Origin of the sequence: Frigoribacterium sp. VKM Ac-1396, from assembly GCF_015350895.1 — a bacterium.
Lineage (GTDB): Bacteria > Actinomycetota > Actinomycetes > Actinomycetales > Microbacteriaceae > Frigoribacterium.
In genome coordinates this window covers 1-114,498 of sequence record NZ_JADKSD010000001.1, presented here as the reverse complement: position 1 = coordinate 114,498, position 114,498 = coordinate 1, and the positions used below count along the sequence as shown (strand labels likewise).

The following is a 114,498-nucleotide window of genomic DNA, read 5'->3' as shown; positions in this document are numbered from 1 at the left end:
GGTGCGCAGCACGGGTTCGCTGCGCGGCGAGTCCGCCGGGATCACCATCTTGAACGCCTGGATCGCCCCGCCCCCGCGCGAGAGGGGCACGACGGTCATGCCGTGCTGCTGCCGCGGCTTGAGGTGCACGCGCGGGTCACCGGTCTCGGGCGCGCCGACCAGGTCGTCCAGCGGCACCCCGTGCTCGCGGGCGAGCGGCAGCAGCTGCTCGAGCGTCGGTCGGCGCTGGCCCGACTCGAGCCGCGAGAGGGTGCTGACCGAGATGCCGGTGCGCTCCCCCAGCTCGGCCAGGGTCACGCCGCGGCGCGCCCGCAGGGCCCGGAGGCGCGGGCCGACCGCCGCCAGGACGTCGTCGGTGCTCGTGGTGTCGCCGCGGGGGGCGTCGGTCGGATCGGTCATGTCGGACATCTTGCCACTTCGGCAAACGAGCTTGCCAGTCTGACGCCTGGCGTCGCAGGATCGTCACAGGAGGTCACACCATGACGAACCAGAACACCCACCCGATCGACGGAGCTCACGACGTCGTCGTGATCGGCGGCGGAGCAGCCGGCCTGAGCGGCGCCCTCAGCCTCGTCCGAGCACGCCGCGACGTCCTCGTCGTCGACGACGACCGTCCGCGCAACGCGCCCGCCGACGGCGTCCACGCGTTCCTCACCCGCGACGGCGTCGCGCCGCGCGAGCTCACGCGGCTCGGCCGGGCCGAGGTCGAGGGCTACGGAGGCGCGGTCACCTCGGGCACCGTGACCGGCGTCCGCCGCGACGACGACCCCGAGCACCCCTTCGTGGTCACCGTCGCCACCCCGGGTGCCGACGACCGCGAGGTGCGCGCCCGGCGCCTCCTCGTGACCAGCGGCCTCGTCGACGAGCTGCCCGCCGTCGACGGGCTCGCCGAGCGCTGGGGCCGCGACGTCGTGCACTGCCCCTACTGCCACGGCTGGGAGGTGCAGGACCGCGTGATCGGCGTGCTCGCCACGAGCCCCTTCGCGATGCACCAGGCCCTGCTCTTCGGGCAGTGGAGCCGCGACATCGTGCTGTTCACGAACGACTCGTTCGCGCCCGACGACGAGCAGGCCGAGCAGCTGCGCGCCCGGGGCGTCACGGTGGTCGACGGACCGGTGGCCCGCCTGCGCGTCGAGGACGACACGCTGACCGGCGTGACGCTCGTCGACGGCAGGACCGTCGCCGTCGGCGCCCTGGCTGTGATGGCCCGGGTGCGCTCCCGTGCCGGCTTCGTGGCCGACCTCGGGCTCGAGGCGACCGAGCACCCGGCCGGCGTCGGCACCCACCTCGCCACGGTCGAGCCGTTCACCGGCCGGTCGGCCGTGCCCGGCGTCTGGCTCGCCGGCAACGTCACCGAGCCGATGGCGCAGGTCGTCGCGGCCGCCGCCGCAGGCACGATGGCGGGCGCGGCGATCAACATGGACCTGATCACGGCCGAGGTCGGGGCGGCCGTCGCCGCCCGGCGCACCGACGAGGGCACGGACGAACGCCCCGACGACGGCACGGACGAACGCACCGACGAGAGGATCGACGCATGAGCGAGCGGGACAAGCAGCATCGGCAGCACGAGCACGGCGGCGGCCACGACCACCCCGTCTTCGACCGCGCCTACTGGGAGGACCGCTACGGTGCGCCCGGCCGGGCCTGGAGCGGTCGCCCGAACGCCGCCCTCGTCGCGGAGGCCTCCGCGCTGACCCCGGGGCACGCCCTCGACGTGGGCAGCGGCGAGGGCGGCGACGCCCTCTGGCTCGCCTCGGAGGGCTGGCGGGTCACCGGCGTCGACATCTCGCAGAACGCCCTCGACAAGGCGGCCGCCTCGGCCCGCGAGCGGGAGGACGTCGACCCCGAGCAGCTCTCGTGGCAGCAGGCGGACCTCACGACGTGGAGCCCGACCCGCGCCGCCTTCGACCTCGTCACGGCGCACTTCATGCACCTGCCGCCGGCCGACCGTGAGCGGCTCTTCCCGGCGCTGGCCGAGGGCGTGGCACCGGGCGGCACGCTGCTGATCGTCGGGCACGACGCCGACGCCCTGCCGGGCGGGACCGGCCGACACGGCGACCCGGGCATGCTCTTCACCGTCGACGAGGTGGTCGGGCGACTGTCGCCCGACGCGTGGCAGGTCGAGGTGGCCGAGGTGCGACCGCGCGACATGACGGGGCCCGACGGCGACGTCTGGCACGTCGCCGACGTGGTCGTGCGTGCCACGCGCCGCGCCGACTGAGCCCGTCGCCGCCCCGGCAGCACGCTGACGCGGGTCGGAAGGTGCCGGCACGCAGGACGGGCGGGCCCGGCCGGACCAGGCGTCGTGTGACGCCCGTCCGACACGGACCCGCCCGTCCTCGGCGGCCGCAGCCTGCTACAGCGCGCTGATCTTCAGGCGCAGCTGGTGGGCGCCCGGCCGCAGTACGTGCCGCGACGCCACGTCCGGACCGCACGCCCGCGACCCCACGCCGTGCTGGGCGGCGTCGAGGTACAGGTGGGTGCGGTCGCTCGCGGGCAGCTCGTGCGGGTGCTCGGCGACGCCGATCTGCTGGGCCGTGTGGCGGCTCAGCGTGAAGCCGGGGCGTTCGCCCGTCGCGCTCGGCACCGCCTCGACGCGCAGCCACGGCCGATCGGCCTGTCCGAGGTCGAGCGTGCGCAGGTCGCTGCGGTGCCCGGTCTCTTGCGGGCGGGCGTAGCCGGCCGACAGCTCGTCGACGCCGGACTCGTAGCGCCCGACGAACGCCGAGTGGCGGCTGTCGGGGTACGACTCGCGCGGCCCCGTGCCGAACCACGACGCGTGGTCGACGTCGCCCGGCAGGTCGAAGCGCACGCCGACGCGAGGCCAGACCATGTCCCACCAGCCGGTCGGCACGATGTCGATCGACAACCAGAGGTCGTCGCCGACCAGCTGCCACTGCTCGTCGGTCGTCACGGCGTTGCGCGTGTCGGCCGCGGCGTAGCGGGTGCGGACGCGCACCGAGTCCGGCGCGACGCTCACCGACTCGACGCGGGCGGTCAACCGGTCGAGGCCGGCGAGCAGCCAGGTGTCCTGCGAGCTGGGCAGCACGCCGACCTCGTACAGGTCGACGCGGTGACGGTTGCGCATGACGTCGCGGTCGCGGTCCTTCGGCGTCAGCCATTCGCCGCGGTCGTTGTCGGTCGGCGCGCGCCACAGCTCGAGGCGGGCGCCGTCGACCGGGCGTCCGGCCAGCGAGACGAGTCGCCCGTCGTCGAAGACGGCCGGGCCCAGTTCGACCCGCCCCGAGGAGGCGCGGGTCGCGTGGCCGCGCCCGTCACCGGCGGTCGCGGGGCGGGGCGTCGCGACCTGCACCGGTGCCGGCGTGAGGTCGAGCTGCTGGGTCGAGATCACGTGACCCGCGTCCGCCCACACGGTGGCGTCGGCGAGTTCGGCGGTGACCGTCAGCCAGGTCTCGCCGGTGCCCGACAGGGGCACCTCGGGCAGCGAGACGAAGACCGTCTCGTGGGCGGCCAGCGCGCCGCCGTCGAAGCCGATGACGTCGAGGGTGCCCGAGCGCGCCTCCTCGCCGTCGTGCGTCGCGACCCAGCGGAACACGACGTCGGAGGCGTCGGCCGAGTGCCGCAGGTTCGCCACGACGAGCACCGGCGCGCCGTCGACCGTGGGGGTCTCGAAGCGCAGGCGGATGGGCGCCACGACCTGGGCCCACTCGAACAGGCCCGGCGACGGGGTGTCGTCGCTCAGCACCATGCCGTCCATGACGAAGTTGCCGTCGTGCACGACCTCGCCGAAGTCGCCGCCGTAGCCGAAGTACTCGACGCCGTCGGCGGTGTGCGTGCGGAGGCCGTGGTCGCGCCACTCCCAGACGAAGCCGCCGTGCAGGCGCGGGTAGGCGTCGACCAGGTCTTCGTAGTCGTCGATCGCCCCCGGGCCGTTGCCCATCGCGTGGACGTACTCGCAGAGGACGAACGGCTTCGAGCGCTGACGCGCGGCCTCGGCCGGGGTGCAGCCGAGCAGCGTGAACGACTCGTCGCCCGAGCCGATGGCCCGGGTCTCGTCGATCCACGAGTACATGCGCGAGTAGACGTCTGTGTACGCGCCCGTGTAGTCGCCCTCGTAGTGGACCGGGCGGCCGCCGTCGCGGGCGTGCGTCCAGGCCGCCATCGCGGCGAGGTTGTGGCCGGTGCCCGACTCGTTGCCGAGCGACCACATCACGATGCTCGGGTGGTTCTTGTCGCGCTCGACGGTGCGGACCATGCGGTCGACGTAGGCGTCGTGCCAGGCCGGGTCGTCGCTCGGGTTGCCGATCCACTCCTGGCGTTCGAAGGCGTGGGTCTCGAGGTCGCACTCGAGGACGACCCAGAAGCCCAGCTCGTCGGCGAGGTCGAGGAGGCGCGGGTGCGGCGGGTAGTGCGAGGTGCGGATCGCGTTCACGTTGAACCGCTTCATCTGGGCGAGGTCGCGGCGCGACCACTCCTCGTCGAAGACGCGGCCCCGGTCGGGGTGGGTCTCGTGGCGGTTGACGCCGTGGAAGACCACGCGGCGGCCGTTGACCTCGAACTGGTCGCCGACGATGCGGACGGAGCGGAAGCCGAGGCGCAGCGAGATCGTCTCGGCACCGCCCGTGCTCGAGACGGTGGCATCGTAGAGGCGGGGGGTCTCGGCGCTCCACGGCTCGACCTCGTCGAGCTCGACGGGGGCGACGTCGGCCGGGGTGGCCCAGGTGACGTCGACGCCGAGCTCGGGCACCGAGAGCGTGACCGGGTACGCGGAGTCGGCCGCGGTGATCTCGGGGACGATCGCCGCGCCTCCTCGGCCCTGACCGGCCGCGCCGTGGAACGGCGTCCGCAGCCAGACGTCGTCGAGGCCGCCGACCGGGCGGGCCTGCAGCGTGACGCTGCGGAAGATGCCGGGCAGCCACCACTGGTCTTGATCTTCGACGTAGCTCGACGCCGACCATTGGTGCACGCGCACCGCGACGACGTTCGTGCCCGGGCGCAGGGCGTCGGTGACGTCGAACTCCTGCGCGAGGCGGCTGCCGACGCCCATGCCGATCTCGACGCCGTTCAGCCACACGACGTAGCGCGACTCGACGCCGTCGAAGCGCAGCAGCACGCGCTCGGCACCGTCGAAGGACGACGGCAGCTCGAAGCTGCGGCGGTGGTCGCCGGTCGGGTTGGCGTCCGGCACGAACGGCGGCTCGGTCGGGAACGGGAACTGCACGTTCGTGTAGATCGGGGCGCCACGCGAACCGTCGCCACCCAGCACCCAGTGCGAGGGCACCTCGATCTCGCCCCACGACGAGTCGTCGAGGTCGATCGCGCCGACGCCGTCGACGGGCTCGCCCTCGGGCAGGACGCCGCGGCCGCCGAGGGTGCCGGGGGCACCGGGCAGCAGGCGGAACGACCAGGTGCCGTCGAGCGAGAGCGTCGGGGCGTCGGTGTGCAGCCAGGAGCGCGCGGGGGTGCGCGCGCCCTGACCCGGGCCGGTGTCGGTCAGGTAGTCGGCGGAGACGACGGAGGGGGTGGTGGGGGTGCCGGGGGTGGAGCCGGTGGTGGTGCTGATGGTCACTTGACGCTTCCTTCGGTGAGGCCGCCGCGCCAGAAGCGCTGGAGGACGACCATGGCGATGACCAGCGGGATGATCGACAGCAGCACGCCGCCGGTCGTCAGCTGGTAGAACTCGGGCAGTCGGTCGGTCTGGCTGAGCCAGTTGTTGAGGCCGAGCGTGACGGGGAACTTGTCGACGTCGCTCAGCATGACCAGGGGCAGGAAGTAGTTGTTCCAGATGCCCACGAGCTGGAACAGGAACACCGTGACGAGCGCCGGGGTGAGGATGCGCAGCCCCAGGGTGTGGAAGATGCGCAGCTCGCTGGCGCCGTCGAGGCGGGCGGCCTCCATCAGCGACGTGTCGACCGTGGCCTGCGCGTAGATGCGGCAGAGGAACAACCCGAACGGCGACACGAGCGACGGCAGCAGGACGCTCCAGTAGGTGTTGGCGATGCCCATCTGGCTGAACAGCAGGAAGAGCGGCAGGGCCGTCGCAGTGCCGGGCACCAGCACGCCGCCGAGGATCGTGCCGAAGACGACGTTGCGCCCCCGGAACTCGTACTTGGCGAGGGCGTAACCGCCGGCCGCGGCGAAGTACGTCGCGATGAGGGCGCCGACGCCGGCGTACAGCACCGAGTTGAGCACCCAGCGGACGAAGATGCCGTCGCCGTAGGTGAGCACCTGGCCGAGGTTGTCCCAGAGGGAGAAGGTCGGGGCGAACCAGAAGCCGAACGTGCCGAACAGGTCGGGGGTCGTCTTGGTCGCCGCGACGACGACCCAGTAGACCGGCACCAGGAAGTACAGCGCGACGACGACCAGGACGGCCGTGACGATGATGGTGGACGCCTTGGAGCGCCCGGCGGACCGGTCGGGGCCGGCGCTGCGGGCACGGCGGCTCGCGGGCTTCTCGGCCCCTCGCCCCCGCCCCTGCGCGGTCACGATGGACTCGGTCTCGGTGGCGTGCTCGGCACCCTTCGTCGAGATGCTCATTTCTGCTTCCTGTTCGTGATGCTGAGGAACGTGATCGACAGCGCGAACGCGACGAGGGCGATCAGGACCGACTGGGCGGCCGCGACGTTGTAGTCGTTGTAGGCGAAGGCCGTGGTGTACGCGCTGAGGTTCGGCGTGTACTGGCTGTCGATGGCCGGCGAGACGCGTTGCAGCACCTGGGCCTCGGCGAACAACTGCAGCGTGCCGATGATCGAGAAGACCGCGGTGAGCAGCAGGGCCGGGCGGATCAGCGGCAGCTGGATGCTGAACGCGACGCGCAGCGCCGAGGCGCCGTCGACCTTGGCGGCTTCGTACAGCTCGACCGGGATCGACTTGAGCTGGGCGATGATGATCAGCATGTTGTAGCCGGTGTAGCTCCAGGTCACGATGTTTGCGATCGACCAGAGCACGGTGTTCGCGCCGAGGAAGTCGGGGGTGACGCCGAAGACCTCGCCGATGTCGATGATCGGGCTGAGACCGGGCACGTAGAGGAACGACCAGAGGATCGTCGCGATGACGCCGGGCACGCCGTACGGCAGGAAGTACGCGGCACGGAACACCCCGGGCCACTTGGCCGACGCCGACTCGAGCAGCAGCGCGAGCACGGTGCAGAGGATCAGCATGACCGGCACCTGGACGATGCCGAACAGGAACATGCGGCCGATCGAGGCGACGAAGTTCGGGTCGCCGATCACCTGGGCGTAGTTGTCGAAGCCGGCGAAGCCGCTGGTGACGCCGCCCTCGCCGAACAGTCCGCTGCGGGTGACCTTGGTGAAGCTCGAGAAGACGGCGATGACGATCGGGATCACGAAGGTCAGCGCGAAGAGCGCCAGGAACGGCGCGAGCAGCACCCACGGCGCCCGCTTGACGGCGCCCTTCGAGCTGCTGCGGCGAGGCCCCGAGGAGGCGCGGGTCAAGTCGGTCGCGGCCTCGGGCCTGGTGTCGGTCGCGGCGCTCATGCGTTCGCCTTGCGGATGGTGAGGCCCTTGTTCTGGAAGACGGCCATGATGTCCTTCTCGGCCTGCGCGACGGCGTCGACGAGCGTGCCGCCCGACGCCTTGCCGCGGAACCCGTCGCTCAAGATGTTGAAGGACTGCTGCGTGATGGGCCACCAGCTCCAGTCCTGGTTCTGGGCGGACTCCTGCGTGGCGGGCACGAAGACCTCCTGGTTGTAGTTCTGGCCGCTGAAGAACGGGCTCGGCTGCTCGCGCAGCGTGCCGACGACGTCGCGGGCCGGCGACCAGCCGATGCCGCAGTACTCGATGAGGGCGTTGATGCCCTCGGGGGTCGTGGTCATCCAGACCGCGAAATCGAGGGCCTCTTGGGGGTGCTGGCTGTTGGCCAGGATCGCGGCGGTCGAGCCGCCGAGGAAGCTCGAGGCGTAGCCGGTCTGCCAGGTCGGCATCGGGGCGCACTTCCACTTGCCCTCGGCGCCGCTGACGCCCTCGATCAGGGCGTCGCCCCACGAGCCGGTGGTGACCGAGGCGATGGTGCCGGCACTGGCGGCCGAGAACCAGGCCGGGGTGTAGGCGCCGTACGCGGTCGTCACGATGCCGTCGTCGATCGCCTTGTCGAAGAAGCGCGCGACGGTGAGCGTCGCGTCGTCGGTCATGTCGATGACCCAGCCGTCGTCCTCCGCACGCAGCCACGAGGCTCCGGCCTGGGTGGCGTAGGCGGCGAACAGCGAGGCGTCGGCCAGCGGGAACGAGTCCATCAGCACGCCCGCACCCTTGAGCTCGGCGCCGACGGCGGCCCACTCGTCCCACGTGCCGGGGACGGCCGCGCCGACGGTGTCGAAGACCGCGGGCTGGTAGAACATGCCCATCGGGCCGCTGTCCTGCGGGATGGCGTAGATGCCGTCGGTGTAGCTGACCTGGTTCCAGAGGGTGGGGTCGTAGAGGTCGGCGTACTGCTCGGCGCCGTAGCGCTTGAGGTCGACGACGCCGTTCGCGAGCAGGAACTCGGGCAGCGAACGCAGCTCGACCTGGGCGATGTCGGGGCCCGCACCCGCGGCGAGCGCCGAGTAGAGCTTCTGGTACCCGCCGGCGTTGCCGCCGGGGATGAACACGGTCTCGACCTGCACCCGCGACTGGCTCTTGTTGTAGAGCGCCGTGACCTGGTCGAGGCCCTTGAGCCAGGCCCAGTACTGCAGCTTGACCGGGCCGTCGGCGGCCGGGATGGTGGGCAGGGAGTTCACCGAGGTCGTCCCGGGCGTGGCACAGCCGGCGAGCATCGCGGTGGCGCCGGCGGTCACCCCCAGGCCGAGCAACTGGCGTCGGGACATCGGGCTCATGTTCATCTCACTTCGTCGTGGGGCCGTGGCGAGAGCGACGCTAACACAAATTCGAGTGGTCGTTCGATTTTCACCTGCGGGGCGCCTGGGAGGTCGTAGAGTGTCCGATCATGACGACGACCGGCTCGACGACGAGCGACTCCGACGGTGGGCCGGCCGCCCCGACCGGCACCTCTCGTCCCGCGCGTCGCGGCCCGTACGCGAAGTCGGCCGAACGCCGGGTCGCGATCGTCGACGCCGCGTTCGAGGTCTTCTCGTCGAAGGGCTACGTCGGCGGGTCGCTCCGTGACGTGGCCGAGGTCGTCGGCATGAGCCAGACGAGCCTGCTGCACTACTTCCCGTCGAAGAGCGCCCTGCTGCTGGCGGTGCTCGAACGACGTGACGCGGTCTCGGACCGCTCCGCCGCGCCTCCCGACTGCGGCGGCCTGGTCGAGACCGTGCTCGGGCAGGCGCGGCACAACGAGAGCGTGCCCGGGCTGATCGCGCTCTACGCGGTGCTGGCCGGCGAGGCGGTGACGGCCGACAACCCCGGCAGCGGGTACGTCCGCGAGCGCTTCGAGCGCCTGCGGGTCGAGTACGGCGACGCCCTGCGAGCGCTGGAGGCGCGGGGCCGGTTGCGCCCCGGGGTCGACCCCGACCGTGCGGCGTCCGGGCTCGTGGCCCTGTGGGACGGCATCCAGGTGCAGTGGCTGCTCGACCCCGACCGCATCGACGTCGTACAGCAGCTGCAGGACTACCTCGAGCTGGTGATCGTGCCCGACGAGACGATCGGTCGGGCGTGAGTCGCCCCGTGCCCGTCCGGTGGTACGAGCCGTGGCCGGGGTCGGCCGTGGCGCCCGGACCGACCCTGCTGTGGCTGCACGGCGGCGGGTTCTTCCGTGGGGGGCTCGACCAGCCCGAGGCGCACGACGTCGCCCGGTCGCTCGCCGCACGCGGGGTGAGGGTGGCCACGGTGGACTACCGTCTCGCGCCTCCCCCGGGTCTCGGTGGCGCCGCGCCCCTGCTGATGCCGTCTCGCGGTCGGTACCCGCTGGCGCTCGACGACGTGCTCGCCGCCCACGGCGAGGTCGTCGACCGGTCACCGGAGGGCGTGATCGTGGGAGGCGCGAGCGCGGGGGCGTGCCTGGCCGCGGCGGCCACCCTCCACACGATCGACGAGGGACGCCCTCCGGTCGGCGCCGTGTTCGCCTACGGCTTCTTCCACGCCCGGCACCCCCGGGTCGCCGAGGCCGGTCATCGATCACGAGGCCATCGCGGCCTCAGCCACGCCCGGTGGGCCCTCGACGTGATGAACCGCAACTACGCCGGGTCGGCGGCGGCACGGGACGAGCGTCTGGCCTTCCCGGGCGGTCACACGCTGACGGGGTTTCCCCGCACCCTCGTCGTGACTGCCGAGCGCGAAAACATGCGTGCCTCGGGCGACCTCTTCGCCGCAGAGCTCGCCGAGGCAGGGGTCGACGTGCAGCACCACGTGCTGCCCGGCACCCGTCACGCCTTCTTGAACCGGCCCGGCCTGGCCGAGTTCGCCCACACCGTCCAGCTCGTCGCGGAGTGGACCCGTAGGGGTTAGCCTCGGGGCACGGAAGGGGGCCGATGTCGAGGACGACCGTGTCGAGTGCGGTGACCGTGGTGGCCGGGGGCTTCGTCGTCCTGTCGGGCGCGCTCGGGCTCTGGCAGCAGGCGGCGCCGTCCACGACGGTCGCGTTCGGGGTGCGGGTCACGCTGCTCGTCGGCGTCGCCGTGCTGGTGATCGGCTCGAGGTCGCGGCCCGGCCTCCACCGTTCCTCGCCGGTGGCCGCCGTGGCGCTGCTGCTCTGGCCGGTCGCCGATCTCGTCTCGGCGGTGTCGTTGGCGTTCGTCCGCGACCTCGAACAGCTCGCGGTGCTCGGGCCCGTGCTGTACGCCGTGCAGGTCGTCGGGCTCACCGGCGGACTGACCGGAGCGGTCCTCGTGACGCGGTGGCGCCTCCTCGACCCGTGGGCGGCGTGGGCGCTGGTCGCCGTCGTCGGACTGCGCGTGGTGTTCGCCCTCTCGAGCGTGGCACCCGTGCTGTACACGCCGCTCGCCCTCGTCATCGCGCGGGCCTACGTCGTCGTGCCGCTCGCGGTGGTGGCGTTCGGCGTCGGGCTGATCCTGCACGGCCGGGCCGCCCGGGTGAGGGCGCGGCTCGACCGGGCGGTCGACGCGTGGCGATCGAGCACGGACGTGACCTGACGGGACGCGTCCGATCGCCAGGCCGAGCCGAGCCTCCTGGGCACCGCGTCAGCGGAAGTCGCCGACCTGACGGTCGACGGGCACGGTGCGCTCGACGACGACGTCACCCGTGTGGGCCGTCGTCGTGGTCTCGATCAGGACGATCTCGACCTCGTCGTCGGCGACGGGGTTGTGCTGCACGCCCCGGGGCACGACGTGGAACTGGCCGGAGGTGAGCACCACCTCGACGTCGTCGGGCAGCTGGATGCGCAGGGTGCCTGAAACGACCAGGAACATCTCGTCCTCGGCGTCGTGCGCGTGCCAGACGAGTTCGCCGAGCAGCTTCGCGACCTTCACGTACTGGTCGTTCACCCGCCCGACGACCCGGGGCGTCCAGTGCTCGGTCACCTGGCGGAGTTCGGCCGCGACGTCGATTCCGTGGAGGGCAGTCATGCGGCCATTCTCGGGGCACGGCGGTCCGTCTCGCGACATCGCGCTCGTGTCTGGTTCGATGGCCCGATGACGAAGCAGCCGATGGCGCCGGTCCCGAAGGCACGAGCCGGCGACCGAGTCGCGGTCCTCTCCCCCGCCTTCGCGGCCCCGGCCGTGTCGGCGGAGCTGCACGAACAGGCCCTGCGGCGGCTCGCCGAGGTGACGGGGCTCGTGCCGGTCGAGTACCCCACGACACGACAGCTGGGGGCGACCGCCGAGGCCCGGGCGGCCGACGTCACCGCCGCGTTCGCCGACCCCACCATCCGAGCCGTGCTCGCGACCGTCGGCGGTGACGACCAGATCACGGTCGTCCCCCACGTCGACGCCGAGGTCCTGGCCGCGAACCCGAAGCCCTTCGTCGGGTACAGCGACAACACGAACCTGCACGCCCTGCTGTGGGGCCTCGGCGTGCCGAGCTACTACGGCGGGTCGACCATGGTGCACCTCGGCCCCGGGCCTCACGTGGACGACGTGCACGTGCTGTCGCTGCGAACCGCCCTGCTGGACGGCGGCGTCCTCGAGTTGACCGATCCCGGCGAGTCCGAGGACTTCGGCGTGCCGTGGGACGACCCCCGGGCGCTGACCGAGTTCGGTGACCGTGAGCCGACCGGACCCTGGGCCTGGGCGGGCCCCGACCGCGTCGTCGAGGGCACGACGTGGGGCGGTTGCCTCGAGGTGCTCGACCAGCTCGCGCTGGCCGACCGCCTGCCGCCGACCTCCGACCTCGAAGGCGCGATCCTGCTGCTCGAGACCAGCGAGGAGCTGCCGTCCGCGGACCAGGTCGGCCGGTGGGTGCGCGCCCTCGGCGAGCGGGGCGTCCTCGAGGTCGTGGCCGGTGTGCTCGTCGCCCGTCCGCCCGCGAGCGCCCTCGGCTCACCCGTGCCGACGGCGGCAGAGCAGGAGGTGCGGCGCACCGCCCAGCGCGACGTCGTCGTCGAGCTGGTCGCGCGGTACGCCCCCGAGGCCGTCGTCTGCGTCGGGGTGCCGTTCGGGCACACGCGACCGCAGTGGATCGTCCCGCACGGCGGCACCGTCCGCCTCGACGGTGTCGCGCGGAAGGTCGGCGCCGACTACTCGTAGGGGCCGGGCCGACGCCGTCAGAAGACGGCGACGGTCATTCCGGCGGTGACCGCCGGGCGGTCCATGGCCGTCAGGGCGTCGGGCAGGTCGTCGAACGCGATGGTGCGGCCGATGGACTCGAGGGGGCGCAGCCGGCCCGCGACGACGTCGTCGATCATGGCGGCGTACTCGCCCACCGAGATGCCGTGGCTGCCGAGCAGCTCGAGTTCGTCGGCGATCACGCGGCCCATGGGGATGACCGGGGCGGCCTCGTCGTCGAGCAACAGGCCCACCTGGACGTGCCGACCACGCGGGCGGAGCGAGGCCACGGACGCCGCCGAGGTGACCCGGCTGCCGAACGCGTCGAGCGCGACGTGGGCACCCCCTCCTGTCACGGCGCGCACCCGCTCGACGGCGTCGCCGTCCATCGGCACGACCGCGGCACCCAGCGCCGCGGCTCGTTCGAGGGCGGCGGACGAGATGTCCGAGGCCACGACGCGCGCGCCGGCGGCGACCGCCACCGCCACGGCCGAGAGCCCCACGCCGCCGCAGCCGAACACGGCGACCCACTCCCCCGCCTCGACGCGGGCCCGGGCGTGCAGCGCGTGGTACGCCGTGCCGAACCGGCAGCCGAGAGCGGCCGCCTCGACGAAGCCGACCGCGTCGGGCAGGGCGACGACGTTCACGTCGGCGTGCGGCACGACCACGGACTCGGCGTACGACCCGGGCAGGGTGAAGCCGGGCTGCTGCTGACGGGTGCACACCTGGGTGGCGCCCGCCCGGCACTGCTCGCACGTGCCGCACGCGAAGACGAAGGGGGCCGTCACGCGGGCCCCGACGGCGACGCGTGAGACCGCCGGGCCCACCGCCGTCACCACGCCCGCGAACTCGTGACCCGGTACGTGGGGCAGGCGGACCGAGTCGTCGTGGCCCTTCCAGGCGTGCCAGTCGCTGCGGCACACCCCCGTCGCCGCGACGCGGACCACCACGCCGTCGTCCGGCGGGGCCGGCGTCGGGAGGTCGACGAGGGACGGAACCGACCCGAACTGGTCGTACTGAACGGCGCGCATCCCCCGATCCTGACACGAGCCGGGCTCCGGCCGCCCGCCACCCCGGACGGAGGCGCGCGACAGCGGGTAGGAACGGTGCATGAGCCTCGCATCCACCCTCCTCCGCCTGACCGTCGGCGGCTTCTTCGTCGGCCACGGACTCCAGAAGCTGACCGGCGCCTTCGACGGGCCCGGCCTGGCCGGCACCGAGCAGATGATGGCCGGCACGGGCATGCACCCGGCCGCCCGCAACGCCCGCCTCGTCGCCGTCACCGAGACCGCCGGCGGCGCCGCCCTGGCCCTCGGCGCCGCGACCCCGCTCGCCGCCGCCGGCATCGTCGGCACGATGGTCACGGCCGTCCGCAAGGTGCACCTGGCCAAGGGTCCGTGGGTCACCGAGGGCGGCTACGAGTACAACGCCGTCCTGATCGCCGCAGCCGCAGCCCTGGCGTCGGGCCCCGGCGGGCCCTCGGTCGACCAGCTCTTCGGCAAGAAGTCGTGGGGTGCCGGCGGGACGGTGTTCGCCCTCGTCGCGGGCGTCGTCGCCTCGTTCGTCGCGGTCGAGCTGGGCAAGCGCGCGACCCCGCCGACCGAGCCGGACGCCGACCCCTCGACGGCCTGATCCCCCGGCGTCGTCTCGTCTCGTCCCCAGGGCGCGACCTCCCGGTGACGGGCGGTCGCGCCCTTCGTCCGCACACCGGGTGACGGTGGCCTCTGCGACCATGGGGCCATGACACCGACGAGCACCGCGACCGACATCGACGCCGAGGCACTCGACCTGCTGCGCGCGCTCACCGGGCGCGACGACGCCGTCTTCCACGACGGCCAGCTCGAGGCGATCCGGGCACTCGTCGCCGATCGACGCCGGGCCCTCGTCGTGCAGCGCACCGGGTGGGGCAAGTCCGCGGTGTACTTCATCGCGACGCTGCTGCTGCGCCGACGCGGCACGGGCCCGACCCTGCTCGTGTCGCCCCTCCTCGCGCTGATGCGCGACCAGGTCGCCGCGGCGGCCCGCGCCGGCGTGCGGGCGGTGGCCGTCAACTCGGCGAACGCCCACGAGTGGTCCGACGTGCAGCAGCGCCTCGTCGACGACGAGATCGACGTGCTGCTCGTCTCGCCCGAGCGCCTGAACAACCCGCGGTTCCGCGACGAGCAGCTGCCCGTCCTCATCGCCCGGTTGGGCATGCTCGTCGTCGACGAGGCGCACTGCATCTCGGACTGGGGCCACGACTTCCGCCCCGACTACCGCCGCCTCGCCGACCTCATCCGCACCCTGCCCTCCGGCGTCCCCGTGCTGGCGACGACCGCCACGGCCAACGCCCGCGTCGTGGCCGACGTCGCCGAGCAACTCGCCGTGGGGCCGGGCGACGAGGTGCTGACGATCCGCGGGTCGCTCGCGCGTGCCTCCCTGCGCCTCGGGGTGCTGCAGCTGCCGACGTCACGCGACCGTCTCGGCTGGTTGCTCAGCCACCTGGCCGACCTGCCGGGCAGCGGCATCATCTACACGCTCACCATCTCGGCGGCCGACGACACCGCTCGCCTCCTCCGCGAGGCAGGCCACGACGTCCGCTCGTACTCGGGTCGCACCGACCCCGAAGAACGCGAACAGCTCGAACAGCGACTGAAAGACAACGACCTCAAGGCACTGGTCGCGACGAGCGCCCTCGGCATGGGCTTCGACAAGCCCGACCTCGGCTTCGTGATCCACCTCGGCGCCCCGTCGTCGCCCGTGGCCTACTACCAGCAGATCGGCCGTGCCGGCCGGGCCACCGACAACGCCGACGTGCTGCTGTTGCCCGGCACTGAAGACGCCGAGATCTGGCAGTACTTCGCCACCGCGTCGATGCCGTCCGAGGCGCGGGCCTCGGCCGTGCTCGCCGAGCTGGGCGAGACGCCCCTGTCGACGCCGGCCCTCGAGGCTCGGGTCGACGTCAAGCGCACCCCGCTCGAGCTCATGCTCAAGGTGCTCGACGTCGACGGCGCCGTCCGCCGGGTGCAGGGCGGCTGGGTGAGCACGGGCCTGCCCTGGGTCTACGACGCCGAATGCTACGAGCGCATCGCCGCGGCCCGGGTGGCCGAACAAGAGTCGATGCTCACGTTCGAACGCGGGGCGACCTGTCGCATGCAGCTGCTGCAGCTCGACCTCGACGACCCCGCCGCCGAACCCTGCGGGCGGTGCGACGTCTGCGCCGGCGCCTGGTACCCGACCGACATCGCGGGCGAGGCGGCCACCTCGGCCGCCAGCACGCTCGACCGGGTCGGCATCGAGATCGACCCCCGAGCCCAGTGGCCCACGGGCGCCGACCGGGCCGGGGTCCCCGTCAAGGGCAAGATCCCCGAGGGCGAGAGGGTCGAACCGGGTCGCGCGCTGGCCCGGCTGACCGACCTCGGGTGGGGCAACACCCTGCGAGAGGTCTTCGCCACGACCGCCCCCGACGCTCCCCTGTCGAAGCACCTCCTCGACGGGGTCGTGCGCGTGCTCAAGGAGTGGCCGTGGGCCGAGCGCCCGGTGGGCGTCGTGGCCATGCCGTCGACGTCACGCCCCCAGCTCGTCGGGTCGCTCGCCGAGGCGATCAGCACCGTCGGGCGGCTGCCGCTGCTCGGCACGCTCGGCAGCGCCCGCCCGTCGGCCGGTCGTGGCCAGGGGGGCAACAGCGTCTACCGTCTGGCCGACGTCTGGCAGTCCTTCGAGGTCGGCCCCGAGCTCGCCGCGGCGCTCGCCGACGTGACCGGTCCGGTGCTGCTCGTCGACGACCTGGTCGACAGCCGCTGGACCCTCACCGTCGCCGGTCGCGACCTGCGCCGTGCCGGGGCTCCGGCCGTGCTGCCGTTCGCCCTCGCCGTGGTCGGCTGAGTCCGCCCTCGCAGCCGGCGGCGGACGTCAGCGCCCGAACCGCATGCCGTCGCGCGTCAGGGTGCTGAGGCGCATCAGCAGCACGTCCCGCGGGTAGTTCTGGTGCATCCGCCACGGCGAACGCGCCCCCTGCCTCGGCATCAGGTGCACGCCGCGCGAGACGTACCCGCTCGACAGGTCGATCAGTGGGCTCGTCGGCCCGGGCCTGGTCGGGGCGACCGGCACCGCCGACCGGTACCCGTGGCGGTCGAGGTGCCGCAGCACCCGCGAGACGTAGTGCACGACCAGGTCGATCTTGAGGGTCCAGGACGCGTTCGTGTAACCGATCGCGAAGGCGAGGTTCGGCACCCCCGACAGCATGAAGCCCTTGTAGGTCAACCGGGTCGCCGGGTCGACCGCGACACCGTCGACCGACAGCTGCATGCCGCCGAACAGCAGCAGGTTCAGCCCCGTCGCCGTGACGACCACGTCCGCGGGCAGCTCGCGCGCCTCCTGACCGTCACGGCCGGCGACCCGGACCCCGTCGGGGGTGAACCCCACGATGTCGTCGGTCACGATCTCGGCGTCACCCGATCGCAGCGACCGGAAGAGCGCGCCGTCGGGCGTGATGCAGAGGCGCTGGTCCCACGGGTCGTAGCTCGGCTGGAAGTGCCGGTCGACGTCGAAGTCGTCGGGCAGCCGCCGGGCCACCTGCGCCCGCAGGAAGGCCTTCATCTTCTCGGGCGACCGTCGGCTGGTCTGGAAGCTCAGCAGGGCCATCCCGATGCTGCGCCAGCGGATCAGGCGGTCGTCGACGACCTGTGGCAGCAGCCGCCGCCAGGCGCGGGGACGCTTCCGCTGCGACGGCAGCGACAGGACGTAGGTCGGCGACCGCTGCAGCATGGTCACGTGCTCGGCGGTCTCGGCGAGGGCGGGCACGAGAGTCACCGCCGTCGCGCCCGAGCCGATCACCACGACGCGCTTGCCGGTCGCGTCGAGGTCGGTGGGCCAGTGCTGGGGGTGCACGATGCGCCCGGCGAACGAGTCCTGCCCCGGGAACGCGGGCGACCAGCCCTCGTCGTAGCGGTAGTACCCCGAGCAGACGAACAAGAACGCGCACGAGATCGTGACGCGACGAGGGGCCGGGGCGGTGCCCGCGCCTCCTTCGCGCTCGGACAAGGCCGAGGGTCGCGCCGCCGAGCCGGCCGGGTCTGCCGGGCGGGCCGGGCCGGCCGGGTCTGCCGGGCGGGACGGGGCTGCCGGGTGGGCCGGGTCGGTGACGTCGAGCGTCACCGTCCAGCGGGCGTCGACCGACGACCAGTCGGCCGAGACGACCCGGTGTCCGAAGCGGATCAGCCCGGCGACGCCCGTCTCGTCCGCCGTGTCGCGCACGTAGTCGCGGATCGCCGCACCCGGCGCGATCGCCCGATGGTCGCGCCACGGCCGGAAGCCGTAGCCGAGGGTGAACATGTCGCTGTCGGACCGGACGCCCGGGTACCGGAAGAGGTCCCACGTGCCGCCGATCGCGTCGCGCGCCTCGACGACCGCGAGGCTGCGGCCGGGGAAGTCCCGACGCAGCTGAGCCGCTACGCCGACGCCCGACAGGCCCGCCCCGACCACGAGCAGGTCAACGTGCTCGACCCCGTCGTGACCGTCTCGGGTGGCGCCCCCACCCTGCGAGGCCGAGGCCGAGGAGGCGCGGGTGGCGTCGCTCACGGGACGAGCACGATCCGGATGGGGTCGCCCTCTTTGCGTTCGAGCATCTGCACGGCGCGTTCGGCCTCGGCGAGCGGCACGGTGGCGCTGACCGAGCGTGAGAAGTCGAGCCGCCCCCGGCCCGCCAGCGCGACGAGCGTGGTGACGTCGGAGGGTTCCGAGCCGTAGTGCCCGAGCACCTGCTGCTGCAGGAAGCTGAACTTCGTGCCGTCGGTGATCGTGATCGGCTTGTCCGAGAGGCCGACGAGCGTCAGGCGACCGCGGTACCCGAGGCAGGCGATCGCCTGCTCGCGGACGGCCGGCACGCCTGCGAAGTCGAAGGCCCGGGCGAGCCCGCGCCCGCCGGTGGCCCGACCGAGCGCCGTGGCGAAGTCCGGGTCGGCGGGGTCGAGGGCCAGGTCGGCGCCGAACTCGAGCGCCCGCTCGCGGGCCCGGGGCAGCGGGTCGACCGCGATGATCGGCGCGGCACCGAGCAGCGCGAGCAGCTGCACGGCGTGGGCGCCGAGACCGCCGACGCCCCAGACGCCGACCGCCGTGCCGGGGCGGACGTCCGCCGTGGTGGTCAGGGCGGCCCACGGCGTCGACACCGCGTCGGGGATGAAGCAGGCCTGCTCGAACGGCAGCGAGTCGGGGATCGGCACGACCGTGTCGGCGCGGGCCACGGCGAACTCGGCCCAGCCGCCGTCGTAGTCGACGCCCCGGGTGAAGACCTGGCCGTCGCGCTCCTCACCGGCCTGCAACAGGACGCGGTCGCCGACGGAGACGTGCGTGACACCCTCGCCCACCTGGTCGACCGTGCCCGCGACCTCGTGGCCGAGGGTGACGGTGTCACCCGGCAGCTTCAGCGGCGTGAGCGAACCCTGGATCAGGTGCACGTCGCTCAGGCAGACGCCCGCGGCGGCGACCGCGATGCGGACCTGCCCGGGGCCGGCGTCGGGGGTGGGCACCTCGGTGACCGAGAAGTGGCGGGTGCTGACGTCGAGGCGTCCGGCGAGCATGGTGACTCCGTCCTGCGGGGCCCGGTCGGTCGGCTCTGACCGCGGGCGTGACCGCACATCGGGTGCGACGCTACGCCGCCACGGCCGATGTTGCACGCTGCACCCGCCGCCGCCGCCGGTCGGCAGACGGACGGTCAGACCCCGGGAACGCGCCGAGACCCCCGCGCGCGCACGGGGGTCTCGGTGACTTTCCGGGGTCTCGGGCCGGGGGCCTACCGCAGGCGCGGCTCGTCGTCCGAGTGCGCGTCGCCCGCAGGGGCATCGGCGAGCTGCTCGTCGGCCCGGCGACCGTCGGTGCCGACCATCGCGTGCAGCGACCCGGTCGAGATGCGGTCGGGCGAGGTGCCCTCGAGCGAGCCGAGCCCACCCGTGCGACCGTCGAGCAGTCGGGCCCCGGTGGGTCGACCGGCGTCGTCGGTCGAGAGCGCGGCCTCGTCCTCGTGGGCGGTCGTGGCCAGAGGACCCGACGAGCCGGAGGCCGAGGAGGCGCCGTGCCCGTCGGCGTTCATGGTCGCCTCGTCGAAGGGCGCGCGACCCGACAGCACGGTCTCGACGCGGTCCTTGTCGATCTGCTTCGTCCAGGTGCCGACGAGGATCGTCGCGACGGCGTTGCCGGTGAAGTTCGTCAGGGCGCGGGCCTCCGACATGAAGCGGTCGATGCCGACGATGACGCCGACGCCGTCGACCAGGTCGGGGCGGTGGGCCTGCAGTCCGCCGGCCAGGGTGGCGATGCCGGCCCCGGTGACGCCGGCGGCACCCTTCGAGGCGATCATCATGAACAGCAGCAGCGACACCTGCTCGCCGACGCTGAGCGGCGTGCCCATGGCGTTGGCGATGAACAGCGACGCCATGGTCAGGTAGATGGCCGTGCCGTCGAGGTTGAACGAGTAGCCGGTGGGCACGGTGATGCCGACGACGGGCTTCGAGACCCCCAGGTGCTCCATCTTGGCGATGAGGCGGGGCAGGGCGACCTCGCTCGACGAGGTCGAGACGATCAGCAGGTACTCGCGGCCGAGGTACTTCATCACCCGGAAGATGTTGACGCCGGTGACGAGCTTGAGGATCGTGCCGAGCACGACGGCCACGAACAGGATGCACGTGATGTAGAAGGCGACCATCAGCGTGCCGAGCGCGACGATGGCCGCGACGCCGGTCTCGCCGACGACGGCGGCGATGGCGCCGAACGCACCGATGGGGGCGACCCACATGATCATCGCGAGGATGCGGAACACCAGAAGCTGCAGGTTGCGGACGCCCTCGAGGATGGTCTTGCCGCGGTCGCCCATGCGCTGCAGGGCGAAGCCGACGAGCAGCGCGACGAACAGCGTCTGCAGGATCGACCCGCTGGTCAGCGACGACACGAGCGTCTCGGGGATGATGCCGAGCAAGAAGGCCGCGGTGCCGCCGGCCTCTTCGGCGGCGGGCGCCTCGTAGCCGGTCGAGCCGACCATGAGGCCCTCGCCCGGGTGGATCAGGTTGCCGACGACCAGGCCGATCGCGAGCGCGAAGGTCGACATCGCGATGAAGTAGCCGAGCGCGAGCCCGCCCACCTTGCCGACGGTGGCGGCCTTCGCGATCGATCCGACGCCGAGCACGATCGTGCAGAAGATCACCGGCGCGATCATCATCGAGATGAGCGATACGAACGCCGTACCGATCGGCTTGAGCTGCACGGCCACCTCGGGGGCGGTCAGGCCGACGACGATGCCGGCCGCGACGGCGACGATCACCGCGATGTAGAGCCAGTGCGAGCGGTCGATGCGGCGACGGGCACGAACGCCGTTCGTCAGCGTCGTGCCGCCGGGGGTGGGGGTCTGCGGGCCCTTGTGCGTCTTTGCCATGGGGTCTTCCTCGAGCTCATGACCGGCGGCGTCGTCGTCGACGGTCGTGCGGGGGTGCGGTGTCGCGACTCTGGTCGTTCCTCCGGCGGCCGTCGACCTTCTGGTCATACTGGTCGCGCCGCGCGGTCCGGCCGCGCCGCGCGGTCCGGCCGCGCCGCGCGCTCCGGTCCCGCCGTGCGTCATGATGGACCCGGCCGCAGCGCAGCGAGGAGCCCGCCCGAGATGACCGTCGATCCCACCCGGTGGAGCATCGCCACCCGGCTCTTCGCGCTGCTCGTGGTCTTCGTGGTCGCCGTCGCCGTGCTCGCGACGGCCTGGACCCTCCGTTCGGCCCGCGAGGACGCCGACCGCTCGGCCGCACGGGCGTGCCTGGCCCTCGCCACCTCGATCGCCGACAACCCCTACGTCGTCAGCGCGCTGGCGACCGACGACCCGAGCGAACGCCTGCAGCCCTACGCCGTGGCCCTGATGAGCGACACCTCGACCGACTTCGTCACGATCATGCGCCCGGACCGCACCCGGTTGACGCACCCGGACCCCGCCGAGATCGGCCGCCCGTTCGTCGGCACCATCGCCCCCGCGCTGCGCGGCGAGTCGTTCACCGAGACCTACGCCGGCACCCTGGGCCCGTCGGTCAGGGCGGTCGTGCCGATCGAGAGCGACGGCGAGGTCGTCGCCCTGGTGTCGGCCGGCGTGACGGTCGACTCGATCACGCAGTCCGTCGGCGAGCGCCTGCCCCTGGTGTTCGCCGCCGCCGGGGCCACCGTGCTGCTCGGCGGCGTGGTGTCGTGGCTGCTCAGCCGCTACCTGCGTCGGGTCACCTGGGGTCGCGGCCCCGAAGAGCTCGCGCGAATGTTCGCCTACTACGAGGGCGTGCTGCACTCGGTGCGCGAGGGCCTCGTCCTGGTCGACGAGCGCGGGAGGCTGACGCTCTACAACGACCAGGCCGCCGAGCTGCTCGACCTGCCGCCCGGGGGCATCGCCGCGCCCGTGCCGCTCGACGAGTTGCAGGTGCCCGCCTCGTTGCGCGAGTTGCTGGCCTCGGGTCGCCGCGCCTCCGACGAGGTGCACGTGACCGACGACCGCGTCCTCGTCGTCAACCAGGAGGTCACCGAGCCCTCGGACGGCACGCCTCCCCCGCCCGGCCGGCGGGGCACGAGGTCCCTGCCCCACGCGGTGCCCGCTGGAGGCGCGGTGCCCGCAGGAGGCGCGGCGCCCGTGACCGGCGCGGCCCGCCTCCGCCCCCGGCGCACGCTCGGGACGGTGACCACCCTGCGCGACCACACCGAGCTCGCGCACCTCTCGGGCGAGGTGGAGACCATGCGCACGCTCTCGGACGCGCTGCGGTCGCAGACCCACGAGTTCTCGAACCGGCTGCACACGATCGTGTCGCTGATCGAGCTCGGCCGCGGTGACGAGGCGCTGCGCTTCGCCGCCGACGAGCTCGACCTCGGGCAGCGGCTCGCCGACCGGGTCGTCGCGTCGATCGACGAGCCGACCCTCGCCGCCCTGCTGCTGGGCAAGGCCGCGCAGGCCCGCGAGCGCTCGATCGACCTGCGCGTCGACGTCGAACCCGGGCTGGGGGCGATCGACGTCGAGCCCGGCGACCTCGTGACGATCGTCGGCAACCTGCTCGACAACGCCTTCGACGCCGTGGCCCCGACGCTCGACCCCTCCGCCGACCTCGACCCCGCGCCCGCCCCGGTCCGCCCGCCACGGGTCGAGGTGACCGTGGCCCGGGTCGAGGGCGGCGTGCAGCTCGACGTCGAGGACGACGGGCCGGGGCTCGGCGACGTCGAGCTGGCGTTCCGACGGGGCTTCAGCACCAAGCCGGCGGCGGTGGGCGGACGCGGCATCGGCCTCGCGCTCGTGCGTCAGGCCGTGGGTCGGGTCGGGGGTCGGCTCGACGTCGCCACGGGGCCCGACGGGACCACCTTCTCGGTGCTGCTGCCCGACCCACGGCCCGGGGACGCCGACGCCGACGTGCGGCACCGGGGCGGGGTGCGGTCGTGACCCGCGCCTCCTCGTCCGACGACCGGGTCCGGGTGCTCGTCGTCGAGGACGAGCCCCTGACCGCCGAGGCGCACGTCGCCTACCTCGAACGGCTCGAGGGCTTCGAAGTGGTCGGCCGGGCCCGCGACGGTCGCGAGACGCTCGACGCGGTGCGCGCGGCCGGTGCACCCGGGGGCACGGGGCTCGACCTCGTGCTGCTCGACATGAACCTGCCCGACACCCACGGCCTGCAGCTGTGCCGCGCCCTGAGGGCTGCGGGGTCGACCGTCGACGTGATCGCGATCACGGCCGTCCGCGACGCGTCCGTGGTGCGGACGGCCGTGTCGCTCGGCATCGTGCAGTACCTGATCAAGCCGTTCACCTTCGCGACCTTCGCCGAGCGCCTGGGGGCCTACCGGGCGTTCCGCGAGTCGCTCGCCGCCGGGCAGGGGCAGGTGACGCAGTCCGACGTCGACCTCGGTCTCGCCAGCCTGAGGCAGGCGCCGACCCCGGCGCTGGCGAAGGGACTCGCCCCGGCGACCCTCGACCAGGTCGTGGCCGTGCTGCGTCGGGGCGGGTCGCCGTCCGCCGGCGAGGTGGCCGACGCGGCCGGGGTGTCGCGCGTGACGGCCCGCCGCTACCTCGAACACCTCGCCGACACGGGGGCGGCGACCCGCGAACCCCGGTACGGCAGCCCGGGCCGCCCCGAGCACGGCTACCGCTGGAACTGACCCGACGTACCCCGGCTGCCGGCCTGCTGGGCGGACCGCCCGACGGGGCCGGTAGACCGGGACGATGCAGAAACCACTGGCCGTCCTGTTCGACATCGACGAGACCCTCGTGCACACCGGCGGGGCCGGCGGACGCAGCTGGACCTGGGCCTTCGACCACCTGCACGGCGTGGCAGCCGACATCGGCGACCACACGAGCGCGGGCGAGACCGACCCCGAGGTCGGCCGGCAGACCTTCGAGGGCGTGATGGGGCGCACCCCGACCGACGCCGAGATGGCGGCGCTCTACGCCGCCTACCTCTGGCACCTGGCGGACGACATCCGCACCTCCGAGGGGTACCGGATGCTCGACGGGGCCGAGGAGGCGCTGCGGGCGCTGAGCGACGCCGGCGTCGTCCTCGGCGTGATCTCGGGCGCGATGGAGGGCGCGGCCCGCACGAAGATGGAGCCGGCCGGGCTCGGCCGCTGGTTCGTCTTCGGCGGCTACGGATCGGACAGCCCCGACCGGACCGAGGCGACCCGGGCCGCGATCCGCAAGGCGTCGCTGCTCGTCGGCCACGACCTGTCGCCGACCGAGGTCTTCGTCGTCGGCGACACCCCGCACGACGTCACGAGCGCGCACGCGGCCGGGGCGACCGGCATCGGCGTCGCGAGCGGCAAGCACTCGGTCGACGAACTCCGCGAGGCCGGGGCCGACGCCGTGCTCACGTCGCTGACCGAGGCGTTCCCGGGTCTCTGACGCGATCGTCCGCGTCGGACCGCGACACCCGTCGCCGGCGTCGGACCGCGCTGCCGGCCGCTGGCGTCGGACCGCGGCACCGGCCACCGACGCCGGACCTCGGCGCCGGCCCTCAGCGCCGGACGAGCCGCGCGATCTCGGGCAGCGTCGCCAGGGTGCCGGACGCCCCGTGCTGGTCGGGGTCGAGCGCGAGCCGCTTCAGCCCGGCCCGCGTGTAGGTGCCGACGTCGGCCACGAAGTCGGCGGGTGCCCGCCAGACGATCCGGTCGGCGGCGGACGGGTCGAGCCCTCGCGCGAGCGCGGAGTCGCGGGCGCGCTCGGGTGACGTGAAGGCGAGCAGCGTCGGCGTGCCCTCGTCGACCACGGCGAAGGGCTTCGAGGCCCCCGCGGTGCCGCGGTCGACGAACCACCAGGCCTCGAGGCGGAACGCCGAGCGCCAGAGGGCGACGGGGTCGTCGGCGACGATCGCGGCGATCCGTTCCTGTGGTGCGCCCACCGGGCCGGGGATCGCGACGGGTGCCTCGACCGAGGAGGCGACCCCGGGAGGCGCGGCGAGGGTCGACCCCGTGGGCCCGGTCGGCGAGGCGGTCCGGTCGACGACCCGCTCGAGCCGCGCGCGCCTCCTCTGGGTCACCCCGATGCGCACGAGCACGACACCGCCCGCGACGAGCACGGCCACGACGACGAGCGCGACGACGACGTCGACCGACGACTGGCGCCCCGGCGCCACGAGGCCGACGAGCAGCACCGAGGCCCCGATCGGCGAGCCGACCACGGCGATCGCGAGCAGCACGACGCCCCAGGTCAGGGCGGCGGTGCCGCTCGGTCGGCGGCGGGTCGACGGGTCGGGGCTCGGCATCGACCCAGCGTAGGGCGACCCGGTGCGCGGCGACCGGACGGCGACCGGACGGGAGCCGGACACGGGGGCCGACCGGGCCGGGCGGACGTGGGCCGACCGGGCGGGTCCTGCCGGGCCGGCCCGTCCGGCTACTCCGCCGCGCGTGCCCAGCCGAGCCCGCGGGCCTCGACCATGCCACGGAGGGCCGTGGTCAGGGCCGCGAAGTCCTTCGGGCCGAGGGCGTCGGTCAGGACCACGTACGCGTGCGCGGCATCGGCCGGCAGCGAGGGCGTCGCCCGGGTCGGGTCGACGAGACGCGTCGTCCCCGCGCTGCCGGCGTGCCGACGCACCTCGTCGTGGTCCCGCAGGTGGAAGTTGACGAGCCGCTTGCCGTCACCGATCGCGAACAGGCGCGCCACGAACGAGACCCGGCGCATCGACCGACCGGTGCCGCCGGCCAGGGGGCCGGCCGGCCCGTCGACCCAACTCACGCGCGTGACCGAGCTCCAGGGCACGACGACGCTGCCGTCGATCACGATCGCCGACGCGTGGACCGCCAGCAGCCGGCCTCCGCGACGACGCGCCGCACCGACGTACTCGGAGAAGGTCGCGACGGGCAGCAGGGTCGGCAGCACCCACAGGGCCACGACGAACCACAGCCACCCCGTGCTCGTGATCGACCAGGTGACGAGGGCGGCCATCAGCGCGAGGGCGAGCAGGACGCCCAGCCCGGAACCGACCAGCTGACGACGCAGTCGACGCCCGTCGTGGGCGGCCACGAGCACCGGCGGATCGGTCGGGAGCGCGAAGCGGTCGGCGGGCTCGTCGTCGGACGCCGAGCGACCCGGCTGACGGTCGGCGGGCGCGTCGGCGGACGCGGGGCGACCCGATCGACGGTCGGCGGCCGCCTCGGCACCCTTCCGGCGTCGCGCCTGCCTGTCGAGGCCGAAGCGCCGCATGGCCTCGAGCGCGCCGAGCGGCGCGAAGGGCCCCCTGCCCTGCACGTCGACGAGGACGCCGAACACGCCGGTCCGCTCCAGGGCCGCGGCGTCGTCGACGAATCCGGCGGAGGGCAGGGCGAGCAGTCGGCCGGCCTCGTCGTCGGACAGTCCTCGTGCGAGGCCGTGCTGCCGTGCCCGCTCGGGCGACGTAAACGCCAGGACCATCGGACGCCCGTCGACCTCGGCCACCAGGGGCTGCACGTCGGGCAGTTCGCCGCGGGCGACGAACCACCAGCGGTCGAGCGCGAAGATGGCGTCCCAGAGATCGGCCTGGGCGTCGGTGTCGTCGATGCCGCGGAGTTCGGCGACCCGCGTCAGCTCGTCGATGCGCTCGCTGGCGACCCGCATCTCGTCGGCGGACGGCGGCGGCGGCAACGGCGTGCCGCTCGAAGCAGGCAGAGGGGTCGGTTCACTCATCCGGCCAGAGTACGGGTTCACCCGCGAGGACGAGTAATCCTCAGAGATGGCGGCCGCTGCCGCACGCACGACCCGACGGTCGGCGCTACGCTCCGACCATGGCCGACACGCGTGGACCCCAGATCGTCCGAGGCGACCCCGAGGTGACCCGGGCGACGCTCGACCTCAAGCTGCCGGTGGCGATGCTGCCCGGACTCGTGCGCCGGGCCCTGCAGGCGAGCCCGACGTTCTCGTTGAGCGACGCCGACGAATCGGGCGCCACCCTGCTGCGGCGGTCGGCGTCGGCGCACGTCGCCGACGCCGTGCGACTCGACTTCACGGCCTCCGACCGCGGTAGCCGCGTCTCTGCCGAGGTGCACTCCCCCGGGGGCACCGTGGGCACCTCGGTCAAGCGCCGCGACGACGACACCACCGCCCTCTTCGAGGCGATCGCCACGGCCGCCGGGCCCTTCTGACCCGAGCGGCGCGGGCCCTGCGTCAGCTCACGTCCCCGACGATCCAGGTGTCCTTCGCTCCCCCGCCCTGCGACGAGTTGACGATCATGCTGCCCTCGGGAGCGACCCGGGTGAGCCCCAGGTCGGCCAGCACGCTCTCGCCCGCACCGGTGCCCGTCAGGTAGACGAAGCAGCGCAGGTCGACGTGACGCGGCTGCAACCCGGTCGAGGTCAGGGTCGGGTGCGACGACAGCGTGACGACCTCCTGGGCGACCCAGCCGGCCGGATCCCGGGCGATCTCGGCCCGGCGCTCGGCAACGACCGCGGCGCTCGCCGACGGGCCGATCAGCACGCCCCGACCACCCTCGCCGTCGACCGGCTTGGTGACCAGCTCGCCCACGCGCTCGAGCACGGCCATCCGCTCGGCCGGGTCGCCCGTCCGGTAGGTCGGCACCGACTCGAGCAGCGGACGCTCGCCCAGGTAGTACCAGATCAGGTCGGGAACGGCGCAGTACATCGCCTTGTCGTCGGCCAGCCCGTTGCCGGGGGCGTTCGCGAGCACGACGTCGCCCGCGGCCGCCACGTCCATCAGGTGCTCGCCGAGCAGCGGATCGTGCGGCGCGTGCAGGTCGACCAACTCGCCGTCGAGACGCAGGTAGAGCGCGTCGACGACCGTGCCCGTCCGGCGGTCGACGACCCGCGCCTCCCGGACCTCGACGTCGTCGGCCTGCAGCAGCAGCAGGCCGGCCCCCTCGGCGAGGGTGCGGTGCTCGTACCAGGCCGAGCTCGTCGGCCCCTCGGACAGGATCGCCGCGACCGGCACGCGGGTCGCGCCGTCGACGGCGACGTCACCTTCGTCGCCGTCGTCACCCCGAGGAGGCGCGGCGTGCGCCAGCAGCGTCGCCCGCAGCACCGCGAACACGCTCGTCGGGTCGAGCAGCCCCGCCGGCCGCGGAGCGTCCGGCACCACCTCGTCGAGCAGCCGCCGCACGGCGATCGAGAACGCCGCCCCGCTGGGCGACCGCACGTTGTCCTCGAGCACCCGCCACCCGCCGAGCTCGTTCCGCACCAGGTCGAAGCCCTGCACCGGCGCGCGCACCGCATCCGCAGGGAGACGTGTGGCCTCGTCCCGCCAACCCGCCGCACCGAGGACCTGCTCGGCGGACAGCACGCCGTCGGCGACGACCCGGCGCTCGCCGTAGGCGTCGCGGAGGAAGGCCTCGATCGCCCGGGCCCGCTGGGTCAGGCCGGCCTCGAGCTGGCTCCACTCGTGACGCGTGACGATGCGCGGCACCAGGTCGCAGTGGAACGCCCGGTGGTCGCCGCCGACCCCGAAGCCGAGCCCTGCCTGCTCGCACCACGCGTCACGGGCGACGGCACGGGCGTGGGCCTCGGTCGGGCCGAGCTCCTGGAAGAACCCGGCCACGTCGCGGTAGGCCGGGCGCGGGTGCAGCCCCGGACCGATCGCCTCGTCGCCGGCGCGGAACCGGTACCCCACGAGGGTCGGCGCGGGGGCGTCGAGCCCCGCGGCCGGGCCGTGCGTCTCGCGGACGACGAGGTCGACCACGTCGTCGAGCCGCCCCCGCTCGGCGAACGCGGCACGCTGCCGGTCGGCCGAGTTGCCGCGGGCGAGCGTCGCCTCCGCCAGGTCGGTCACGGTCTGCCAGTCGCCGAACTCCTCGAGCTGCGGCCGCAGCCGCGTCACGAGCTGGCGGACCGCCTCGGCCGCGGGCAGCCGCGACGGGTGCTGCTCGAGGTCGAGCAGCTCGCCGCCGAGCCCGCTGCGCGCGGCCTGCCACATCGCGGCGCGGTGCAGGGGTGCTGCCCGGTGCTCGGCGGGTCGACCGGCCTCGACGTCCGTCTCGGCCCGACGGACGGCGGCGCGGTACAGCCCGGCGATCAGCACGGCGTCGTCGACCAACGGGCACGCGTCGCAGGTCCGCAGCTCGAGGGTCGGCGCGTGGCTCGACGGGCGCACGTCGAAGTAGGCCATCTTGCTGTCGGCGATCACGCCCGTGCCGATCAGGTCGGCCAACAGGCGGTCGTACTCGGCGGCGTCGGCCATCGGCCCGGTCGCCCCGGCGCTCGGCCAACGCTGCCAGATGATCGAGCGGATGCTCGCGTACCCGGTGTCCTGCCCGTTCCAGTAGGGCGAACTCGCGCTCAGGGCGAGCAGGGCCGGCAGCACGGGGGCGATGCGCCCGGCGATCTGCACGGCCAGGTCGCGGTCGGCGACGCCCACGTGGATCTGCAGGCCGCAGATCAGCTGCTCGTCGACCAGCAGCCGGTACTGCTCGTGCATGCGGCCGTAGCGACCGGTCGTGGTGAGCTCGAAGTCGGCGAACTCGCTGCGGGGCGCCGTGCCGACCGCCCCGATGGCCAGCCCCTCGGCGCTCGTCACCTCGACGAGGTCGCGCCGCAGCGTCAGGATCTCGCGGCGCAGGTCGTCGAGCGTGGTCACGACGGGCACGTTGGTCTCGACCGTCGTGCGCTGCAGCTCGGCCCCGTAGCGGTCGGCGGGCAGGCGGGCGAGCAGGTGCGGCGCCCGGGCCGACAACCGCCCCGTCTCGAGATCGATCAGGTGCAGCTCTTCTTCGGCCCCCAGCGTCAGCTCTGCGCTCATGCCTGCACAGTAAGGGCGGGCCCCCGCCGCGTCCCCGGTTTCATGAGGAGTTCACATGATCGGAACACGAGGAGGCGCGAGCCGGGTCACCGGCGGCATCACCTGCGGGTCGTCGGCCGGGTCGTCGGCCGGGTCAGACGTCGGCGGTCTGGCGCACCCCCGCGGCCGGCAGCAGCACGCCGTCGATGAGTCCGATCAAGAACTCGCGGTCGACGGGCTTGCGCAGCACCAGCACCCGGTACGACACCATCGACGGGGTCACGAGCGCGAGCGCCTCGATGTCGGCGTCGGCCGAGATCTCACCGCGCTCGAGGGCACGGCGCATGAGCAGTCGGTTGGCCTCGGCGCGGGGCTGGACGATCGCGGCGTCGACCGCCTCGGCCAGCTCGGGCGTGGTCGAGAGCATCGTGACGACGCCGGCCATGACCCGCATCTTCTTCTCGGCCTCGTCGATGCTCTGCGGTTTGATCATCGCGACGAGGTCGCCCCGCAACGTGCCCGTGTCGGGCAGGTCGTCGAGGTCGACGGCACCCCGCTTGAGGCAGGCCACGGCGTCGACGACGAGTTCGCCCTTCGACGCCCAGCGACGGTAGAGCGTGGCCTTGCCGGCCTTGGCCCGGGCGGCGACCATCTCGATCGTCATGCCCTCGAACCCGGTCTCGGCCAGCACGTCGATGGTGCACTGGAGGATCTCGGGGTCGCGGCTGTGGTCGCGCTTGCGTCCGGGTCGCCCGGGCGTCGTGGGCTCGGCCTCGGCGGGCGTCGTCGCCGCGCCTTCCCTGTCGGTCATGGGGGTGACTCTACATCGGATGTTTACGAAACTGGCTGTATCCGAAACTGTCGGGACTCGTATATGCTCGCGCTCATGTCTCAGGCCTCCACCTCCCGTGACGGCGCGAGCCGCGCCTCCTCGTCCTCGCCCACCCCGCCGTCGTCACGGCGCTGGTGGACCCTCACCACGGTCGCGCTCGCGCAGCTGATGGTCGTGCTCGACTCCACCGTCGTCAACATCGCCCTGCCCGCCGCCCAGACCGACCTCGGCTTCTCGGACGGTGACCGGCAGTGGATCATCACCGCCTACTCGCTCGCGTTCGGCAGCCTGCTGCTGGTCGGCGGACGCGTCAGCGACCTGATCGGTCGCAAGCGCACCTTCATCATCGGCCTGATCGGCTTCGCCCTCGCCTCGGCCCTCGGTGGCGCGGCCGGCACCTTCGGACTGCTCGTCTTCGCCCGTGCCCTGCAGGGTGCCTTCGGTGCGCTGCTCGCCCCGACCGCGCTGGCCGTGCTGACGACGACCTTCACGATCCCCAAGGAGCGCGCCCGGGCCTTCGGCGTCTTCGGCGCCATCGCCGGGGCCGGCGGCGCGATCGGCCTGCTGCTCGGCGGGTTCTTGACGCAGTACGCCTCGTGGCGCTGGAACCTCTACATCAACGTCGTCATCGCCGCCGTCGCCGTGGTCGGAGCCGCGATCTTCGTGTCGCACGTCACCCGCACCGGCCCGCGCCCCAAGCTCGACGTGCCCGGCACGCTGCTCGTCTCCGGCGCCCTGTTCTCGCTCGTCTACGGGTTCTCGAACGCCGAGACCCAGGGCTGGGACTCGCCGCTGACCTGGGGGTTCCTGGTCGCGGCCGTCGTGCTGCTCAGCTCGTTCGTGGCATGGCAGCGTCGGGCCGAGCACCCCCTGCTGCCGCTGTCGATCGTCCTCGACCGCAACCGCGGTGCCGCCTACGCCTCGGTCACCATCGCCGGCGCCGGCATGTTCGGCATCTTCCTGTTCGTGACCTACTACCTGCAGACCTCGCTCGGCTACACCCCGACGAAGACCGGGCTCGCCTTCTTGCCGATGATCGCCATGCTCGTGCTCGCGGCCCAACTGTCGACGAACATCTTCGTGCCGCGCTTCGGGCCGAAGGTCATGGTCCCCTTCGGCATGGCGCTCGGCGTGATCGGCATGCTGCTGCTCACCCGACTCGACCTCGAGAGCACCTACGCCGCGAACGTCCTGCCGGCCCTGATGGTGCTCGGCTTCGGCATGGGCTCGATCATGCCCGCGTCGATCCAGACCGCCACGCTCGGCGTCGACCGCGGGCACGCGGGCGTCGCCTCGGCCATGGTCAACACCAGCCAGCAGGTCGGCGGCTCGATCGGCACCGCACTGCTCAACACGCTGGCCGCGACCGCGGCCGCGAACTACGTCGCCGACCACCTGCCCGCGACCGGAGCCGTCGCCGCCGAGGCCGCGGTCACCGGCTACGCCACGGCGTACTGGTGGGGAGCCGGGTTCTTCGCGGTCGGCGCGGTGGTCGCGGCGCTGGTGTTCCGCCGACGCGTGCCGCAGTCGGACCAGGTCGACCCGTCGACCTCGCCCGCCGTCGACGCCCCGGTGCCGGTGCACTGACGCGAGCCGCACGCACGCAGGACCCGCGCCTCCTCAGCCCTCGGGCCGAGGAGGCGCGGGTCGTGTCGGTGACGGACGCCGCGCCGGTCACGACGCCGCGTCGGTCAGGACGCCGCGCCCTTCAGGACGCGTCGCCCGTCACGACGCCTCGCCCGTCAGGACGCGGCTTCGTCCTCGTCGTAGCGGTCGACGCTGATGGTCGGGATCGACGCGGTGATGACCGAGCCGTCGGCGCGCATGAGGCCTCGCAGGTCGCTCGTGGTGGGCACGCGCGTCGTGATGCGCGGGCCCTGGCCGTCGAGCGCCACGCGGACCGGCGCATCGGGCGACACGTGGACTTCTTCGCCTCGGACGGCCACGGTCACCGCGTCTCCCGTCTCGATCGTGAAGACGATCTCGTGCTGGGCGAGGTCGACCCGCAGGCGGCTGCCCTTGATCGAGACCCGGAACGACAGTTCGTCCCAGTCGGACGGCAAGCGGGGGTCGAACGTGAACGACCCGAGCCAATCGCGCATGCCGCCGTAGCCGTTGACGAGCGCACTCCAGATGCCGCCCGTCGAGGCGACGTGCACGCCGTCGGAGGTGTTCTTGTGCAGGTCGGCGAGGTCGACGTACAGCGACGACAGGAAGTACTGCTGCGAGAGCTGGTGGTGACCGACCTCGGCCGCGATGATCGACTGCACGACGCCCGACAGGGTCGAGTCGCCCGTCGTCAGCGCGTCGTAGTACTCGAAGTTGCGGAGCTTCTGCTCGGGCGTGAACTCGTCGCCCTGCAGGTACAGCGCCAGCACGACGTCGGCCTGCTTGAGCACCTGGAAGCGGTAGATGACCAGCGGGTGGTAGTGCAACAGCAGCGGACGCTTGTTGGCCGGGGTGGCCTCGAGGTCCCACAGCTCTTTGTCGAGGAACTGGGCGTCCTGCGGGTGGATGCCCCGGTGGTCGTCGTAGGGGATGTGCATGGCCTCGGCGGCCAGCTGCCAGCCGGTGATCTCGTGCTCTTCGAGACCGAGGCGGGCGACCATGCGGTCGAAGGCGACCGGCGCGTCGTCCTTCAGACGGGTGACCGCCCGGACGGCCGCACGCAGGTTGGCCCGCGCCATGACGTTCGTGTAGAGGTTGTCGTCGACCACGGTCGTGTACTCGTCGGGCCCGGTGACGCCGTCGATGTGGAACCGCTGGTCACCGTTCGAGCGCCAGAAGCCGAGGTCGGCCCAGAGCCGGGCGGTCTCGACCAAGATGTCGACCGCACCCCGCTGCAGGAAGTCCTCGTCGCCCGTGGCCTGGACGTACTGGCTGAGCGCGTGGCTGATGTCGGCGTCGATGTGGTACTGCGCCGTGCCGGCCGCGTAGTAGGCGCTCGACTCGAGCCCGTTGATCGTCCGCCACGGGAAGAGTGCCCCGCGCTGGTTGAGCTCGACCGCGCGGTCGCGTGCGGCGTCGAGCATGCCGAGGCGGAAGCGCAGGGCGTTACGGGCGACGTTCGGCGACGTGTAGGTCAAGAACGGCAGGACGTAGATCTCGGTGTCCCAGAAGTAGTGGCCGCCGTAGCCCGACCCCGTGACGCCCTTCGCGGCGACGCCCTGGCCGTCGGTGCGGGCCGTGGCCTGCGCCAGCTGGAAGAGGTTCCAGCGGACGGCCTGCTGGATCTCGGGCTGCCCGGCGACCTGCACGTCGCTGCGCTGCCAGAAGTCGTCGAGCCAGGCCCGCTGGTGCTCGAAGATCTCGGCGGTCGGCGTCTCGGACGCCCGGTCGAGGGTGCGGTCGCACCGGTCGGCCAGCTCGCGCGGGGGCACGCCGCGGCTGGTGTGGTAGCTGATCGTCTTGACCAGTCGGACCTTCTGGCCGGCCTGCGCCTTGACGCGGTAGACGTGCTTGGCGATGTCGTCGTCGATCTGCGACGACTGGTCCCACTCGGCGTCGGTCTCGATGCGGTGGTCGGCCCCGACCGCGATCGTCATGCCCGAGTTGGTCGTCCGGTAGCCGAGCACGGCTCGCGTGCCACCGTTGCGCTTGAGCACGGGCTGCAGGACGCGGTCGTCGAACGACTCGGCCTTGCGCGGGTCGAACGCCTCGGCGGCGGCCCGCATGCCGGCGTGGTACTGGTCGCCGAGGTCTTGACGGTTGAGGATCTGGCTCGAGATGAGCAACGAGGCCGACGAGTCGAGCATCGTCACCTCGTACTCGATCACGACGAGGTGGCGGTCCTCGAAGCTGACCAGGCGTCGGCTCGTGACCAGCACGCGCTTGCCCGAGGGCGTCCGCCAGTCGATCTCACGGATCAGCGCGCCGTCCCGGAAGTCGAGGCGCCGGGTGTGCCGCAGGATGTCGGCCTCGAAGAGCACGAACGGCTCGTCGTCGACGTAGAGGCGGATCACCTTGGCGTCGGGCACGTTGACGATGGTCTGGCCGACGCGGGCGAAGCCGAAGGCCTCCTCGGCGTGCCGGATCGGCCAGGTCTCGTGGAACCCGTTCACGAAGGTGCCGAACGAGTGGCCGCCGCGGCCCTCGTCGGGGTTGCCGCGGAGGCCCAGGTAGCCGTTGCCGACCGCGAAGACGGTCTCGGTCAGGCCCTCGTCACCCTGGATGTACTCGTCCTCGACGAGCGCCCACTCGTCGACGGGGAACCTCGAACGATCGAGCGGGTCGGACGTGATGTGGTTCACGACTGTGCCTCCGTGGTGCCGGTGCTGCTGCTGCTGTTCGAGGGCGTGCTCGGTGTCGCCTGGCCGGGGTTCGGAGCCGAGGAGGCGCGGGTTCGGTCGAGTGCCCCGACCAGCGTGCCGAGGTCGTCGACCACGAGGTCGGCACCGAAGTCGAGCAGGGTCTGGGCGCCGGTGCCGCGGTCGACCCCCAGGACGAGGCCGAAGGCCCCACGGCGGCCGGCCTCGACGCCGGACTGGGCGTCCTCGACGACGACGCAGTCGTCGGCGGTCAGGCCGAGGCGGCGGGCGCCCTCGAGGTAGGTGTCGGGGGCCGGCTTGCCGGCGATGCCCTCGGCGGCGGCGACGACGCCGTCGACGATGACGTCGAAGCGGTCGCGCAGGCCCGCGGCCTCGAGCACGGGGACGGCGTTGCGCGAACTCGAGACGACGGCGACCCGCACGCCTTCGGCGATGGCGCGGTCGAGGAACGCCACCGACCCCGGGTAGGGCGTGACGCCGTTCTCGTCGAGCTCGGCGGCGAAGGCGGCGTTCTTGCGGTTTCCGAGACCGCAGACCGACTCGACGTCGGGGCCGTCGTCGGGCGAGCCCTCGGGCAACACGACGTCGCGGGCGGCGAGCATGGCGCGGACGCCGTCGTAGCGGGGACGACCGTCGACGTGCTCGAAGTAGTCGCCCTCGGTGTACGGCGCGAGGCCGTGCGCGGCGAAGTACTCGCTGAAGAGCCGGGACCATGCGCGCATGTGGACCTCGGCGGTCGGCGTGAGGACGCCGTCCAGGTCGAAGAGGAGGGCGTCGAGGTGGGCGAGGCGCGAGGCGTCGCGGGGCGTGGCGGAAGACACGGGGGGGCCGGTCCCTTCGAGCGTGGGGGCAGGGTGATCGGCACCGGGGCGACGACGGCCCGGTGCCGGTGAGGCGGAACGATGCGGGGGCAGGACGAAGAAGGGTGGAGCAGGTCGGCTGCTGCACCGACCGGGGTGCGGCGTGAACCGCACGGGACAAGTGTGGCACCGCTCAGGCCCGACACCTAGCCACTCGTCCGGGGTGTGGACGACGGTGCCTCTGGGGACGGGACATGGCGACGCCTCCGGCCTGCCTGGGGGTGGCTCTCCGGGCTGTGGAGCGCGATCGAGCTGTCGGTGGCGGCTGACATCATGGGCGACATGGACCTGGGCGACGAGTTCGACGTGCACGGTGGCTTCCCGGCCGCCGGCGCCGGTGCCGCGCGCGACACCTCGGGCGGTGACCCCGACGACGCCGACGGGCCCGTCCACTCGACGACCGTGCCGCTCGTCGACGCCGTCGACGTCATCCGGCTCGTGGGGCCCCGGGCGTTCAACCGGGCCAAAGAGTACGTCCGCGACGGTGCCGTGCTCGAGACCACGTGGCACCCGGCCGACGAGCGGCTCGACGGCAGCGTCCGCGGCGCCGAGACGGCCCTCTACCGGGTCGCCGTCGACCTGCGGGCGACCCGGGGCGAGTACAGCCGTCCCGTCCGAAGCCGGTGCAGCTGTCCGATCGGCAGCGACTGCAAGCACGTCGCGGCGATCCTGCTGCAGAGCAACGCGCGCGCCGTGGCCGACCGCAGCGCACCGTCGCCCAGCGCCGACGACCTCACGACCGGGGGCGTGACCGCGCTGGGCGCCGCACGGCCCGGCACGGGCACGGGCGACTGGCGGTCGACGGTGGGGGCGGTCGGGCGGCCCACCCGCGCCTCCTCGGCTCGGACGACGCGCATGGGGTTGCTGTTCGAGCTCCGCGACCGGGCGCACTCGACCCGGGGGCGGGCGGTCGCCCCCTCGGCACGTCGTCAGGGCGGCCCGACGGTCCAGCGACTCGGCGTGCGACCCGTGACCCTCAGCGGCACGGGCAACTGGGTGCGAGGCAACCTGACGTGGTCGTCGCTGCCCTACCAGCTCAACCGGCTCGCCATCGAGCCCGAACAGCACGCCTGGTTCGGCCAGTTCGCGGCGCTGCACCGTTCGGCCGTCTCGACCTACACGCCCGGCGACGCCGACTGGCTGTTCGTCGACGACTTCGCGAGTCCGCTGCTCTGGCCCCTGCTCGCCGAGGCCGAACGGCTCGGCGTCTCGCTCGTGACGGGCAAACGGTCGACCGATGTCGTGGTCGGTGACGAGGCCCGCGTCACGGTCGACGCCGTGAGAGGCGACGACGGGTCGATGCTGCTGACCGCCGGCGTCACCGTCGACGGCGTGGCCCGTCGTGCCGAGTCGACCGGGGTGATCGCCGACCACGGCGTCTGGTGCGTCGCGCACGAACCCGTGCTGACCTTCACCCTCGCACCGACCACGTCCCCGCTCGACGACGAACAGCGACGCCTGCTGACCATCACGCCCGAGGTGGTCGTGCCGGCCGGTGACTCGGCCGAGTTCTTGCGCGACTACTACCCGACCCTGCGACGGAGCGTCGACGTCGTCAGCTCGGACGCCTCGGTCGAGTTCCCGACGATCGTGCCGCCGATGCTGACGCTGACCGTCGGGTTCGAGAAGGCCCAGACGATCCGCCTCGCCTGGGGGTGGACGATCGACGGCGGGCTGCGGCCGCTGACCGCCCATTCGCCCGTGCCCGACCTGGGCGAGCTCGACGTCGTCCCCCGTGACCAGGTGCTGACGGGTGTGACCGCGGCCGAGTTCGCCACCGGCACGCTGCCCGCCCTCGAGGCGCGACCCGACCTGCGGGTCGACCTCGTCGGCACGCGACCGGACTACCGCGAGCTGACCGACGCGCCGCGGCTGACGATCACGACGATGCCGACCGACAAGCGCGACTGGTTCGACCTCGGCGTGATGGTGACGGTCGAGGGCCGGACGGTCCCCTTCACGCCGCTCATCACCGCCCTCGCCAAGGGTCGCAAGAAGTTGCTGCTCGTCGACCACTCGTACCTCTCGCTCGACCACCCGGCCTTCGACGAGCTGAAACGGCTGATCGACGAGGCCTCGGCCCTCGACGAGTGGCAGGTCGCCCCGCGCATCAACCGCTACCAGGCGAGTCTCTGGTCCGAGCTCGACGACCTCGCCGACGAGACGATCCCGGCCGCCGAGTGGCAGCGGGCCGTCGGCGGGCTGCTGGCCCTCGCCGACTCCGGCGGCCTCGACGCCGCGACGGCCGTGCCGGTGCCGGCCTCGGTGGACGCGACCCTGCGCCCGTACCAGCACGAAGGGTTCGCCTGGCTGGCCTTCCTGCACGAGCACGGGCTCGGCGGCGTCCTCGCCGACGACATGGGGCTCGGCAAGACCCTGCAGACCCTGGCGTTGGTCGCACACGTCCGCGAGGCCGAACGTGCCCGAGGTGGGTCGTGGGCCCCCGCCGAGTCACCGACCCGAGGTGGGTCGCCGGCCTCCGCCGACTCACGCGTCCCAGCCGGGTCACCCGTCCCCGCTGGCGAAGGCGCCACGCCTGCACCCTTCCTGGTCGTCGCCCCCACGTCGGTCGTGTCGAACTGGGTGGCCGAGGCCGCCCGGTTCACCCCGGGCCTGACCATCCGCGCGGTCACCGCCACCCAGGCGAAGGGCGGGAGCGGCTCGGTGCACGACCTGGCCGAGGGCGCCGACGTGGTCGTCACGTCGTACGCGCTGTTCCGCCTCGACTTCGCGGCCTACCAGGCCGAGGGCTGGGCCGGGCTGATCCTCGACGAGGCCCAGTTCGTCAAGAACCGCTCCTCGCAGGCACACCGTTGTGCGGTCGACCTCGACGTGCCGTTCAAGCTCGCGATCACGGGCACGCCGCTCGAGAACAGCCTCACCGACCTGTGGTCGCTGCTGCACGTGGTGGCACCCGGCCTGCTCGGCAGCAGCGTCCGCTTCGCCGACGACTACGTGAAGCCGATCGCCACGGGCGAGGCGCCCGAGCTGCTGCAGCGGCTGCGCCGCCGCATCCGTCCGCTGATGATGCGACGCACGAAAGAACAGGTCGCCTCCGACCTGCCTGCCAAGCAAGAGCAGGTGCTGCGCGTCGACCTCGACCCCGCACATCGCGACCTCTACGACGCCTTCCTGCAGCGCGAGCGGCAGAAGCTGCTCGGCCTCATGGACGACCTCGACCGCAACCGGTTCATCGTGTTCCGGTCGTTGACCCTGCTGCGGCTGCTCTCGCTCGACGCCTCACTCGTCGACGAGGCCTACGCCGACATCCCGTCGGCCAAGCTCGACCAGCTGCTCGACGAACTCGACGACGTGGTCGCCGAGGGGCACCGCGCCCTGATCTTCAGCCAGTTCACGACGTTCTTGCACAAGGTGGCCGCCCGGCTCGAACGACGCGGCGTCGCCTACGAGTACCTCGACGGCTCGACCCGGAGGCGCGGTGAAGTGATCGACCGCTTCAAGACGGGTGACGCCCCGGCGTTCTTGATCAGCCTGAAGGCGGGCGGCTTCGGGCTCAACCTCACCGAGGCCGACTACGTGTTCATCCTCGACCCGTGGTGGAATCCCGCGACCGAGGCGCAGGCCGTCGACCGCACGCACCGCATCGGCCAGACCGACAACGTCATGGTCTACCGGATGATCGCCAACGACACCATCGAAGAGAAGGTGCTCGCCCTGCAGGCGCAGAAGTCCCAGCTCTTCGACGCCGTGATGGACGACGACGCCGTCTTCAGCGCAGCGCTCACGGCCGACGACATCCGCGGCCTTCTCGACGCCTGACGGCGGGGCGGGTCGGTCCGGGCCGGCCGGCGCCGGCGCCAGCGGCCCAAGCCTTCAGCCCAGCGGCACCGTCTCGGCGAACGACCGGGTGGTGGGCGGGGCGACGAGCACCTCGGGCAGGCGGTTGGCTCCCTCGGGCGTCGCGCGCCACGCCACGTAGGCGTCGTGGTCGGCCGAGGTGGCCCAGCTCTCGACGACGATCATGACCGACGGGTCGGCGTCGTCGATGAGCACCTCGAGCCCCTCGCAGCCGGGCCAGGCGCGCGTGGCGACGAGCGTCTCGCGGGCGATCTCGTGGGCGAGGTCGAGGCGGGCGGGGTCGACGTGCAGTTCGAGGTGGACGGTGGTGGGCATGGGGGTTCCTTCGATCGGGCGGCGGCCCCGGGGGCGGGCCGCGCGGCGGACGGGCCGCGACTTCCCACCCTGGCACCCGCGCCTCCCGACGTCCTCACGGCGTCACGGCCTCACGGCGTCGCGGCGGCGTCGCCGAGCGGCGCCGGCTACGGGTCAGGCGACGTCGACCGTCACCCGGTGCCAGCCCTCGGCGCCGTTCGGTGCCGGCTGGACGTACTCCTCGGCCTGCCAGGTGCCGTCGGCGCCCCGGGCCCGGACCTCGATCGTGTGCGACCCCGAGCCGGCGGCCGCGGCGTCCCACCGGTAGACCCACTGGCGCCACGTGTCGGCCGAGACCGAGTCGGCGAGCGTCGCGTCGAGCCACGACCCGCCGTCGATGCGCACCTGCACCGCCTCGACTCCGGTGTGCGGCTGCCAGGCCACACCGGCGATCGAGACCGTCGCCGCGTCGACCGAACCACCGTCGCGGGGCACGTCGATGCGCGACTCGAGCTTGACCGGCCCGAGGGCGTCCCAGCCGCGGGGCGTCCAGTACCCCTGGGCGTCGGCGAAGCGCGTGACCTCCATCTCGACGACCCACTTCGTCGCCGAGACGTAGCCGAACAGGCCCGGCACGACCATCCGCACCGGGAACCCGTGCTCGATCGGCAACGGCTGCCCGTTCATGCCGACGGCGAGCAGGGCGTCGGTGCCGTCGTCCTGCAGCACGTCGAGGGGCGTCCCCGCCGAGAAGCCGTCGATGCTGCGCGAGAGCACCATGTCGGCTCCGCCGTTCGGCCCCGCCCGCTCGAGCAGCGACCGGATCGGGTACCCGAGCCACAGCGCGTTGCCGATGAGGTCGCCGCCGACGTCGTTCGAGACGCAGCTGAGGGTCGCCATGTGCTCTTCGAGGGGCAGAGCGAGCAACTCGTCGAACGAGATCGTGACCTCGCGGTCGACCAGCCCGTGGATGCGCAGGCTCCAGTCGGCCGGGTCGATCGACGGCACCTGCAACGCGGTGTCGATGCGGTAGAAGTCGGCATTGGGCGTCACGTACGGGGTGATGCCCTCGACGTCGAGGGAGGCGCCGGCCGGCACCGCGGCCTCGGTCACGCTCGCGCTCGGCAACGTCAGGGCGCGCCGCAGTGCCGCCGCGTTGGCGCGGCCCGCGTTGACGACTCGGGCCCCCGTGCCCACGACGACCGCGGCGACGCCTGCGACCACCGTGTAGGTCAAGAACGACCGGCGCTCGAGGCCGGCCCCGCGCAACGGAGGCACCGGCTGCGTCTGCTCGGCCCAGCCCGGCGAGGTCGAGCGGACCCACCGACGGAGGCGCGAGGCCAGCTTGTCGACGAGCACGACGGCCGCGAAGGTGCCGACGAGGCTCGGGATGGCGTCCACCTGGCCGGCGTCGGCGCGGGTCAGGACCGCCACCACGGCGAGCGCCCCGCCCGCCACGAAGGCGACCTTGCCGATCGGCTGGCGGCGGTACTCGCCGTAGCCGGCCGCGCCGGTGATGACGACGAGCAGCACGCCCATCAGCACGAAGAGTGCGACCTTGTCGCCGGTGCCGAACAGCGACACCATCGTGTCTTTGACCCCGGCGGGGGCGAGGTCGATGACGGCCGAGCCCACGGCGAAGAGCGGGCTGCCGGTCGGGCCGGTGGCCAGGGCGACGACCTCGGCGGCGGCGAGGAACGCGGCCATCGAGACGATGCCGGCGAGGGCGGCCCAGAGGCCGGCGGCCCGCGGGGTCATCGGGTCGGTGGCACCGGGCGTCGGGGCGGGGCCGGGCGTCGACGACGGGGGTGGGGACAGGCGGACCGACATGGGCCCAGGGTACGTCGCGGTGTTCGTGAACAGCCTGCGTCCTCGGGGCGGGCCGGCGCCCGGTGTTTCCGGGCCGTGACGATGTGCTCCCGGCTCTTCCGCCCCGGCCGTGACGGGAGCAGGATGACCGGAACGCCCGAGACACACCGATGCGCCCCGGAGGTCAGCATGTCGACGACGAACCAGCAGCCCACGACCGACACGGGCGAGAGTCCGACCGAGCTGAAGAGGGCGATCGGGCCGAAGCTGCTGCTGCTGTTCATCGTCGGGGACATCCTCGGCACGGGCGTCTACGCCCTGACCGGGCAGGTCGCGGCCGAGGTCGGCGGCGCGGCGTGGCTGCCCTTCTTGATCGCGTTCGCCGTGGCCCTGGTGACGGCGTTCTCGTACCTCGAGCTCGTGACGAAGTACCCGCAGACCGCGGGTGCGGCCCTGTACGTGCACAAGGCGTTCGGCATCCACTTCGTGACGTTCATCGTCTGCTTCGTCGTGATGTGCTCGGGCATCACGAGCGCGTCGACGGCGTCGAGGGCGTTCGCGGCGAACCTGGCGGCCGGCATCGGGGTCGAGCTCTCGAACTCGGCCGTGATGCTGATCGCGATGGCGTTCATGCTGCTGGTGATGGCCGTGAACTTCCGAGGCGTGAGCGAGAGCGTCAAGGCGAACGTCGTGTTGACGCTGATCGAGTTGTCGGGCCTCGTCATGGTGATCCTGATCGGCTTCTGGTTCATCGCGGGCGGCAACGCCGACTGGGGTCAGGTGGTGCTGTTCGAGACGCCCGGCGACAAGTCGCTGCTGTTGAGCGTGAGCACGGCGACCTCGCTCGCGTTCTTCGCGATGGTGGGCTTCGAGGACTCGGTCAACATGGCCGAAGAGACGAAGGACCCGAGCCGGATCTTCCCCAAGGTCATGCTGACCGGGCTCGGCATCACCGCCGTGATCTACGTGCTCGTGTCGATCTGCGCCGTCGCCATCGTGCCGATCGGCGAGCTGGCCGACAACGAGACGCCGCTGGTGACCGTCGTGAACACGGCGGCCCCGGACTTCCCGATCGGTCAGCTGCTGCCGTTCATCTCGATGTTCGCCGTGGCCAACAGCGCCCTGATCAACATGATGATGGCCAGCCGCCTGCTCTACGGCATGAGCAAGCAGGGTGTGCTGCCGGGCTTCCTCGGCAAGGTGCACCCGAAGCGCCAGACACCGTGGGCGTCGATCGTCTTCACCACGGCGCTCAGCCTGCTGCTGATCGGCTACGTCTCGCTCTCTCCCGAGTCGCCGATCGTCGCGGTGCTCGGCGGCACGACGTCGTTGCTGCTGTTGTCGGTCTTCACGCTGGTCAACGTCGTCGTGCTCGTGCTGCGCCGCGACACCGTGACGCACCGGCACTTCAAGGCGGGCACGGTGCTGCCGATCATCGGCGTGGTGGCCTGCCTGTGGCTCGTGCTGCCGGTGTCGTCCGGTCGCGGCGCCGAGCAGTACACGATCGCCGGCGGGTTGCTCGCGATCGGCGTGGTGCTCTGGCTCGTGACCTTCGTTTCGCGCCGGGGCAAGCCCGTGCCGAGCGACGCGATCGCCGACGCCGAGCGCGTCGACCCCGGCGCGTAGCGAGACCGCAGGAGGCGCGGGTCGGGCACGCAGGAGGCGCGGCGCCGGTCTCGTCACCGGCACCGCGCCTCCTCGGGTCGTCGGGTCGTCTCGTCCCGGGTCGCCGGGTCGGGCCGCTAGACGAGCCGCTTCTCGCCCGGCCGCAGCACGCGCAGCCAGCGGAACCCGTAGCCCTCGAGCTCGACGCGCAGGTGACCGTCGGCGGCCAGCGCCTCGGGTGTCGCCAGGTCGGCGAGCAGGTCGACGACCCGCGCCGAGCCGTCGAGGTCGAGCGCGCCCAGGTCGAGGTCGACCGAGCGGCCGTCGGGAGCGAAGTTGTGCAGCGCGACGAGGGTGCCCGTGCTGCCGTGGACGGCGTGGGCCAGGACGCAGGTGTGACCGGAGTCGAGCACGGTGAGGTCGCCCCAGCCGATCTCGGGCGAGGCACGGTAGTGCCGGATCAGGTTCTGCACGAAGCGCAGCATCGAGTCGGGCTCGTGGCGTTGGCGTGAGACGTTGACGTGCTCGGGCGCCCAGCCCTCGGCCGCGACCGGGGCCACCAGGTCGTCGGCGTCGGCGCGCGAGAAGCCACCGCCGGGCTCGTCGGTCCACTGCATGGGCGTGCGGACGGCGTCGCGGCCCGAGACCTCCGGGTTCTCGCCCATGCCGATCTCTTCGCCGTAGAACAGCACGGGTGCCCCGGGCGTCGAGAACATCAGGCTGTAGACCATGCGGACCCGCCGCGGGTCGCCGTCGAGCATCGGCGGCAGGCGACGCACGATGCCCCGGCCGTGGATGCGCTGCGACTCGAGCGGGGCGAACGCCTCGAAGACCTCGTCGCGCTCGGACTCGCTCAGCTGGTCGAGGGTCAGCTCGTCGTGGTTGCGGACGAAGTTGCCCCACTGGTTGCCTCGCGCCAGGGCCGGCCGGTCGGCGAGCGCGGCCGCGAGCGGCGCGGCGTCCTGCCGGGCGAGCGAGAGGTAGAGCGCCTGGTTGGCCACGAAGTCGAACTGCATGGTCAGCTCGTCGCCGTCGTCCTCGCCGAAGAACGCGACCATCTCGTCGTAGGGCAGGTTGACCTCGCCGAGCATCATGCCGCTGCCGCTGCGTCGCGAGACGTACCCGCGCAGGGCCCGCAAGAACTCGTGCTCGGCACCGTCCTCGGTGTCGATCAGGTGCGGCACGGCGTCGACGCGGAACCCGTCGATGCCGAGCTGCAGCCAGAAGCCGATGACCTTCGCGATCTCGTCGCGCACGGCCTGCCGGTGGGTCGCCAGGTCGGGCTGGTGCGAGTAGAACGAGTGCCGGTAGTACCGGCCGGCGGTCTCGTCGAACGACCAGACGCCGTCCTCGACGTCGGGGAACATGTTCTCGGGCTGGTCGTCGGGCACGTCGTCGCGCCACTGGTAGTACTCGCGGAACCGGCTCTCGGGGTCGCGCCGTGCGGCCTGGAACCACGGGTGCTGGTCGCTCGTGTGGTTGACGACGAGGTCGACGATCACCCGCATGCCGCGGTCCTTCGCGGTGCGGACCACCTCGACGAAGTCGCCGAGGTGCCCGTAGCGCGGGTCGACGCCGTAGTAGTCCGAGATGTCGTAGCCGTTGTCCTGCTGCGGCGACGGGTAGAACGGCGCCAGCCACAGGCAGGTCACGCCGAGCTCGGCGAGGTGGTCGAGACGGTGCGCGAGCCCCTCGAGGTCGCCCACGCCGTCGTCGTTCCAGTCGAGGTACGTCTCGACGTCGAGGTTGTAGAAGACGGCGGTCTTCCACCACAGGTCGCTGGTGTCGGTGACCCTCATCGGATGGTCGCCGTCGTCGTCGCGGGGCGGCGCGAGGCGGTCGGGCACGCGGCGGGGCGGGCGGCGGTCGGATGGGCGGCGCAGGAGGCGCGGGTCGGGCGGGTCATGTCGGCTCCGTCTCGGGTGGGTCGCTTTCGCCGACCGTACCGACGCCCGGGGTGCGCGGCCCTGGCCATCCCCTGTGCATCGCCCGTGCGGCCGCCGCACGCCGCCCCGGCTGGTGCCCCGCGCCTCCTCGGACTCCCGACCCGCCGCCTCCTGGGCCTGCCGCCCCTACGGGATCAGGCGGGCGGCGCGGTAGCGCTCGAACAGGTCGACGAAGGCCTGCTCGGTGCGGCGGTACCGGGTGAACCCGGCGTCGCGTGCCTTGCCCATGTCGGTGACGACCTCGATGTCGCGGCCGAGGTCGCCGTCGGTGTGCCACCACGAGGCGACGCGCGACAACTCGGGCTCGACGAGGTCGTACTCGGCGACGAGGTCGCGCCACTCCTGCTCGAGGCCGGCCATCTGCTGCTCGAGCGGCCGCGGCTCGCCCTCGAACCCCTCGACGAGCGCGGCGTCGACGCCGAGGTGTGCAGCGAGGCGGGGCCACAGCCAGCGCCAGCGGAACACGTCGCCGTTCGTGATGTTGAACGCCTCATCGGCGCCGGCCGGGTCGGTCGCGGCCCAGATCATCTGCTCGGCCAGCACTCCGGCGTCGGTGACGTCGACGAGCGAGTTCCACTGCGTCTCGCTGCCGGGGAACGTGAACGGGCGGCCGAGGCGCGTGCTCAGCGCGGCCTGCACGGCGAGGGTCAACCCCATGTTCATGGCGTTGCCGACGGCGAAGCCGATGACGGTGTGCGAACGGTGCACCGACCAGGTGAAGCCCTGGCGCTCGGCGGCGGCGAACAGCTCGTCCTCTTGCGCGTAGTAAAAGTTCGGGTAGGGCAGGCGCTCTTCGTCCTCGTGGAAGGGCGTGTCGGGCATGTCGCCCTTGCCGTAGGCCTCGAACGGGCCGAGGTAGTGCTTCAGCCCGGTGACGAGCGACACGTGCCGCACGGGCGCGTGGTCGAGGGCGGCCAGCAGGTCGCGCACCATGGCGCCGTTGACCGCGATGTTCTCGGCCTCGGTGTCGCGCCGCTGCCAGGCGGCGAAGAAGACGTGGGTCGGCTTCGCGTCCGCCAGCGCGGTGCGCAGGCTCTCGGCGCTCGTCAGGTCGGCCGCGATGCCCGTCACGCCCTCGGACGAGGAGGCGCGGCGCGAGAGCGCGAGGACGTCCCACCCCTCGCGCGTCAACTGCTCGACGAGCGCGGTGCCGGTGATGCCGCTGGCACCCACCACGAGGGCGGTGCCGGGGGTCGTGTCGGGGCCCTGGGGCCGGGTGCCGTCGGTCTGGGTGCTGCCGGTCTGGGGTGTCTCGGTGGAGCTCATCTGTGGGCCAAGCCGCGGGCCTCCTCCGGCATTCCCGCCCGGGGCCGACCGCTCCGTACCCCGAGGACCTGCACCTGACAGGGTCCCTGGCGCGCCGGGCGTACGGTCGGCCCATGGATCAGGACACGAACGAGCCCACCGCCCGGACGCCCGAAGAAGAGGCCGCCGCTTTGGCGCTCGCCGTCGTGTCGCAGGCCGCCGCCATCACGCAGGGCGACCCGGAGGCCGTCGAGGCCAGCGACGAGAACCTGCGCGAGGTCGTCGGCGAGCTGAGCGACCAGCCGTTCACCGCCCGGCAGGAGGACGTCGTCGCGACCCTCGGCACCGCGGGCGGCAGCCTCGCGGCGGGCCTCACCGCCGCGCTGGCGCACGAGAAGGGCGTCGACCCCGGCGTCATCCTCGGGTCGACCTCGCAGGCGATCGTGGCCCAGACGCAGACCCCGTTCGCCGGTGGGCACGACGACATGGACGACGACCCCGAGCTGGTCGCGCAGGCCGAGCGAGACGCCCGTGCCCACGCAGCCGAGCTCGACGGCGACGTCGCGGCCTCGATGCTCGACGACGGCAGCCCGGTCGACGGACGTCGTGACATGGCCGACGCCGGACGCGAACGGGGCGAGTCGGGCGAGTCGCGGGGCGACCGCGACGACGACGACTCCGACCACGCCTCCTGACCGCGAGGCCTGCGGTCGTCGACGCGCGCGGGGCCGGGGAGGCTGGCGAGCCCTGCGAGAGGTGACGGTCGCGGACGACGCGGCCCGCGCCTCCTAGACTCGACGGACGGGTCCCGCCGCCCCGGCCGGGTGGTGCCGAGACCCGGTCCGCAGCGAGCGAGAGGGGCAGCGTGTCCGACGCGAGACGAAGCGACCGACCGGCCCCGCCGAAGGCCCGCCCGACGCGCGTGCCCAAGCCCCCGAAGGGCAAGCCCCGCGGGCCCGCGCAGTCGCGACTCGTCAACCAACACGAGCTGCGCGACGTCCGGGCCCGGCTCCGCGGCACGATCTACGAGGGCACGACGCCCGAGCACGGCATCGGCGGCGACCTCTACTCGCCCCGGCAGATCGTCGACTTCTGCCTCGACCTCGGCGACGTGATGCTCTCGTCGGGTGCCGACGTGCGCAGCACCGAGGTCGCCATCGTGGCGGTCAGCACCAAGTGGAACCTCGCGCCCCTCGAACTCGACATCACCGGCACGGCCATCACGATCCAGTACGCGCCGGCCGGCCACAACCCGCTCGTCAAGACCCGCGTCATCTACGCCGAGGGCTCGAACCTGCACCGGCTGTCGTTGGTCTACCAGATCGTCGACGACCTGCTGCACGACGACCGCGACATGACCGAGGCCGTGGCCGGGCTCGTCGACGTGCTCAAGTCGCCGCCGCGCTGGCCGTCGTGGCTGACCGACCTCGCCATGGGCCTGCTCGGCGTCTCGGTGACGCTGCAGGCCGGCGGCACCTGGCAGGCCGCCGTCGGAGCCTTCGTGGTGATGATCGGCATCATGGCGTCGGGGCGGGGCCTGACCGCCCGGGGCATCCCGCAGTTCTTCGTCATCGGCCTGCAGGCCGCGGCGACGGCGACGCTCGGCACGCTCGGCATCTGGGCGGGCCTGCTGAGACCAGGAGGCGCGGCAGCGATGGTCGCGGCGGTGGTCGTCCTCGTGCTGCCGCACCCCACGATCGTCACCTGGGCGCAGGACGCCATCTCGGGGTTCCGGTCGATGGCGGTCGGCCGGGCACTCGTCATCGGGTTGATCGTGGCCGGCGTCGTCTGCGGCATCCCGGCCGGGCTCGCCGTGACGGCCCGGTTCGTCGCCATCGAGGTCGACCCGACGAACATCACGCTGCAGGCCCTGCCCCTCTGGCTCTCGCTCATCTCGAGCTTCGCCGCGGCGTCCGCCAACTCGATCGCCCAGGGGTCGACCGCCCGCATGATCCCGATCACGATCGGCGTCGCCCTGGTCGGCAACCTCTCGTTGTTCACGCTGCGCCACCTCGGCCTGCCCCTCATGGGCGCGACGTTCGTCGCCGCCACCCTGCTCGGAGCCCTGTCGACCGTCGCGGCAGCTCGCCTGCGCACGGCCGCGACGGTCATCGCCGTGCCCGCGTTCTGCGGGTCACTGCTGCCGTCGCTCGCGGTCGCGTCGTCGCTGCTGAACTTCATGGCCGGCACCGACGGCGCCGAGGTCGACTTCGTGTTCTCGATGCTGACGACGCTCGCCATCGGCGCGGGGCTCGTGCTCGGCAACCTGCTCGCGACCCCGGGGGCCCGACGGTGGCTGCGCCGGACGAAGCGCGTCCGCGTGCAGTCGGTCCACACCGACACGACGCCGATCAGCATCATCACGGCGCCGGGGGCGGCGCCGGCCGCGGCACCTGCACCTGCACCTGCACCCGCTTCTGCCCCTGCCCCTGCCCCTGCCCCTGCTGACGGTCCGACCACCGCCCCTCTGCCGATCACCACCACACCGCTGCCGGCGCAGGTGCCCGGGCGCCCTCGCCTCTCGGACCCGGACTCGCCACGGTTGCCCGGGGTGGCCCTGTCGACGCCCGTCCGCACCGGCGCCCCCTCGACGGACACGTCGCCCGGGGGCGACTAGCGGTCGACGACCGCTGCAGCCCCACGCCCGGTGTCACCGCGCCCGGTGTCGCCGCGCCCGGTGTCGCCGCGCCTCGGGGGCTCGACCTGCGCCTCCTCGCCTTCGAGGCGTCGGACGATCGGCTGGACGTCGCCGATCTCGGCGCCGATCCAGTGACGGTGCATCTTCTCGGCCACGGCGTACGTCGTGCCCGAGCCGCCGAAGGGGTCGAGGACGAGGTCGCCGGGCTCGGAGCTGATGGTCAGGACGCGCTCGAGCAGCTTCTCGCTGAGCTCGTTCGCCCCGCGGGTCTTCGTCGCCCGGTGACGCACGGGCGGGATGTCGAGCCAGACGTCGGTGAGGTTGATGCCGTCGGGGTGGAGCTTGCCGCGGTGGCCGCCGTAGTCCTTGATGTCGCGACCGCAGTGCCGGCACACCTGGATCGGCAGCCTCGGCCGGACGAAGCGCGACGGCTTGCCCTTGCTGTAGTAGAGCAGCGAGTAGTGCGAGGGGTAGAGCTTGCCCGGGATCGGCAGACCGTACTTGATGTCGACGGCAACCCAGTGGCGGAAGGTCATGCCCTCGCCGTTCAGCACGTGGCCCAGCTCGATGTTCCAGCGGGGGAGGTTGAAGAGGTAGAACGACCCACCGGGCCGCAGGACGCGGACGCACTCGGCGATCCACCGGCGGCACCAGACGAGGTAGGCGTCGTCGTCGAGCGAGTCGTCGATGCCCGCGCCGTAGACCTTGCCCAGGTTGAAGGGCGGGTCGGCGAACACGAGGTCGACCGACTCGTCGTCGAGCTCGGCGAGGACCTCGAGGCAGTCGGCCTGGAAGAGCCGACCGCTGGCGGTGCGGTAGGTCGGTTGCACGTCGTCCTTCGGGGTGTCGCGGGTCGGGGGAGGTCGTCGAGAAGACTACTTCGGGCCGCCGACATCGACGGTCGGTCGTTCCCTGCACGACCAGTAGGCTAACGACCGTGTTGTCACCTGCGACGAAGCAGTCCCCCGGTCCGAGACGCCGTCGACCCGTCGACGAGGTGATCGTCCTCCATCGCCAAGGCCGTCTGCCCCTCGACGTGACGCTCGATCCGGACGACCCGATCCTGCAACCCCGTCGCCGCCCGCGGCGCCGCCCGCCCACCGTCTACGTGCACCGCGAGCCGATCCCCCACCAACCGTCGCTCGCGTTCGCCCTCTCGGTCGTCGCCGTCGCCTGCTACCTCGCCTGGGGCTGGACCGAGCTCTCCGAGGGCGCCGACGAGTTCCCCCTGGGCCTCGCCCGCGGTCGACGCGCGACCGCTCCGGTGGTCGGGCTGACGTCGGCGTCCTTCGCCGTGTCGGCCCTCCTGGCGGCCACGGTCGGTCGCCGCCCCGGACGCTCGCACGCGCTGCGGTGGACGGCCATCGCCTGCGCCGCGGCCACGACGATCGTCGTCGTCGCGACCCTCGTCACGGCCGCCCTGCCGCTCGTGCCGGTCTGACCTCGACCCGACCTCGGCCCGACCTCGGCCCGACCTCGGCCCGACTCGGGGGCGAGGGGCACCGGCACAGGCCCGGGACAAGCTACCGTTGCACCATGAGTGACACCACCGAGCAAGCCCCGAGCGACGCCACAGAGCAAGCCGACACGACGCCGACGTTCTCCGATCTGGGCTTGAGCGACCAGGTGCTCAAGGCGATCCGCGAGATCGGCTACGAGACCCCTTCGGCCATCCAGGCCGCCACGATCCCCACCCTGCTCGACGGCCGCGACGTCGTCGGCCTCGCGCAGACCGGCACCGGCAAGACGGCGGCCTTCGCCCTGCCCATCCTGTCGCGCCTCGACGTCTCGGCCAAGAAGCCGCAGGCGCTCGTCCTGTCGCCGACGCGCGAGCTCGCCCTGCAGGTCTGCGAGGCGTTCGAGCAGTTCGCCTCGGGCATGCGCGGCGTCCACGTCCTGCCGGTCTACGGCGGTCAGGCGTACGGCGTCCAGCTGAGCGCCCTGCGCCGCGGCGTCCACGTCGTCGTCGGCACGCCCGGTCGCATCATGGACCACCTGGCCAAGGGCACGCTCGACCTGAGCGAGCTGAAGTACCTCGTGCTCGACGAAGCCGACGAGATGCTGAAGATGGGCTTCGCCGAAGACGTCGAGACGATCCTCGCCGACACCCCCGACGACAAGCAGGTGGCCCTGTTCTCGGCCACGATGCCGCCGCAGATCCGTCGCATCTCCAAGCAGTACCTGAACGACGCCGAAGAGATCACGGTCAAGGCGAAGACCACCACCTCGGTCAACACGACCCAGCGCTACCTGATGGTGTCGTACCCGCAGAAGGTCGACGCCCTGACGCGCATCCTCGAGGTCGAGAACTTCGAGGGCATGATCATCTTCGTCCGCACCAAGAGCGAGACCGAGACCCTCGCCGAGAAGTTGCGCGCCCGTGGCTACTCGGCCGCCGCGATCAGCGGCGACGTCGCCCAGGCGCAGCGCGAGCGCACGGTCAACCAGCTGAAGAGCGGCAAGCTCGACATCCTCGTCGCGACCGACGTCGCGGCCCGCGGTCTCGACGTCGACCGCATCAGCCACGTCGTCAACTACGACATCCCGATCGACACCGAGTCGTACGTGCACCGCATCGGCCGCACGGGTCGTGCCGGCCGCAGCGGTGCCGCGATCAGCTTCGTCACGCCGCGCGAGCGCCGCCTGCTCGGGGCGATCGAGAAGGCCACCCGACAGCCGCTCACGCAGATGCAGCTGCCCACGGTCGAAGACGTCAACAGCACGCGTCTCACCCGCTTCGACGACGCCATCACCGAGGCCCTCTCGCAAGACGCCCGCATCTCGGCGTTCCGCGACATCATCAGCCACTACGTCGAGCACCACGACGTGCCCGAGGCCGACGTCGCCGCCGCCCTCGCGGTGGTCGCGCAGGGCGAGACGCCCCTGCTGCTCGACCCGAAAGACGAGCGTCCGCAGCGTGACGAGCGTCCGTTGCGCGAGCGCGACGACCGTGCCCCGCGCGCCGGCCGCGACGACGACCGGGGTGAGCGCCGCGAACGCGGACCACGCACCTCGAAGCCGATGACGGCCTATCGCATCGAGGTCGGTCGTCGTCACCGCGTCGAGCCGCGTCAGATCGTGGGCGCCCTGGCGAACGAGGGCGGTCTCAGCCGTGACGACTTCGGGGCGATCCAGATCCGCCCCGAATTCTCGGTGGTCGAGCTCGCCTCCGACGTCTCGAGCGACATGCTCGACCGCCTGAGCGACACGCGCATCAGCGGCAAGCTGATCGAGATCAAGCCCGACCGCCGAGGAGGCGCGCCCCGCCGCGACGACCGGCCCGACCGGTCCTCCGGTGGCGACCGGCCCGCCCGCAAGCCCCGCTACTAGGCACCCGGCCGCACGGCCCCGACGCCGACCCGGCTCGCCGCCGGGTCGGCGTCGTCGTGTCCGGTCAGGGCAGAACGGAGACGCATGAGCACCCCGCCCTCCCCCGGCGGCACCGACGCCCTGTTCGGCGTCGTGCAGACCGCGCTCACGATCGGCAGTGCCATCCCGCTGCTGCTCTCGGTCGTGGCGCTCGTGCTCTACGTGCGGACGCGACGCCGCCTCGCATCCGAGTCGGCGCGTGCCCGTCGCTCGGACGACCACACCCGGCGGCTGCACGACCTGGCCCGGGTGAGCCTCCTGGGCTCCGCGTTCGGCCTGGTGTTGCTGCTGATCGGCCAGCTCGTCGTGGCCCTCGGCACGACGGTGGGCCCGGCCGCGGCGTTCGCCGGGCCGCTCGCGCCCGTGACGATCGGTGCGGCCGTGCTGACGGCCCTCGCGGCCGGGGCGTTCGCGACCTCGCCGGCCCCGCCCGCGCCTCCTGTGCCTCCTCGGCGCTAGCTCGTCGCCCCGCGGCGAGTCCGTCCCGTCGAGTGGGCAGAAACCGTCCTTCCGCCGCCGACGAAGGACACGTTCTGCCCACTCGATCGACGCTTCCGTCGGCCAGTCCGGGCGACGACTCGCCCACAGGCGGCTCGGAACGGATCATCGTCCCCAAGGGCGAGGGTGTGCCGCCGCAACTGGGACGGGCCCTCCGTACCGTCGACGCATGATCATCGGATCGGGATGCGACCTCGATGCGCTGCGGGTGCTCGTGCCTCGCGTGCGTCCAGCACGCCGAGGCCGTGGCCGAGCTGCAACGTCGTGCGACAGAGCGCAGGGGCGGAGGTGCAACAGGCGATGACGTCCCGCGCGAAGGCGGCGGCGATCCGCTCGACGTCCCCTGACGCGTTCGAAGGCGACGCGGCCACCCGCCGACGCATGAGCCGGATCGCGCGCCGCGACACGGCGCCGGAACTGGCTCTGCGGAGTGCCCTGCACGCCGAGGGTTGGCGATTCTTCGTCGACCGGACCGTCGAAGGGACGAGATGCCGACCCGACCTGTCCTTTCCTCGACTCCGGGTGGCGGTGTTCGTCGACGGCTGCTTCTGGCACTTCTGCGAGGTGCACGCCCAGCTTCCCCGGCGCAACGGGCACTACTGGCTCGACAAGCTCACCGGCAATCGTCGACGAGACGCCGCCACGACCTCACGCCTCGAGATGGCAGGCTGGACGGTCGTCCGGGTCTGGGAGCACGACCCGCTGGACGATGCGGTGCACAGGGTCGAGTCCGAGCTCGTCATGGCGCGTCGTCGGCAAGGCGTCGCCCACGGCCCAGATCGGAGCTCTCAGGCGGGCACGCCGGCGTACTCCGCCGCGAGCACGTCGCCGAGCCAGGCGGCCAGGGTCGCCGCGGCCGACACCGACGACGACCGCTCGACGTCGGGGTTGTAGTTGGTGTTCGTGTTGACGTCGTACGGGACGAAGCGGCCGTCGGCGGTCTCGATGAACTCGATGCCGGCGACCTCGATGCCCTGCTCGGCGACGAACGCCTCGAGACGCTTCACGAGCGGGTGCTCGGCGGTGACCGACGGGCGCACCGCGAACGGCGCGAACGTGGCCGGGTCGGCGCCGGCGGGCACGACGCACGCGTCGGCCGGGCACAGCTCGAAGCTGCCCGCCGAGGTGTCGACCCGCACCGCGTAGACGAACCGCCCGCCGACGAACTCGACGCGCGTGTTGAACGGCTCTTCCGCCTGCAAGAACTCCTGCAACAGGGTGATGCCGTCGACCGGCACCTCGAAGTCGGGCCCGTCGACGTAGGCGTCGAACGAGTCGAGGTCGTCGAAGCGGCGCACGCCGAGGCCCTTGCCGCCCTGGTTGTGCTTCGTGATGAACGGCAGCGTCTGCTCGCGGGCCCGGGCCTTGAGGTCGGCGGTGCCGAACACGGCGGTCGTCGTGGGCACGTCGAAGCCGGCCGACGCCAGCGCCAGGTACTGCGCCACCTTGCTCACCTCGAGCTCGACGACACCGCTGCCGTTGACCGTCCGGCGCCCGTGTCGTTCGGCCCAGCGCAGGGTCGCGCGGGCGACCTCCTTCGCGGTCCCCCGGCCACGTGTGTGGGCCGAGCCGCTCAGGCGCGACCAGAAGACCCCTTCAGGAGGCGCGGCCGCGAGGTCGAACGACGTCCCGTCGAGCAGGTGCTCGCGGTGGGGCACCCCCGCGGCGTCGAGCGCGGCGACGAGCGGCGGCAGCCACTCGGCGTTGTCGTGCAGCACGTGCACGACGGGTGTCGGGGCGGCGTGGTCGATCAGCGAGGTCATCGTTCGATCGTGCACCCGGCAGCCACATCCCGCCAGTCAAGGAGAGGCGATGGCCTCAAGTCGTGCACCCCTCGATCGCCTCCCACCGTGGGTGAAGGGCCGCATAGTCCGCCGTGGTGTAACCCGCGATCCTGGCTTCTGGGTAGGCCACGACTTCGCTGCCAAGAACGAAGACATCACCATGATCGACGCCTTCGAGAACCGTGTCGCCCAAAGTGTCGTCTTCCGGGATGGCAAGGATGGCGGCCGCGATGAGCTCCTGATCTCCAAGGACCTCCTCCGGCGCGAACGCCCGCTCGTGTCCGGTGCCGCCCCTTACCCCGACTGCCGTCTGGCCCAACGAAATGGACTGGAGCGTGCCGTTCGGGTACACACTCCACCATCGACCCGGGAACAGGTGGAAGGCGACGGCTAGACGTTCCAGGGCAGGCTCGAGGTCCCTGACGGATGATGCCACGAGGTGGCCGTCGACCACGTCGAAAGTGTCCCGAGAGGAAGCCGATGCGACCCATTCCTCTCGGCTGACCGTAAGACGCTGACATGTTCCGATCATGGCGATCTTGAGGCCCGACTGAGAAAAAGTGTTACCTGCCGTCGTCGAGAATCCGACGCCCTGTGCCCGAACGACGCTGTCAAGGAGCGGGAACGGCGACCGGTTCTCGATCACGACGTCTGAATCAGTCAGCGCGATGCTCACGGACGACAATGCCCGCAATTCTTCGCTGACGTTGCTGATGTCGGCCTGCTCGGCACTGAGGTCGGCTTGTCGTTCTGCGATGACACGCGAACCCCATGCGCTGTAGCCGGAAAAGGCCGAGACCAGAAGGGCCACAATGCTCACCACGACCGGTAATGTCACGACAGGTCCGACCCGCTTGTGCTGGTGCTGGTGCCCCGGCGATGCTTCGCCTGCCCTGGCGTTCCCCGAGCTGGACTTTTCTTGTGAATCACTCATTTTACCCCCAAAGTGCAGGCTCTCAGACTGGTTCAAGGGTGTCCATTCGACACGCGGATCTTCATCTTCGATCTTCGCGCGGATGGAAGCGGGGCCGGCGCCCGGTGGTCCTCACGCGTCGCTGCAGATGCCGCCGCCCTCGGGGTTGGTATCGTCGTCCGACGACTGCCGGAGGTCTTGCTTGGTGAACCACCCGTCGGGGCACGACGACGCCCTGAGCCGCGACGACGTGCGCGCGGCGTACGAAGACGACCCCACCTGGGCCCTGCTCCGCGGCTACAACGCCCGGTGGATGCTGCCGCTCTTCTCCCGCCACCTCGAGCACGCCGAAGGGCCGGTGTCGGCCGACTGGTTCCACCGCCAGGTCGCCGACGCCCTCGCGCAGAACGCCGCCGAGCAGGCGACGACCGAGCGCGAACTCGAGGAGGCGCGGCCCGCGTCCCCGACGCCCGTCGCCACCCCAGCCCCCGCCGACCCGAAGACCACGCCGGCCGAGTACTGCCGCAGCTGGGTCGAGAGCCGCTGGCTGGTCCGCACCCGCGCCTCCGGACCGGACGCCCGCGCCGAGTACCGCCTGTCGCCGCACGCCCTGAAGGCGCTGCGCCTCGTGCGCGACCTCGTCGAACGCGACAACGCCGTCAGCGAGGCCCGCCTCGGCAGCATCGCCCACGCCGTCGGGCAGCTCGCCGGCCTCGCCGACCCGAGCCGCGAGGCCCAGCTCACCCGGCTCGACGAGCAGATCGCCGAGCTCGAACGGCGCAAGCGACAGATCGAGCGGCACGGCACCGAGCCGGCCGCCCCCGACGTGCTGCGCCGGCAGGTGCGCGAGGTGGTGCGTCTCACCGCGTCGTTGCCCGAGGACTTCCGGCAGCTCGGCGCCATGGTCGAGCAGCGACACCGTGAGGTCGCGCGCCGGGCGTCGTCCGAGCACGTCGGCAAGGGCGCCCTCGTCGACCAGTACCTGCGCGACAACGACCTGCTCGAGCAGACACCGGAGGGGCGGGCCTACCGCGGCTTCGCGCAGATGCTCTCGTCGCGCGAGATCGACGTGATGCGGGCCGACATCGAGAAGGTCCTGGCACAGCCCGACGCGGCCGAGCAGCTCACCGAACGGCAGCGCACACAGCTCGAGTCGCTCATCTCGTCGCTGCTCGCCGAAGAACAGACCGTGCAAGAGACCTACGGGCGGTGGACGTCATCGCTCCGCCGGTTCTTGACCCGGTCGGGCTCCGACCAGCAGCAGCGCCTGCTCACCCTGGCCGACCGCGCGCTGCACGCCGGGGGCGTCTGGGCCGAACGGCGCCCGGGTCACGCGATGCTGCCGGCCGACCACGGTGACGGACTCGGACTCGGGGCGCTCGACGTCCGCGACGTCAGCCAGGTGCAGCTGCACACGGACCGTGCCCGACCGACCGTCGACGTGCAGGTCACGATCGGCGACGCCGCCCTGCCCGAGGCCGACCGCGCCGCCCTGCGCCTCACCTCGGGCACGAGCACGGCGGCCGTCTCGGCGACGATCGACCGCCTGCTCGCCGACCGCGACGAGGTCACGAGCGCCGACGTCTACCGTGCGACCGACCCCGAGTTCCGCCGCCTCGGGCTCGTGCTCAGCATGCTCGACCTCGCCCTCGACCGCGGCGTCGTCGGCGACGACACCGAGACGGTCGAGCTGGCCGGCGACCCGGCCGACGTCACGGTGCCCGGCGGCACGGGGACCGGGGGCGCAGGACCAGGAGGCGCGGGTCCAGGAGGCGCGGGCCGGCTTGTCACGCTGCCCCGCCTCGTCTTCCGGCGAGCCGCTGCGGCTCCGCCCGACGTCGACCCCGCCGACCTCGAACCCGCCGCCCCCGCCCCCACGACCAGCACTCTCCGCACGAAGGACCCCGCATGAGCCCCGCAGCCCCGCTCGACGAGACCGGCGTCGACGAACCGGCCCGCGCCTCCTCGGTCGAGGCGACCGGCGGCTCCGTCGACGAGCCGGCCCGCGCCTCCCGCGACGCGTTCGACGACGGCGACGCGGACGACGCCCGGTCGGGCGCGGTCTCGGACGCCCTGCCGCTGGCCGGCCGCAAGGCCCTCGTCACGCTGCTCACCCACCGCTTCGTGTCGCGCGCCCGGCAGCAGGAGGCCTGGGCCGGCCTGCTCGCCCACGAGGCCGAGATCCGGGCCCGGCTCGACGAGATGTTCCTCGTGCTGGTCGTCGACCACGACCACGAGGTCGCCTTCAAGCGGCAGGGTGGCGAGGACGACGTGCCCGTGCTGCTGCGCCGCGAGAAGCCGCTGTCGCGCGACGCGTCGCTGCTGATGGTCTTCGCCCGCCGCGAGCACGCCTTCACCGACGGCCTCGACGAGGCGGTCGTGATCTCGAGGGACGCCGTCGTCGAGTTCGTCGGCCGCTACCACGACGACTCGGGCGCCGACGAGGTCCGGGCACGACGCCGGGCCGACGCCGCCATCGCCGCGCTCGTCGCCCGCGACCTGCTCTCGCCCGAACCCGACGACCCCGAGCTGTTCGTCGTGTCGCCCGCCATCGTGCCGCTGATGACCGCCGACCGGCTGGCCCACCTCGAGCGGGTGTACCTCGAGGCGGCCGGGGTCGAGGGTGCCGGCGAGGTGCCCGGCGACGCCCCCCGGGCCGACGTCGACGCCGACGCCGACGACTCGGGCGTCGACACCGACGATCCCCTCGAACCGGAGGTCGAGCCCGACTCCGACCCCGATGCCGACGATCCCGCCCACCCAGACGCCGAGCCCGACGACTCCCCCGAGCCCGACCCGACCGCCGTCCCGCTCGACCTCGACCTCGACCTCGAGACCGGCGCCGCGGCCGGCCCCGACAGCGACACGGATAGCGACACCGACCCGCACCCCGACACCGACCCGGAAGCACCCCGCTCATGAGCACCGCCGACACCGCGCCCGACCTCGGCATGTTCCACTCGGGTCAGTACCGCATCGAGCAGGTCCAGCTGCTCAACTGGGGCAGCTACGCCGGCCTGCACCGCATGCCCGTGGGTCGCGGCGGCATCGCCATCCTCGGCCCGACCGGTCGCGGCAAGTCGACCGTGCTCGACGCGATGGCTGCGGTGATCATGCCGAACCCGCAAGAGTTCAACCGTGCCGCCCGCGACGACAGCCGCAACCGGTCCGAGCGCACGGTCTACAGCTACGCGCGCGGCAAGACCGACGAGGTGCGCGACGCCGCCACCGACCGCACGACGACGCGCTTCCTCCGCCCGCTCGGCGAGGCCTTCCCGAGCGGTGCCGCGATCACGTGGTCGACCGAGCTCGGCCAGACCGTCACGGCCGTCCGTGTCGCCTGGATCGGTGAAGACACCGCCAGCCAGGACGACGTCACCCAGGCGAGCGTCTACCTGCTCGTGTACGGCCCCTTCGACCTCAGCCGGTTGTCCGAGGTGACCCGCGAGGGCGCGAGCCAGAACCCGCTGACCCGCGGGTCGCTCGCCCGACTGCTCGACCCGGCCCGCGACCTCGCGACGGCGTCGCAGCCCGAGCTGCGCGTGCAGCTCTGCGGCGTGCTCGGCATCGGCGGCAGCGACGAGTCGCAGCTCAAGGCCCTGATGCTGCTGCGGCGGGCGCAGGCCTCGAAGGGCGTGTTCTCGATCGACGACCTGTTCAAGCAGTTCGTGCTCGTGCAACCGCAGGCCCTCAGCCGCTGGGAGACCACGCTCGCCACCTACCGCGAGGCCTCGGCGCTCTACGACGTCTTCGAGACGACCCGCAAGAAGCTCGACGTGCTCGACCCGGTGCCGGCCCTCGGCGACCGGTACGAGCTCGCCGGCCGCGACGGCTCGGCGAAGCGCCGCCTGCTGGTCGACGACGACGGCCCCAGCCGCCTACGGGTCTGGCTGGCCGAACGCGTCGGCAGCTGGGTCAGCGGCGAGGTCGACCGCGTCACCGCCGACAAGCGCGAGCAGAGCGAACGCAGGAGGCGCGCCCAGGCGGACGAGCAGCTCGCGTTCCGGTCGCGTGAGCAGGCCCTGGCGCGGATCAGCGAGCTCGGGGGCGACCCCACGCAGTCGCTCCGCGAGCACGTGGCCGCCGCCGAGGCCGATCTCGCCGCCGTCGAGCGCACCCGCGGCCGCCTCGCCGCCGCCCTGGACGGGACGGGCGAGTCCCTCCCCCGCGACGACGCGCAGCTCGCCGCCCTCGGGCAGCGTGCCGACCGTCTCGCGGCCGACGACGCCGCTGCCCGCACTGCGACCGCCGACGCCCGCAGCGACCTCGCCGCCCGCATCGGCGAGACGAAGCGCGCGCTGGCCGCCCTCGAGAAGCAGAAGCGGTCGTTCGAGCAGCGCCGCAGCAACGTGCCCGACGAGGCGATCGAGCGACGTCGCCGCATCGCCGAGGGGGCGGGCGTGCCGGTGTCGAGCCTGCCCTACGCCGGAGAGCTGTTCGAGGTCGCGCCCGAGCACGCCGGCTGGGCCGTCGCGATCGAGAGGGTGCTCGGCGATCTGGCCACGCACCTCCTCGTCGACCGCGACGACTTCGACGCCGTGCGCCGCTGGGTGAACGAGAACGACGTGCGCGGACGCGTCACGCTCGTGCCCGCGACCCTCGACGCCGAGCCGCGGCTCACACCCGTCGACCATACGGTCCCGGCGATGGTGCGCCTCGACCCGGCCAGCCCGTTCCGCGGGTGGCTGCACGACGAACTCGTCGCCGACCGCAGCGTGCTCTGCGTCGAGGGCCCCGACGACCTCGACGACCCGCGTCCGGCCGGCACCCGCGGCGCCGTCACCCGACGGGGGCTCCGCACCGGCTCGCGCGACCGGGTGGTCAAGGACGACCGGTCGACCCGCTCGTGGATCGGCCTCGACAACGCCGCCCGCATCGCCGAGCTCAGCGACGAGATCGTCGAGCGTCAGGCCGAACTGGCCCGGGTCCGGGCTGAGTACGACGCGATCGAGGCCGAGGCGGCCGAGCGTCGTCGGGTGGCCGACGCCGTGGCCCGCTCGAGGGAGTTCACCTGGGACGAGCTCGACACCGCGCCCGCTCGCGCCAGGCTCGACGACCTGCGCGCCCAGCTCGAGCGCATCGCCGTCGAACGCCCCGAACTCGCGACGCTGCAGGCCGAGGCCGCGCAGCACGACGACGACCGGTCCGCCGCGACCCGTCGCCTCGCCGAGATCGACCAGGTGCTCGCCCGCCTCGACGAGAAGCACGCGACCCTCGTCGACATCGAGGACGAGTTCGCCGATGCCGCCGACGCCGACCCCCTGACCGACGACGAGCAGGCGCTGCTGGCCCCGTTGCCGTTCGCCGCCCCGCGCGAGGCGACCGACGTGGCGCGCCTGTACCGCGACGCGGCGTCGCAGTTGCGGGCCCAGGTCGACGCGCACGACCGTGACCGCGCGAACGCCGAGGCGACCCTCGTCGTGGTCTTCGAGCGCTACCTCGAACTCGACCGCACGGCGGGCTTCGACGCGACCGTCGACAGCCTGCCGACCGTCCGGGCGATCCATCGCCGACTCGTCGCCGACGACCTGCCGCACGCGAAGCAGCGCTGGCTCGAGAAGGCGGGCAGCGACGTCGGTGACAGCCTGCGGGCGCTGCTCGTCCAGATCGAGGAGGACGGCCACGTCATCCGTCGCGGCGTCCGCCCGATCTCGCAGGCCCTGCGCTCGATCGAGTTCCGACAGGGCTCGACCCTCGACATCGAGCCGCGCCCGGTCTCGAACGGCGACCTGGTCGAGTTCAAGCGCACGCTGCGCGAGCACGCCAGCGGGGCCGAGCGCACCGGTGCGCCGGGCTCGGGTGCCGAGGGCTCGACGGGCGGACGCCCCGAGGAGGTGCGGGACGCCTCCGCGATCGAGCGCCGGTTCCTGAGGCTCCGCCGCGACCTGGCCCACCTCGAGGAGCGCTCGAAGGTCGGCGACGCCTGGCGCCGGCGGGTGCTCGACGCCCGTGAGCACTACCAGTTCCGGGCGATCGAGACCCGGGCCGACGGCACGCAGATCGTGCACGAGGGCGTGGCCGGCAAGTCCGGCGGCGAGGGGCAGGAGCTCATCGCGTTCGTGCTCGGAGCGGCACTGCGCTTCCGGTTGGGCGACGGCACCGACCGGGTGCCGACCTACGCGCCGATCGTGCTCGACGAGGGCTTCGTCAAGGCCGACGCCGAGTACACCGGCCGGGCGCTGGCCGCGCTGACCTCACTGGGCTTCCAGCTCGTGGTGGGCGCGCCGCGCGACAAGGTCAACGCCTTCGAGCAGCACGTCGAGAGCGTGGCCTACATCTCGAGCGACCCGTCGAACCCCGAGCTGTCGCGCATCTACCCGCTGACGATCCGCCAGGCCATCCAGGTCGAGCAGCACGGCCTCGACCCCGCCGCGCTCGCCTGACCCGCAGGACGCACCGGCCTCGGGCACCTAGTCGCCCGATCGTCAGGCACCCGGCGCGAGCAACCCCGTCTCGTACGCCACGATCACGAGCTGCGCCCGGTCGTGCGCGTCGAGCTTCGTCATGATGCGGTTGACGTGGGTCTTCGCCGTGTGCGGTGAGATCACCAGCTCGGCCGCGATCTCGGCGTTCGCCCGGCCTCGCGCGACGAGCAGCAGCACCTCGCGCTCACGGTCGGTCAGGTGCGCGAGCTCGGGCGGCACGGGACGCTCCGCAGCCGATGCCGATCCCCCGCCGTGCCCGTCCCCGCGGCCCCGGCCTGCGCCTGCCCCACCGCCGTCCCGGCCCCCACCCGGCAGCACGTATCGCTCGATCAGGCTGCGCGTGGCGACCGGCGACAGCAGCGACTCCCCCGCGTGGACGGCCCGCACCGCGCGCACGATCTCGTCGGGCTCGGCCCCCTTGCCGATGAACCCGCTCGCCCCGGCGCGCAGGGCGGCGACGAGGTACTCGTCCTCCTCGAACGTGGTGAGGATCAGCACCTTCGTCGCGGCGAGCACCGGGTCGGCGCAGATCTCGGCCGTCGCGCCGATGCCGTCGAGCTCGGGCATGCGGATGTCCATGACGACCACGTCGGGCCGCGACGTCGTGGCCCGCATCACCGCCTCGCGACCGTTCACCGCGTCGCCGACGACCTCGATCCCGTCCGCGCCGTCGAGGATGTCGGTCACGGCCTGTCGGATCAACGCCTGGTCGTCGACGACGAGCACGGTGGTCACGCGGCTCCTCCGTCCCGGCCGGGCGTGCCGGCCTCGCGCCCGAGCGGCAGCACGGCCGCCAACCGGAAGCCGCCCGGCGTCGGCCCGGTCTCGACCACCCCGCGCACCGAGGCCACGCGTTCGCGCAGCCCGAGCAGCCCGTACCCGCCCCGCACGACGTCGAGGTCGACGTCGGCATCGGCCTCGGCCTCGGCCTCGGCCCGCGCCACCGGCACGGGGTTCGTCACCACCACCGACACCTCGTCCTCGGCGACCGCGACCAGCACGTGGGCGCGGTCACCGGCCCCGTGCTTGCCGGCGTTCGTCAGCCCCTCCTGCACGACCCGGTACGCGACGAGGTCGGCCGCGGCCGTGACCGAGGCGAGCGGCCCCTCGACCCGGGTGGTGACGACGAGTCCTGCGTCGGCGAACCCGGCGACGAGCTCGTCCAGCCGCGCCAGGCCGGGCTGCGGCGACGGCGCCCGCTCGGAGTCGCCGGCCCGCAGCACCTCGAGCAGGTCGCCGATCTCGCCGAGGACGGTCCGGGAGGCGCGGCGGATGGTCGCCAGGGCCGTCACGGCCTTCTCGGGTCGCGTCTCGATCGCCGACGACGCGACCCCTGCGTTGAGGCTGATGACCGAGATCTGGTGGGCGACGACGTCGTGGAGGTCGCGCGCGATGCGCAGCCGCTCCTCGGCGACGCGGCGAGAGGCCTCGGCCTCGCGGGTGCGTTCGGCCCGCTCCGCGCGCTCGGTGACGGCCTCGATGTACTCGCGGCGCGACCGGCTGGCGTCGCCCGCCGCGGCCCCGAAGGCGATCAGCAGGGCGAACTGGACGACGGGCACGTCGAAGAACCGCCCGCCCACGGCCGCCAGGCCGAGCAGCACGACGGCGAGGGCCGTGGCGGCCGTCACGACGAGCGTCCGACGACGCGGCGTCCGCGCGGCGACGGCGAAGACGGCGATGCCGGTGGCGAGCACGACGCCGGGTGCGAGCGTGCCCAGCAGGGCGGCGAGGCCGAAGAGGCCGACGACCGCGGCGAGCACCGGGACCGGCCGACGCCGGCGCAGGGGCAGCAGCAGGGCGGGTGCGACGACCACCGCGACGGCGAGCCCGCCGGTCGGCCGGAACCCCGCGACGGGGAAGGGTGCGAACGCCGCACCGACGACGAGCACCGCGGCGAGGGCGTCACCCAGCCACCAGGGGACGCGAGGTCGCGGGTAGGCCGGCTCGCGCCTCCTGCCGTCCGTCGTCGTCATGACCCCATCGTGCCCTGGAACGCCGGCGGCCGAGTCCCCCTGTGGCCCGACGTCGCGTACCGCGGTCGCGGTACGGGCGGCCGGCCAGGTGTCCGCGGCAGGGTGACGCCCCGGGCCTCGAGGCCCGCGAGGGTTGGTCTCGGCCCCGGAGACACCGGGCCGTCAGCGACAGGAGCACCATGGCGCCGATCATCTCGGTCCGAGACGTCCACCGTTCGTACGGGCGCGGCCCGAACCGGTTCGAGGCCCTCAAGGGGGTGAGCTTCGACGTCGCCGAGGGCGAGAGCGTGGCGATCGTCGGCAAGAGCGGCTCGGGCAAGTCGACCCTGATGCACGTGCTCGCCCTGCTCGACGCCCCGACGACCGGCACCGTCGAGCTCGAGGGCGTCGACACGAGCACGCTCAAGGGTGCCCGCCTGAACCGCACCCGCAACAAGACGTTCGGCTTCGTGTTCCAGCAGTTCTTCCTCACGGCGAGCTCGTCGGTGCTCGAGAACGTCGTGCTGCCGATGACCATCGCGGGCGTGCCCCGCGGCGAGCGCCGTCGCCGCGGCCTCGCGGCCCTCGAGCAGCTCGAGCTCGCCGACAAGGCGAAGAGCAAGGCCCTGAACCTGTCGGGTGGGCAGAAGCAGCGGGCCGTGATCGCCCGCGCGCTGGTCAACGACCCCCGCATCATCTTCGCCGACGAGCCGACGGGCAACCTCGACACGGCGACCGGGGCGGTGGTCGAGGACATCCTGTTCTCGCTCAACCGCGAGCACGGCATCACGTTGATCGTGGTGACCCACGACGACGAGCTCGCGGCACGTTGCGACCGGCGCATCGTGATCCGCGACGGGCTGATCGTCGACGACGAGGCGGGGGTGGCCGCATGACGACCTCCGACCTGCTGCTGACCGCCGTGGCGAACACGTTCCGGTCGAAGACGCGCACGATCCTGACCATACTGGCGATCTTCGTCGGGGCGTTCACGCTGACGCTGACGAGCGGACTGGGCACGGGCATCAACGCCTACATCGACGACACGGTCTCGGCCGTGGGGTCGTCCGACACGATGACGGTGACGAAGGCCTCCGACGACGCGCCGGGTCTCGGCGCGGCGGACTCGGGCCCGGCCGAGTACGACCCCGACACCGTCGCCGCGGGCGGGTTCGGTGCCCCCGGGGCGACCGTCGTCGCGTTGACGCCGGACGACGTGACGACCCTCGAGGGCGTCGAGGGCGTCCTCGCCGTCCAACCGACCCAGTCGCTCTCGACCGACTACGTCGAGGGCACCAGCGGCACGAAGTACGCGGTGCCGGCGAGCGCGCTCGTGCCGGGTCAGCAGCTCACGCTGACCGCGGGCACCCAGCCCGATGACGGCACCGACCTGCAGGTCGTCATCCCGACTTCTTACGTCGACGCGCTGGGGTTCCGTGACGACGCCGCGGCGGTCGGGCAGTCCGTCACGCTGGCGGTGACCGACGCGACGCGGACGCAGCACACGGTCACGGCGACCGTCGTCGGCGTCGCCGAAGAGAGCATCGCCTCGCCGGCGGGTGCGTCGGTCACGCCGAACGCGGCGCTCGGCACGGCTCTGTTCGACGCGCAGAACGTCGGGGTGCCGGCGGACCAGGTCGACCGGTACGCGCAGGCCACGGTACGGTTCGCCGCGGACGCCACCGACGATCAGGTCGCCGAGCTGAAGGACCGTCTGGCGACCGCCGGCTACACCGGCACCACCGTCGCGGACCAACTGGGCACCTTCACGACGGTGATCGACGGCATCGTGCTCGTGCTGAACGCCTTCGCGATCATCGCCCTGCTCGCCGCGAGCTTCGGCATCGTCAACACGCTGCTGATGAGCGTGCAGGAGCGCACCCGCGAGATCGGCCTGATGAAGGCCATGGGCATGGGCAGCGGCAGGGTGTTCGCCCTGTTCAGCCTCGAGGCGGCGTTCATCGGGTTCCTCGGCAGTGCGATCGGCGCCGGCGTCGCGATGATCGCGGGCAGCGTGGTCAGCTCGGCCCTCGCCGGGTCGCTGCTGTCGAACCTGCCCGGGCTGACGCTGATCGCGTTCGACCCCGTGTCGATCACGCTGATCATCGTCGTGGTCATGGTGATCGCGTTCGTCGCCGGCACGCTGCCCGCCGCCCGCGCCGCGAAGGCCGACCCCGTCGAGTCGCTCCGCTACGAGTGAGACCGGCGGGCGCAGGGCGACTCCGTCTCACGGGGTCGCCCCGTCTCTCGGGGTCGCCCCGTCTCTCGGGCCCGGCCTCCCGCCTCGGTCGAGTGGTCCGAGATCGTCCCTCGCGGCGCGATCAAGGACGGTTTCCGACCACTCGACCGGCCGACCCTGGCACCCGACGGCACGCAGGCGTTGACTGGCGCTCGCGACGGCACGCAGGCGTTGACTGGCGCTCGCGACGGCACGCACTGGCGCACCCCGGCGCACCCGCGCACACCCGACGAGAGGAGCCTCCCATGCCCCTGATCGGCATCGAAGAGCACTGGACCACCCCCGAGCTGAAGGCCGCGCTCGAGTCGCTGCCGCCCGAGCTGCGCGACGACAGCCTCGCCTTCAACGAGCGGGGCGACCACCTGGCGCGGCTCGAGGACGTGGGTGACGGGCGGATCGCCGCGATGGACGAGCAGGGCGTCGACGTGCAGGTGCTGTCGGTGGCTCCCCCGGCGACCGGGCCGTTGCCGCCGGCCGACGCCCGACGGCTCGCTCGAGAGCTGAACGACGTCGCGGCCGGGGCCGTGGCCCGGCACCCGACGCGCCTCCGGGCGTTGGCGACGCTGCCGATGGCCGACCCGGCTGCAGTGGCGGGCGAGTTCGAGCGCGCGTCCGCGGCCGGGTTCGTCGGGGCGATGGTCTACGGCCGGACCGGCGACGTGCCGCTCGACGACCCGCGTCACGACGACCTGTTCGCCGTGGCGGCGCGGCTCGGCAAGCCGCTGTTCATCCACCCGCAGATCCCGACCCGGGAGGTGCGCGCGGCCCAGTACGGAGGCCTCGGCGACCTGACGGGGCTGGCCCTGTCGACGTTCGCGTGGGGCTGGCACCTCGAGGCGGCGACGGCGGCGTTGCGGCTCATCGCGCGGGGCACCTTCGACCGGCACCCCGAGCTGCAGATCGTGCTGGGGCACTGGGGCGAGCTGCTGCTGTTCTGGCTCAGCCGTGCCGACGGGCTGTCGGGGCTGGCCGGTCTCGACCGAACGGTGTCCGAGTACGTGAGGCAGAACGTGCACGTGACGGCGTCGGGCATGTTCGAGCCGGCGTTGCTGAGGCACGCGCTCGAGGTCACGACGATCGACCGGCTGCTCTTCTCGACCGACTACCCCTTCCAGCACCCGACGGGCGACGAGGTGCAGGCCTTCCTCGGCGAGTTCGCGACGGACGCCGATCGTGACGCGTTCACCGGCGGCAACGCGGCGCGCCTGTTCGGCATCGACGTCTGACCAGGAGGCGCGGGTCGCGCCAGCCGCGCCCGTCGCCTCGCTTCTTGCTCGAGGGGGCAGAAGATGCTCGTCCGGAGCCACCGAGCAGCATCTCCTGCCCACTCGGTGGCTTCGGGCGGGCCGCCTGAGCGGGGTGACCGGGTGACCCTCGAAGCGGGACTCTGTCCGGCTCCGTGCCGCGCTCTAGTCTTTGGGCATGGCCACCCCGACCACTCTCCGCGTCGGCCGCTTGGCCGTCGTCGCCGCGATCGTCGGCGCCGTGGCCTACGGCGGGGCCGTGCTGCTCGTCTGGACGTCGTTCGGTCCGACGGGCAGCCTCCGGTATTCGACCGAGCCACCCGTCGACTGGCTGACCATTCGTCGAACCGCAGCCGCCGTGCTCGGGACTTTCGGACTCGTCGCCCTGGCGACGGCCCTCGTGCTCGCGCTGGTCGTCTTGGTGCCGTGGGGCGTCCCGAGGCGCCGGAGCCGCGCCTCCTGATCGGGTTGCCGTGGTGAACCTCATCGCGTTCGTCCCGGCCCTGCTCACCGCGGCCATTCTGGCCGTCGTGCGCTGGGCGCCCCGAAGTACCCGGTCGGATCTCCGCCGGTGGGGCACGCGGGCCCTCGTGTTCTGGACGGCGGTCGCCGCGGGCGCTCTCGTCGCCCTGCTCGCGGGTCTGCGCTTGCAACACGCCGACCTCGCCGTCTGGTCGGCGTTCGCGCTCATCGCCGCGAGCGCCGCAGCCGTGACCGCGGTGGCCGTGCGGCTGGTGTCGTCGTTCGCGCGCTGATCCGGTACGTACCGGATCACCGCACGAACGACACCCCGAGCCGGCTCAGCTCACCGGCCGATCACCCGATCGTCGAGACGACCGTGCTCATGACGGTCGCGACCAGCGCGATCGCGGCTCCCCCGCCCGCCCCGAGCACGCCGAGCGCCGTGCCGACGCGCCATCGCCGACGTCGCCGGGCCGCGTCGTCGATCTCGCGGCGCAGCCGATCGAAACGGTGTTCGTGACGGAGCGTGTCCGTTAGCACCAGCGCCTCCGTGTGCCAGGTGCCGCGTTCTTCCGCGAGCAGCGCGAAGTAGGCGAGCGCCTCGTCCGAGTGCTTGCGCGGCAGGGTGAGCAGCCACTTCCGCAGCTGGGCGACGGTGAGCACGGGGACGACCGGTGCCTTCTTGCCGAAACGGAGCGAGGCCGCCCCCACCAGGACGATCACCGGCGCGACCTCGACGTCGGTCTGCGCCGCCTTCGACAACGACCGGGAGGCGCGGGTCGCCTCGAACTGCGAGTTGCGGACGTGGTCGGTCCGGTGTCCGCCGACCATGAAGGTGCCGCCGCCCACCCAGATCTTCTTGTCGGCGTGGTGCTTCGTGTTGATGGTGAAGATGCCCGTGGGTCCGAGGACGACGTGGTCGATGTCGGACGCGCCCGAGCCGACCGGGACGGAGTGGAGGACGGTCCACCCGGGCCCGAGCTCGCTCAGCACGCGGGCGACCTCGATCTCGCCGAGGGCGCCCTGGTACCAGCTGCGGGCATCGGGGCTCAGGGGCGAGCTGCCGAAGAACCGGGCCCGTCTGCTGAGGGCAGGTGCCTCGGCCTGGACCCGCAGGCACTCCTGCATCACCGAGTAAGCAGGCCGTCGGGCCTTCAGTGTCATCGCCATGCTTCCGCGTGCCACGGTCTCGCTCATGATGTTCCCCCTGGCTCACACGGTAGGGCGACACGTGATGCTCAGACGAGCCCCCGTTCAGAGGTCAGCCGAGGCTCGGGGTGCGGGGCTGCGGTGTCGGTCGAGCGGGCCGGAAACGTCCTTCCACCTCACCTGAAGGACGTCTTCTGCCCACTCGATCGGGCATCGGGCTCGGGCTCGGGCTCGGGCTCGCCTACCGGTCGCAGGCGATCCCGTCGCCGTCGCGATCGAGGTCGTAGACGTCCGAACCGACAACGGTGACCGGCCCCTGAATGTAGGCGGGGCCGTTACCGCTCCCCCCGGCGCAGTCGACGTCCGAGGCCACAGGGACGCACGCCCCGGAGTAGTTCGAGTCGCATCCGCCCGTCGCCGGTGCCGGCGCGGGTGCAGAAACGGGCGCGGGTGCAGCGACTGGCGCCGGTGCGACGTACGGCACGCGCGTGCCGACGCTCGTAACCTGCTGCACGGGAGCCAAGGTGACGATCTCGCCGACGAGGGTCCTGCCTGTCTCGACCCCGTCCGTGCTCGTCACCTCGTAGGTGCGGACCTTCGTACCGGCTTGACCAGCCGTCGTCACGGCGCTGCTGCCGATGTCTCGATTCGCATCCTCGACCGAGACCGATTCGAAGGGGACGCTCTCGCTCTCGTCGACGCGCGAGACGTCGACGACGGGCGTCGGTGTAGGGGTGGGGGCGGGGGTCGGGCTCTTCGTGGCGTCGACGGCGACAAAGGGCTGTGCCGCGTCCTCGGGGCCGTCGGCTGCCCCCGCCTCCGAGAAGGCACCCAGCGCGGCCGCGTTGGCCGCGCCTCCGACGACGAGCAAGAACGCCATGAGACCGCAGGCGATCAGCACCCGGCCCGTGTTCGTGAGCCTGTTCCACCACAAAGTCATCGTCGTTCCCCCGAATCGTGCGGCCGATCGGCCCCGCACAGTGTCATGGGTGGAACGCACCCGAGACAGCCCCCGTCCGGGGGTAGAACGCTGAATTTCACCCGATGGTGAGGGCGCCTCAAACCGGGGTCACCTCGATGTCACCCGACGGTGAATCGGACATTCCAAAAGGGGTGAAACAGACACCCGTCGCCTAAAACGAGGCGTAGTGACCGACCTCTCCGCATAAGGTCCTGAGGATTGCTCTGCACCCGAATGCGGAGCCTTCTCATCGCTCAGCACCCGAAGAAAGAGACGCACGATGTCCCGCGCCACGAAGATCACCACCGCCCTCGCCGTTGCTTCCATCGTCGGCCTGACGCTCGCCGGCTGTTCCGGCAGCCCGGCCACCGGAACGAGCGGCGAAGCCGCACCCAACATGACCGAGGTCGCTGCCGCTGCTTCCGACGGCGCCGCGCCCGCGACCGAGGCTGCCAAGACGACGTTCACCTTCGGCGAGACCGCGACCTTCGACGGGCTCACGCTCGCCATCAGCGCGCCGGAAGCCTTTACCCCGAGCCAGTACGCCTACACGGGTTCGCAGCCGAGCAACGTCAAGTTCACGGTGACGATTACCAACACCGGCACCGAGGGCTACGACCCGTCGCTCACCTTCATCACGGCGTCGTCCGCGAGCCAGGAGGCTGAGCAGATCATCGACACTGAAGGCGGCCTCGCCCTGGGCCCGTCGACCACCATCCTCCCAGGCGCCTCGGTCAGCTACCCGGTCGGCTTCAACGTCGCCGACCCGGCTCAGGTCGTCATGGACGTGACGAGCGGCTTCGACTACGAGAAGACCACCTGGACCAACTGACCGACCGACCGCCGAGACGCCCTCCCCCGTGCGCGGGGAGGGCGTCTTCACTTTCGTGCGCCCTGGATGGACCCCGGGGCAGCAGCAACGGCCGCCCGATCCGCGCGCCAAGCACCTCCCCGCGTCCGACGAACCTGACCGTCCGCCGTGAACCCGACACCAGCGGCAGGCACAGCTGTGACATGTCTCATGTCGTCGGGTTCCTGCGCGCTCCGGGGACGCTCGTGGGGGCAGCGCTCCTGGCCTCCGCCTTCACCCTCGCCACGGCGTTCTTGGTCGCGGTCGTCGCACTTGCGGCCAGCTGGCTGACGGGCGAGCGCCTCGCCATCCCGGGCGCAGCCAGCTGGAGCGCATCCGCACCCGACGGCGCACCACTTGTCGAGGCAGCGGTGACGGGCCCGGTCCTGCCCGTGGCGGGCCTTGTCCTCTGGGCGGGCACCACCGTCGCCCTGACCCGCCGCCGCGTCTCCGCCCGAGCCAGCGACCCCCATCGCCGCCGCCGCCGCCGTCTCGACCACCACGCGCCTCCCCCGCGCCCCATCACCCCGACGATCCCGCACGCGTCCCCGACGGTGCAACGACCCGGCAGAATCGACCCCGTGCGTCTGACCCCCGTCTGCCTCCGAGGCCAGGCCGACTCCGAGGCCCTCGCCGAACTCCGCGCCTTCCTGACGACAGCGGACCTCACCGTGGCCGGCCTCGACTCGCCGTCACCGCACCTCCACCTCTGGGTCGAGCGCGACGCCACCGGGGCGATCGTCGGCAGCACCGGCTTCGAGCTGAGCGCGGACGGCACCCACGCCCTGGTCCGCAGCGTCGCGGTCGCCCCGACGGTCCGCACCCGCGGAGCCGGCACCGACCTCGCCCGCCACGCCCTCACCGAGGCCGCCGCAGCCGGGGCCCACACCGCCTGGCTCTTCTCCCGCCGCTCCGGCCCCTTCTGGCAGAAGTTCGGCTTCGCTCGCGCCGACCGCGACGCCCTGGCGGCCGCCCTCCCCGACAGCCAGCAGGTGCGCCTCTTCCGTGCCACCGGCCAGCTGCACCGCGAGATCGCCTGGTCCCGCCCCCTCGGCGACCTCCACCCGACGGCCCCCTAGGAGGCGCGGGTCGCGTTCGCGGTCGCGGCTACCGATCGTCGACTGGTCCCGAACCGTCCTTGCCTCGCGCGCGGACGACGATCCGGGACCACTCGACCCCGCACCACCGAGAACGGCACCCCGTACGATCGCCCCGATGGTCGATCTGCAACCGCACTCCCCCGCCTGGGCCGACGACTACCGTCGCGAGGCCGAGCGTCTCGCGGTCGCCCTGGGCACCCGGGTCGACGCCCTCGAGCACATCGGCAGCACGGCCGTCCCCGACCTCGTCGCGAAGCCGATCATCGACGTCGCCGCCCGCACGTCTCCCGGCACCGACCCGTTCGCCCTCGGCGCCGACCTGATCGACCTCGGCTACGAACGACACGCATCGGGCCCGAAGACCCACGCGGTCTACGTCCGGCGGGACGAGGCGCGACGCACGCACATCCTCCACGTCTTTCGCCCCGACCAGTGGGACGCCTGCAACCAGCGGCTGTTCCGCGACCGTCTGCTGCGCGACCCGGTCGCGCGACAGCGCTACGCAGTCCTGAAGGAGGCGCTGGGCGGCCTCGCCGACGGACGCACCTACACGGCCGCCAAGACCGCACTGATCACCGAACTCGTCGGCGACGAGCGGGCAGCTCGTGGTCTCCCTGCGGTGACGGTGTGGGAGAAGTGATCGGCCCCTGTTCGACCGCCCCCGCACGACCCGCCCGCTAGCCTTGCCCCCGATGACCACCCGCACACGCATCGAACTGGGCCGCCGTGCCGACCTCGGAGCCGATTGCGCCAACTGCTTCGGCCTCTGCTGCGTCGCGCTGGCGTTCACGAAGAGCGCGGACTTCCCGTTCGACAAGCCGGCCGGCGATCCGTGCACGAACCTCGACGAGTACGACGGCTGTCGCATCCACCCGCAGCTGCGCGAGCGGGGGTTCAAGGGCTGCACGGTGTTCGACTGCTTCGGGGCGGGTCAGAAGGTCAGCCGGCAGACGTTCGCCGGGCGTTCCTGGCGGGACGACGCCGCGACCCGTGAGGCGATGTTCTCGACGTTCCCGCTCGTGCGGCGGCTGCACGAGCTGCTCTGGTACCTCGACGAGGCGATCACCCTGGTCGAGCGCGAGCGCGAGCCCGACGGCGCTCCCGCTGGCGCCGGCGCCGGCACCCCCGATCCCACCCCCTGGGTCGCCGCCTTCGAGCACGTCCGCCACCTGGCCGACGGCACCCCCGACGAGCTCGCCGGCCTCGACGTCGACGCCGAGTACGACGCGGCGCGACCGCTGTTGGTGCAGGCGAGTGAGGTGGCACGGGCATCGGTACCCGCGCCTCCTCGGCGGTCGAAGGGCAAGGGGCTGGCCCTCGAGCCGGGCAGCGACCTGATGGGTGCCGCGCTGGCCGGGGCGGATCTGCGGGGTCGGACGCTCCGCGGCAGCATCGCGATCGCAGCGGACCTGCGCGGCGCCAACCTGGACCGCTGTGACCTGCTCGGTGTCGACCTTCGGGATGCCGACCTCGCCGGGGCCGACCTGTCGGGAGCGATCTACCTGACGCAGATGCAGGTGAACAGCGCCCGGGGTGATGCGGCGACGCGCCTGCCCGACGGGTTCGCGCGGCCGACGCACTGGGCTGATGGGCGTTAGCACCCGCGCCTCTGGCGGCGCCTCCGTCGCAGAGCTAGCCTCCCCGGCATGAGGACGCTCACGTACTCCATCAACGTCACGCTCGACGGCTGCATCGACCACCGTGAGGGCCGGCCGGACGCCGAGATCCACCAGCTCGCGACGGAGGCTCTCGAGCGGGCCGACGGCCTGCTGCTCGGGCGAGTCACGTACGAGTTGATGGAGCAGTCCTGGCGTCCGCCCGCGTCGGATGCCTTCCCCGACTGGATGCAGCCCTTCGCCCGGACCATCCACGAGATCCCGAAGTACGTGGCGTCGACGACGCTCGAGAGCGTCGACTGGAACGCCGAGCTGCTCGCGGGCGACGTGCGCGAAGCGGTGCGCGAGCTGAAGGGCCGCCCCGGCGGCCCGCTGCGGCTCGGAGGTTCCACCTTCGCCACCGACGTCGTCGGCTGGGGCCTGGTCGACGAGTACGAGTTCACCGTCTACCCCTGGGTCGCCGGCCACGGCCCCTACCTGCTTGCCGGCCTCCCCCACCCCCTCGACCTCACCCCGACCGCCCGCCACGACCTCGCCTCCGGCGCCGTCGCGACGACGTACCGCTCGCGGGGCTGACGCCTCGGTTCACCTACTTTATCTTGTGGCGCAAACTCAAGGAGGCGCGGGTGGCCCGGTGACGGAAGGCGGCTTAGTAGGTTCACGGCATGGCAAGACAAATGGCCGATCCCGCATTTCACGCCGACCAGGCATCACGAGCCTTGACCGCACCCCACGTGGCTCCGATCAATGCCTTCGTGGACTCCATCCGAGATCGTGATGGGCGTGGCTGGGCACCTTACGTTCCGCCACATCACGGTGGCGTCGATGCTCGAGTGATCAGCATCCTGCGAGACCCTGGCCCGGCCACTCGGCTGGGTACCGGTTCGGGCTTCATCAGTGTCGAGAACGACGACCCGACTGCCGAGCGAATGGCACGTCTCTTCGATCGCTTCGGCGTCCCTTCAAGGGTTGTCCTGCCGTGGAACGCATATCCCTGGTACATCAACGCGGCGCCGAACGCAGCGCAGTCGAAGGCTGGAGCGTTGGTCTTGCTCGAGCTCTTGGAGCTCACACCTGTGATCGATGTCGTGCTACTCCAGGGCCGTGATGCGGAGAAAGCCTGGCGACGGGCCGTTGCACTCGAGCCCCGTCTCAAGCGACGTTTTTCGGTTCACGCCACGATTCATCCAGGGAGGCAGGCACTCTTCCACCCCGATCCAGCCGAGCGACAACGCCGAGTCTCCCATCAGGAGCACACGTTCGAACTGACTGCTGGACAGCTTGGGGGCAAGGCCGTTGGCCGATCCAAGGCGTAGGAGGACCACTGGCGTCACGTCAATGTGCACAACCGGACGAGAAGCAACGATCAGAACAGTGCGTCAAGCCCTACGGAGGGAGGAAGGGCGGTTTTCCCAGGCTCGGAAGGAGCCTGCCTGAGCTGTTCCGGGATCTGGAAGCTTCTTCTTGCTTAGGCGCATGTGCTTTTCCAATGATCGAAGACACACGATCAGCTCATGCCGAAGCGCCATCAGGTCGTATACGTATTCTCGTGGAGCCACCTCGAATGCGTTTTTGTATGTGACGCACCCCAAGATCATTTCCTGCAGAATCTCGCGCAACTCATGATCCGGACGAATCTGATCGCGAACTTGCGATAGACGCTCTTGAGCTTGTTGCACGCTCTGCAAGCATCGATAGGCATCTACGCCAACCTTGCGGAGCTTGGGATTCGTCGGGGTGAATGCCCTCCGTGTCGCGAGATCATCGGCGAGGTTGGCCACAAGCTGCCTGTTCTTTGCACGCTGGTCGCGGCGATAAGACACGTAGCCGATAAGAGCTGCAAGGACGAGTCCGACTATTGCTGCGATGAACGCCACGGACAAGTCCGGCCAAAATGAGTTCCATTCCATTTCCCCAGCATGGTCTATGTCTTCCCGTCGCACTCACGAGCTAGCCCGGCGCCATGCCAGGCAGACGCAAACTGGTCGCCAGCGTCCTGCCGATTTCTGTGGACGTAAAGGCCCACCGCAGCTGCTCCCACGCCCCAGCCCATCCGCCACTATTCCCCGGGTCTGTCAACTGCAACGATGCACGCAACACATGAACTATTGTCAACTCAAACCCGATCTGTGACCGCCCACCCGAGGGCGCGAACTCCCCCGCCCTGGAGGCATCCCCATGAGTGACGACATCGAGCTGATCAGTGACGGAGACGGTGTCGCCATCGTCGGGCCCCCGGAAGCTGTCGACCGGTTCCTCGCCGCCGAGGGGCTCACGTCACGAGACCTTGGTCTAGGTCGAGTCAAGCCGTCGCTCATCGCATCGGGCGCTCTCGAGGCTGGCGCGAAGATCGCCGAGAACTCTGGTCGATGGGTCAAGCTGACGAAGGAGTCGGCTGCGGCCATGAACAAGTACGGCGTCATGAAGGGCACAGGCAAAGGCCTGAGCCGGGGTGTCTTGACGGAAAATGGCAAGATCAAAGGGCTCATCCAGTTCAGCCGGGGTGGTGTGGGAACCCTGACGAACCCCGCCATGCTCGCCGGCGCCGCGGGCCTCATGTCCCAGATCGCCATGCAGCAGCAGATGGACGAGATCAGCGACTATCTCGAAGAGATCGACGCCAAGGTCGATGACGTCCTCCGTGCGCAGAAAGATGCGGTTCTCGCCGACATGGTCGGCGTCGATCTGGTGATCGACGATGCGATGACGGTTCGCGGCGAGGTGGGACGCGTGTCCGAGATCACGTGGTCGAAGGTCCACACCACCTCGACGACCATCGCTCGCACGCAGGTCTACGCCCTCCGTCAACTCGACGCCCTCGCCGAGGGACTCGAGAAGAAGAAGATCTCCGATCTCGAGGACGCCACCCGCGAAGTCGAGTCGAAAGCGCAGGAGTGGTTCGCCGTGCTGGCTCGCTGCTTCCAGCTGCAGGACGCGCTCTCCGTGCTCGAACTCGATCGCGTCCTCGATGCGTCGCCGGACGACCTCGATCGCCACCGACTCGGCCTCACGGCAGCTCGGAACAAACGCCTCGAGGTGATCACACAGCGGACGGAGCTCCTGGTGGAGCGCCTCGAAGCCGCAGCGGGGCTCGCGACGTCGAAGGTCTTGCTGCATCCCATCGCGTCCGGTGCGATCGTCCGATCGAGCAACAACGTGGGCTCCGAGATCACGCGTTTCCAGGACGGCCTCGGCATCGAGAACTCCCACGACATGCAGGAGGCCAAGCGCTGGGCAACGGCAGTCGTCGAAATGCGCGACAAGGCTCTCGACCGGGGCGAGGACGGAGTAGACGCGGCCAAGCGACTGGGCGACGAGACGCTTGACCGAGCGAAGTCGGTGTCGGTGTCCGTGACCAGCAAGCTGGCCGATCGTGCCCGCCGCTGGCAGAAGAGCGACTGAGCAGCACACATGGCGCACAAGGGCTTCGCCGTCATCGACTTCGAGACCACCGGCTTCTCGCCTCAGCATCACCATCGCGTGATCGAGATCGGCCTCGTCCACGTCTCGCCAGACGGAGTCATCGAGCGCGAATTCGAGACAGTGCTGAACCCGGGCCGCGATTTGGGTCCGACACATGTGCACGGTCTCAGGGGCGCCGACGTCAAAAAAGCACCGACCTTCGAGGCCATCGCCGACCAGCTCATTGAGCATCTTCGAGGGCGCGTCCTAGTCGCCCACAACGCCCGATTCGAGACGACCTTCCTCCGCGCCGAACTCGCGCGACTCGGCATCGCTTCGCCCATCGACGATGCTGACGCACTCTGCACCATGAAGCTCGCCAAGAGCCACATACCGGGTGCCGGTTCGAAACTGGCGGACTGCTGCGCCGCCCTCGGCATTCCCCTCGAGGACGCGCACGAGGCACTGGCCGATGCCCGCGCAACGGCCCTGCTGCTTGGTGAATACCGCCGGATGGGCCGTCACGATGCTGCATGGTGGCGGAGCTACTCGACACAGGCATCCAGGGCCACTTGGCCAAAGACAACAAGAAGCCCGCGAGCAGAATGGCTCCCTCGAGGCAGAGGAATCTCCTCGGGGCGAATGCGCGCCGATGAGGAAAGCACGAGACGGCCCTCAACTCCGAACCAATCGGACAAACCCCTTGCCGAACAGGCGCTCGACTGGATGCTCCCCCTGGCTCGCAAGCGGTTCGGCGCGGAGCCGGTGGCCATCGTCGAAGGCTTGGCCCGACATTTCCTGGCGACTCACACAAGCCGCTCAGCGACCGACCCGGTGTTCGTGCCACCACCCTCGGCGGCGACCGAAGAAGTTCGCCAGCCGCCAACCGCCGGCCGACAGCAGGCAGATGCCTCGCGCCACCCGCGGCTCGCGAAGGGGGATGTCGTCGTTCTCACCGGTGTGATGACCGAGCCGCGGGACCAGCTGGAACGACGGCTGACCGCTGCGGGATTTGTCGTCGAATCGATCGTGACGAAAAGGACAGTCCTCCTGGTCGCTGCTGATCTCGACAGCCTCTCGGGGAAGGCGCGCAAGGCGCGCTCTTACGGCATCCCCATCGTCGGGGAAGAGGCCGTCGCGGCTTTGACCCGAAAAGCCTGACCGGCGCCGTCACTGGACAACTGCGCCGGCGTCAACCACCCACAACGCTCAACACCCCCGTAGCAACAACCGTCACAGCAGTCGTCCACAGCACGATCGCGATGACCTGCCAGAGCATCACCCAGCTCTTCGACACCCCTGTGCCGACGAGCGTCGCCGCGGTGAACATCGTCGGCAGTGCGAGCGGTGCCAGCAAGCTCGCCCCGGGCACTCCGAACTTCACCAACCAACGCTTGAGCCTCTGCTGCCCCTTCTTCTCGGGCTTCGACTCCGGCACCCCGTCCCGCGACACGACCCGGGTTGCCGCAGGCATCCCGGCAGCACTCACGCCAGCACCAGCACCAGCACCACCGCCAGCACCACCCGACGCCGCCCCCGCACGCCCGTCAACGGCCTCACCCGCACCCGGCTCACCCGCCACCGCACCCGACCCGCCAGCCGGTGCCCCACCGACCCCGCGCCTCCTGCGCCGCTCCACGACCCCCGACCGCACCCACGACCCCAGCCACACCACCGCGGCCACGCACAGCACGTTGCCGACGATCGCCGCCAGCGCCGCGACGACCGGGTTGACGCCGCTCAGCACTCCGAGCGCGGCCGCGCCCTCCCCCTCGAAGAACGGGATCGCCCCGGCCAGCACCAGGATCAGCGGCTGCGCGAGCTCGGGCACCTGGCCCATCAGCTCCTGCAACCAGGCGAACGGGCCGCCCGACGAGGCATCTGACGCGGAAGCCGACGCCGCGGCCGATAGGCGCGACGGGCCCGAGAGGGTGAGTGCGATGGACATGGTGATCTCCTTCGATGGGTGTCACTGAGGTGCGAGGGCACGCCGAACACCGGCGTGGTGAAGCTGAGAAAAAGAGGCGGTCCGACACCGCCGCAACCAGAACGGCCTCAGTCGTCCCGAAGCCCAGGCAGGCCGATCGTCACGAACAACGCCGTCGAGAGCATCGCCGCAGCCGCCACTGCGATGGCGTCCCCCGCGATCTGCGCGCCCCACTTGCCCTGCTGCAGCTCGCGCCCGCGGGCGTAGACGTCGCCCGACCACGGGATGTCCCGGTGCATGGCCGGCAGCGCCCCGCTCGCCGACACCAGCGCCGCGAGGGCGGCGGTGCGCACCGACGGCTCGGCCCCCTCCGCAAGGACGCTCCTCAGCGACGCGACGAGTTCACCCCGCCGACCCGCGCCTCCTGCCCCCTCGGCCAGGCGCAGCCGAGTGCCGGGGATGAAGCCGAGCGTAGTGGTCTTCTCGCGGAGCAGCGCACCGCGCGACACCAGCCGGTCGAGGGTCAGCGCCCGCAGCGCCGGACCGATCTCGAGCACGAGCGAGTACGCGTCCGTCGGCTTGCGCTCGACCCGCTGCCAGGTGCCGAGCAGCAGCTCGTCGGTCGGCGCCGCGGAGGACGTCACCCGCACCTGCCTCCCCCGCAGCGTGGTCTTCCGGTCGATGTCGACCGCACCGGACAGCGCCAGCTCGGTCAGCACCGCCCCGGCCAAGACGTGGAACAGCGGAGACCCCTCGCTGTGGATCGACCCCGACCGTGGGTCGAACAGCACGAGCAGCAGGTCCTCGGCCAGTGTGGGCGCCAGTGTCGTCTCGATCATCGCCGGCCTCCCTCGGAGTCTGAAGCCGAGGAGGCGCGGCTCGGCCCGGAGCCGCCACCCGCGTCCCCGACACCGGTCGCCTCGGCACCGGTCGCATCGGCACCGCCGGGCGTCTCGGCGGCATCGAGCGCCGCCTCGAGCGCGGCCAGCTCGTCGAGCTTGCCCGCACCGATCAGCGACGCCCGGTACAGCACTTCGCGCTGAGCACCGTTGTAGAGCTCCGCGACCGCCTCGGTCACGGTCTTCTGCGCGAACGCCGCCCCCCGCGGAGCTCGGTCGCCCGGGGCACCCAACCACTCGTACCGCTGAGTCACCGCCGCCAGCACGGGAGCGTACTGCTCCCCCAACCGTCGCCGCGTCTCGCGGTCGGCGTCGTCGGTGAGCTCGTCAAGCTCGACGTCGGCAGCCGTCTTGGGCGAGTCGATGAGCATCTGCTTTAGGTCGTCCATCGCCCCCTCGTCGAACACCTTCGACCAGATCAGCAGCAGCGACTGGTCGGCTTCGCTGAGGTCGCGTCCTGCTTCGGCGAACCCGGCAGGCAAGGAGGCGCTGGTCCGGTGCTCGAGGATCGCCGCCAACTCGGCGCGGATGCGTTGCAGCCGCTCGATGGTGGCGGCGAGCTCGGCATTGATCGTGCGGAGGGCGCCGGCGGGGTCGTCGACGGACGATCCGATCGACTCGATCCGGGCGAGCGGGACGCCGAGGTCGGTCAGGCGGGTGATCTGCAGGAGGCGCACCAGGTGCCGCACCTCGTACTGCTTGTACCCGTTCGTCAGCCGCTCGGGCTCGTCGAGCAACCCGAGTTGGTGGTAGTACCGCACCGACTTGACGGTCGTGCCGGCCAGCTCGGCCAGCGCGCGTGTGCTCCAGGCCACGGGAGGCTCCTCTCGGTCACACCGACGCGGTGCCGGTGTGTGACCAAGTAGAGACCATGCCCTTGGGGCAGGGTCAAGGAGTAGACGGCTTTGCGGTTTTTTACCTCGAAACCGGTGAACTAGAGCTAGCAACCGTTCGCCTCCGGCTCCTTCCGCAGCCGTCCACACGTTCGCTAGACCGCTCTAATTTTTCTGATCAAATGAAGAAGATAGAACGGGATCCATTCGGGCAAGTCCCGCAAGTCGTGGCCTTATGTAGTTTTCCGCCAGCCATTGAACGACCGGTACGCAAACTGCATCGCCAAACCCCGTAAGAACATCGTTCGTTGGCGTCTTCCCAAACTTATAGTCAGGAGCACCCATGAGGTGGGCGTATTCGCGAGGAGTCATCCATCGCACTCGCAACTCTCCAAAGGCAGCCTCCACTACAGCTTGCCTTGATGAACCACCACTGGAAGTTCGAAGACAACCTGCAACGTCACCAGCTCGGACCTCCCACGTAGGTTTTCCTAAACGCATGCGCCTGAAGGCCGTCCGGCGACTTACTTTGGGCAGGTCCAGTAGAGCACGCATCCTGACGGATTGGACCACAGATAGAGACTCCCAGAAGGCCGCAACTCTTTCTTCGCTCCACCATTCCTCAGTACCATCCGACGCAAGGAGCGAGAGCGCGGTGAAGCCTTCGTCCAGGAGCTCAGGCGGATTCGGCAGCGGAGCTTGGTGAGTTCGAAGCTCTTCGTTGTCAAAAATCACGTCAAGCCAAGGAGGCCGAAGAGGACTCCTCGTCAGCTCATCCGTTTCAGCATCCGGCTGGTTGCCGAGCTCAGCCACAAGGAAGAGCCGCGGGCGGCTCTGAGGAATGAACCGTCTTGCATCGATATTGAGCACGTCGACCGAGTAACCAAGACCGTTCAAGGCACGAATAGCTGCAGTAATGTCCTTGCCGGAGCGGCTAGACACGAAAGCAGTTACATTCTCAATTGCTAAGACACGCGGTTTGCTTGAGCCCATCCTGGCCAGAATCTTGACAAAGGACCAAAAAGCCGAGCTCGACGATCCTCTTAGCCCGTCTCGTCCACCAGCGAGTGATAGATCAGTGCATGGGAAGCTAGCCCATGCCAGGTCACTAGCTGGCGGGAATTCCTCTGCGGCTAGACGGCCCACATCGCCGACGCGGTAAACGTGCGAATCGGACTTGCCAAAATTCGAGTTGAAAAGGGCAGCTTTCTTCGAAGATATATCATTCGACCATTGCACCGGCAGTCCAGCCTCCTCGAGCCCAGCTCGAGCAAGACCTATTCCTGCGAAGAACTCAAGGGACTTTGGCGCACCCTCTGGCAAGTTCACCTAAACACCATTCTCCTAGTTGATAAAACGCAGGCATATAGCAATTACACGCGGCAACGGGATTACGCGCTGCGATTCCGTTAGATCCTTCGCATAGTCGGCGGCAAGCGCGGTTGAAATAGAGCGCCCCGAATACCAAATGTTCTGGGTGATTCTCAGCTATGCTCTTACCAACCACAAGATTATCCGACCAATGGGGGCACCACGTGAGTGACGCGCAGACTAGGACGATCGAATTCAGCTTCAGTTGGATTGCACTGAAACTTTTGGGAAAAGGGCTCTACTCGAACCCTTGGTCTGCTCTCTCAGAACTCGTCGCAAATGGGTTAGATGCAGGCGCGGCAAATGTCTACGTTTACGTTGACGCGCGAAACAAAGCCTCCGCGACGATCGAAATCCTCGATGACGGCTCCGGTATGGATATGTCCGACCTCAAGACTTATACGACCGTGGGTTACGACAAGAGGGCAGCTTCAAATTCCTCCAGCCTGAACGACCGCCCGATGGGACGCAAAGGCATCGGCAAGCTCGCTGCCCTCTACCTCTCTCCACTTTTCTATATCCGTACTCGACGCGGTCAATCGGACACAACATGGAGTCTGGATGTACGAGAAGGTAAAGTCGATAATGACGACAATCCGGCTTTGGAACAAAGCGGGACTCAGCCCTCCAGCCCCAACACAGACCTCTACGACACTTTTAGCTCAGGGACCTTCCTGAGCTTGCAGGATGTCGATTTAAGAGGCCATGGCACGCAGGCTCTGAACTCCCTCAGTCAGCGCCTAGCGAATCAATTCTCTATGGGCGCACTTCCTGAGCAGACCTCGATCTACTTGGCCATAAAGAGGGGTCGTGCTACTCCCACGTACAAAAGGGTGCAGAAGGCAATTGCCTACAAGAATATGGCGTTCGTTGCAACGCGAGGCGTGGAGTCTTATGGGTCGCATGCCCCGAATGGCCAATTGGGCAAGAAACTCCAAATTCCCGCTCCTGTAAACGGCGGACAGTACGTCGTGAAGCCGAAGATATCGTCTTTCGCGCTGGAGCCCGACACGGGAATACCCGGATGGGATCGGGTAGCCAAAAATGTCGACCTGTCTGATTCCACTTATAGATCTATTCCATTTGAGCTAAGTGGGTGGGTTGGCATCCATGCAACTATAGATAACGAATCTGCCCAAATCAATGACAAGCGATTTACCAAGAATCGCTTCTATAATCCTGCACAGCTTCGACTGTACGTACGCGGCAAATTAGCCAGCGACCGGCTCCTCGAACAATTGGGCCTTACGGGCACTTACCTCAATTATATCGAGGGGGAGCTGAGTTTCGACCTCCTCGACGAAGATAATTTGCCGGATATAGCGACTTCGAACCGTCAAGATTTTGACGAGACAGACGATCGAATCACACTACTTCGGGCCTTAGTGAGGCCGCTGGTGCGAAGTCTGATAAGTATGCGCCAGGACCTCGCCGCAACGATCTCCGCGCTATCGAGGCAGGAGAAAGCTGACAAGGAGTCAGCAGGAAAACAAGCATTTAGTCAAATGTTTGACGACGAGCTCAGCAAATACAATCTCTCAGAGCAGGAAAGAGCAAACCTGCACACGACTACAACAAACAAAATTAAAGGTGACGTTGTAGCAAAAGATAGCTTCCAGGTATTTATATCCCATTCGAGCGCAGATGAAAGATTTGCTAGCTTCATATTTGAGTTCTTGAAGGATATTGGCGCCACATCTGACGAAGTCTTCTACACCTCGAAGGAAGGCGAAGTCGATCAGTATGTTAATAAAAGTCAGCTTGCTAAAACTGTCAAGCAGGCAATAGTTAATAGAAACACCATGATGCTTTACCTCACGAGCCATAACTTCTTGAAAAGCGAATACTGCATGTTCGAGGGTGGCGCCGGTTGGGCTACGCGAGCCGTTGATGAGCTGACGAAGCTAAACCTCGACTTTCACGCGATACCCAAATTCCTGCACGAAGACGAATCTGAGCTCTCGCTTTTTAGTAACAAGAAGATCGAACTTCGTCTCGACGTTCACAATTACCTTATCGCTGGCATTTTCAATCCGATAATTGAGCATCTCAACCGGGGGAGAACCATTGCGGGCCTCAGTCAGATCAGTCTTCTGTCAGCACCGGTGATACCCGCGAAGCATGTTCGGAAGGATCAGGGAAAAGAAGAAGCGGATTACTTCCATGAGGGGATTGCAAAGTTCTGGGATGTTTATGTGAATGACGATCTGGATACTTATCTTGGTGCTTACCCTTGGCCCAAGGATTCCGCTCGATAACCGGGGACGACTTTCGCGAGAAGTAGCCGGACAAGCCAGAACACAGATCGACTCCGAATACATCGCCAGTTTTTCCCAAAGCTGAGGCGGGAACGGCCCGAGGGCCGTGTGGCGACATTTCTGGAACACCAGGACGCTGCTGCCGTCAGAAACGTTGTTCAGAGACTCGAGAATCGCGCCGGATCGAATGCTTGCAACCTGCGGAAGGCTTGCTAGCTCAAAAGACGGGTGCCTGTAGGGGCGGCCGTCTTTTGTCATGGTCGGGCTGACAGGATTTGAACCTGCGACCCCTTGACCCCCAGTCAAGTGCGCTACCAAGCTGCGCCACAGCCCGAGATCCGAGTTCGAATGGCAACCCGGGTCTTGGTGTTGCCCCGACCGAGGCAACCCCACAACTATAGCCGATGAATGGGCGTGCCTGAGACCGAACCAGGGCAGGGCGGACCGAACGGAGTGTTTCGCCCCGTTACACCCGCCGCCCCGGCAGACCGCGCACGCACCTACCGTCGTGACATGCCCACCTCGACGACCCGCGCCTCCTCGGCTCTGCCGATCCGTCTGCGCGGCGTCGGGAGGTACTTCGGCGAGCGCCCCGTCCTCAACGCCCTTGACCTTGACGTCACGGCCGGCGAGATCATCGCCATCGTCGGCCCCTCCGGCTGCGGCAAGTCGACGCTGCTGCGCCAGGTGGGCGGCCTCGACCAGCCCGACTCCGGCACCGTGGACATCGACGACTCCCCCACCCGGCCCACCGACCAACGCTGCGCCATCGCGTTCCAGGAGCCGCGCCTCCTGCCCTGGCGCACACTCCGCCAGAACGTCGAACTCGGCCTGCCGAAGGCCCGCGGGCGCAGCAAGCGCGACACGAGCAGCACCACCAAAGCAGACGACAAGGCCGCTGGCCGCGCCCGCATCACCGAACTGCTCGACCTCGTCGGGCTCGGCAGCTCGGCCGGCCTCCGCCCCCGCCAGGTGTCCGGAGGCATGGCCCAACGCACCTCCCTCGCCCGCGCCCTCGCCCGCGCCCCCAAGGTGCTGCTGCTCGACGAACCGTTCGGAGCCCTCGACGCCCTCACCCGCCTCCGGATGCACGACCTGCTGCTCGACATCCACCGCGCCGAACCCACCACCGTCCTGCTCGTCACCCACGACGTCGACGAAGCCCTCTACCTCGCCGACCGCATCGTCGTCCTCGCCGACCTCTCGCAGCAGCCGCAGCTCGTCGGCGCCACGGGCACCGCCGACACCACCGCAGGAGGCGCGGCGCAGGCCGACACCGCAGCGGGAGCCCCCAGCATCCAGCGCATCGTCACCGTGCCCGGCGACCGACCCCGCGACCGCGACGACCCCGCCCTCGCCGAGCTGCGCCTCCAGCTGCTCGCCGACCTCGGCGTCCACCGCGTCCACGCCGGCAACTCGGTCACCAGCACGCTGACCGCGACCGCCGCGACCGCCACGGCCGCGACCGTCGGCCGCACCGGCTCCACGACCGCACCCACCGGCCACACCGGTGCCCCGACCGCCCCCGCACCCACAGACCACCGCACCGCCCCCGACAGCACGAAGACGAACCGATGACCTTCCGCACCCTCCCCACCACCCGCACCCGCGCCTCCTGGGCCGGTGGTCTCGCCCTCGCCGCGGCGAGCGCCCTCCTCCTCACCGGCTGCGTCGCGGGCGAGGACGCCGACACCGGCGCCGCCCAGGCGGCTGGCGGCACCGGCGCGAGCGGCGGCGAGTGGTCGACCGACACCCTCGACATCGACTTCGCGACCTACAACCCGCTCAGCCTCGTCGTGAAGAGCCAGGGCTACCTCGAGGACGCCCTCGGCGACGGCGTCACCGTCAACTGGACCCAGTCGGCCGGCTCGAACAAGGCCAACGAACTGCTGCGGGCCGGGGCCGTCGACATCGGCTCGACCGCTGGCTCGGCCGCGCTGCTCGCCCGCTCGAACGGCTCCCCCATCAAGACGATCGACGTGTACTCGCAGCCCGAGTGGTCGGCGCTCGTCGTCCCGGGCGACTCGAGCATCACCGACGTCGAGGGCCTCCGCGGCAAGACCATCGCCGCGACCAGCGGCACCGACCCGTATTTCTTCCTGCTGCAGGCGCTCGACCAGGCCGGGCTCAGCGCCTCCGACGTGACGATCCAGAACCTTCAGCACGCCGACGGACGCGCCGCCCTCGAGAACGGCAGCGTCGACGCCTGGTCGGGCCTCGACCCGATCATGGCCGCGAGCCAGGCCGAGTCGGGCACCAAGCTGATCTACCGCAACGTCGACTTCAACAGCTACGGGTTCCTCAACGCGACCGAGTCGTTCCTCGACGCCTCGCCCGACGTCGCCCAGGTCGTCGTCGACTCGTACGAGAAGGCCCGCGCCTGGGCGATCGACAACCCCGACGAGACGGCCGAAATCCTCGCGGAGGCCGCCGGCATCGACCCCGCCGTCGCCTCCACGGTGATCGACCGCACCCACCTCGACATCGACCCCGCCCCCGGAGCCGACCAGCGCGCCGTCCTCGAGACCGTCGGCCCGATCCTCGTCGAGTCGGGCGACGTCCCCTCACAGGACGACGTCGACGCCGCCCTCGACTCGCTCTTCGACGACAGCTACGCCCAGTCCGCCACCTCATGAGCGACACGCTCGGCGGTCGCGACGCCGACGCCCGCCAGGTCGTCCGCGACGAGACCGGATTTGCGACGGCACGGCGCGGCACGGGCACCGTCGTCGACGGAGCCTGGCGCGGCGACGTCACCCATGCCGTGACCGGCACCCCCCTCGAGGAGGCGCGGGTCGCGTCCGACGCGCACCGCGCCTCCGCGTCCGAACCGAAGGAGGCGCGGGTCGCCGACGACGGACGCCGCGCCTCCTCGTCCGGGTCGCCCGCACCTTGCCGCCCGGGTGCCCCGGGCGCGCCTGCTCCCCGCCGCCTGGCCCTGCTCGGGGTACTGGTGCCGGCCGCCGTGCTCGCCGCCTGGGTGCTCGCCACCACCGTCGGAGGAGTCCCCTCGTACCGCCTGCCGTCCCCCGCCGACGTCGTGCGGGCCGGCGTCGACCTCGCCGCGACGGGTCAGCTCGGCCTCTACGTCGCCATCTCGCTGCAGCGGGTGCTGATCGGGTTCGTGGTCGGCTCGGCGATCGGGCTGGTCGTCGGAGCCGTCGTCGGGCTGTCGCGGGTGGGCGAGGCCCTGCTCGCGCCGTCGATCGCGGCCGTGCGGGCGGTGCCGTCGCTGGCCTGGGTGCCGCTGCTGATCCTGTACCTCGGCATCGGCGAGGACAGCAAGGTGACGCTGATCGCGATCGGCGCGGCCTTCCCGGTGTTCACCACGGTCGCGGGGTCGCTGCGACACGTCGACCCGCAGCTCGTCGAGGCCGGTCGCGCCTACGGCCTGCGCCGGGTGTCGCTGTTCACCCGGGTGCAGCTGCCGGCCGTGCTGCCGTCGCTCGTGTCGGGGCTGCGGCTGGCGTTGGCGCAGGCGTGGCTGTTCTTGGTCGCGGCCGAGCTGATCGCGTCGTCGATGGGCCTCGGCTTCTTGCTGACCGAGTCGCAGTCGAACGGACGCGTCGACCGGATCTTCCTCGCCATAGTGCTGCTGGCCCTGCTCGGCACGCTGAGCGACACCGTGCTCAACGTGGTGCAGCGCGTGGCGCTCCGCCGCTGGCGGTAGGTCGACGCCGCACCCTTCAACTCACCCCGCCACGAGGTAAACACGCCGCCACACGATGTCATGGCGGCGTGTTTACCTCGTGGCGGGAAGCGCGCCGGCCCCCGCCCGCCGCAGCACGGGCCCGGGCACGACGCCACGAGGTGGACACAGCGCCAGGCCTAGTTCTGGCGCTGTGTCCACCCCGTGGCGGTGTGGCTCGATAAGGCCCGAGCCCCGGCTGATCGACCTGCCCGCCCCCGGCTGCTCGCTCGCCCGGCTGCTCGCCCGGCCGGCTGCTCGCCTGCCCGAGCCGCACAGTCGCCCCCACCCCGCCACGAAGTACTCACGCCGCCACGACATCCCGTGGCGGCGTGTGTACCTCGTGGCGGGATGCGCGCCGACCACCTCTCGTCCGCGCGCCGCGCCTCCCCTGCCGGCCCGCGCCTCCTGCACCCGACGCTTACGCCGCGACCCGTCCGCGCCGCTCCCGCCCCCGCATCACGACGACGACCGCGACCATCGCCGCGAGCGCCAGCCCCACGATCGCCGGAGCCCCGACGTCGACCGCGCTCTCGAGCCCGCCGCGGGTCGCCTGCGCGCCGAGCCACAGCGCCGTCGCTCCCTGCACGAGGTAGGCGACGAGGTAGACGGCCGACAGCGTGCCGGCCCGGTGGTGTTCCGGAGCGAACCGCGACACGATCCCCAGCCCCGACGCGAAGAACAGGCTGTAGCCGACCCCCGACAGCACACAGAACGCCAGGAACAGCCCCAACGACTGCTGTGCCGCGGCCAGCACCAACGCCGTGAAGCTCAGCGCCGTCGCCACCGCCGCCACGACGACGGCGATCATCACCGGCACCCGTCGCGACGCCAGCGCCACGACCGCGATGACCACCATCGACAGGGCGATCACCGCACCGGTGACGAACGCGTTGTCGCTGCCGATCAGCGTCACGCCGATCTCGGCACCGAGCGAGAGCACCACGGCTCCGAGAGCGTAGGAGGCGCTGACACAGACGGCCGCGGCCCCCACCGCCCCGAGCAGGGCGCGCGGCACGCTCGGCCACCGTGGCCTCCAGTGCCCGGCCTTCTCGTCCCGGTCTCGAGGCAGGCGCCAGACCAGCACGAGCACCCCGGCCTCGACCACGAGCAGCACCCAGTAGGTGAGGTGCAGCGGCTCGGGCGCGTACTGGACGAGGGCTCCCCCGAGCAGCGTCGCGAAGACCAGGCCGACGGCGGTGGAGGCGGTGCTGATCGCTCCGGTGCGGGCCGAGTTGACGGGCCCGGCGATGTCGATCATGGCGGCGGTGGCGGGGCTGAGCGACAGGCCGACGCCGAGGCCCATGAACGCGCGGCCGACCAGCACCCAGCCGACGTCGGGCGCGAGGGCGAACAGCAGCACACCGACGATCGACGCGCTGACTCCGAGCAGGATGCTCGCCCGCCGACCGATCGTGTCACTCAGGCTGCCGAACACGAGCAGCACGACGACGAGGACGAGCGGGTAGACGGCGAAGATCGCGGTCGTGACGAACGGCGTCAGCTGCCAGTCCGTCGCGTAGAGCGGGTAGACCGGCGTCGCGGCGCCGCTCGTCCACAGGGCGAGGGCGAGGACGGAGGCGCAGGTCCAGAACGCGAGCCGGTTCGGCCCCTCGGGACGGACGGACGCAGCGAGGTCACGGGGCATGACGGTGACGCTAGCACCCTGGATACGAAAAGCCCACCGAGGTAGGGTGTCCGCATGGCCTCCCGTGGACCCCTCGACCCACGCTGCGGCATCGCGCGCAGCCTCGACCTGCTCGGCGAGCGCTGGGCGCTGCTCGTCGTGCGCGAGGCGCTGCTCGGGCACACGCGCTTCTCGCAGTTCCGGGCGCGGCTCGGCCTGTCGCCCGACGTGCTGACCACGCGGCTCGACTCGCTGGTCGCTGCGGGCGTGCTCGAGCGGTCCACCTACCGAGAGAACGGGGCCCGAGAGCGCGTCGAGTACCTGCTGACCGATGCCGGCCGCGACCTCGCCCCCGTGCTGGCCGCCCTCGCCGTCTGGGGCGACGAGCACGATCCGCACCCCGACGGCGCCGCACGCCGGTTCAGCGTCGCCGCGTCGGGCGAACCCGTGCGGGTCGCGTTCGTCACGGGCGACGGGCACGTGGTCGAGCCCGCCGACGTCGAGATGGCGCCGCGCGCATGCGACTGAGCCGCGCCTCCTGAAGGCTCGTGCCGCGCGCCCGCCCGCCTGCTCGATGAACCCCGTTCGAACGATGAACCCCGTTCCGGCCGGGTTCATCGTTCGAAACGGGGTTCATCGCACCACGAGCCTCAGGCTGCCGCACCCTCCAGCACGGCCTCGGCTCGCTCGTCGCTGCCCTCGGCCAACCCACGCGCGATCGCGGCCCGCGAAGCGAGCCACATGCCGAGCCCGACGACGAACACGAGCACCTCGGTCACGGTCAGGGCCCACACGACGCCGCCCAGCCCGAACCAGGAGTTCCCCGCGAACACGATCGGGACGAACAGCACGCCCTGCGCCATCGACAGCACGATGGCGGGCAGCGCCTTTCCGGTCGCCTGGAACACCGACGTGATGAGCCCGGTGAAGCCGTTCACGACGGTCGCCACGAGCTGCGCCGTGAGGATGGTCACGCCGATCGCGAGCACCGACCCGTCACCCGAGAAGGCGGAGAACACCTGATCGCGGAAGACGAACACCGTCGTCGAGAAGACCGTCACGATGCCGCCGACCGTCACGGCCGACGCCCGGAGCGCCGAACCGAAGCGGGCGCGGTCACCCTTGCCGAACGAGTAGGCGAGCAGAGGCAGCACGCCGATCGTGACACCCATCACGAGGAACTCGGGCACCTGGGCGATGCGGACCGCGATACCCATGGCGGCGAGCGCGCTGTCGCCGTAGGCCGCTGCGAGGTTGTTCAGCACGAGCGTCGTCACGATGAGGAACGCCGACTGGATCAGCTCCCCCGACCCGACGCCGAACACGGGCTTGAGCACCGACGGCGACAGGGTGAACCACCGCGGTGACAGGCTGACGTGCTCGCTGTTGCGCTGCAGCCAAGTGACGAAGTAGGCGATGGTCACGGCGTTGGCGAGCCCCGTGCCGAGGGCTGCACCGGCGACTCCCCAGTGCAGCACCAGGATGAACACGACGTCGAAGACCACGTTCGCGACGGTCGACAGCACGAGCCCGATCATCGCCTGACGCGCGGCGCCCTCGGCCCGCACGATCTGCTCGAGGCAGAACGCGCCGGCCAGGACGGGCACGAACGCGAACATGACCCCGACGTAGGTGCTCGTCGCAGGCACGGCGGCGGAGTCCGCGCCCAGCAGCTCGACCACTGCCGGCAGCAGCACCAGGCCCGCGGCCCCGATGACGGCGCCGCTGACGACCGCACCCCACAGCGCGAACGACGACACGTTCTTGATGCGGGCCGCTTCGCCGGGGTCGTGTTCGGCCGCGCCGAGGTGCCGCGAGATCAGCGCGCCTCCCCCGACGCCGAACACGCCGCCGACGGCCATGACGAGACCGAGCAGCGGAGTGCCGAGCGTGATCGCCGCAAACAACGAGGTGTCGTGCTGCGACCCGATGAACCCCGCGTTGATGACGTTGTAGATCGCACCGACGATCATCGCGGCGGCCATCGGCACGCAGAGGTGCACGAGGGCTCGGACGATGGGTGCGGCGGACAGGTACCAGCGGTTGCTGCCGACGACCGGGGCGCTCGGGGGCGCCGGGGCAGGGCGGGGTGCCGGAGCGTCCGCGGGGGCGGGGGTGTTCGTGGGTGCCGGGGTGTTCGGGGGTGCCGGCGTGTTGGCGGGGACGGGGGTGTTCTCGTTCATGAGGTGTCCTTCCGGGCAGGCTCGAGCGCGCGCCGACGAGAGCCGGCACGGCGAGTGGTGAGGTGGGTTCAGGAGGCGCGGGTCGGCCAGCCGAGACGGCGCGCGACACCGTCCTGCCGCCGCAGCCCGGCACTCGGCCCGAGGCAGGATCGGGCCGGGTCGCTTCCCCGCCAGGCGATGGGCACGGCGCCAGGTTTTCTCCTGGCGCCGTGCCCACCTCCTGGCGTGGTGGCCGCTGGCCCGGGCACGGATGCGGGCAGGCGAGCCCGATGAAGCGGAGCGGCTGGCGAGGTGGTTCGGGTGCGCGGTGGCTCAGGTGCCTGGCGGTGCGGGATCGGGGGCGGACCCGCTCGCACGCAGGGCGAGCCGACGACTGAGACCTAGCGGCTGGGGCGGGGCAGTGCGGAGGTGATCGTGGCCAGCAGGGCGTGGAGGGTGTCGCGTTCGGCCTGGTCGAGGGGGGCGAGGATGCTCTCGTCCGCCGCGATCATGGCGTCGTCGAATCCCGAGATGAGGTCGGCGGCCGCAGGCGTGGCGTAGACGCGTTTGCGTCGTTCGTCACCGTCCTGGGTGCGGCGGTCGACGAGGCCGCGGCGTTCGAGCCCCTGCAGGAGGCTCGAGACGCTGGCGGCGCTCGTACGGGTCATGGCGGCGATGTCACGTTGGATGGCACCGGGCGCCTTGACCAGGTAACCGAGGACGAAGGCCTGTTCCGGGCTGAGCTCACGACTCGTGACCCAGTCCTCGCCGGCCTTCCGCTGAGCCCAGCCGACCCAGCGCAGCAGGCCGAGCGTGGTGGTCTCCGTGTACTCCTCGATCTTCATGATCAGAAACCTAACTGTTAGAGATCAAACTGTCAACCCTCGAACCTCTTGAGGGGTGCCGGCCACCCCGCCACGAAGTACGCACGTGCCCGCGACATCGCATGGCCGTGTGTGCACCCCGTGGCGTCGCGAGCCGCTCGCATCGTCTGTCAGCCGGCACCATCGGCGACGCCGGGCTTGGCCGGCCGCGGGAAGGCCGCGCGCATGTGGTCGCTGGTGAGCAGGTCGCCGATGCCGATCATCAGCAGCGAGAAGACGATCTGTTCGACGACCATCCACCCGGGGTAGAGCCCGGGGATCGTCGCGATGATCAGCGTGACGATCGGAAAGATGCGACTGAACAGGCGGAGGCGTGAGTAGGCCCAGTAGTAGCCGAGCTGTGCCCGCCAGGCGAAGACGTAGAGCGAGGCCGTGATGAAGAGGACGACGGTGGACCGGAACCACACGGCCCACGGCACGTGTTCTCCGCGGCTGGTGAGGACGGCGGCGATGAAGATCGCGGTGAGCCCGACGACGGTCTCGCCGAAGAGCAGCCACCGGATGCCGACGAAGCTGCGGACCGTCCGAGGGTGCTGCCGCATGTCTTCGTGGATGACGTAGCCCGAGTGTCGCCCGCCGGCAAGCCGGTCGAGCTGTAGCCGCTGCCACACCCGGTCGGCCGCGGCCGACAACCCCGCCCCCGAGGAGGCGCGGTGCCACAGCCCAGCCCCCGTCACCCTCGCACCCCGTCCGCTCGTCTCACGAACACCAATGGTGCCCTACTCCGCCCTCAGAACCGACCATGGTCCGACTGCCCGGGTTCGAGCTTGAAGCACCAGGAGCTTGCAGCGATCTGCACTTTTGACGCCTGGGGCACGAGACGGATCGTGTACCTCGTTCCAGCCTCATCCCGTATCACCAGCCGGTTGCCCCCCAGGCGGCTGTCTTCCCGTTCCGTCGTGAAGTCCGAAGAGTCGGCAAGAGCTTCCTCCATCGATCCATACAAAGAATCGACGTCGAAACCGGTGACGTATTCCACCGTCGTCACCCCCGTCCACCGGTACATGCCTCCGGGACAAGACAGCAAGACGCCCGTTGGAGACTCCTCCACGCTCAACGTCTCGCTCGGGGGTATGAACTGCGCCAACGATTGCTGTGATGCTCGAATGCCCTCACGGAGTGCGGGCAGATCGACCGTGGTCGCCCCTTCGGACATGGGATTTCCCTCTCGTTCGTCTGAGTGTGGAGCAGAACAGCCGGCTAGCGCCAGCACGATCGTCGCTGACAGCGTCATGAGACGAGACATTCGCTTAGGAGTCACGACCGTAGAGTTCCTCCCACAGGTCGTTGAGGATCTGATCGTTCTCGACTCCGGTCTCGGCAACGAGAGAATGGTTGTCGTCGAGCCTCGATGGAGGGACGACGGCCAGCCCGGAGTCAACGAGCTCCACGTCGTCGGGCCCCAGGTAGTACCCCTGTGATTCGAATGCATCTGACCTGTTCGGGTTGCGGCCACCCCAGACACCACCCGTGCGCTGAGCAGCCTGGAGGAAGTCCCAGTAGCTGTAATCGCTGTATGTCGAACCAGCTCGCGGTATCCATTCGGCAGGCATCCCGGCGCCAGCGAGAGAGATGACCTTGTCATAAGCAGCCCCTCTCACCTCGGCTGACGTGATGTTCGCAAGCCCCCAGCTGTGGCCGATGGCGACGTCACGGTATCCGGGTTCCGACCTGATCGGATCGACGGCGAGTCCCCGCTGAAAGTCGTATAGAGCCTTACTCGTCCTGCGCGCGAAGTCGGGGTCGTTCGCCTGCGCAAAAGCCCCGACGAATTCTGCGGGATCTTTGCGGCCCTCGGCCCCACCGGGAAATACGCCGTCCTTGAAGATGAACGCCACCGTCGACTTGTACGGGTCTTCCGCCTGCAGCCACCGCGCCATCTGCTGGACCGTCTCGGGGTCTCGGTAGAACGAATCCATGTTCGTCAGCGTCCCTGGCACGTAGGTCAGCACCGTCCTGGTCTTGTCGTTCCACTCACCGATCATCTCGATGATGCGGCTCTTCGCCGGGTCGAACAGGTACAGCTGCACCGTCGGCGGCTGCGCCACCGCGCCCTTCAGGTAGGCCCGCTCGCGCGCCAACGCCGCGAGCAGCTCGGCATCCCCCGTCGATCCTCGCCGCTCGAGCGGGCCCACCAAGCGGTCGATCTCGGCGATGCGTCGTGCCGCGTTGATCGCGTTCGCCGCGATCCTCACCGACGGCGGCAGTCCATCCATCGCCCCAATGATGGCCGGCGCCCCGCGCACCAGAGCCACCTGCAGTGCCGTCAGTCCGTCGGCGTTCCGTGCCCCCTGCGCTCCCAGGCCGTCCCACCACGCCCGCACCTTCGCGGGGTCGGCGAGGAACGCCTCGTCGACCAATTCGGGGTGCCGCTCGAGTAGCATCGTCAGCTCGGTCGCCGACAGACCTGCCAGCAGATCGAGCAGCCCCTCGGCCGACCCCGCAGAGAGAGCCGCCTCGGTGACCTGGGGCAACGCCCCCATCGCCTCGAGGCTCTGCAACGCCGCGATGCACCGACGGTCGACGGTCGCGCGCTCTTCGACCAGCTCGGACCACAGCCCCGCCACGACCTCGAGCTCGAGCTGCGCGTCGTCGATGCGCCGCTGCAACGTCGTCCGCTCTCCGGACCGGTACTCCGACTCGTCGACGATGCCGAGGAGGTCGTCACGCGCGGCGTCCGCCGCCTCGCGCATGATCGTCTTCAGCGTCGCCCCCGTCGACATGACGGTCTTCTCGGCCATCGCACGCCGCGCCTCCAGGGTCTGCTTCGACCCTTGGATCAACGACACCGCCGTGGCGTACGCCTCGAGTGCTGCCGCGTGGTTCTCGAGGCCTCGCGCGACGGCGGACACCTCGGCCGCAGCATCGGTCACCGCCGCGACGAACTGCTCACCCGAGAGCCCCTGCCAGCACTCGGTGCCCCAACTCGCCGCCTCGGTCAATCGGTACGACGCCACCTCGAGGTCGTCGACTTCGTCACGCCGAGACGTCGCCAGCCGCCGGATGCTGTCGACCGAGCCGAGGCCCGGGTCGTCGCCGCGGCTCATCTGGACCCCACCCCGGCCAGGTCGCCGACGGGCAAGCCCGCAGCCAACCGGGCCTCGACCTCGGCGAATTCGAGCATGAAGGTCGTCGGGAAGTCGCCCACCGCCTGGATCGCCTCGACGGTCAACTCGGCCCGTCGGACCAGCTGCCCGGTCGCCTCGTCGAGCACGGCCGCCACGCCTGGCGACCCCATGTCGGCCGCCGACGCCGCCGCCAGCGTCGCCGAGACCACGGCGTCGACCGCTGCCGTCGACACCCGCCACGCCACGGACGTGAGCGTCCGCTCGTCCATCACCAGATCTGCCATGCACCCTCGCCCTCCGTCATGCGACATCGACATATCGCGTTCGATGGGAGCCACCCTAGCAATGCAGAACGCCCGGTGTGGAAACGATCCACACCGGGCGTTCAATTCACAGGTCGTCGACGAGACGACCGGGGGTGCCGTGCCTACGGGCGCTTGCGCTTCTCGCGCACGCGCATGTTCACCGTGATCGGCGTGCCCTCGAAGCCGAAGATCTCGCGCAGGCGCCGCGTGATGAACCGGCGGTACTGGGGGTCGAGGAATCCGGTCGTGAAGAGCACGAAGGTCGGCGGACGGTTCGCGGCCTGCGTTCCGAAGAGGATGCGCGGCTGCTTGCCCGACCGCAACGGGTGCGGGTGCTCGGCGACGAGCTCGGCGAGCAACGCGTTGAACTTGCCCGTCGGGATGCGGGTGTCCCACGACTCGAGGGCCAGCTCGAGGGCGGGCACGAGCTTCTCGAGGTGACGACCGGTGCGGGCCGAGATGTTGACCCGCGGCGCCCACGACACGTGGTCGAGGTCTTGTTCGATCTCACGCTCGAGGTAGCGGCGACGGTCGTCGTCCAAGAGGTCCCACTTGTTGAACGCGAGCACGAGCGCACGGCCCGACTCGAGCACCAGGTCGATGATGCGCAGGTCTTGGGTCGAGATCTGCTCGGTGACGTCGATGACGACGACCGCGACCTCGGCCTTCTCGAGCGCGGCGGACGTGCGCAACGACGCGTAGAAGTCGGCACCCTGCTGCAGGTGGACACGCTTGCGGATGCCGGCGGTGTCGACGAACGTCCACACCCGACCGGCGATCTCGACCTGCTCGTCGACGGGGTCGCGGGTCGTGCCGGCCAGCTCGTTGACGACGACGCGCTCTTCACCGGCGGCCTTGTTGAGCAGCGAGCTCTTGCCGACGTTGGGTCGACCGAGGATGGCTACGCGACGCGGCCCACCCACCTCTTGCTTGGCCACGGTCGACACGGCGGGCAGCTTGGTCATGCAGAGGTCGAGCAGGTCGGCCACGTTGCGGCCGTGCAGGGCCGACGCCGGGAAGGGCTCGCCGAGCCCGAGCGACCACAGCGACGCGGCCTCGAGGTCTTTGCGGGCGTCGTCGCTCTTGTTCGCGACCAGGATCACCGGCTTGTGCGAGGCCCGCAGCATGCGCACGACGGCTTCGTCGGTGGCGGTCGCCCCGACGTTCACGTCGACGACGAACAGCACGGCGTCGGCCAGGTCGACGGCGATCTCGGCCTGCATCGCGACCGAGCGGTCGATGCCGATCGCGTCGGGCTCCCACCCGCCGGTGTCGACGAGCGTGAAGCGACGTCCGCCCCACTCTGCCTTGTACGAGACGCGGTCGCGCGTCACGCCGGGCTTGTCCTCGACGACGGCCTCGCGCCTCCCGAGGATGCGGTTGACCATGGCGCTCTTGCCGACGTTCGGTCGACCGACGATGGCCAGCACCGGCAGGGCCGGGGCGTAGGTCAGCGCGTTCGGGTCCCACTCGCCGCCCTCGAGGACGTCGATGTCGCCCTCGTCGAGGTCGTAGTCGGACAGGCCGGCGCGCAGGGCCCTGGCACGCTGGTCGGCGTCCTCGTCGGGCATCGCCTGGATGCGGTCGACCATCTGCTCGTCGAGCTCGGGGTACTTGTCGTCGTCTGCCATGGGGGCTTCCTCTAAGAAATGGGGGTGCTCGCTCGCACGAGCTCGACCACGGCCTGGACGGTCTGGTCGAAGTCGAGTGAGGTGGAGTCGACGGTGGAGACGCCGGGTGCGGCGGTCATGAAGTCGACGACCTTGCTGTCGAGCCGGTCGCGGGTCGAGAGCTGCCGAGCTGTCTCTTCGGCACTCTGCCCGGTCACCTCGGCCGAACGCCTGGCCATCCTAGCCGCTTCGCTGGCGGTCAACAGGATTCTGACCTGGGCATCCGGTGCGACCACGGTCGTGATGTCGCGCCCTTCGGTCACGATGCCCGGCCTGTCGGTCGAGGCGATGATGCGCCGGAACAAGTCGACCATGAACCGTCGCACCTCGGGCACCTTGGCCACGTGGCTGACCGCGGTCGTCACGCGGGGGGTCCGGATCTCGTCGGTCACGTCGCGACCGCCGACGGTCACCGAGGAGGCGCGGGCCGGGTCGATCTCGATCGCGTACCGGAACGACGGCAGCGCAGCGATGATCGCGTCCGCGTCGTCGAGGTCGACGGCGTCGTCGAGGGCGTGCAGGGCGAAAGCGCGGTAGGCCGCCCCCGTGTCCTGGTAGTCGAAGCCGAGCGCGACGGCGGAGGCGCGGCTGACGCTGGACTTGCCGCTTCCGGCCGGTCCGTCGACGGCCACCACGACGTGGCGGTGCACGGCGTCGGCGGTCTCGGCACGCAGTTCTTCGACGTGGGCCTCACCGGCCGGGCCGCCGACGCCGTGTTCACCGGGCGCCCGCTCTGGGTCGACCTGGGTCGGGTCGACGCCGGCCGGGTCGATCTGGGTCGGGTCGACGCCGGTGGGTTCGACGCCGGCCGCGCCTCGGTCGGCGCTCATGCGAACGCCCCCGCGACGGTCCAGCCCCGGGCTTCGAGCTCGGTCACGAGTCGGTCTTCTTGTTCGGGCACGATCGATACCTCCGCGAGTCCTACCTGCGCGCCCGGCGAGTGCTCGAGCCGCAGGTCTTCCAGGTTGACACCGATCTCACCGATCTCGGTGAGCAGGCGGGCCAGCTGCCCGGGGGTGTCGTCGACCATGACGATCACCGAGCTGAACTGGGTCTGTTGCCCGTGCTTGCCGGGCAGCCGGGCGACGCCACCGTTGCCGGCGCCGATGCTCTCGGCCACGGCCCGGCGGCTGCCGGGGGCGTCGGGGGCCTCGAGGGCGACGACGACACGGTCGAGGTCGGCCCGCAGCTCGCGCAGCACGGCGGCCACGCGCGAGGCGTTCGCCCCGAGGATCTGGGTCCAGAGCGCCGGATCGCTGCTCGCGATGCGCGTGACGTCGCGGACGCCCTGGCCCGCGAGGCCGAGGGAGGCGTCGGGCGCGTCGCGCAAACGGGTCGCCATGAGCGAGGCGACGACTTGCGGGGCGTGGCTCACGAGGGCGACGCCGGCGTCGTGTTCTTCGGGGGTCATCTCGATCGGGGTCGCCCCGAGGTCGAGCGCGAGGTCTTCGACGGCTGCCGCCCGTCGGTAGCTGATGTCGTCGTGCCCGGCGATCACCCAGGGGCGACCGACGAAGAGGTCGGCGCGCGCCGAGACGGCTCCCCCGCGTTCGCGGCCGGCCATCGGGTGCGACCCGATGTAGCGCGACACGTCGGCGCCGCGCGCGCGCAGTTCGGCGAGCGGGGCGACCTTGACCGACGCGACGTCCGTGACGAGCGCCTCGGGCCAGGCCTCGAGCTCACGGGCGACGATGTCGCTGGTCACGTCGGGAGGCACGGCCACGACCACGAGCACGGGGGCGTCGCCCTCGGCCGGAGGTCGGCCGGCGCCGTAGTCCACCGCGAGGCTGCGCGCAGCCGGCGAGACGTCGTCGAGGATCACGTCCACGCCGTGCTGCCGCAGTCTCAGGCCGATGCTGGCCCCGAGCAGCCCTGATCCGACGATGCGCACCTGGCCCACCAGCCGCCGGCTGCCGGCCGACAGGGCGTCGGCCGGCGAACCGCCGGCGACGGCCGCGCCGACGCCCGCCACGCCGGCGCCCGTCACGTCGACCGGAGTCGCGCCCTCAGCCGAGGAGGCGCGGTGCGCGTCGGTCACGACCGCCCGCCCCCTCGAGGACCACGTCCCCCGGAGTCGGGTCGGCCACGGTACGGACGGTCACCGCCGCGGTCGTCACGGCCGCTGCGGTCGTCGCGACCGCCTCGATCGTCACGCGGACCGCGAGCGGGTCCGCCTCGCGAACCACCACGGTCGTCGCGCTGCTCGCGGCCCTGGTGGCCGCCGCTGCGCGAGCCGCCCCGGTCGTCGCGACCCTGGTAGCCCCCGCGCGAGTCCTCACGGCCGCCACGGTCGTCCCGGCCCTGGTACCCGCCCCGCGAAGCACCACGGTCGTCACGTCCACCCCGGTCGTCGCGGCCCTGGTACCCCCCGCGCGAACCACCACGGTCGTCGCGCGAGTCACGCCCGCCCTGGTACCCGCCGCCGGTGGCACGGCGGTCGTCGCGACCGCCCCGTTCGTCCTCGCCGCGCTCGGCGCTGCGGTCGACCCAGCCCCGGTTCGTCGCCTTGCCACCGGCACGGATGCCCGAGGGGCGTCCGGTGCGGGGGTCACGGTTCGCGTCGCGGTTCGGGTAACCCGCCGCACGCTCTTCGCCCGGGCTCAGCGGACGGTCACCGCCACCCCGCGGGGCACGGTCGTCACGAGACACGAACCCGCCACGAGCTCCACGGTCGTCGCGAGACACGAAGCCACCGCGATCGTCGCGCCCGCGCCCGTCGTCGTTCCGACCTTGGTAGCCACCCCGCGAGCCGTCGCGATCGTCGCGACCCTGGTACCCGCCACGTGACGCACCCCGGTCGGCGCGCCCCTGGTACCCACCACGGACCGGACGCTCGTCGCGTCCCCGCCCGTCGTCGTTGCGGCCCTGGTAGCCACCACGAGACGCCCCCCGACCGTCGTCGTTGCGACCCTGGTACCCACGGGACTCGCCACGGTCGTCACGGCCCTGGTAGCCACCACGCGACGCACCACGACCGTCGTCGTTGCGCCCCTGGTAGCCACGGGACTCGCCGCGGTCGTCACGGCCCTGGTAGCCGCCTCGAGCCGGACGCTCGTCGCTGCCGTGGTAGCCGGTGCGAGCCGGTCGCCCCTCGCGTCCGCGGCCGTCGTCGTTGGTGCCCTGGTACCCGCGGACCGGGCGCTCGTCACCGCCGCGCCCGTCGTGCCGGTTGCCCTGGTACCCCTCTCGGGTCGGACGCTCGTCGCGCTGGCCGCGCCGCGCCTCCTGCTCTCGGCGCACCTGCGCACGGCGCGAGGTCGACTCGGCTTGGTCGCGGGCCGCGGCGCGGCGGCGCTCGGCGCGTGCGTCGGTCGCGGGGTCGTACTCTTCGTCGTCCTCGTCGTAGTAGTCCTTCTCGACCTCGTCGTCGGCGAGCGCCAGCTCGACGACGTCGGCCTCGTCGACGGGGGCGTCGGGGCTCTCGGTGATCGGGGCGGCGTCGACCGTCGAGGCCGACGTGGCGTCGCGCGAGATCGTGAGGATCGCGCCGAGTTCGACCTTGGTCAGCGACCGCATGTGACCGACCTTGAGCGTGCCGAGGTGCAGCGGGCCGAACGAGCGACGGACGAGGTCGATGACCGGGTGGCCGACGGCCTCGAGCATGCGGCGCACGATGCGGTTGCGCCCCGAGTGCAGGGTGATCTCGATGAGCGACGAGTCGGTCGAGCGCGAGAGGCCCGCGCCACCCGCCACGAGCGTCGCCTTGTCGGCCGCGATCGGGCCGTCGTCGAGTTCGACGCCCGTCGTCAGCTCGTTGAGCACGGCGGGCGTGACGACGCCCTTCACCTTGGCGATGTAGGTCTTGGTGACGCCGAACGACGGGTGCGCGAGCACGTGCGCGAGCTCGCCGTCGTTCGTCAGCACGAGCAGGCCGCTCGTCTCGACGTCGAGGCGGCCCACGTTGAAGAGGCGCTCTTCGTACTGCTCGGTGAACTGACGCAGGTCGGGGCGACCGTTCTCGTCGCTCAGGGTGCTCACGATGCCGACCGGCTTGTTCAGCATGACGTAACGGCGCGTGGCGTCGAGCTGAACAGCGCTGCCGTCGACGACGATCTTGTCGGTCGTCGGGTCGATGCGGCGGCCGGGCTCGGTGACGACCTTGCCGTTCACCGTGACGCGTCCGGCGGCGATCATGTCTTCGCTCACGCGACGCGAGGCGACGCCCGCGGCGGCCATGACCTTCTGGAGGCGCTCGCCCGAGGCCAGCTCGGAGTCGTCGGCGGACGACGACGAGGAGGAGTTACGCGACATCGTCGAAACCCCCCTGGCCGTCCGAGAGCAGGGGCGAGATGAGCGGGAGCTCATCGAGCGAGTTGATGCCGAGATGGGTCAAGAGGAGGCCTGTCGTTTCGTAGTTGATGGCGCCTGTCTCGGGGTCGGTGGAGGACTCCGTGATCAGGCCGCGTCCCAGCAGCGTACGGACGACCGAGTCGACGTTGACCGCCCGGATCTGGGCGATGCTGCTGCGGGTGATGGGTTGCTTGTAGGCGATGACCGCCAGCGTCTCGAGAGCCGCTTGTGACAGTTTCGTCGGGTTCTGCGTCAGCACGAAATCGCGCACGACCGGATCGTGCTCGTCTCGGACGTAGAACCGCCAGCCGCCGCCGACCTCGCGCAGCTCGAAACCACGCCGCACCGTGCCGTCGACGCCGTCGAAGTCGGCCACGAGCGTCGCGATCGCCTGACGCACGGCGGCGACCGGGGCGCCGACGGCCGTGGCCAGCTCGACGAGCGGCTGTGGCTCGTCCGCCACCATCAGCAGGGCCTCGAGCTGGCGCGCGATCGGGGCCGCGGGGCCTCCCTCGGGCGCGGCCGCTGCCGAGCCCTCTGTCGATGCCGAGCCCTCGGTCGATGCCGAACCCCCGGTCGTGGACCGGGCCCCGGACGAGGAGGCGCGAGTCGCGTCACCCCTCATAGTCGGCCCCCAGCGCCGCGAGGTTCTCTTCGGTCCAGGTGTCGGCGACCCAGCGGACGCTGAGCTCGCCGAGCGGCTCGACCTGCTCGAACGAGATGGACGCGTGTCGGTACAGCTCGAGCAGCGCGAGGAACCGGGCGACGACGACGCCCTTCTCGTCGACGTCGGCGACGAGCTCGCGGAACGTGACGACGCCACCACGGCGCAGCAGCGACACGACGATCGCGGCCTGTTCGCGGATGCTCACCAGCGGGGCGTGCAGGTGGTCGAGGCCGACCGTGGGGATCTCGCGCGGCGTGAGCGCCAGCGTGGCGAGGGCGGCGAAGTCGTCGGGCGACAGCGTCCAGACGAGCTCGGGTGCGGTGACACGGTACTTCTGCTCGAGTCGCACCGATCGCGCGTGCCGGGCCGCCTCGGCGGCACCGTGTCGGGCGAACCACTCGGCCGCCTGTTTGAACGCGCGGTACTGCAGCAGGCGGGCGAAGAGCAGGTCGCGCGCCTCGAGCAGGGCGACGTCCTCGGCGTCGACGAGCTCGCCCTGCGGCAGCAGCCCCGCGACCTTGAGGTCGAGCAGCGTGGCGGCGACGACGATGAACTCGCTGGCCTGGTCGAGGTTCTCGTCGGTGTCGATGCGGCGGAGGAACGACAGGAACTCGTCGGTCACGGCGCTGAGCGCGACCTCGGTGATGTCCATCTCGCGCTTGGTGATCAGCGAGAGCAACAGGTCGAACGGCCCGCTGAAGTTGTCGAGCCGCACCTCGAACGCGGGCGAGGCCTCGGGACCCGCGAGGGCGGTCTCGTCGGCGCCGACCTCGGCGGTCGCCGGATCAGGCCGCGGCACCACGCGCGATTAGCTCTCGGGCCAGCTGGCGGTAGGCCTGCGCCGCCGGGTGCTCGGGGGCGAACTTCGTGATCGGGGTGCCCGCGACCGAGGCGTCGGGGAACTTGACCGTGCGGCCGATGACCGTCTCGAGCACCTGGTCGTCGAACGCCTCGACGACGCGCTCGAGCACCTCGCGGCTGTGCAGGGTGCGCGAGTCGAACATCGTCGGCAGGATGCCGTCGAGCGTGATCGCCGGGTTGAGTCGGTCGCGCACCTTCTCGATCGTCTCGACGAGCAGGGCGACGCCGCGCAGCGCGAAGAACTCGCACTCGAGCGGGATCAGCACGCCGTGCGCGGCGGTGAGGGCGTTGACGGTCAGCAGCCCGAGCGAGGGCTGGCAGTCGATCAGGACGACGTCGTACTCGTCGCTGACCTGGCGCAGGATGCGGGCGAGGATCTGTTCGCGCGCGACCTCGTTGACGAGGTGCACCTCGGCCGCCGAGAGGTCGATGTTGGCCGGCATGACGTCGAGGTTCTCGACCCGCGTCGGCACGATGACGTCGTGGGCGTCTTTCACGGCACCGATCATGAGGTCGTAGACCGTGGCCTGGTCGTGCGACTGCACGCCGAGGCCCGCGGTGAGGGCGCCCTGCGGGTCGAAGTCGATGGCCAGCACGCGACGGCCGTACTCGGCGAACGAGGCGCCGAGGTTGATGGTCGTGGTGGTCTTGCCGACGCCGCCCTTCTGGTTGCAGAGGGTGATGATGCGGGCCGGGCCGTGGCTCGACAGGGGCGCGGGAGTCGGGAACTCGGTGCGCGGACGCCCGGTCGGGCCGTTGGCGGGGACGGTCGCCGGAGCGCTCTCGAAGAGGGCGGGGGTGCTCGAGGTCGGCTTGGTGCTCACGGGTACGAGAGTACCGGCGACCTCCGTCGACGACGGGCTGCCGCGCCCGGCCCGTCACCAGGAAGCCTCATGCCTTGCTTGAGGGTTTTGCCTGGTCAGCGCCGGGTCGGCTCGCAGTCGGCACCGGGTCGGGGCACGCGGTCGGCACACGGTCGGCGTCGGGTCACGACGCCCAGCGCGCCCGCGGGTGGGCCGTCGAGTAGACGTCCCTCAGCGCATCCGCCGTCACCAGCGTGTAGATCTGCGTCGTCGCCACCGACGAGTGCCCGAGCAGCTCTTGCACGACGCGGACGTCGGCTCCGCCCTCGAGCAGGTGGGTCGCGAACGAGTGCCGCAGCGTGTGCGGCGACACCTCGATTCCGAGCTGGGCCCGCTCGGCGGCCGCCTGGATGATCAGCCAGGCGTTCTGCCGCGACACCCTGGCCCCGCGCGTGCCGAGGAAGAGCGCGGGAGACGCCTCACCCCGCGGGGAGAACACCGGCCGGGCCCGCACCAGGTACGCGTCGAGCGCCCGGCGCGCGTAGCTGCCGAGGGGGACGACGCGTTGCTTGGAGCCCTTGCCGAAGAGGCGCACGACGTCGCCCTCGATGACGTCGTCGACGTTGAGCGACACGGCCTCGCTCACCCGCGCGCCCGTCGCGTAGAGCAACTCGAGCAGCGCCTTGTCGCGCAGCCGCGTCGGCTCGTCTCCGTCGGTCGCGGCCAGCAGCGCCTCGACCTGACCCACCGAGATCGCCTTCGGCAGGCGGCTCGGCAGCTTGGGCGGCCGGGTGGTGCCCGCCACGTCCACCGCGACCAGCCCCTCCTCGAGGGCGAAGCGGTGGAAGCCCCGCACCGACGACAGAACACGGGCCACCGAGGAGGCGCCCAGCGGCTTCTCGGCGCGGGTCGCCAGCGCCGCCGGGAACGTCGCGACGTCGGCGGGCTCGACCTCGTCGAGGGTGCGTCGCCCGGCCTCGGCCAGGTGCGCCCGCCAGAGGACCAGGTCGCGGCGGTAGGCCGCGGTCGTGTTCGGGCTGAGGCCGCGCTCGACCGAGACGTGCCTCAGGTAGCGGTCCAGCGCCTCCTCGATCGTCACGACGTCAGGCTACGGCGACGCGCGCCGCCGCGAGGGGCCGACGCGCTCGTCAGCGGGAGGCGACCGCGGCGAGCGCCGCGATGCTGAGGATCGAGTTGTGCAGTCGCCCCGCGAGAACGCCGTCGACGATCTCGTCGAGCGAGACCCAGCGCTTCTCGATGTCGGCCTCTTCGTCGCTGCGCTCGAAGGCGTCAGAGGTGGCGCTGACGCCGGTGGCCCGGAAGACCGTCACCATCTCGTCGTTGCCGCCGGGGGTGGTGTGGAACGACACGAGTTCGTCCCAGGTCGTCGCCTGCAGATCGGCCTCTTCGGCGAGCTCGCGCTTCGCGGCGTCGAGCTTGCTCTCGCCCTCGGCGTCGAGCAGGCCGGCGGGCAGCTCCCAGTCGCGGGTGCGGATCGGGTGACGGTACTGCTGGATCACGAGCACGCGCTGCTCGTCGTCGACGGCCAGCACGGCCACGGCACCGGTGTGCGCGACGTACTCGCGCACCATCGGCTTGCCGTTGTAGTCGACGGTGTCACGCTTGACGTTCCAGACGGCGCCCTCGAACACCACCTCGCTCGTCGTGACCGTGGGCGACGCGGGTTCGTCGGCGAGCGGCGCCGGCCCACCAGCCGTCGCACCCGTGGCGGCGGGGCCCGTGGCGGCCGGGCCGGTGGCGGCCGCGTCGGTCACGCGACGACCTCGACGGCGTCGGCCTCGTCGGCCTCGTCGGCGAACAGCTTGCTCGCGTCGTGGCGCTCGAGCGACGCGGCGACGAGCCCGGCGAACAGCGGGTGCGCGTCGTTCGGACGCGACCGCAGCTCGGGGTGGGCCTGCGTGCCGATGTAGAACGGGTGCACGGCGCGGTCGAGCTCGACGTACTCGACGAGCGTGCCGTCGGGCGAGGTGCCCGAGAACCGCAGGCCCGCGTCGGCGATCTGCTGGCGGTACTGGTTCGAGACCTCGTAACGGTGACGGTGGCGCTCGGAGACCAGCTCGGAGCCGTACAGGTCGGCAGCGAGCGAGCCCGGGGTCAGCGCGGCCGGGTAGAGGCCGAGGCGCATGGTGCCGCCCAGGTCGCCGTCGGCGATGATGTCGACCTGCTCGGCCATGGTCGCGACGACGGCGTACTCGGTGTCGGGGTCGAACTCGGACGAGGAGGCGCCGGTCAGGCCCGCCTCGTTGCGCGCGTACTCGATGACCATGCACTGCAGCCCCAGGCAGAGTCCGAGCGCCGGCAGACCGTTCTCGCGGGCGTACCGCAGCGCACCGAGCTTGCCCTCGATGCCGCGGATGCCGAAGCCACCGGGCACGCAGATGCCGTCGACGTCGCGCAGCGCCTTGGCCGCGCCGTCGGGCGTCTCGCAGTCGTCGGAGGGGATCCAGGTCAGCGACACCTTGGTCTGGTGCGCGAAGCCGCCGGCCTTGAGCGCCTCGGTGACCGAGAGGTACGCGTCGGGCAGGTCGATGTACTTGCCGACCAGGCCGATCGTGACCTCGTGCTTGGGCTCGTGGACCGCCGTCAGCACCGGCTGCCAACCCGACCAGTCGACCTCGCCGGCCTTCTCGCCGAGGCCGAGGTGGTCGATGATGTACGCGTCGAGCCCTTGGTCGTTGAGCATCGCGGGGATGTCGTAGATGCTCGCGACGTCTTTCGCGTTGACCACGGCGTCCTCGTCGACGTCGCACATCAGGGCGATCTTCTTCTTGTTGCTCTCGCTGACCGGACGGTCGCTGCGCAGCACGAGCGCGTCGGGCTGGATGCCGATCGAGCGCAGGGCGGCGACGCTGTGCTGCGTCGGCTTGGTCTTCTGCTCACCCGAGGCACCCATGTAGGGCACGAGCGAGACGTGGACGAAGAACACGTTCTTGCGGCCGAGTTCGTGACGCACCTGGCGCGCCGCCTCGATGAACGGCTGGCTCTCGATGTCACCCACGGTGCCGCCGACCTCGGTGATGATCACGTCGGGCTTCGGGTCGTCGTCGGCCTGCTGGCGCATGCGCCGCTTGATCTCGTCGGTGATGTGCGGGATGACCTGGACGGTGTCGCCGAGGTACTCGCCGCGACGCTCCTTCGCGATGACGGTCGAGTAGATCTGACCGGTCGTGACGTTCGCCGACTGACCGAGGTCGATGTCGAGGAAGCGCTCGTAGTGCCCGATGTCGAGGTCGGTCTCGGCACCGTCGTCGGTGACGAACACCTCGCCGTGCTGGAACGGGTTCATCGTGCCCGGATCGACGTTCAGGTACGGATCGAGCTTCTGCATGACGACCCGCAGCCCGCGGGCCGTGAGCAGATTGCCCAGGCTGGCGGCCGTCAGGCCTTTTCCGAGGGAGGAGACGACGCCTCCGGTGACGAAGATGTGCTTCGTCGTGCTGGCATCTGGACCCGAGTTCTCAACGTTCACCACGGGATTCCATCCTATGTCACACCGGACGGTTGCGACAGACCACGCCTGTTACGAACGTGTGTCGGCCGTGGCCGGGCGACGGGCCGCCGAGGCGAGCTCGAGCAGTTCGCGAGCGTGCTCGAGCCCGCTCGAGCTGTCGGGCAGCCCCGAGAGCAGGCGGGCCATCTCGGCCACGCGCTCGTCGCCCTCGAGCTGGTGCACGCTGCTGGCCGTGACCTCGCCCGACGCGTCCTTGACGACGCGGAGGTGGTTGGTGGCGAACGCGGCGACCTGGGCCAGGTGCGTCACGACGATGACCTGCGCCCGCTCGGCGAGCGCCGCCAGTCGACGACCGATCTCGATCGCGGCCGACCCGCCCACGCCGGCGTCGACCTCGTCGAAGACGAAGGTCGGCACGTCGCTCGAGCCGGCCATGACGACCTCGAGCGCGAGCATGACGCGGGAGAGCTCACCGCCCGAGGCCCCCTTGCCGAGTGGCCGCGGCTCGCTGCCCGGGTGCGGGCGCAGCAGCAGCGACACGACGTCGCCGCCGCTCGTGCCCAGCTCGTCGCGGGGGGTCACCTCGACGACGATCTCGGCACCCGTCATCGCGAGGGCGCTCAGCTCGGCGCTGACCCGGGTCGACAGGTCGGCCCCGGAGGCGCGGCGCAGCTCGCCGAGGACGCCCGCGCGCCGCTCGGCCTCGGCCCGCAGCTCGGCCACGTCGTCGTCGAGGTGCGCGAGCCGGTCGTCGTCGCCGTCGAGCTCGACCAGGCGGCGGCTGCCGTCGTCGAGCAGCCGGATGACGTCGTCGAGGGTGGGGCCGTATTTGCGGACGAGCCCGGCCAGGTCGGCACGGCGCGTCTGCACCGACTCGAGCTCGACCGCGACGTCGGCGTCGAGGGTGCCGAGGTAGCTCGAGAGGCGGGACGCGGACTCGCCGACCTGCACGCTGACCTCGGCCAGCAGGTCGGCGATGGGGGCCAGCGCGGGGTCGTGGGGCGCCACGCGTTCGATCTGACGCCGTGCCTCTTCGACGAGGGACGCCACGTCACGGGTCCCGTCGACGGCGTCGGTGGAGAGGACCTCGTGGGCGAGGCCGGCCGCCAGGCGGAGGTCTTCGGCGTTGCTCAGGCGTTCGGCCGCGGCGTCGAGCTCGTCGAGTTCGCCTGCGACGGGGGCGAGGCCCTCGATCTCGTCGATCGCGGCCCGCAACGTCTCGGCCTCGGCGCGTCGGGCGTCACGGTCGCGGGTGATCTCGTCGAGCTCGGCGCGGGCGGCCAGCCAGGCGTCGTAGGCGCTGCGGTAGTGCCCGGCCGCCTCGGCGAGGGCCGCACCACCGTGCGCGTCGACGGCGGCCCGCTGCGCGGCGGCGGACTTGAGCCGGATCTGCTCGGACTGGCCGTGCACGACGACGAGGTGGTCGGCGAGGTCGCCGAGCACGCCGACCGGTGCCGTGCGACCACCGACGACGGCGCGGCTGCGCCCTTCGGCCGACACGACGCGACTGAGGAAGAGCTCACCGTCGTCGACGTCCCCGCCCGCGTCGCGGACGCGTTCGACGATGGCGCCCTCGGCGGGGACGAGCCACCGGCCGTCGACGACGGCCTGGGGGCTGCCCGACCGGACGACCCCGCTCTCGGCTCGCTGACCGAGCAGCAGGCCGAGCGCCGAGACGACCATGGTCTTGCCCGCACCGGTCTCGCCCGTCACGGCGGTGAAGCCGGGCCCCAGGGGCAGCGTCGCGCGACCGATGACGCCCAGGTCGCGGATCGAGATCTCTTCGATCATCGCGTGCCCTCGGCGGTCGGTTCGGCCTCGACGCGGGCCGGGCCGCGCCACCCGGTGACGGGCAGCTGGAACTTGGCCACGAGGCGGTCGGTGAAGGGGCCGGTCCGGAGGCGGGCCAGGCGGACGGGCTGGTCGGAGCGACTGCACTCGACCCGGGCCCCCGGCGGCAGGTCGTGCTCGCGCCGGCCGTCGCACCAGAGGATGCCGCGCGCGTCGGTGCGGCTGAGCACCTCGACGGCGAGCACCGAGTCGGGGCCGACCACGAGCGGGCGCGCGAAGAGGGCGTGGGCGCTGAGCGGCACGAGCAGAAGGGCCTGCACCGCGGGCCAGACCACGGGCCCGCCGGCCGAGAACGAGTACGCCGTCGAGCCGGTCGGGGTCGACATCACGACGCCGTCGCACCCGAACGACGACAGGGGCCGACCGTCGACCTCGATGACGACCTCGAGCATGCGTTCGCGTGAGGCCTTCTCGACCGTGGCCTCGTTCATCGCCCAGGTCTCGTAGACGACCTCGTCGCCGTTGGTCACCTTGACGTCGAGCGCGAAGCGCTCCTCGACCTCGTAGTCGGCCGCGAGCACGCGGGCCACGGTGTCGGCCATCTCGTCGCGCTCGCTCTCGGCCAGGAACCCCACGTGCCCGAGGTTGACGCCGACGATGGGCGCCCGGGTGCCACGGATCAGCTCGGCCGCCCGCAGGATCGTGCCGTCGCCGCCCAGCACGATGACGCACTCGAGGTCGTCGCAGGCGACTCCGTCGAAGAGGATCTCGACGTCGTCGATGGCGGCCGTCGGTTCGGCCCGGCGGATGTCGTCCCACTCGTCGCGCGGCAGCACCGGCACGACGCCGGCGTCGCCCAGCAGCCCGCAGACCGCGAGAGCCGCGTCGATCGAGTCCGGTCGCCCCGTGTGCGAGACCACCAGGATGTGTCGTGTCGGGGAGATGTCGTTCACCCTCTCGTCAAGCTGTCGGCGGTGCTGAGCCATTCTGTCGGATTCGACCCGGCCGAGGCCGAGAAGTGCACACAGTACTCGCGGTTGCCCGAGCCGCCGACGATGGGGGACGAGATGAGTCCGGCCGTGCCGAGGCCCAGGTCGTGAGCGGCCCACAAGACGCCGGTGACGGCCTCGTTCCGCAGTGCCGGATCGAGAACGAGGCCCTCGCGCACGCCCTGTCGCCCCGCCTCGAACTGCGGCTTGACCAACAGCACGAAGTCGTTCTCCACACCCACGGTCGCCACGAGCGCGGGCAACACCATGGTCAACGAGATGAACGAGACGTCGGCGACGACGAGCGACACCGAGGAGGCGCGGGTCGTCACCTGCGCGAACCGCTCGGCCGTCAGGTACCTCGCGTTCTCGCCCTCGACGATCGTGACGCGCGGGTCGAAGCGGACGGGGTTGGCCAGCTGGCCGTGGCCGACGTCGAGGGCGATCACGTGCACGGCCCCACGCTCGAGGAGCACCTGGGTGAAGCCGCCGGTGGACGCGCCGACGTCGAGGGCCGTCCGCCCGGTCGGGTCGACGCCGAACGCGTCGAGGGCGCCGATCAGCTTGTGCGCCGCCCGACTCACGTAGTGGTCGAGACCGGCGACGGCGACGTCGTCCGACTCGGCGACCCGGGCCGACGCCTTGACGACGCCGACGCCGTTCACCGTCACGAGGCCGTCCGACAGCAGTCGTGCGGCGTGCGTCCGCGACCGCGCGAGGCCACGCCGGGCCAGCACCGAGTCGAGTCGTTCGCCTGCGGCCTCGGTCGACGTCATCGACCGCCCCGACCGGAGTCGTCCGTCGTGCCCTCGAGCACGGCGCGGAGTTCGTCGTGGACGCCGCCGAACGCCGCGGCCCGGGATTCCAAGGGCAGGGACTCGATTTCGGCCACCCGGTCGGACCAGCCGGCCCGCGCCTCCTGAGGCTCGTCGGCGTCGGGCACTGCGCCCCGCCGCGTGAAGCCGGAGGGCGTGCCGTCGGGGGCGGTCTCGTCGTGGTGGTCGTCGCTCATGGTGCCGTCCAGACTAGCCGCCGCCCATGACGCTCGAGACGGGCGGAGGGCCGCCGCGAACAGGACGGCAGGCAGGCAGCCCGGCTGGGCGGGCGGTCAGCCGTCGGCGTGCAGCGCAGGGTCGACGTCGAGGCCGTAGATCGCCTTGCCGGTCCCCCACACGGCGACGGCGCCGGCGCGCAGGAGGTCGACGGGGTCGCCTCCCGCGGACAGGACGCGCACCACGTGACCGCGGACGGCGACGCTCGCGGCACGGACGGTCACGACGTGGACGTCCTCCTCGTCGTGCTCGACCGTCTCGGGGTAGGGCTGCGACAGCTCGCGGAGATCACCGACGATGAAGTCGGGGCGCGACTTCGCGTCGGCCGCGAGGACCTGCTTCGCGCCGTCGATGCCGGTGAGAACCAGGATCGAGGTCAGTCCCGCCGCGTTCGCGCCGACGATGTCGGTGTCGAGCCGGTCGCCGATGAAGGCGGCCTTCGTCGCCCCGAAGCGTTCGACGGCCGCCGCGAAGATCGGCGTCTCGGGCTTGCCGGCCGTCACGGGCAGGCGCCCCACGGCGGTGTGCACCGCCGACACGAGCGTCCCGTTGCCCGGCGCGATGCCGCGCTCTTGCGGGATGGTCCAGTCGGTGTTCGTCGCGATCCAGGGGATGCCCGTGTGCAACGCGTACGACGCCTCGGCGAGCTGCGCCCACCCGACGTCGGGGCTGAAACCTTGCACGACGGCCGCCGGGGAGTCGTCGGCCGATCGGGTCACGACGAACCCTTCGGCCTCGAGCACCGACGTCAGCCCCTCCCCACCGACGACGAGGACGGTCGAACCCGCCGGGACGGCGTCGGCCAGGAGGCGCACCGCGGCCTGCGGGGACGTCACCACGTCGTCCGCGCCCACCTCGAGCCCGTAGCCCGACAGCTGGGCCGCGACGGCCTCGGCCGTGCGCGACGCGTTGTTGGTGATGTAGCCCACCCGACGGGTCGTCGCGACGTCGGTCAGGCTCTCGACGGCATGGTCGACGGCGTGCCGACCACGGTAGACGACGCCGTCGAGGTCCGCGAGGACGGTGTCGACGCCGTCGAGGGGGGTCCGGCCGTCAGCCACGGTGCTCGTCGGCGCCGTCGTCCCGCGTGGTCGTCTCGGGATCGGCAGTCTCATCGTTCTGGTCGTCCTCGTGGTCAGGCATCTCGCGGTCATCGACGGCCGAGGTCACGTCCGCGGCTCCGGCATCGGAGGTCTCGTCGACCTCGCCGACCTCGGTGACCTCGTCGGCCTCGCCGACCTCGTCGATCGCGGTGACCTCATCGGTCTCGTCGACCTCATCGGCCTCGTCGAATCCGCCGTCGTCGTCGACCTCGTCGAGGCTGACCGATCGCTCGTCGACCGCGTCGACCTCGATCTCCTCCTCGACGATCTCGACGGTCTCGCCGTCGGCACCACCGTGCTCGAGCGCGGCCAGGGCGTCCTCGGCACGATCGGCCAGTTCGAGCCACTTCTCGCCTTCGTCGGGTCGGCCGAGGTCCTCGAGCACGGTGCCGTACGCCGCGAACAGCGCCGGACTGTAGCTGAACGCCTTGGTCCGGTCGAGTTGCGGGATCTCGAGTTCGCCGAGAGCCGCCTGGGGCTGACCGAGGTCGAGACGGGCACCCGACATCGCGATCGCCAGCGAGACCCGGACCTGCGCGTCGAGCGTGGACACGTCGACCGACCGACCGAGTTCGAGCGCCCGTTCGGGGCGACCGAGACCGCGCTCGCTGTCGACCATCAGAGGCAGCTGGTCGTCGCGTCCCGAGATGCGCCGGTAGGTGCGCAGCTCGCGAAGGGTCAGGGCGTAGTCCCCCACCTGATAGGCGGTGATGGCGATGGTTTCGCGGACGACCGAGATGCGACCAGCACGGCGACCGGCCGAGAGCGCGTGCTTGTGGGCCTCGGCGGGGTCTTCGTCGATCAGTCGGCCGGCCATCACGAGGTGCTTGGCCACCCAGTCGGCGTTCTCCTTGCTGAGGGTCTTCAGCTCGCCGCGCGCCACCTTGTCGAGATCGCGGGGCTCGACGTCGTCGGGCACGTGCGCGACCTCTTGGACGGGACGCACGGACTTGATGCCGAACGGGTCGCGATCTTCGGGGGTCTCACGAGGCTTCCAGCCATCCCGTCGGTCACCCCGCCCGGTCGAGCCGGCACGAGGCGCAGCACCACGACGGTCGTCACCACCGGGCCGGCCGCCCCGCTGCGGACGGTCTCCGTACGACGGGCGGTCACCGCGCTGGGGCCGGTCACCGTACGACAGCCGCTCCCCACGCTGCGGACGATCACTCGACGACGGTCGCTCACCCCGCTGAGGACGGTCACCGTAGGACGGACGCTCAGCCCGCTGAGGACGATCACTCGACGACGGTCGCTCACCCCGCTGAGGACGGTCACCGTAGGACGGACGCTCGCCACGCTGCGGACGATCCCCGCTCGGTCGCCCACCGGCAGGACGCCCACCGGTAGGGCGTTCCCCCATGGGGCGATCCCCCCGGGGAGGCCTGGCTCCTGAGGGCCGATCAGCCGAGCCGCGACCACGGTCACCGTACGAGGGGCGGTCGCCACTGCGACCCGCTCCCCCGTTGCCAGAGCCCGAGGAGGGGCGGCGCGGGCCGTCCTTGCGGTCGTCGTCGTCGCGATCAGTCACCGAAGTGCTCCTCTGTTGTTCTCTGCCAGCTGTCGAGTTGTGAAAGGGCGACTCTACCAAAGTGGTCGCAGCCCGCAGGAGGCGCGACTCGGCCACTCGAGACATCGTCCCGTAACGCAGAAAAGCCGCCCCACTGGGGCGGCTTTTCTGGTGTTGCTTGTGCTTTTGCACTAAAAGGAGTCCGGCGGTGTCCTACTCTCCCACAAGGTCCCCCTTGCAGTACCATCGGCGCTGAGAGTCTTAG

96 protein-coding genes, 1 tRNA gene and 1 pseudogene (1 of these 98 only partly in view) are annotated in these 114,498 nt (G+C 71.3%); 42 read left to right on the top strand and 56 right to left on the bottom strand.

The genetic code is table 11. From position 1 onward, the window contains the following. On the bottom strand, positions 1 to 399 hold the 5' portion of the coding sequence (locus ITJ55_RS00490; protein ID WP_194593642.1) for a helix-turn-helix domain-containing protein. Its footprint begins 225 nt before the window's first position; only the first 399 of its 624 coding nucleotides appear in the window; its start codon is at positions 397 to 399; its stop codon lies beyond the left edge, outside the window. Positions 400 to 479: 80 nt separating this feature from the next. Here ITJ55_RS00490 and ITJ55_RS00485 point away from each other — a divergent pair, with 80 nt between their 5' ends. After that, positions 480 to 1,538: an NAD(P)/FAD-dependent oxidoreductase gene (locus tag ITJ55_RS00485; protein ID WP_194593641.1), complete on the top strand. Its 1,059-nt coding sequence runs from the start codon at positions 480 to 482 to the stop codon at positions 1,536 to 1,538. Beyond that, positions 1,535 to 2,221, top strand: coding sequence for a bifunctional 2-polyprenyl-6-hydroxyphenol methylase/3-demethylubiquinol 3-O-methyltransferase UbiG (locus ITJ55_RS00480; RefSeq protein WP_194593640.1), 687 nt, complete (start codon positions 1,535 to 1,537; stop codon positions 2,219 to 2,221). Before ITJ55_RS00485 ends, ITJ55_RS00480 begins: the two co-directional genes overlap by 4 nt. A 135-nt stretch (positions 2,222 to 2,356) precedes the next feature. On the opposite strand, the gene ITJ55_RS00475 is transcribed toward ITJ55_RS00480, so the two are convergent. The 4 genes from ITJ55_RS00475 to ITJ55_RS00460 all read right to left on the bottom strand — a co-directional run bounded on the left by ITJ55_RS00475 (position 2,357) and on the right by ITJ55_RS00460 (position 8,791). Further along, a complete protein-coding gene (locus ITJ55_RS00475; RefSeq protein WP_228497595.1) occupies positions 2,357 to 5,458 on the bottom strand; it encodes a glycoside hydrolase family 2 TIM barrel-domain containing protein in 3,102 nt (1,033 codons plus the stop codon). A gap of 68 nt (positions 5,459 to 5,526) precedes the next feature. Then, positions 5,527 to 6,498 carry a carbohydrate ABC transporter permease gene (locus ITJ55_RS00470; protein ID WP_082486492.1) on the bottom strand — a complete coding sequence of 324 codons (972 nt, stop codon included), beginning with the start codon at positions 6,496 to 6,498 and terminating at the stop codon, positions 5,527 to 5,529. Continuing rightward, the gene (locus ITJ55_RS00465; protein WP_194593639.1) at positions 6,495 to 7,457 is read right to left on the bottom strand and encodes a carbohydrate ABC transporter permease; all 963 of its coding nucleotides are present in this window, start codon (positions 7,455 to 7,457) and stop codon (positions 6,495 to 6,497) included. Before ITJ55_RS00465 ends, ITJ55_RS00470 begins: the two co-directional genes overlap by 4 nt. Continuing rightward, on the bottom strand, positions 7,454 to 8,791 hold the full coding sequence (locus tag ITJ55_RS00460; RefSeq protein ID WP_056258827.1) for an extracellular solute-binding protein: 1,338 nt from the start codon (positions 8,789 to 8,791) through the stop codon (positions 7,454 to 7,456). Before ITJ55_RS00460 ends, ITJ55_RS00465 begins: the two co-directional genes overlap by 4 nt. A 110-nt stretch (positions 8,792 to 8,901) precedes the next feature. Between ITJ55_RS00460 and ITJ55_RS00455 the strand changes: the two genes are divergently transcribed. The 3 genes from ITJ55_RS00455 to ITJ55_RS00445 are packed head-to-tail and all read left to right on the top strand — an operon-like array spanning position 8,902 to position 11,005. Then, positions 8,902 to 9,573, top strand: coding sequence for a TetR/AcrR family transcriptional regulator (locus ITJ55_RS00455; protein WP_194593638.1), 672 nt, complete (start codon positions 8,902 to 8,904; stop codon positions 9,571 to 9,573). After that, complete coding sequence (locus tag ITJ55_RS00450) at positions 9,570 to 10,361, top strand: alpha/beta hydrolase fold domain-containing protein (protein ID WP_194593637.1); 792 nt, start codon at positions 9,570 to 9,572, stop codon at positions 10,359 to 10,361. Before ITJ55_RS00455 ends, ITJ55_RS00450 begins: the two co-directional genes overlap by 4 nt. A 23-nt stretch (positions 10,362 to 10,384) precedes the next feature. Next, positions 10,385 to 11,005: a hypothetical protein gene (locus tag ITJ55_RS00445; RefSeq protein WP_194593636.1), complete on the top strand. Its 621-nt coding sequence runs from the start codon at positions 10,385 to 10,387 to the stop codon at positions 11,003 to 11,005. A 48-nt stretch (positions 11,006 to 11,053) separates the two neighbouring features. Here ITJ55_RS00445 and ITJ55_RS00440 read toward each other — a convergent pair whose 3' ends face one another. Next, positions 11,054 to 11,437 (bottom strand): cupin domain-containing protein, encoded by a 384-nt coding sequence (locus ITJ55_RS00440; protein WP_194593635.1) that lies wholly within the window; start codon positions 11,435 to 11,437, stop codon positions 11,054 to 11,056. A gap of 66 nt (positions 11,438 to 11,503) precedes the next feature. On the opposite strand from ITJ55_RS00440, the gene ITJ55_RS00435 reads away from it, so the two are divergent. Next, positions 11,504 to 12,556, top strand: a complete 1,053-nt coding sequence (locus tag ITJ55_RS00435; RefSeq protein WP_194593634.1) for a S66 peptidase family protein — start codon at positions 11,504 to 11,506, stop codon at positions 12,554 to 12,556. Positions 12,557 to 12,573: 17 nt separating this feature from the next. Here ITJ55_RS00435 and ITJ55_RS00430 read toward each other — a convergent pair whose 3' ends face one another. Further along, positions 12,574 to 13,605 (bottom strand): alcohol dehydrogenase catalytic domain-containing protein, encoded by a 1,032-nt coding sequence (locus ITJ55_RS00430; protein WP_194593633.1) that lies wholly within the window; start codon positions 13,603 to 13,605, stop codon positions 12,574 to 12,576. A 79-nt stretch (positions 13,606 to 13,684) separates the two neighbouring features. Between ITJ55_RS00430 and ITJ55_RS00425 the strand changes: the two genes are divergently transcribed. Both ITJ55_RS00425 and ITJ55_RS00420 read left to right on the top strand, forming a co-directional pair. Next, positions 13,685 to 14,206 carry a DoxX family protein gene (locus ITJ55_RS00425; RefSeq protein WP_194593632.1) on the top strand — a complete coding sequence of 174 codons (522 nt, stop codon included), beginning with the start codon at positions 13,685 to 13,687 and terminating at the stop codon, positions 14,204 to 14,206. Positions 14,207 to 14,314: 108 nt separating this feature from the next. Next, positions 14,315 to 16,438: an ATP-dependent DNA helicase RecQ gene (locus ITJ55_RS00420; protein ID WP_194593631.1), complete on the top strand. Its 2,124-nt coding sequence runs from the start codon at positions 14,315 to 14,317 to the stop codon at positions 16,436 to 16,438. A gap of 27 nt (positions 16,439 to 16,465) precedes the next feature. On the opposite strand, the gene ITJ55_RS00415 is transcribed toward ITJ55_RS00420, so the two are convergent. The 3 genes from ITJ55_RS00415 to ITJ55_RS00405 form a co-directional block, all read right to left on the bottom strand. Further along, positions 16,466 to 18,133 carry an NAD(P)-binding protein gene (locus tag ITJ55_RS00415; RefSeq protein ID WP_370543939.1) on the bottom strand — a complete coding sequence of 556 codons (1,668 nt, stop codon included), beginning with the start codon at positions 18,131 to 18,133 and terminating at the stop codon, positions 16,466 to 16,468. Further along, positions 18,130 to 19,131, bottom strand: coding sequence for a zinc-binding dehydrogenase (locus ITJ55_RS00410; RefSeq protein WP_194593630.1), 1,002 nt, complete (start codon positions 19,129 to 19,131; stop codon positions 18,130 to 18,132). Before ITJ55_RS00410 ends, ITJ55_RS00415 begins: the two co-directional genes overlap by 4 nt. Before the next feature lie 212 nt (positions 19,132 to 19,343). Further along, positions 19,344 to 20,972 carry a cation:dicarboxylate symporter family transporter gene (locus ITJ55_RS00405; RefSeq protein ID WP_194593629.1) on the bottom strand — a complete coding sequence of 543 codons (1,629 nt, stop codon included), beginning with the start codon at positions 20,970 to 20,972 and terminating at the stop codon, positions 19,344 to 19,346. Positions 20,973 to 21,194: 222 nt separating this feature from the next. Between ITJ55_RS00405 and ITJ55_RS00400 the strand changes: the two genes are divergently transcribed. The 3 genes from ITJ55_RS00400 (at position 21,195) to ITJ55_RS00390 (ending at position 24,434) form a co-directional block, all read left to right on the top strand. After that, complete coding sequence (locus ITJ55_RS00400; protein ID WP_194593628.1) at positions 21,195 to 22,985, top strand: sensor histidine kinase; 1,791 nt, start codon at positions 21,195 to 21,197, stop codon at positions 22,983 to 22,985. Next, positions 22,982 to 23,695, top strand: coding sequence for a response regulator (locus tag ITJ55_RS00395; RefSeq protein ID WP_194593627.1), 714 nt, complete (start codon positions 22,982 to 22,984; stop codon positions 23,693 to 23,695). The genes ITJ55_RS00400 and ITJ55_RS00395 overlap by 4 nt, the downstream gene beginning before the upstream one ends. A 64-nt stretch (positions 23,696 to 23,759) precedes the next feature. Beyond that, a complete protein-coding gene (locus ITJ55_RS00390; RefSeq protein ID WP_194593626.1) occupies positions 23,760 to 24,434 on the top strand; it encodes an HAD family hydrolase in 675 nt (224 codons plus the stop codon). Between the two features lie 112 nt (positions 24,435 to 24,546). Here the strand turns inward: ITJ55_RS00390 and ITJ55_RS00385 are convergent, their stop codons facing one another. Together ITJ55_RS00385 and ITJ55_RS00380 are read right to left on the bottom strand one after the other, a co-directional pair. Continuing rightward, on the bottom strand, positions 24,547 to 25,293 hold the full coding sequence (locus tag ITJ55_RS00385; RefSeq protein ID WP_194593625.1) for a hypothetical protein: 747 nt from the start codon (positions 25,291 to 25,293) through the stop codon (positions 24,547 to 24,549). Between the two features lie 128 nt (positions 25,294 to 25,421). Then, positions 25,422 to 26,690 carry a hypothetical protein gene (locus tag ITJ55_RS00380; protein ID WP_194593624.1) on the bottom strand — a complete coding sequence of 423 codons (1,269 nt, stop codon included), beginning with the start codon at positions 26,688 to 26,690 and terminating at the stop codon, positions 25,422 to 25,424. Between the two features lie 98 nt (positions 26,691 to 26,788). On the opposite strand from ITJ55_RS00380, the gene ITJ55_RS00375 reads away from it, so the two are divergent. Continuing rightward, positions 26,789 to 27,145 carry a hypothetical protein gene (locus tag ITJ55_RS00375; protein WP_194593623.1) on the top strand — a complete coding sequence of 119 codons (357 nt, stop codon included), beginning with the start codon at positions 26,789 to 26,791 and terminating at the stop codon, positions 27,143 to 27,145. A 22-nt stretch (positions 27,146 to 27,167) separates the two neighbouring features. Here the strand turns inward: ITJ55_RS00375 and ITJ55_RS00370 are convergent, their stop codons facing one another. After that, entirely contained in the window at positions 27,168 to 29,747 is a 2,580-nt protein-coding gene (locus ITJ55_RS00370) for a carboxylate--amine ligase/circularly permuted type 2 ATP-grasp protein (protein ID WP_194593622.1), read from the bottom strand. Between the two features lie 133 nt (positions 29,748 to 29,880). After that, on the bottom strand, positions 29,881 to 30,537 hold the full coding sequence (locus tag ITJ55_RS00365) for a TetR/AcrR family transcriptional regulator (RefSeq protein WP_194593621.1): 657 nt from the start codon (positions 30,535 to 30,537) through the stop codon (positions 29,881 to 29,883). Positions 30,538 to 30,612: 75 nt separating this feature from the next. Between ITJ55_RS00365 and ITJ55_RS00360 the strand changes: the two genes are divergently transcribed. Continuing rightward, on the top strand, positions 30,613 to 32,145 hold the full coding sequence (locus ITJ55_RS00360; RefSeq protein WP_194593620.1) for an MFS transporter: 1,533 nt from the start codon (positions 30,613 to 30,615) through the stop codon (positions 32,143 to 32,145). Between the two features lie 155 nt (positions 32,146 to 32,300). On the opposite strand, the gene ITJ55_RS00355 is transcribed toward ITJ55_RS00360, so the two are convergent. Next, on the bottom strand, positions 32,301 to 34,808 hold the full coding sequence (locus ITJ55_RS00355; RefSeq protein WP_194593619.1) for a glycoside hydrolase family 65 protein: 2,508 nt from the start codon (positions 34,806 to 34,808) through the stop codon (positions 32,301 to 32,303). Further along, positions 34,805 to 35,647, bottom strand: coding sequence for a beta-phosphoglucomutase family hydrolase (locus tag ITJ55_RS00350; RefSeq protein WP_194593618.1), 843 nt, complete (start codon positions 35,645 to 35,647; stop codon positions 34,805 to 34,807). Before ITJ55_RS00350 ends, ITJ55_RS00355 begins: the two co-directional genes overlap by 4 nt. A gap of 297 nt (positions 35,648 to 35,944) precedes the next feature. On the opposite strand from ITJ55_RS00350, the gene ITJ55_RS00345 reads away from it, so the two are divergent. After that, positions 35,945 to 39,466 carry a DEAD/DEAH box helicase gene (locus tag ITJ55_RS00345; RefSeq protein ID WP_194593617.1) on the top strand — a complete coding sequence of 1,174 codons (3,522 nt, stop codon included), beginning with the start codon at positions 35,945 to 35,947 and terminating at the stop codon, positions 39,464 to 39,466. 54 nt (positions 39,467 to 39,520) lie between these two features. Here the strand turns inward: ITJ55_RS00345 and ITJ55_RS00340 are convergent, their stop codons facing one another. Beyond that, positions 39,521 to 39,820 carry a putative quinol monooxygenase gene (locus tag ITJ55_RS00340; protein ID WP_056258700.1) on the bottom strand — a complete coding sequence of 100 codons (300 nt, stop codon included), beginning with the start codon at positions 39,818 to 39,820 and terminating at the stop codon, positions 39,521 to 39,523. Between the two features lie 153 nt (positions 39,821 to 39,973). Next, the gene (locus ITJ55_RS00335) at positions 39,974 to 41,629 is read right to left on the bottom strand and encodes a molybdopterin-dependent oxidoreductase (RefSeq protein WP_370543938.1); all 1,656 of its coding nucleotides are present in this window, start codon (positions 41,627 to 41,629) and stop codon (positions 39,974 to 39,976) included. 168 nt (positions 41,630 to 41,797) lie between these two features. Between ITJ55_RS00335 and ITJ55_RS00330 the strand changes: the two genes are divergently transcribed. Continuing rightward, positions 41,798 to 43,234 (top strand): APC family permease, encoded by a 1,437-nt coding sequence (locus ITJ55_RS00330; protein WP_194593616.1) that lies wholly within the window; start codon positions 41,798 to 41,800, stop codon positions 43,232 to 43,234. 116 nt (positions 43,235 to 43,350) lie between these two features. On the opposite strand, the gene ITJ55_RS00325 is transcribed toward ITJ55_RS00330, so the two are convergent. Both ITJ55_RS00325 and ITJ55_RS00320 read right to left on the bottom strand, forming a co-directional pair. Then, entirely contained in the window at positions 43,351 to 45,012 is a 1,662-nt protein-coding gene (locus ITJ55_RS00325; RefSeq protein WP_194593615.1) for an alpha-amylase family protein, read from the bottom strand. A gap of 273 nt (positions 45,013 to 45,285) precedes the next feature. Further along, a complete protein-coding gene (locus ITJ55_RS00320) occupies positions 45,286 to 46,425 on the bottom strand; it encodes an SDR family oxidoreductase (RefSeq protein ID WP_194593614.1) in 1,140 nt (379 codons plus the stop codon). A gap of 113 nt (positions 46,426 to 46,538) precedes the next feature. Between ITJ55_RS00320 and ITJ55_RS00315 the strand changes: the two genes are divergently transcribed. Next, positions 46,539 to 47,099: a hypothetical protein gene (locus ITJ55_RS00315; RefSeq protein ID WP_194593613.1), complete on the top strand. Its 561-nt coding sequence runs from the start codon at positions 46,539 to 46,541 to the stop codon at positions 47,097 to 47,099. Positions 47,100 to 47,269: 170 nt separating this feature from the next. Further along, positions 47,270 to 49,021 (top strand): threonine/serine exporter family protein, encoded by a 1,752-nt coding sequence (locus ITJ55_RS00310; RefSeq protein ID WP_194593612.1) that lies wholly within the window; start codon positions 47,270 to 47,272, stop codon positions 49,019 to 49,021. Here ITJ55_RS00310 and ITJ55_RS00305 read toward each other — a convergent pair. Further along, complete coding sequence (locus ITJ55_RS00305; RefSeq protein WP_194593611.1) at positions 49,018 to 49,872, bottom strand: site-specific DNA-methyltransferase; 855 nt, start codon at positions 49,870 to 49,872, stop codon at positions 49,018 to 49,020. The two genes, ITJ55_RS00310 and ITJ55_RS00305, sit on opposite strands and share 4 nt — an antisense overlap. Positions 49,873 to 49,979: 107 nt before the next feature. Here ITJ55_RS00305 and ITJ55_RS00300 point away from each other — a divergent pair, with 107 nt between their 5' ends. The 4 genes from ITJ55_RS00300 (at position 49,980) to ITJ55_RS00285 (ending at position 53,803) form a co-directional block, all read left to right on the top strand. Beyond that, on the top strand, positions 49,980 to 50,483 hold the full coding sequence (locus ITJ55_RS00300) for a hypothetical protein (RefSeq protein WP_194593610.1): 504 nt from the start codon (positions 49,980 to 49,982) through the stop codon (positions 50,481 to 50,483). Positions 50,484 to 50,578: 95 nt separating this feature from the next. After that, positions 50,579 to 52,372, top strand: a complete 1,794-nt coding sequence (locus ITJ55_RS00295; protein ID WP_194593609.1) for a DEAD/DEAH box helicase — start codon at positions 50,579 to 50,581, stop codon at positions 52,370 to 52,372. An 84-nt stretch (positions 52,373 to 52,456) separates the two neighbouring features. Next, positions 52,457 to 52,870 (top strand): hypothetical protein, encoded by a 414-nt coding sequence (locus ITJ55_RS00290; RefSeq protein ID WP_194593608.1) that lies wholly within the window; start codon positions 52,457 to 52,459, stop codon positions 52,868 to 52,870. 225 nt (positions 52,871 to 53,095) lie between these two features. Further along, positions 53,096 to 53,803 (top strand): very short patch repair endonuclease, encoded by a 708-nt coding sequence (locus ITJ55_RS00285; RefSeq protein ID WP_370544059.1) that lies wholly within the window; start codon positions 53,096 to 53,098, stop codon positions 53,801 to 53,803. On the opposite strand, the gene ITJ55_RS00280 is transcribed toward ITJ55_RS00285, so the two are convergent. Together ITJ55_RS00280 and ITJ55_RS00275 are read right to left on the bottom strand one after the other, a co-directional pair. After that, complete coding sequence (locus ITJ55_RS00280) at positions 53,698 to 54,672, bottom strand: RimK family alpha-L-glutamate ligase (RefSeq protein WP_194593607.1); 975 nt, start codon at positions 54,670 to 54,672, stop codon at positions 53,698 to 53,700. The genes ITJ55_RS00285 and ITJ55_RS00280 overlap by 106 nt on opposite strands. A gap of 55 nt (positions 54,673 to 54,727) precedes the next feature. After that, a complete protein-coding gene (locus ITJ55_RS00275; protein ID WP_194593606.1) occupies positions 54,728 to 55,627 on the bottom strand; it encodes a hypothetical protein in 900 nt (299 codons plus the stop codon). A gap of 184 nt (positions 55,628 to 55,811) precedes the next feature. Here ITJ55_RS00275 and ITJ55_RS00270 point away from each other — a divergent pair, with 184 nt between their 5' ends. The 3 genes from ITJ55_RS00270 to ITJ55_RS00260 are packed head-to-tail and all read left to right on the top strand — an operon-like array spanning position 55,812 to position 61,989. Further along, the gene (locus tag ITJ55_RS00270; protein WP_194593605.1) at positions 55,812 to 57,518 is read left to right on the top strand and encodes a DUF3375 family protein; all 1,707 of its coding nucleotides are present in this window, start codon (positions 55,812 to 55,814) and stop codon (positions 57,516 to 57,518) included. Beyond that, positions 57,515 to 58,528: a DUF4194 domain-containing protein gene (locus ITJ55_RS00265; RefSeq protein WP_194593604.1), complete on the top strand. Its 1,014-nt coding sequence runs from the start codon at positions 57,515 to 57,517 to the stop codon at positions 58,526 to 58,528. The genes ITJ55_RS00270 and ITJ55_RS00265 overlap by 4 nt, the downstream gene beginning before the upstream one ends. Beyond that, on the top strand, positions 58,525 to 61,989 hold the full coding sequence (locus ITJ55_RS00260; protein ID WP_194593603.1) for an ATP-binding protein: 3,465 nt from the start codon (positions 58,525 to 58,527) through the stop codon (positions 61,987 to 61,989). The genes ITJ55_RS00265 and ITJ55_RS00260 overlap by 4 nt, the downstream gene beginning before the upstream one ends. A gap of 42 nt (positions 61,990 to 62,031) precedes the next feature. Here the strand turns inward: ITJ55_RS00260 and ITJ55_RS00255 are convergent, their stop codons facing one another. Both ITJ55_RS00255 and ITJ55_RS00250 read right to left on the bottom strand, forming a co-directional pair. Continuing rightward, positions 62,032 to 62,766 (bottom strand): response regulator transcription factor, encoded by a 735-nt coding sequence (locus ITJ55_RS00255; protein ID WP_194593602.1) that lies wholly within the window; start codon positions 62,764 to 62,766, stop codon positions 62,032 to 62,034. Then, entirely contained in the window at positions 62,763 to 64,004 is a 1,242-nt protein-coding gene (locus ITJ55_RS00250) for a sensor histidine kinase (protein WP_194593601.1), read from the bottom strand. The genes ITJ55_RS00255 and ITJ55_RS00250 overlap by 4 nt, the downstream gene beginning before the upstream one ends. Positions 64,005 to 64,183: 179 nt before the next feature. Between ITJ55_RS00250 and ITJ55_RS00245 the strand changes: the two genes are divergently transcribed. From ITJ55_RS00245 to ITJ55_RS00225, 5 genes are all read left to right on the top strand, one after another. Continuing rightward, positions 64,184 to 64,879, top strand: a complete 696-nt coding sequence (locus ITJ55_RS00245) for an ABC transporter ATP-binding protein (RefSeq protein WP_194593600.1) — start codon at positions 64,184 to 64,186, stop codon at positions 64,877 to 64,879. Next, positions 64,876 to 66,183, top strand: coding sequence for an ABC transporter permease (locus ITJ55_RS00240; RefSeq protein WP_194593599.1), 1,308 nt, complete (start codon positions 64,876 to 64,878; stop codon positions 66,181 to 66,183). Before ITJ55_RS00245 ends, ITJ55_RS00240 begins: the two co-directional genes overlap by 4 nt. Positions 66,184 to 66,467: 284 nt before the next feature. Then, positions 66,468 to 67,448 carry an amidohydrolase family protein gene (locus ITJ55_RS00235; RefSeq protein WP_194593598.1) on the top strand — a complete coding sequence of 327 codons (981 nt, stop codon included), beginning with the start codon at positions 66,468 to 66,470 and terminating at the stop codon, positions 67,446 to 67,448. Positions 67,449 to 67,644: 196 nt separating this feature from the next. Then, complete coding sequence (locus ITJ55_RS00230; protein WP_194593597.1) at positions 67,645 to 67,929, top strand: hypothetical protein; 285 nt, start codon at positions 67,645 to 67,647, stop codon at positions 67,927 to 67,929. A 10-nt stretch (positions 67,930 to 67,939) separates the two neighbouring features. Next, positions 67,940 to 68,221 (top strand): hypothetical protein, encoded by a 282-nt coding sequence (locus ITJ55_RS00225; RefSeq protein ID WP_194593596.1) that lies wholly within the window; start codon positions 67,940 to 67,942, stop codon positions 68,219 to 68,221. A 61-nt stretch (positions 68,222 to 68,282) separates the two neighbouring features. On the opposite strand, the gene ITJ55_RS00220 is transcribed toward ITJ55_RS00225, so the two are convergent. Then, a complete protein-coding gene (locus ITJ55_RS00220) occupies positions 68,283 to 69,098 on the bottom strand; it encodes a nuclease-related domain-containing protein (RefSeq protein ID WP_194593595.1) in 816 nt (271 codons plus the stop codon). Between the two features lie 220 nt (positions 69,099 to 69,318). Continuing rightward, positions 69,319 to 69,948, bottom strand: a complete 630-nt coding sequence (locus tag ITJ55_RS00215) for a G5 domain-containing protein (RefSeq protein ID WP_228497537.1) — start codon at positions 69,946 to 69,948, stop codon at positions 69,319 to 69,321. A gap of 370 nt (positions 69,949 to 70,318) precedes the next feature. Here ITJ55_RS00215 and ITJ55_RS00210 point away from each other — a divergent pair, with 370 nt between their 5' ends. The 6 genes from ITJ55_RS00210 to ITJ55_RS00185 all read left to right on the top strand — a co-directional run bounded on the left by ITJ55_RS00210 (position 70,319) and on the right by ITJ55_RS00185 (position 74,920). Beyond that, positions 70,319 to 70,870, top strand: coding sequence for a hypothetical protein (locus ITJ55_RS00210; RefSeq protein ID WP_194593594.1), 552 nt, complete (start codon positions 70,319 to 70,321; stop codon positions 70,868 to 70,870). Positions 70,871 to 71,052: 182 nt separating this feature from the next. Further along, on the top strand, positions 71,053 to 71,967 hold the full coding sequence (locus ITJ55_RS16390) for a GNAT family N-acetyltransferase (protein WP_194593593.1): 915 nt from the start codon (positions 71,053 to 71,055) through the stop codon (positions 71,965 to 71,967). Between the two features lie 136 nt (positions 71,968 to 72,103). Further along, entirely contained in the window at positions 72,104 to 72,628 is a 525-nt protein-coding gene (locus ITJ55_RS00200) for a GrpB family protein (protein ID WP_194593592.1), read from the top strand. A 52-nt stretch (positions 72,629 to 72,680) separates the two neighbouring features. Then, complete coding sequence (locus ITJ55_RS00195; RefSeq protein ID WP_194593591.1) at positions 72,681 to 73,586, top strand: pentapeptide repeat-containing protein; 906 nt, start codon at positions 72,681 to 72,683, stop codon at positions 73,584 to 73,586. Positions 73,587 to 73,634: 48 nt separating this feature from the next. Further along, entirely contained in the window at positions 73,635 to 74,180 is a 546-nt protein-coding gene (locus ITJ55_RS00190) for a dihydrofolate reductase family protein (RefSeq protein WP_194593590.1), read from the top strand. 257 nt (positions 74,181 to 74,437) lie between these two features. Beyond that, complete coding sequence (locus tag ITJ55_RS00185; protein ID WP_228497536.1) at positions 74,438 to 74,920, top strand: hypothetical protein; 483 nt, start codon at positions 74,438 to 74,440, stop codon at positions 74,918 to 74,920. 63 nt (positions 74,921 to 74,983) lie between these two features. On the opposite strand, the gene ITJ55_RS00180 is transcribed toward ITJ55_RS00185, so the two are convergent. Beyond that, the gene (locus ITJ55_RS00180) at positions 74,984 to 75,514 is read right to left on the bottom strand and encodes a hypothetical protein (RefSeq protein WP_194593589.1); all 531 of its coding nucleotides are present in this window, start codon (positions 75,512 to 75,514) and stop codon (positions 74,984 to 74,986) included. A gap of 268 nt (positions 75,515 to 75,782) precedes the next feature. On the opposite strand from ITJ55_RS00180, the gene ITJ55_RS00175 reads away from it, so the two are divergent. Beyond that, positions 75,783 to 77,006 (top strand): hypothetical protein, encoded by a 1,224-nt coding sequence (locus tag ITJ55_RS00175; RefSeq protein WP_194593588.1) that lies wholly within the window; start codon positions 75,783 to 75,785, stop codon positions 77,004 to 77,006. 9 nt (positions 77,007 to 77,015) lie between these two features. Then, positions 77,016 to 78,167: an exonuclease domain-containing protein gene (locus ITJ55_RS00170; protein ID WP_194593587.1), complete on the top strand. Its 1,152-nt coding sequence runs from the start codon at positions 77,016 to 77,018 to the stop codon at positions 78,165 to 78,167. A 31-nt stretch (positions 78,168 to 78,198) separates the two neighbouring features. Here ITJ55_RS00170 and ITJ55_RS00165 read toward each other — a convergent pair whose 3' ends face one another. The 4 genes from ITJ55_RS00165 to ITJ55_RS00150 form a co-directional block, all read right to left on the bottom strand. Further along, the gene (locus ITJ55_RS00165) at positions 78,199 to 78,954 is read right to left on the bottom strand and encodes a small multidrug efflux protein (protein ID WP_228498064.1); all 756 of its coding nucleotides are present in this window, start codon (positions 78,952 to 78,954) and stop codon (positions 78,199 to 78,201) included. 107 nt (positions 78,955 to 79,061) lie between these two features. Beyond that, the gene (locus ITJ55_RS00160; protein ID WP_194593586.1) at positions 79,062 to 79,772 is read right to left on the bottom strand and encodes a GPP34 family phosphoprotein; all 711 of its coding nucleotides are present in this window, start codon (positions 79,770 to 79,772) and stop codon (positions 79,062 to 79,064) included. Continuing rightward, complete coding sequence (locus ITJ55_RS00155; RefSeq protein WP_194593585.1) at positions 79,769 to 80,647, bottom strand: MerR family transcriptional regulator; 879 nt, start codon at positions 80,645 to 80,647, stop codon at positions 79,769 to 79,771. Before ITJ55_RS00155 ends, ITJ55_RS00160 begins: the two co-directional genes overlap by 4 nt. Before the next feature lie 183 nt (positions 80,648 to 80,830). Continuing rightward, complete coding sequence (locus tag ITJ55_RS00150) at positions 80,831 to 81,994, bottom strand: DNA (cytosine-5-)-methyltransferase (protein WP_194593584.1); 1,164 nt, start codon at positions 81,992 to 81,994, stop codon at positions 80,831 to 80,833. A 206-nt stretch (positions 81,995 to 82,200) separates the two neighbouring features. Between ITJ55_RS00150 and ITJ55_RS00145 the strand changes: the two genes are divergently transcribed. After that, positions 82,201 to 84,294 carry an ATP-binding protein gene (locus ITJ55_RS00145; RefSeq protein ID WP_194593583.1) on the top strand — a complete coding sequence of 698 codons (2,094 nt, stop codon included), beginning with the start codon at positions 82,201 to 82,203 and terminating at the stop codon, positions 84,292 to 84,294. A 257-nt stretch (positions 84,295 to 84,551) separates the two neighbouring features. Here ITJ55_RS00145 and ITJ55_RS00140 read toward each other — a convergent pair. Further along, positions 84,552 to 84,628, bottom strand: a tRNA-Pro gene (locus tag ITJ55_RS00140). Positions 84,629 to 84,807: 179 nt separating this feature from the next. Here ITJ55_RS00140 and ITJ55_RS00135 point away from each other — a divergent pair. From ITJ55_RS00135 to ITJ55_RS00125, 3 genes are read left to right on the top strand one after another with little or no spacing between them, the layout of a single operon-like run. Then, complete coding sequence (locus tag ITJ55_RS00135) at positions 84,808 to 85,872, top strand: ABC transporter ATP-binding protein (protein WP_228497534.1); 1,065 nt, start codon at positions 84,808 to 84,810, stop codon at positions 85,870 to 85,872. Next, positions 85,869 to 86,930 (top strand): aliphatic sulfonate ABC transporter substrate-binding protein, encoded by a 1,062-nt coding sequence (locus tag ITJ55_RS00130; RefSeq protein ID WP_194593582.1) that lies wholly within the window; start codon positions 85,869 to 85,871, stop codon positions 86,928 to 86,930. The genes ITJ55_RS00135 and ITJ55_RS00130 overlap by 4 nt, the downstream gene beginning before the upstream one ends. Beyond that, entirely contained in the window at positions 86,927 to 87,964 is a 1,038-nt protein-coding gene (locus ITJ55_RS00125) for an ABC transporter permease (protein ID WP_194593581.1), read from the top strand. Before ITJ55_RS00130 ends, ITJ55_RS00125 begins: the two co-directional genes overlap by 4 nt. 439 nt (positions 87,965 to 88,403) lie before the next feature. On the opposite strand, the gene ITJ55_RS00120 is transcribed toward ITJ55_RS00125, so the two are convergent. Next, entirely contained in the window at positions 88,404 to 89,630 is a 1,227-nt protein-coding gene (locus ITJ55_RS00120; RefSeq protein WP_194593580.1) for an MFS transporter, read from the bottom strand. Between the two features lie 54 nt (positions 89,631 to 89,684). Here ITJ55_RS00120 and ITJ55_RS00115 point away from each other — a divergent pair, with 54 nt between their 5' ends. Then, on the top strand, positions 89,685 to 90,137 hold the full coding sequence (locus ITJ55_RS00115; RefSeq protein ID WP_194593579.1) for a helix-turn-helix domain-containing protein: 453 nt from the start codon (positions 89,685 to 89,687) through the stop codon (positions 90,135 to 90,137). A gap of 122 nt (positions 90,138 to 90,259) precedes the next feature. Here ITJ55_RS00115 and ITJ55_RS00110 read toward each other — a convergent pair whose 3' ends face one another. From ITJ55_RS00110 to ITJ55_RS00005, 22 genes and pseudogenes are all read right to left on the bottom strand, one after another. Beyond that, a complete protein-coding gene (locus ITJ55_RS00110) occupies positions 90,260 to 91,792 on the bottom strand; it encodes an MATE family efflux transporter (RefSeq protein ID WP_194593578.1) in 1,533 nt (510 codons plus the stop codon). Positions 91,793 to 92,172: 380 nt separating this feature from the next. Continuing rightward, on the bottom strand, positions 92,173 to 92,616 hold the full coding sequence (locus ITJ55_RS00105; RefSeq protein WP_194593577.1) for a MarR family winged helix-turn-helix transcriptional regulator: 444 nt from the start codon (positions 92,614 to 92,616) through the stop codon (positions 92,173 to 92,175). A gap of 149 nt (positions 92,617 to 92,765) precedes the next feature. Further along, positions 92,766 to 93,332: a hypothetical protein gene (locus ITJ55_RS00100; protein ID WP_370543937.1), complete on the bottom strand. Its 567-nt coding sequence runs from the start codon at positions 93,330 to 93,332 to the stop codon at positions 92,766 to 92,768. Between the two features lie 53 nt (positions 93,333 to 93,385). After that, positions 93,386 to 93,634 carry a hypothetical protein gene (locus ITJ55_RS00095; protein ID WP_194593576.1) on the bottom strand — a complete coding sequence of 83 codons (249 nt, stop codon included), beginning with the start codon at positions 93,632 to 93,634 and terminating at the stop codon, positions 93,386 to 93,388. A gap of 271 nt (positions 93,635 to 93,905) precedes the next feature. Further along, positions 93,906 to 95,702, bottom strand: coding sequence for a hypothetical protein (locus ITJ55_RS00090; RefSeq protein WP_194593575.1), 1,797 nt, complete (start codon positions 95,700 to 95,702; stop codon positions 93,906 to 93,908). Further along, the gene (locus ITJ55_RS00085) at positions 95,699 to 96,007 is read right to left on the bottom strand and encodes a hypothetical protein (RefSeq protein WP_194593574.1); all 309 of its coding nucleotides are present in this window, start codon (positions 96,005 to 96,007) and stop codon (positions 95,699 to 95,701) included. The genes ITJ55_RS00090 and ITJ55_RS00085 overlap by 4 nt, the downstream gene beginning before the upstream one ends. Before the next feature lie 143 nt (positions 96,008 to 96,150). Beyond that, positions 96,151 to 97,599, bottom strand: coding sequence for a ribosome biogenesis GTPase Der (gene der / locus ITJ55_RS00080; protein ID WP_370544058.1), 1,449 nt, complete (start codon positions 97,597 to 97,599; stop codon positions 96,151 to 96,153). A gap of 71 nt (positions 97,600 to 97,670) precedes the next feature. Next, positions 97,671 to 98,528 (bottom strand): (d)CMP kinase, encoded by an 858-nt coding sequence (cmk, locus tag ITJ55_RS00075; RefSeq protein WP_194593572.1) that lies wholly within the window; start codon positions 98,526 to 98,528, stop codon positions 97,671 to 97,673. Beyond that, positions 98,525 to 99,622, bottom strand: coding sequence for a prephenate dehydrogenase (locus ITJ55_RS00070; RefSeq protein ID WP_056258802.1), 1,098 nt, complete (start codon positions 99,620 to 99,622; stop codon positions 98,525 to 98,527). Before ITJ55_RS00070 ends, cmk begins: the two co-directional genes overlap by 4 nt. Positions 99,623 to 101,160: 1,538 nt before the next feature. Then, positions 101,161 to 101,949, bottom strand: a pseudogene (locus tag ITJ55_RS00065) (pseudouridine synthase); the annotation flags it as partial. After that, positions 101,939 to 102,613 (bottom strand): SMC-Scp complex subunit ScpB, encoded by a 675-nt coding sequence (gene scpB / locus ITJ55_RS00060; protein ID WP_194593571.1) that lies wholly within the window; start codon positions 102,611 to 102,613, stop codon positions 101,939 to 101,941. The gene scpB and the pseudogene ITJ55_RS00065, both read right to left, overlap by 11 nt. Beyond that, a complete protein-coding gene (locus tag ITJ55_RS00055) occupies positions 102,603 to 103,457 on the bottom strand; it encodes a ScpA family protein (protein ID WP_370543936.1) in 855 nt (284 codons plus the stop codon). The genes scpB and ITJ55_RS00055 overlap by 11 nt, the downstream gene beginning before the upstream one ends. Further along, positions 103,441 to 104,340 carry a ParA family protein gene (locus ITJ55_RS00050; protein ID WP_056258563.1) on the bottom strand — a complete coding sequence of 300 codons (900 nt, stop codon included), beginning with the start codon at positions 104,338 to 104,340 and terminating at the stop codon, positions 103,441 to 103,443. The genes ITJ55_RS00055 and ITJ55_RS00050 overlap by 17 nt, the downstream gene beginning before the upstream one ends. Positions 104,341 to 104,503: 163 nt before the next feature. Further along, on the bottom strand, positions 104,504 to 105,418 hold the full coding sequence (gene xerD, locus ITJ55_RS00045; protein ID WP_194593570.1) for a site-specific tyrosine recombinase XerD: 915 nt from the start codon (positions 105,416 to 105,418) through the stop codon (positions 104,504 to 104,506). Positions 105,419 to 105,467: 49 nt separating this feature from the next. Next, complete coding sequence (locus tag ITJ55_RS00040; RefSeq protein WP_194593569.1) at positions 105,468 to 106,094, bottom strand: NUDIX hydrolase; 627 nt, start codon at positions 106,092 to 106,094, stop codon at positions 105,468 to 105,470. Continuing rightward, positions 106,091 to 107,809 carry a CTP synthase gene (locus ITJ55_RS00035; protein WP_194594660.1) on the bottom strand — a complete coding sequence of 573 codons (1,719 nt, stop codon included), beginning with the start codon at positions 107,807 to 107,809 and terminating at the stop codon, positions 106,091 to 106,093. Before ITJ55_RS00035 ends, ITJ55_RS00040 begins: the two co-directional genes overlap by 4 nt. A 51-nt stretch (positions 107,810 to 107,860) precedes the next feature. Continuing rightward, positions 107,861 to 109,582: a DNA repair protein RecN gene (gene recN / locus ITJ55_RS00030; protein ID WP_194593568.1), complete on the bottom strand. Its 1,722-nt coding sequence runs from the start codon at positions 109,580 to 109,582 to the stop codon at positions 107,861 to 107,863. Then, entirely contained in the window at positions 109,579 to 110,568 is a 990-nt protein-coding gene (locus ITJ55_RS00025; RefSeq protein ID WP_194593567.1) for an NAD kinase, read from the bottom strand. The genes recN and ITJ55_RS00025 overlap by 4 nt, the downstream gene beginning before the upstream one ends. Beyond that, the gene (locus ITJ55_RS00020) at positions 110,532 to 111,347 is read right to left on the bottom strand and encodes a TlyA family RNA methyltransferase (RefSeq protein WP_194593566.1); all 816 of its coding nucleotides are present in this window, start codon (positions 111,345 to 111,347) and stop codon (positions 110,532 to 110,534) included. Before ITJ55_RS00020 ends, ITJ55_RS00025 begins: the two co-directional genes overlap by 37 nt. Then, positions 111,344 to 111,583 (bottom strand): hypothetical protein, encoded by a 240-nt coding sequence (locus ITJ55_RS00015; RefSeq protein ID WP_194594790.1) that lies wholly within the window; start codon positions 111,581 to 111,583, stop codon positions 111,344 to 111,346. The genes ITJ55_RS00020 and ITJ55_RS00015 overlap by 4 nt, the downstream gene beginning before the upstream one ends. Before the next feature lie 96 nt (positions 111,584 to 111,679). Continuing rightward, the gene (locus ITJ55_RS00010; protein WP_194593565.1) at positions 111,680 to 112,738 is read right to left on the bottom strand and encodes an HAD-IIA family hydrolase; all 1,059 of its coding nucleotides are present in this window, start codon (positions 112,736 to 112,738) and stop codon (positions 111,680 to 111,682) included. Then, entirely contained in the window at positions 112,677 to 113,645 is a 969-nt protein-coding gene (locus ITJ55_RS00005; protein WP_194593564.1) for a hypothetical protein, read from the bottom strand. The genes ITJ55_RS00010 and ITJ55_RS00005 overlap by 62 nt, the downstream gene beginning before the upstream one ends. Positions 113,646 to 114,498: the final 853 nt, after the last annotated feature.

Excerpts from the sequence above, each read along its gene's own strand:
- ITJ55_RS00290 (WP_194593608.1), top strand. The coding sequence starts at position 52,457 with ATGAGCACCCCGCCCTCCCCCGGCGGCACCGACGCCCTGTTCGGCGTC.
- ITJ55_RS00110 (WP_194593578.1), bottom strand. The coding sequence starts at position 91,792 with ATGAACGAGAACACCCCCGTCCCCGCCAACACGCCGGCACCCCCGAAC.
- ITJ55_RS00170 (WP_194593587.1), top strand. The coding sequence starts at position 77,016 with ATGGCGCACAAGGGCTTCGCCGTCATCGACTTCGAGACCACCGGCTTC.
- ITJ55_RS00250 (WP_194593601.1), bottom strand. The coding sequence starts at position 64,004 with ATGACGACGACGGACGGCAGGAGGCGCGAGCCGGCCTACCCGCGACCT.
- scpB (WP_194593571.1), bottom strand. The coding sequence starts at position 102,613 with ATGAGGGGTGACGCGACTCGCGCCTCCTCGTCCGGGGCCCGGTCCACG.
- cmk (WP_194593572.1), bottom strand. The coding sequence starts at position 98,528 with ATGAGCGCCGACCGAGGCGCGGCCGGCGTCGAACCCACCGGCGTCGAC.
- ITJ55_RS00460 (WP_056258827.1), bottom strand. The coding sequence starts at position 8,791 with ATGAGCCCGATGTCCCGACGCCAGTTGCTCGGCCTGGGGGTGACCGCC.
- ITJ55_RS00325 (WP_194593615.1), bottom strand. The coding sequence starts at position 45,012 with ATGAGGGTCACCGACACCAGCGACCTGTGGTGGAAGACCGCCGTCTTC.
- ITJ55_RS00390 (WP_194593626.1), top strand. The coding sequence starts at position 23,760 with ATGCAGAAACCACTGGCCGTCCTGTTCGACATCGACGAGACCCTCGTG.
- ITJ55_RS00360 (WP_194593620.1), top strand. The coding sequence starts at position 30,613 with ATGTCTCAGGCCTCCACCTCCCGTGACGGCGCGAGCCGCGCCTCCTCG.
- ITJ55_RS00195 (WP_194593591.1), top strand. The coding sequence starts at position 72,681 with ATGACCACCCGCACACGCATCGAACTGGGCCGCCGTGCCGACCTCGGA.
- ITJ55_RS00280 (WP_194593607.1), bottom strand. The coding sequence starts at position 54,672 with ATGACCTCGCTGATCGACCACGCCGCCCCGACACCCGTCGTGCACGTG.
- ITJ55_RS00365 (WP_194593621.1), bottom strand. The coding sequence starts at position 30,537 with ATGACCGACAGGGAAGGCGCGGCGACGACGCCCGCCGAGGCCGAGCCC.
- ITJ55_RS00370 (WP_194593622.1), bottom strand. The coding sequence starts at position 29,747 with ATGAGCGCAGAGCTGACGCTGGGGGCCGAAGAAGAGCTGCACCTGATC.
- ITJ55_RS00210 (WP_194593594.1), top strand. The coding sequence starts at position 70,319 with ATGTCCCGCGCCACGAAGATCACCACCGCCCTCGCCGTTGCTTCCATC.
- ITJ55_RS00260 (WP_194593603.1), top strand. The coding sequence starts at position 58,525 with ATGAGCACCGCCGACACCGCGCCCGACCTCGGCATGTTCCACTCGGGT.
- ITJ55_RS00440 (WP_194593635.1), bottom strand. The coding sequence starts at position 11,437 with ATGACTGCCCTCCACGGAATCGACGTCGCGGCCGAACTCCGCCAGGTG.
- ITJ55_RS00175 (WP_194593588.1), top strand. The coding sequence starts at position 75,783 with ATGAGTGACGACATCGAGCTGATCAGTGACGGAGACGGTGTCGCCATC.
- ITJ55_RS00230 (WP_194593597.1), top strand. The coding sequence starts at position 67,645 with ATGGCCACCCCGACCACTCTCCGCGTCGGCCGCTTGGCCGTCGTCGCC.
- ITJ55_RS00380 (WP_194593624.1), bottom strand. The coding sequence starts at position 26,690 with ATGAGTGAACCGACCCCTCTGCCTGCTTCGAGCGGCACGCCGTTGCCG.
- ITJ55_RS00165 (WP_228498064.1), bottom strand. The coding sequence starts at position 78,954 with ATGTCCATCGCACTCACCCTCTCGGGCCCGTCGCGCCTATCGGCCGCG.
- der (WP_370544058.1), bottom strand. The coding sequence starts at position 97,599 with ATGCCCGACGAGGACGCCGACCAGCGTGCCAGGGCCCTGCGCGCCGGC.
- ITJ55_RS00430 (WP_194593633.1), bottom strand. The coding sequence starts at position 13,605 with ATGCGCGCCGTTCAGTACGACCAGTTCGGGTCGGTTCCGTCCCTCGTC.
- ITJ55_RS00025 (WP_194593567.1), bottom strand. The coding sequence starts at position 110,568 with ATGGCTCAGCACCGCCGACAGCTTGACGAGAGGGTGAACGACATCTCC.
- ITJ55_RS00105 (WP_194593577.1), bottom strand. The coding sequence starts at position 92,616 with ATGAAGATCGAGGAGTACACGGAGACCACCACGCTCGGCCTGCTGCGC.
- ITJ55_RS00295 (WP_194593609.1), top strand. The coding sequence starts at position 50,579 with ATGAGTGACACCACCGAGCAAGCCCCGAGCGACGCCACAGAGCAAGCC.
- ITJ55_RS00455 (WP_194593638.1), top strand. The coding sequence starts at position 8,902 with ATGACGACGACCGGCTCGACGACGAGCGACTCCGACGGTGGGCCGGCC.
- ITJ55_RS00220 (WP_194593595.1), bottom strand. The coding sequence starts at position 69,098 with ATGGCGATGACACTGAAGGCCCGACGGCCTGCTTACTCGGTGATGCAG.
- ITJ55_RS00190 (WP_194593590.1), top strand. The coding sequence starts at position 73,635 with ATGAGGACGCTCACGTACTCCATCAACGTCACGCTCGACGGCTGCATC.
- ITJ55_RS00335 (WP_370543938.1), bottom strand. The coding sequence starts at position 41,629 with ATGTCGGTCCGCCTGTCCCCACCCCCGTCGTCGACGCCCGGCCCCGCC.
- ITJ55_RS00015 (WP_194594790.1), bottom strand. The coding sequence starts at position 111,583 with ATGAGCGACGACCACCACGACGAGACCGCCCCCGACGGCACGCCCTCC.
- ITJ55_RS00320 (WP_194593614.1), bottom strand. The coding sequence starts at position 46,425 with ATGAGCTCCACCGAGACACCCCAGACCGGCAGCACCCAGACCGACGGC.
- ITJ55_RS00470 (WP_082486492.1), bottom strand. The coding sequence starts at position 6,498 with ATGAGCATCTCGACGAAGGGTGCCGAGCACGCCACCGAGACCGAGTCC.
- ITJ55_RS00400 (WP_194593628.1), top strand. The coding sequence starts at position 21,195 with ATGACCGTCGATCCCACCCGGTGGAGCATCGCCACCCGGCTCTTCGCG.
- ITJ55_RS00410 (WP_194593630.1), bottom strand. The coding sequence starts at position 19,131 with ATGCTCGCCGGACGCCTCGACGTCAGCACCCGCCACTTCTCGGTCACC.
- ITJ55_RS00245 (WP_194593600.1), top strand. The coding sequence starts at position 64,184 with ATGGCGCCGATCATCTCGGTCCGAGACGTCCACCGTTCGTACGGGCGC.
- ITJ55_RS00330 (WP_194593616.1), top strand. The coding sequence starts at position 41,798 with ATGTCGACGACGAACCAGCAGCCCACGACCGACACGGGCGAGAGTCCG.
- ITJ55_RS00340 (WP_056258700.1), bottom strand. The coding sequence starts at position 39,820 with ATGCCCACCACCGTCCACCTCGAACTGCACGTCGACCCCGCCCGCCTC.
- ITJ55_RS00445 (WP_194593636.1), top strand. The coding sequence starts at position 10,385 with ATGTCGAGGACGACCGTGTCGAGTGCGGTGACCGTGGTGGCCGGGGGC.
- ITJ55_RS00160 (WP_194593586.1), bottom strand. The coding sequence starts at position 79,772 with ATGATCGAGACGACACTGGCGCCCACACTGGCCGAGGACCTGCTGCTC.
- ITJ55_RS00480 (WP_194593640.1), top strand. The coding sequence starts at position 1,535 with ATGAGCGAGCGGGACAAGCAGCATCGGCAGCACGAGCACGGCGGCGGC.
- ITJ55_RS00120 (WP_194593580.1), bottom strand. The coding sequence starts at position 89,630 with ATGCCCCGTGACCTCGCTGCGTCCGTCCGTCCCGAGGGGCCGAACCGG.
- ITJ55_RS00420 (WP_194593631.1), top strand. The coding sequence starts at position 14,315 with ATGACACCGACGAGCACCGCGACCGACATCGACGCCGAGGCACTCGAC.
- ITJ55_RS00465 (WP_194593639.1), bottom strand. The coding sequence starts at position 7,457 with ATGAGCGCCGCGACCGACACCAGGCCCGAGGCCGCGACCGACTTGACC.
- ITJ55_RS00090 (WP_194593575.1), bottom strand. The coding sequence starts at position 95,702 with ATGAGCCGCGGCGACGACCCGGGCCTCGGCTCGGTCGACAGCATCCGG.
- ITJ55_RS00485 (WP_194593641.1), top strand. The coding sequence starts at position 480 with ATGACGAACCAGAACACCCACCCGATCGACGGAGCTCACGACGTCGTC.
- ITJ55_RS00020 (WP_194593566.1), bottom strand. The coding sequence starts at position 111,347 with ATGACGTCGACCGAGGCCGCAGGCGAACGACTCGACTCGGTGCTGGCC.
- ITJ55_RS00085 (WP_194593574.1), bottom strand. The coding sequence starts at position 96,007 with ATGGCAGATCTGGTGATGGACGAGCGGACGCTCACGTCCGTGGCGTGG.
- ITJ55_RS00130 (WP_194593582.1), top strand. The coding sequence starts at position 85,869 with ATGACCTTCCGCACCCTCCCCACCACCCGCACCCGCGCCTCCTGGGCC.
- ITJ55_RS00265 (WP_194593604.1), top strand. The coding sequence starts at position 57,515 with ATGAGCCCCGCAGCCCCGCTCGACGAGACCGGCGTCGACGAACCGGCC.
- ITJ55_RS00125 (WP_194593581.1), top strand. The coding sequence starts at position 86,927 with ATGAGCGACACGCTCGGCGGTCGCGACGCCGACGCCCGCCAGGTCGTC.
- ITJ55_RS00010 (WP_194593565.1), bottom strand. The coding sequence starts at position 112,738 with ATGAGACTGCCGATCCCGAGACGACCACGCGGGACGACGGCGCCGACG.
- ITJ55_RS00240 (WP_194593599.1), top strand. The coding sequence starts at position 64,876 with ATGACGACCTCCGACCTGCTGCTGACCGCCGTGGCGAACACGTTCCGG.
- ITJ55_RS00275 (WP_194593606.1), bottom strand. The coding sequence starts at position 55,627 with ATGAGTGATTCACAAGAAAAGTCCAGCTCGGGGAACGCCAGGGCAGGC.
- ITJ55_RS00425 (WP_194593632.1), top strand. The coding sequence starts at position 13,685 with ATGAGCCTCGCATCCACCCTCCTCCGCCTGACCGTCGGCGGCTTCTTC.
- ITJ55_RS00200 (WP_194593592.1), top strand. The coding sequence starts at position 72,104 with ATGGTCGATCTGCAACCGCACTCCCCCGCCTGGGCCGACGACTACCGT.
- ITJ55_RS00435 (WP_194593634.1), top strand. The coding sequence starts at position 11,504 with ATGACGAAGCAGCCGATGGCGCCGGTCCCGAAGGCACGAGCCGGCGAC.
- ITJ55_RS16390 (WP_194593593.1), top strand. The coding sequence starts at position 71,053 with ATGTCTCATGTCGTCGGGTTCCTGCGCGCTCCGGGGACGCTCGTGGGG.
- ITJ55_RS00315 (WP_194593613.1), top strand. The coding sequence starts at position 46,539 with ATGGATCAGGACACGAACGAGCCCACCGCCCGGACGCCCGAAGAAGAG.
- ITJ55_RS00405 (WP_194593629.1), bottom strand. The coding sequence starts at position 20,972 with ATGGCAAAGACGCACAAGGGCCCGCAGACCCCCACCCCCGGCGGCACG.
- ITJ55_RS00115 (WP_194593579.1), top strand. The coding sequence starts at position 89,685 with ATGGCCTCCCGTGGACCCCTCGACCCACGCTGCGGCATCGCGCGCAGC.
- recN (WP_194593568.1), bottom strand. The coding sequence starts at position 109,582 with ATGATCGAAGAGATCTCGATCCGCGACCTGGGCGTCATCGGTCGCGCG.
- ITJ55_RS00180 (WP_194593589.1), bottom strand. The coding sequence starts at position 75,514 with ATGGAATGGAACTCATTTTGGCCGGACTTGTCCGTGGCGTTCATCGCA.
- ITJ55_RS00285 (WP_370544059.1), top strand. The coding sequence starts at position 53,096 with ATGCGACCTCGATGCGCTGCGGGTGCTCGTGCCTCGCGTGCGTCCAGC.
- ITJ55_RS00375 (WP_194593623.1), top strand. The coding sequence starts at position 26,789 with ATGGCCGACACGCGTGGACCCCAGATCGTCCGAGGCGACCCCGAGGTG.
- ITJ55_RS00385 (WP_194593625.1), bottom strand. The coding sequence starts at position 25,293 with ATGCCGAGCCCCGACCCGTCGACCCGCCGCCGACCGAGCGGCACCGCC.
- ITJ55_RS00235 (WP_194593598.1), top strand. The coding sequence starts at position 66,468 with ATGCCCCTGATCGGCATCGAAGAGCACTGGACCACCCCCGAGCTGAAG.
- ITJ55_RS00135 (WP_228497534.1), top strand. The coding sequence starts at position 84,808 with ATGCCCACCTCGACGACCCGCGCCTCCTCGGCTCTGCCGATCCGTCTG.